The organism is Streptococcus mitis (genome assembly GCF_023109105.1).
GTDB lineage: Bacteria > Bacillota > Bacilli > Lactobacillales > Streptococcaceae > Streptococcus > Streptococcus mitis_BW.
Window position 1 is genome coordinate 173,788 of record NZ_JALDTZ010000001.1, and the last position, 115,343, is coordinate 289,130.

109 protein-coding genes, 3 pseudogenes and 2 other annotated features (2 of these 114 only partly in view) are annotated in these 115,343 nt (G+C 40.5%); of the genes and pseudogenes, 15 read left to right on the forward strand and 97 right to left on the reverse strand.

Annotated features, from left to right (window positions below):
• From M1F37_RS00900 to dhaK, 7 genes are all read right to left on the reverse strand, one after another.
• A protein-coding gene (locus M1F37_RS00900; RefSeq protein WP_247934350.1) for a DUF4336 domain-containing protein crosses the window boundary here: on the reverse strand, positions 1 to 663 show its 5' portion. It extends 93 nt beyond the left edge of the window; only the first 663 of its 756 coding nucleotides appear in the window; the start codon lies at positions 661 to 663; its stop codon lies beyond the left edge, outside the window.
• 64 nt (positions 664 to 727) lie between these two features.
• Positions 728 to 1,420: a YjjG family noncanonical pyrimidine nucleotidase gene (locus tag M1F37_RS00905; RefSeq protein ID WP_247934351.1), complete on the reverse strand. Its 693-nt coding sequence runs from the start codon at positions 1,418 to 1,420 to the stop codon at positions 728 to 730.
• Between the two features lie 132 nt (positions 1,421 to 1,552).
• Positions 1,553 to 2,647 (reverse strand): AI-2E family transporter, encoded by a 1,095-nt coding sequence (locus tag M1F37_RS00910; RefSeq protein WP_023942546.1) that lies wholly within the window; start codon positions 2,645 to 2,647, stop codon positions 1,553 to 1,555.
• A 9-nt stretch (positions 2,648 to 2,656) separates the two neighbouring features.
• Positions 2,657 to 3,946: a DUF308 domain-containing protein gene (locus M1F37_RS00915; protein ID WP_247934352.1), complete on the reverse strand. Its 1,290-nt coding sequence runs from the start codon at positions 3,944 to 3,946 to the stop codon at positions 2,657 to 2,659.
• A 528-nt stretch (positions 3,947 to 4,474) separates the two neighbouring features.
• Positions 4,475 to 4,849 carry a dihydroxyacetone kinase phosphoryl donor subunit DhaM gene (gene dhaM / locus M1F37_RS00920; protein WP_247934353.1) on the reverse strand — a complete coding sequence of 125 codons (375 nt, stop codon included), beginning with the start codon at positions 4,847 to 4,849 and terminating at the stop codon, positions 4,475 to 4,477.
• A complete protein-coding gene (gene dhaL, locus M1F37_RS00925) occupies positions 4,849 to 5,424 on the reverse strand; it encodes a dihydroxyacetone kinase subunit DhaL (protein ID WP_247934354.1) in 576 nt (191 codons plus the stop codon). Before dhaL ends, dhaM begins: the two co-directional genes overlap by 1 nt.
• A gap of 21 nt (positions 5,425 to 5,445) precedes the next feature.
• Entirely contained in the window at positions 5,446 to 6,435 is a 990-nt protein-coding gene (gene dhaK / locus M1F37_RS00930) for a dihydroxyacetone kinase subunit DhaK (protein WP_033685018.1), read from the reverse strand.
• A gap of 153 nt (positions 6,436 to 6,588) precedes the next feature.
• Between dhaK and dhaS the strand changes: the two genes are divergently transcribed.
• Complete coding sequence (dhaS, locus tag M1F37_RS00935) at positions 6,589 to 7,119, forward strand: dihydroxyacetone kinase transcriptional activator DhaS (RefSeq protein WP_247934355.1); 531 nt, start codon at positions 6,589 to 6,591, stop codon at positions 7,117 to 7,119.
• Positions 7,116 to 8,105, forward strand: a complete 990-nt coding sequence (gene dhaQ, locus M1F37_RS00940; RefSeq protein WP_247934356.1) for a DhaKLM operon coactivator DhaQ — start codon at positions 7,116 to 7,118, stop codon at positions 8,103 to 8,105. Before dhaS ends, dhaQ begins: the two co-directional genes overlap by 4 nt.
• Positions 8,106 to 8,202: 97 nt before the next feature.
• Here the strand turns inward: dhaQ and M1F37_RS00945 are convergent, their stop codons facing one another.
• From M1F37_RS00945 to M1F37_RS00960, 4 genes are all read right to left on the reverse strand, one after another.
• A complete protein-coding gene (locus M1F37_RS00945; RefSeq protein ID WP_247934357.1) occupies positions 8,203 to 8,742 on the reverse strand; it encodes a ClbS/DfsB family four-helix bundle protein in 540 nt (179 codons plus the stop codon).
• A gap of 57 nt (positions 8,743 to 8,799) precedes the next feature.
• Positions 8,800 to 9,294 (reverse strand): YkgJ family cysteine cluster protein, encoded by a 495-nt coding sequence (locus M1F37_RS00950; RefSeq protein WP_084927646.1) that lies wholly within the window; start codon positions 9,292 to 9,294, stop codon positions 8,800 to 8,802.
• Positions 9,295 to 9,427: 133 nt separating this feature from the next.
• On the reverse strand, positions 9,428 to 11,161 hold the full coding sequence (ptsP, locus tag M1F37_RS00955; RefSeq protein WP_004241506.1) for a phosphoenolpyruvate--protein phosphotransferase: 1,734 nt from the start codon (positions 11,159 to 11,161) through the stop codon (positions 9,428 to 9,430).
• A 4-nt stretch (positions 11,162 to 11,165) separates the two neighbouring features.
• Positions 11,166 to 11,429, reverse strand: a complete 264-nt coding sequence (locus M1F37_RS00960; protein WP_000146947.1) for a phosphocarrier protein HPr — start codon at positions 11,427 to 11,429, stop codon at positions 11,166 to 11,168.
• 350 nt (positions 11,430 to 11,779) lie between these two features.
• On the opposite strand from M1F37_RS00960, the gene nrdH reads away from it, so the two are divergent.
• The 4 genes from nrdH to M1F37_RS00980 all read left to right on the forward strand — a co-directional run bounded on the left by nrdH (position 11,780) and on the right by M1F37_RS00980 (position 16,301).
• Positions 11,780 to 11,998 carry a glutaredoxin-like protein NrdH gene (gene nrdH, locus M1F37_RS00965; RefSeq protein WP_000259240.1) on the forward strand — a complete coding sequence of 73 codons (219 nt, stop codon included), beginning with the start codon at positions 11,780 to 11,782 and terminating at the stop codon, positions 11,996 to 11,998.
• 80 nt (positions 11,999 to 12,078) lie between these two features.
• Positions 12,079 to 14,238, forward strand: coding sequence for a class 1b ribonucleoside-diphosphate reductase subunit alpha (nrdE, locus tag M1F37_RS00970; protein WP_247934358.1), 2,160 nt, complete (start codon positions 12,079 to 12,081; stop codon positions 14,236 to 14,238).
• A 189-nt stretch (positions 14,239 to 14,427) separates the two neighbouring features.
• Positions 14,428 to 15,390 carry a class 1b ribonucleoside-diphosphate reductase subunit beta gene (gene nrdF / locus M1F37_RS00975; RefSeq protein WP_004262458.1) on the forward strand — a complete coding sequence of 321 codons (963 nt, stop codon included), beginning with the start codon at positions 14,428 to 14,430 and terminating at the stop codon, positions 15,388 to 15,390.
• A gap of 143 nt (positions 15,391 to 15,533) precedes the next feature.
• Positions 15,534 to 16,301 (forward strand): DeoR/GlpR family DNA-binding transcription regulator, encoded by a 768-nt coding sequence (locus tag M1F37_RS00980; protein WP_000917575.1) that lies wholly within the window; start codon positions 15,534 to 15,536, stop codon positions 16,299 to 16,301.
• A 65-nt stretch (positions 16,302 to 16,366) separates the two neighbouring features.
• Here the strand turns inward: M1F37_RS00980 and lacD are convergent, their stop codons facing one another.
• The 23 genes from lacD to gyrA all read right to left on the reverse strand — a co-directional run bounded on the left by lacD (position 16,367) and on the right by gyrA (position 39,957).
• Positions 16,367 to 17,347, reverse strand: a complete 981-nt coding sequence (gene lacD, locus M1F37_RS00985; protein ID WP_247934359.1) for a tagatose-bisphosphate aldolase — start codon at positions 17,345 to 17,347, stop codon at positions 16,367 to 16,369.
• Between the two features lies 1 nt (position 17,348).
• Positions 17,349 to 18,314: a tagatose-6-phosphate kinase gene (locus tag M1F37_RS00990; protein ID WP_247934360.1), complete on the reverse strand. Its 966-nt coding sequence runs from the start codon at positions 18,312 to 18,314 to the stop codon at positions 17,349 to 17,351.
• Positions 18,315 to 18,324: 10 nt separating this feature from the next.
• A complete protein-coding gene (gene lacB, locus M1F37_RS00995; RefSeq protein ID WP_247934361.1) occupies positions 18,325 to 18,840 on the reverse strand; it encodes a galactose-6-phosphate isomerase subunit LacB in 516 nt (171 codons plus the stop codon).
• Between the two features lie 30 nt (positions 18,841 to 18,870).
• Positions 18,871 to 19,296: a galactose-6-phosphate isomerase subunit LacA gene (gene lacA, locus M1F37_RS01000; RefSeq protein ID WP_000029277.1), complete on the reverse strand. Its 426-nt coding sequence runs from the start codon at positions 19,294 to 19,296 to the stop codon at positions 18,871 to 18,873.
• 292 nt (positions 19,297 to 19,588) lie between these two features.
• Positions 19,589 to 20,485, reverse strand: a complete 897-nt coding sequence (locus tag M1F37_RS01005) for an aldose 1-epimerase family protein (protein WP_247934362.1) — start codon at positions 20,483 to 20,485, stop codon at positions 19,589 to 19,591.
• A 101-nt stretch (positions 20,486 to 20,586) separates the two neighbouring features.
• The gene (locus M1F37_RS01010) at positions 20,587 to 22,062 is read right to left on the reverse strand and encodes a PTS galactitol transporter subunit IIC (protein WP_247934363.1); all 1,476 of its coding nucleotides are present in this window, start codon (positions 22,060 to 22,062) and stop codon (positions 20,587 to 20,589) included.
• A 47-nt stretch (positions 22,063 to 22,109) separates the two neighbouring features.
• Positions 22,110 to 22,415 (reverse strand): PTS sugar transporter subunit IIB, encoded by a 306-nt coding sequence (locus M1F37_RS01015; RefSeq protein ID WP_000590547.1) that lies wholly within the window; start codon positions 22,413 to 22,415, stop codon positions 22,110 to 22,112.
• A 38-nt stretch (positions 22,416 to 22,453) separates the two neighbouring features.
• Entirely contained in the window at positions 22,454 to 22,930 is a 477-nt protein-coding gene (locus M1F37_RS01020; protein ID WP_247934364.1) for a PTS sugar transporter subunit IIA, read from the reverse strand.
• A gap of 261 nt (positions 22,931 to 23,191) precedes the next feature.
• Complete coding sequence (gene lepA, locus M1F37_RS01025; RefSeq protein WP_247934365.1) at positions 23,192 to 25,015, reverse strand: translation elongation factor 4; 1,824 nt, start codon at positions 25,013 to 25,015, stop codon at positions 23,192 to 23,194.
• 78 nt (positions 25,016 to 25,093) lie between these two features.
• The gene (locus tag M1F37_RS01030) at positions 25,094 to 25,822 is read right to left on the reverse strand and encodes a metallophosphoesterase family protein (protein WP_247934366.1); all 729 of its coding nucleotides are present in this window, start codon (positions 25,820 to 25,822) and stop codon (positions 25,094 to 25,096) included.
• A gap of 1 nt (position 25,823) precedes the next feature.
• On the reverse strand, positions 25,824 to 27,491 hold the full coding sequence (gene recN, locus M1F37_RS01035; protein WP_247934367.1) for a DNA repair protein RecN: 1,668 nt from the start codon (positions 27,489 to 27,491) through the stop codon (positions 25,824 to 25,826).
• 6 nt (positions 27,492 to 27,497) lie between these two features.
• On the reverse strand, positions 27,498 to 27,929 hold the full coding sequence (locus M1F37_RS01040) for an arginine repressor (RefSeq protein ID WP_247934368.1): 432 nt from the start codon (positions 27,927 to 27,929) through the stop codon (positions 27,498 to 27,500).
• Positions 27,922 to 28,737: a TlyA family RNA methyltransferase gene (locus M1F37_RS01045; protein ID WP_247934369.1), complete on the reverse strand. Its 816-nt coding sequence runs from the start codon at positions 28,735 to 28,737 to the stop codon at positions 27,922 to 27,924. The genes M1F37_RS01040 and M1F37_RS01045 overlap by 8 nt, the downstream gene beginning before the upstream one ends.
• Positions 28,730 to 29,605 carry a polyprenyl synthetase family protein gene (locus M1F37_RS01050; RefSeq protein WP_247934370.1) on the reverse strand — a complete coding sequence of 292 codons (876 nt, stop codon included), beginning with the start codon at positions 29,603 to 29,605 and terminating at the stop codon, positions 28,730 to 28,732. The genes M1F37_RS01045 and M1F37_RS01050 overlap by 8 nt, the downstream gene beginning before the upstream one ends.
• Positions 29,602 to 29,814: an exodeoxyribonuclease VII small subunit gene (locus M1F37_RS01055; RefSeq protein WP_000043230.1), complete on the reverse strand. Its 213-nt coding sequence runs from the start codon at positions 29,812 to 29,814 to the stop codon at positions 29,602 to 29,604. The genes M1F37_RS01050 and M1F37_RS01055 overlap by 4 nt, the downstream gene beginning before the upstream one ends.
• Positions 29,792 to 31,132, reverse strand: a complete 1,341-nt coding sequence (gene xseA / locus M1F37_RS01060) for an exodeoxyribonuclease VII large subunit (RefSeq protein WP_247934371.1) — start codon at positions 31,130 to 31,132, stop codon at positions 29,792 to 29,794. The genes M1F37_RS01055 and xseA overlap by 23 nt, the downstream gene beginning before the upstream one ends.
• A gap of 127 nt (positions 31,133 to 31,259) precedes the next feature.
• The gene (gene udk / locus M1F37_RS01065) at positions 31,260 to 31,898 is read right to left on the reverse strand and encodes a uridine kinase (protein ID WP_001181376.1); all 639 of its coding nucleotides are present in this window, start codon (positions 31,896 to 31,898) and stop codon (positions 31,260 to 31,262) included.
• 112 nt (positions 31,899 to 32,010) lie between these two features.
• The gene (gene truB / locus M1F37_RS01070) at positions 32,011 to 32,889 is read right to left on the reverse strand and encodes a tRNA pseudouridine(55) synthase TruB (protein ID WP_247934372.1); all 879 of its coding nucleotides are present in this window, start codon (positions 32,887 to 32,889) and stop codon (positions 32,011 to 32,013) included.
• 10 nt (positions 32,890 to 32,899) lie between these two features.
• On the reverse strand, positions 32,900 to 34,174 hold the full coding sequence (locus M1F37_RS01075; RefSeq protein WP_247934373.1) for a DUF2130 domain-containing protein: 1,275 nt from the start codon (positions 34,172 to 34,174) through the stop codon (positions 32,900 to 32,902).
• 95 nt (positions 34,175 to 34,269) lie between these two features.
• Positions 34,270 to 35,550 (reverse strand): O-acetylhomoserine aminocarboxypropyltransferase/cysteine synthase family protein, encoded by a 1,281-nt coding sequence (locus M1F37_RS01080; protein ID WP_247934374.1) that lies wholly within the window; start codon positions 35,548 to 35,550, stop codon positions 34,270 to 34,272.
• A 252-nt stretch (positions 35,551 to 35,802) separates the two neighbouring features.
• Positions 35,803 to 36,600: a formate/nitrite transporter family protein gene (locus tag M1F37_RS01085; RefSeq protein ID WP_247934375.1), complete on the reverse strand. Its 798-nt coding sequence runs from the start codon at positions 36,598 to 36,600 to the stop codon at positions 35,803 to 35,805.
• A 145-nt stretch (positions 36,601 to 36,745) separates the two neighbouring features.
• Positions 36,746 to 37,489 carry a class A sortase gene (locus tag M1F37_RS01090; protein ID WP_247934376.1) on the reverse strand — a complete coding sequence of 248 codons (744 nt, stop codon included), beginning with the start codon at positions 37,487 to 37,489 and terminating at the stop codon, positions 36,746 to 36,748.
• Complete coding sequence (gyrA, locus tag M1F37_RS01095) at positions 37,489 to 39,957, reverse strand: DNA gyrase subunit A (RefSeq protein ID WP_247934377.1); 2,469 nt, start codon at positions 39,955 to 39,957, stop codon at positions 37,489 to 37,491. The genes M1F37_RS01090 and gyrA overlap by 1 nt, the downstream gene beginning before the upstream one ends.
• Positions 39,958 to 40,151: 194 nt before the next feature.
• Between gyrA and M1F37_RS01100 the strand changes: the two genes are divergently transcribed.
• Positions 40,152 to 41,138, forward strand: coding sequence for an L-lactate dehydrogenase (locus M1F37_RS01100; RefSeq protein WP_247934378.1), 987 nt, complete (start codon positions 40,152 to 40,154; stop codon positions 41,136 to 41,138).
• Between the two features lie 284 nt (positions 41,139 to 41,422).
• Here M1F37_RS01100 and pyk read toward each other — a convergent pair whose 3' ends face one another.
• The 3 genes from pyk to M1F37_RS01115 form a co-directional block, all read right to left on the reverse strand.
• The gene (pyk, locus tag M1F37_RS01105; RefSeq protein WP_247934379.1) at positions 41,423 to 42,928 is read right to left on the reverse strand and encodes a pyruvate kinase; all 1,506 of its coding nucleotides are present in this window, start codon (positions 42,926 to 42,928) and stop codon (positions 41,423 to 41,425) included.
• Positions 42,929 to 42,986: 58 nt separating this feature from the next.
• Positions 42,987 to 43,994, reverse strand: a complete 1,008-nt coding sequence (pfkA, locus tag M1F37_RS01110; RefSeq protein WP_247934380.1) for a 6-phosphofructokinase — start codon at positions 43,992 to 43,994, stop codon at positions 42,987 to 42,989.
• An 82-nt stretch (positions 43,995 to 44,076) separates the two neighbouring features.
• Positions 44,077 to 47,178 (reverse strand): DNA polymerase III subunit alpha, encoded by a 3,102-nt coding sequence (locus M1F37_RS01115; protein ID WP_247934381.1) that lies wholly within the window; start codon positions 47,176 to 47,178, stop codon positions 44,077 to 44,079.
• A 383-nt stretch (positions 47,179 to 47,561) separates the two neighbouring features.
• Here M1F37_RS01115 and M1F37_RS01120 point away from each other — a divergent pair, with 383 nt between their 5' ends.
• The 3 genes from M1F37_RS01120 (at position 47,562) to M1F37_RS01130 (ending at position 51,039) form a co-directional block, all read left to right on the forward strand.
• Positions 47,562 to 49,844 carry a Xaa-Pro dipeptidyl-peptidase gene (locus tag M1F37_RS01120; protein WP_247934382.1) on the forward strand — a complete coding sequence of 761 codons (2,283 nt, stop codon included), beginning with the start codon at positions 47,562 to 47,564 and terminating at the stop codon, positions 49,842 to 49,844.
• 522 nt (positions 49,845 to 50,366) lie between these two features.
• Positions 50,367 to 50,837 carry an arginine repressor gene (locus M1F37_RS01125; RefSeq protein ID WP_247934383.1) on the forward strand — a complete coding sequence of 157 codons (471 nt, stop codon included), beginning with the start codon at positions 50,367 to 50,369 and terminating at the stop codon, positions 50,835 to 50,837.
• Between the two features lie 52 nt (positions 50,838 to 50,889).
• Positions 50,890 to 51,039: a hypothetical protein gene (locus M1F37_RS01130; protein ID WP_247934384.1), complete on the forward strand. Its 150-nt coding sequence runs from the start codon at positions 50,890 to 50,892 to the stop codon at positions 51,037 to 51,039.
• Between the two features lie 44 nt (positions 51,040 to 51,083).
• Here the strand turns inward: M1F37_RS01130 and M1F37_RS01135 are convergent, their stop codons facing one another.
• From M1F37_RS01135 to ybeY, 29 genes are all read right to left on the reverse strand, one after another.
• Positions 51,084 to 51,242, reverse strand: coding sequence for a hypothetical protein (locus M1F37_RS01135; protein WP_247934385.1), 159 nt, complete (start codon positions 51,240 to 51,242; stop codon positions 51,084 to 51,086).
• A gap of 9 nt (positions 51,243 to 51,251) precedes the next feature.
• Positions 51,252 to 52,562, reverse strand: coding sequence for a GTPase ObgE (gene obgE / locus M1F37_RS01140; protein ID WP_247934386.1), 1,311 nt, complete (start codon positions 52,560 to 52,562; stop codon positions 51,252 to 51,254).
• 62 nt (positions 52,563 to 52,624) lie between these two features.
• Positions 52,625 to 52,759: a DUF4044 domain-containing protein gene (locus tag M1F37_RS01145; RefSeq protein ID WP_000863852.1), complete on the reverse strand. Its 135-nt coding sequence runs from the start codon at positions 52,757 to 52,759 to the stop codon at positions 52,625 to 52,627.
• 58 nt (positions 52,760 to 52,817) lie between these two features.
• Positions 52,818 to 52,994, reverse strand: coding sequence for a PspC domain-containing protein (locus M1F37_RS01150; protein ID WP_247934450.1), 177 nt, complete (start codon positions 52,992 to 52,994; stop codon positions 52,818 to 52,820).
• Between the two features lie 29 nt (positions 52,995 to 53,023).
• Positions 53,024 to 54,349, reverse strand: a complete 1,326-nt coding sequence (locus M1F37_RS01155; protein ID WP_247934387.1) for a glycosyltransferase family 4 protein — start codon at positions 54,347 to 54,349, stop codon at positions 53,024 to 53,026.
• Between the two features lie 15 nt (positions 54,350 to 54,364).
• Positions 54,365 to 55,408, reverse strand: coding sequence for a glycosyltransferase family 4 protein (cpoA, locus tag M1F37_RS01160; RefSeq protein WP_247934388.1), 1,044 nt, complete (start codon positions 55,406 to 55,408; stop codon positions 54,365 to 54,367).
• 114 nt (positions 55,409 to 55,522) lie between these two features.
• Positions 55,523 to 55,852 (reverse strand): metal-sulfur cluster assembly factor, encoded by a 330-nt coding sequence (locus M1F37_RS01165; protein ID WP_000331929.1) that lies wholly within the window; start codon positions 55,850 to 55,852, stop codon positions 55,523 to 55,525.
• Positions 55,853 to 55,865: 13 nt separating this feature from the next.
• Positions 55,866 to 56,975, reverse strand: a complete 1,110-nt coding sequence (gene rpoD, locus M1F37_RS01170) for an RNA polymerase sigma factor RpoD (protein WP_247934389.1) — start codon at positions 56,973 to 56,975, stop codon at positions 55,866 to 55,868.
• 2 nt (positions 56,976 to 56,977) lie between these two features.
• Positions 56,978 to 58,738 (reverse strand): DNA primase, encoded by a 1,761-nt coding sequence (gene dnaG, locus M1F37_RS01175; protein WP_247934390.1) that lies wholly within the window; start codon positions 58,736 to 58,738, stop codon positions 56,978 to 56,980.
• 196 nt (positions 58,739 to 58,934) lie between these two features.
• Positions 58,935 to 59,693 carry an ABC transporter ATP-binding protein gene (locus M1F37_RS01180; protein ID WP_247934391.1) on the reverse strand — a complete coding sequence of 253 codons (759 nt, stop codon included), beginning with the start codon at positions 59,691 to 59,693 and terminating at the stop codon, positions 58,935 to 58,937.
• Positions 59,690 to 60,556 (reverse strand): ABC transporter permease, encoded by an 867-nt coding sequence (locus M1F37_RS01185; RefSeq protein ID WP_247934392.1) that lies wholly within the window; start codon positions 60,554 to 60,556, stop codon positions 59,690 to 59,692. The genes M1F37_RS01180 and M1F37_RS01185 overlap by 4 nt, the downstream gene beginning before the upstream one ends.
• A 75-nt stretch (positions 60,557 to 60,631) precedes the next feature.
• Positions 60,632 to 61,627, reverse strand: coding sequence for a tryptophan ABC transporter substrate-binding protein (gene trpX / locus M1F37_RS01190; protein WP_247934393.1), 996 nt, complete (start codon positions 61,625 to 61,627; stop codon positions 60,632 to 60,634).
• A 111-nt stretch (positions 61,628 to 61,738) separates the two neighbouring features.
• Positions 61,739 to 61,956: a binding site (T-box leader), on the reverse strand.
• Positions 61,957 to 62,052: 96 nt separating this feature from the next.
• Positions 62,053 to 64,749, reverse strand: coding sequence for a phosphoenolpyruvate carboxylase (ppc, locus tag M1F37_RS01195; protein WP_247934394.1), 2,697 nt, complete (start codon positions 64,747 to 64,749; stop codon positions 62,053 to 62,055).
• Positions 64,750 to 64,773: 24 nt separating this feature from the next.
• Positions 64,774 to 65,997: a cell division peptidoglycan polymerase FtsW gene (gene ftsW / locus M1F37_RS01200; protein ID WP_000703371.1), complete on the reverse strand. Its 1,224-nt coding sequence runs from the start codon at positions 65,995 to 65,997 to the stop codon at positions 64,774 to 64,776.
• A 160-nt stretch (positions 65,998 to 66,157) separates the two neighbouring features.
• A complete protein-coding gene (prsA, locus tag M1F37_RS01205) occupies positions 66,158 to 67,096 on the reverse strand; it encodes a peptidylprolyl isomerase PrsA (RefSeq protein WP_247934395.1) in 939 nt (312 codons plus the stop codon).
• Positions 67,097 to 67,162: 66 nt separating this feature from the next.
• Complete coding sequence (locus tag M1F37_RS01210) at positions 67,163 to 67,876, reverse strand: O-methyltransferase (protein WP_004239376.1); 714 nt, start codon at positions 67,874 to 67,876, stop codon at positions 67,163 to 67,165.
• 1 nt (position 67,877) lies between these two features.
• On the reverse strand, positions 67,878 to 69,680 hold the full coding sequence (pepF, locus tag M1F37_RS01215) for an oligoendopeptidase F (protein ID WP_247934396.1): 1,803 nt from the start codon (positions 69,678 to 69,680) through the stop codon (positions 67,878 to 67,880).
• Positions 69,681 to 69,698: 18 nt separating this feature from the next.
• Positions 69,699 to 70,652, reverse strand: a complete 954-nt coding sequence (locus M1F37_RS01220) for a competence protein CoiA (protein WP_247934397.1) — start codon at positions 70,650 to 70,652, stop codon at positions 69,699 to 69,701.
• A gap of 71 nt (positions 70,653 to 70,723) precedes the next feature.
• Positions 70,724 to 71,584, reverse strand: a complete 861-nt coding sequence (gene tehB, locus M1F37_RS01225; RefSeq protein ID WP_247934398.1) for an SAM-dependent methyltransferase TehB — start codon at positions 71,582 to 71,584, stop codon at positions 70,724 to 70,726.
• A 14-nt stretch (positions 71,585 to 71,598) separates the two neighbouring features.
• Positions 71,599 to 72,066: an SsrA-binding protein SmpB gene (gene smpB, locus M1F37_RS01230; RefSeq protein ID WP_247934399.1), complete on the reverse strand. Its 468-nt coding sequence runs from the start codon at positions 72,064 to 72,066 to the stop codon at positions 71,599 to 71,601.
• Entirely contained in the window at positions 72,029 to 74,383 is a 2,355-nt protein-coding gene (gene rnr / locus M1F37_RS01235) for a ribonuclease R (protein ID WP_247934400.1), read from the reverse strand. Before rnr ends, smpB begins: the two co-directional genes overlap by 38 nt.
• A gap of 100 nt (positions 74,384 to 74,483) precedes the next feature.
• A complete protein-coding gene (gene secG / locus M1F37_RS01240) occupies positions 74,484 to 74,717 on the reverse strand; it encodes a preprotein translocase subunit SecG (RefSeq protein WP_000282517.1) in 234 nt (77 codons plus the stop codon).
• Positions 74,718 to 74,756: 39 nt separating this feature from the next.
• Positions 74,757 to 74,906, reverse strand: a complete 150-nt coding sequence (rpmG, locus tag M1F37_RS01245) for a 50S ribosomal protein L33 (RefSeq protein WP_001809104.1) — start codon at positions 74,904 to 74,906, stop codon at positions 74,757 to 74,759.
• The gene (locus M1F37_RS01250) at positions 74,906 to 76,105 is read right to left on the reverse strand and encodes a multidrug efflux MFS transporter (RefSeq protein ID WP_247934401.1); all 1,200 of its coding nucleotides are present in this window, start codon (positions 76,103 to 76,105) and stop codon (positions 74,906 to 74,908) included. The genes rpmG and M1F37_RS01250 overlap by 1 nt, the downstream gene beginning before the upstream one ends.
• Positions 76,092 to 76,697 (reverse strand): dephospho-CoA kinase, encoded by a 606-nt coding sequence (coaE, locus tag M1F37_RS01255; protein WP_247934402.1) that lies wholly within the window; start codon positions 76,695 to 76,697, stop codon positions 76,092 to 76,094. Before coaE ends, M1F37_RS01250 begins: the two co-directional genes overlap by 14 nt.
• Positions 76,697 to 77,521 carry a DNA-formamidopyrimidine glycosylase gene (mutM, locus tag M1F37_RS01260; RefSeq protein ID WP_247934403.1) on the reverse strand — a complete coding sequence of 275 codons (825 nt, stop codon included), beginning with the start codon at positions 77,519 to 77,521 and terminating at the stop codon, positions 76,697 to 76,699. The genes coaE and mutM overlap by 1 nt, the downstream gene beginning before the upstream one ends.
• A 48-nt stretch (positions 77,522 to 77,569) precedes the next feature.
• Positions 77,570 to 78,469, reverse strand: coding sequence for a GTPase Era (era, locus tag M1F37_RS01265; RefSeq protein ID WP_247934404.1), 900 nt, complete (start codon positions 78,467 to 78,469; stop codon positions 77,570 to 77,572).
• A gap of 17 nt (positions 78,470 to 78,486) precedes the next feature.
• Positions 78,487 to 78,882 carry a diacylglycerol kinase family protein gene (locus tag M1F37_RS01270; protein ID WP_247934405.1) on the reverse strand — a complete coding sequence of 132 codons (396 nt, stop codon included), beginning with the start codon at positions 78,880 to 78,882 and terminating at the stop codon, positions 78,487 to 78,489.
• Positions 78,863 to 79,360 (reverse strand): rRNA maturation RNase YbeY, encoded by a 498-nt coding sequence (ybeY, locus tag M1F37_RS01275; protein WP_000275156.1) that lies wholly within the window; start codon positions 79,358 to 79,360, stop codon positions 78,863 to 78,865. Before ybeY ends, M1F37_RS01270 begins: the two co-directional genes overlap by 20 nt.
• A gap of 104 nt (positions 79,361 to 79,464) precedes the next feature.
• Here ybeY and pavA point away from each other — a divergent pair, with 104 nt between their 5' ends.
• Positions 79,465 to 81,120, forward strand: a complete 1,656-nt coding sequence (gene pavA, locus M1F37_RS01280; protein ID WP_247934406.1) for an Rqc2 family fibronectin-binding protein PavA — start codon at positions 79,465 to 79,467, stop codon at positions 81,118 to 81,120.
• 74 nt (positions 81,121 to 81,194) lie between these two features.
• On the opposite strand, the gene M1F37_RS01285 is transcribed toward pavA, so the two are convergent.
• The 12 genes and pseudogenes from M1F37_RS01285 to M1F37_RS01335 all read right to left on the reverse strand — a co-directional run bounded on the left by M1F37_RS01285 (position 81,195) and on the right by M1F37_RS01335 (position 90,775).
• Complete coding sequence (locus M1F37_RS01285) at positions 81,195 to 82,181, reverse strand: dihydroorotate dehydrogenase (RefSeq protein ID WP_247934407.1); 987 nt, start codon at positions 82,179 to 82,181, stop codon at positions 81,195 to 81,197.
• On the reverse strand, positions 82,144 to 82,944 hold the full coding sequence (locus M1F37_RS01290; protein WP_001070086.1) for a dihydroorotate dehydrogenase electron transfer subunit: 801 nt from the start codon (positions 82,942 to 82,944) through the stop codon (positions 82,144 to 82,146). The genes M1F37_RS01285 and M1F37_RS01290 overlap by 38 nt, the downstream gene beginning before the upstream one ends.
• A 248-nt stretch (positions 82,945 to 83,192) precedes the next feature.
• A complete protein-coding gene (locus M1F37_RS01295; protein WP_000157153.1) occupies positions 83,193 to 83,573 on the reverse strand; it encodes a VOC family protein in 381 nt (126 codons plus the stop codon).
• Between the two features lie 58 nt (positions 83,574 to 83,631).
• Positions 83,632 to 83,991: a 50S ribosomal protein L20 gene (gene rplT / locus M1F37_RS01300; protein WP_000124834.1), complete on the reverse strand. Its 360-nt coding sequence runs from the start codon at positions 83,989 to 83,991 to the stop codon at positions 83,632 to 83,634.
• A 51-nt stretch (positions 83,992 to 84,042) separates the two neighbouring features.
• A complete protein-coding gene (rpmI, locus tag M1F37_RS01305; protein WP_001125943.1) occupies positions 84,043 to 84,243 on the reverse strand; it encodes a 50S ribosomal protein L35 in 201 nt (66 codons plus the stop codon).
• Between the two features lie 32 nt (positions 84,244 to 84,275).
• Entirely contained in the window at positions 84,276 to 84,806 is a 531-nt protein-coding gene (gene infC / locus M1F37_RS01310; protein ID WP_000848180.1) for a translation initiation factor IF-3, read from the reverse strand.
• A 15-nt stretch (positions 84,807 to 84,821) separates the two neighbouring features.
• Positions 84,822 to 84,953: a sequence feature (ribosomal protein L20 leader region), on the reverse strand.
• A gap of 160 nt (positions 84,954 to 85,113) precedes the next feature.
• A complete protein-coding gene (locus M1F37_RS01315) occupies positions 85,114 to 86,298 on the reverse strand; it encodes a hypothetical protein (protein WP_247934408.1) in 1,185 nt (394 codons plus the stop codon).
• A 3-nt stretch (positions 86,299 to 86,301) separates the two neighbouring features.
• Positions 86,302 to 86,889: an ABC transporter ATP-binding protein gene (locus M1F37_RS01320; protein ID WP_247934409.1), complete on the reverse strand. Its 588-nt coding sequence runs from the start codon at positions 86,887 to 86,889 to the stop codon at positions 86,302 to 86,304.
• Positions 86,890 to 86,909: 20 nt separating this feature from the next.
• Positions 86,910 to 87,098 (reverse strand): hypothetical protein, encoded by a 189-nt coding sequence (locus M1F37_RS10055; RefSeq protein WP_061087823.1) that lies wholly within the window; start codon positions 87,096 to 87,098, stop codon positions 86,910 to 86,912.
• 169 nt (positions 87,099 to 87,267) lie between these two features.
• Complete coding sequence (locus tag M1F37_RS01325) at positions 87,268 to 89,517, reverse strand: DNA internalization-related competence protein ComEC/Rec2 (protein ID WP_247934410.1); 2,250 nt, start codon at positions 89,515 to 89,517, stop codon at positions 87,268 to 87,270.
• The gene (locus M1F37_RS01330) at positions 89,501 to 90,139 is read right to left on the reverse strand and encodes a helix-hairpin-helix domain-containing protein (protein WP_247934411.1); all 639 of its coding nucleotides are present in this window, start codon (positions 90,137 to 90,139) and stop codon (positions 89,501 to 89,503) included. Before M1F37_RS01330 ends, M1F37_RS01325 begins: the two co-directional genes overlap by 17 nt.
• Positions 90,140 to 90,206: 67 nt before the next feature.
• Positions 90,207 to 90,775 (reverse strand): annotated as a pseudogene (locus tag M1F37_RS01335) (GNAT family N-acetyltransferase).
• A gap of 171 nt (positions 90,776 to 90,946) precedes the next feature.
• Here M1F37_RS01335 and ald point away from each other — a divergent pair.
• Positions 90,947 to 92,059, forward strand: coding sequence for an alanine dehydrogenase (gene ald / locus M1F37_RS01340; protein ID WP_247934412.1), 1,113 nt, complete (start codon positions 90,947 to 90,949; stop codon positions 92,057 to 92,059).
• Between the two features lie 56 nt (positions 92,060 to 92,115).
• Here ald and M1F37_RS01345 read toward each other — a convergent pair whose 3' ends face one another.
• From M1F37_RS01345 to tmk, 10 genes are all read right to left on the reverse strand, one after another.
• Complete coding sequence (locus M1F37_RS01345) at positions 92,116 to 93,111, reverse strand: PhoH family protein (protein WP_247934413.1); 996 nt, start codon at positions 93,109 to 93,111, stop codon at positions 92,116 to 92,118.
• Between the two features lie 85 nt (positions 93,112 to 93,196).
• Positions 93,197 to 93,412 (reverse strand): YozE family protein, encoded by a 216-nt coding sequence (locus tag M1F37_RS01350; protein ID WP_001232084.1) that lies wholly within the window; start codon positions 93,410 to 93,412, stop codon positions 93,197 to 93,199.
• An 8-nt stretch (positions 93,413 to 93,420) separates the two neighbouring features.
• The gene (cvfB, locus tag M1F37_RS01355; protein WP_247934414.1) at positions 93,421 to 94,275 is read right to left on the reverse strand and encodes a S1 RNA-binding domain-containing protein; all 855 of its coding nucleotides are present in this window, start codon (positions 94,273 to 94,275) and stop codon (positions 93,421 to 93,423) included.
• Between the two features lie 59 nt (positions 94,276 to 94,334).
• Positions 94,335 to 94,892, reverse strand: coding sequence for a ribosome recycling factor (frr, locus tag M1F37_RS01360; protein ID WP_247934415.1), 558 nt, complete (start codon positions 94,890 to 94,892; stop codon positions 94,335 to 94,337).
• A gap of 8 nt (positions 94,893 to 94,900) precedes the next feature.
• The gene (pyrH, locus tag M1F37_RS01365) at positions 94,901 to 95,638 is read right to left on the reverse strand and encodes a UMP kinase (protein ID WP_006145718.1); all 738 of its coding nucleotides are present in this window, start codon (positions 95,636 to 95,638) and stop codon (positions 94,901 to 94,903) included.
• Positions 95,639 to 95,721: 83 nt separating this feature from the next.
• Positions 95,722 to 97,056: a methylenetetrahydrofolate--tRNA-(uracil(54)-C(5))-methyltransferase (FADH(2)-oxidizing) TrmFO gene (trmFO, locus tag M1F37_RS01370; RefSeq protein ID WP_247934416.1), complete on the reverse strand. Its 1,335-nt coding sequence runs from the start codon at positions 97,054 to 97,056 to the stop codon at positions 95,722 to 95,724.
• Between the two features lie 186 nt (positions 97,057 to 97,242).
• Entirely contained in the window at positions 97,243 to 98,112 is an 870-nt protein-coding gene (gene rsmI, locus M1F37_RS01375; RefSeq protein WP_247934417.1) for a 16S rRNA (cytidine(1402)-2'-O)-methyltransferase, read from the reverse strand.
• Between the two features lie 2 nt (positions 98,113 to 98,114).
• Positions 98,115 to 98,432 carry a DNA replication initiation control protein YabA gene (yabA, locus tag M1F37_RS01380; protein WP_000358227.1) on the reverse strand — a complete coding sequence of 106 codons (318 nt, stop codon included), beginning with the start codon at positions 98,430 to 98,432 and terminating at the stop codon, positions 98,115 to 98,117.
• Positions 98,433 to 98,471: 39 nt separating this feature from the next.
• A complete protein-coding gene (locus tag M1F37_RS01385) occupies positions 98,472 to 99,362 on the reverse strand; it encodes a DNA polymerase III subunit delta' (protein WP_247934418.1) in 891 nt (296 codons plus the stop codon).
• A complete protein-coding gene (gene tmk / locus M1F37_RS01390) occupies positions 99,359 to 99,997 on the reverse strand; it encodes a dTMP kinase (protein WP_247934419.1) in 639 nt (212 codons plus the stop codon). The genes M1F37_RS01385 and tmk overlap by 4 nt, the downstream gene beginning before the upstream one ends.
• 89 nt (positions 99,998 to 100,086) lie before the next feature.
• Between tmk and M1F37_RS01395 the strand changes: the two genes are divergently transcribed.
• Positions 100,087 to 100,257: a hypothetical protein gene (locus M1F37_RS01395; protein ID WP_247934420.1), complete on the forward strand. Its 171-nt coding sequence runs from the start codon at positions 100,087 to 100,089 to the stop codon at positions 100,255 to 100,257.
• A 53-nt stretch (positions 100,258 to 100,310) separates the two neighbouring features.
• Here the strand turns inward: M1F37_RS01395 and proC are convergent, their stop codons facing one another.
• The 7 genes from proC to M1F37_RS01430 all read right to left on the reverse strand — a co-directional run bounded on the left by proC (position 100,311) and on the right by M1F37_RS01430 (position 107,722).
• A complete protein-coding gene (gene proC, locus M1F37_RS01400) occupies positions 100,311 to 101,108 on the reverse strand; it encodes a pyrroline-5-carboxylate reductase (RefSeq protein WP_247934421.1) in 798 nt (265 codons plus the stop codon).
• A 3-nt stretch (positions 101,109 to 101,111) separates the two neighbouring features.
• Positions 101,112 to 102,374, reverse strand: coding sequence for a glutamate-5-semialdehyde dehydrogenase (locus tag M1F37_RS01405; RefSeq protein WP_247934422.1), 1,263 nt, complete (start codon positions 102,372 to 102,374; stop codon positions 101,112 to 101,114).
• A 9-nt stretch (positions 102,375 to 102,383) separates the two neighbouring features.
• Positions 102,384 to 103,493, reverse strand: coding sequence for a glutamate 5-kinase (gene proB, locus M1F37_RS01410; RefSeq protein ID WP_247934423.1), 1,110 nt, complete (start codon positions 103,491 to 103,493; stop codon positions 102,384 to 102,386).
• 99 nt (positions 103,494 to 103,592) lie between these two features.
• Positions 103,593 to 105,476 carry an MBL fold metallo-hydrolase gene (gene cbpE / locus M1F37_RS01415; protein ID WP_247934424.1) on the reverse strand — a complete coding sequence of 628 codons (1,884 nt, stop codon included), beginning with the start codon at positions 105,474 to 105,476 and terminating at the stop codon, positions 103,593 to 103,595.
• Positions 105,477 to 105,478: 2 nt separating this feature from the next.
• The gene (locus tag M1F37_RS01420; RefSeq protein ID WP_247934425.1) at positions 105,479 to 106,366 is read right to left on the reverse strand and encodes an RluA family pseudouridine synthase; all 888 of its coding nucleotides are present in this window, start codon (positions 106,364 to 106,366) and stop codon (positions 105,479 to 105,481) included.
• Entirely contained in the window at positions 106,356 to 106,817 is a 462-nt protein-coding gene (gene lspA, locus M1F37_RS01425; RefSeq protein WP_247934426.1) for a signal peptidase II, read from the reverse strand. The genes M1F37_RS01420 and lspA overlap by 11 nt, the downstream gene beginning before the upstream one ends.
• A complete protein-coding gene (locus tag M1F37_RS01430; RefSeq protein ID WP_247934427.1) occupies positions 106,814 to 107,722 on the reverse strand; it encodes a LysR family transcriptional regulator in 909 nt (302 codons plus the stop codon). The genes lspA and M1F37_RS01430 overlap by 4 nt, the downstream gene beginning before the upstream one ends.
• Between M1F37_RS01430 and M1F37_RS01435 the strand changes: the two are divergent.
• Positions 107,715 to 107,789: pseudogene (locus M1F37_RS01435) on the forward strand (AraC family transcriptional regulator); the annotation flags it as partial. The gene M1F37_RS01430 and the pseudogene M1F37_RS01435 sit on opposite strands and share 8 nt — an antisense overlap.
• A gap of 129 nt (positions 107,790 to 107,918) precedes the next feature.
• Entirely contained in the window at positions 107,919 to 108,179 is a 261-nt protein-coding gene (locus M1F37_RS01440; RefSeq protein ID WP_247934452.1) for a hypothetical protein, read from the forward strand.
• Between the two features lie 81 nt (positions 108,180 to 108,260).
• On the opposite strand, the pseudogene M1F37_RS01445 reads toward M1F37_RS01440, so the two are convergent.
• Together M1F37_RS01445 and M1F37_RS01450 are read right to left on the reverse strand one after the other, a co-directional pair.
• Positions 108,261 to 108,689 (reverse strand): annotated as a pseudogene (locus M1F37_RS01445) (transposase); the annotation flags it as partial.
• Positions 108,690 to 109,439: 750 nt separating this feature from the next.
• Positions 109,440 to 115,343, reverse strand: partial view of a Spy0128 family protein gene (locus M1F37_RS01450; protein WP_247934428.1) — the 3' portion only. 1,350 nt of this gene lie beyond the right edge of the window; 5,904 of the gene's 7,254 nt are visible here — the last part of the coding sequence; the start codon falls outside the window, past its right edge — the gene reads right to left on this strand; its stop codon occupies positions 109,440 to 109,442.

A 115,343-nucleotide genomic window follows, 5' to 3' on the forward strand; every position in this document is an offset into this window, starting at 1 on the left:
GTTTAACATACGAGAAAAGGAAACCTTTGCCTCTATTTGTCTTCTAAAAAAGGTCATCCTATAATCGATAGGAGTTTGCCCATCAGGGGCTGTTACTCGGGCTAACCGATAGATTTTTCTTCGGATTGGACTAGCTATCTTTTCCGGTTCAAAATTCTCTATAAGGTCCGTTACAATGAGTGTTTTAGTTGATTTATGAAAAAACACTACTTCTTCAATCACAGAACTTCCCTTAAAAATAAGTTGATCAATCTCGTCAGACCATACGTCAGGAGACTCATCTGTTAAGGGAGCATCAAATACCAGCTTTACTTTCTGACTTTTTGCTCTCTCTTCAACTCCTGGACTAGACCATGCTTGCGCATGAGGATATCTTTTTTTCCAATCTGCAATATAGGTATAGTGAATCTTATTTGGAGAAATCAGGTAAGCGACTCTGCCCATAGCATCCAGTTCAGTAAAGAGCTCCTCGTTTGGCGCGATAGGAGAATGAATCCAGAGTTTGCCATCATTTAACTTAACCACCGTCATACGTGTCTGAAAAGGTAGTTTGAAGACCTTCATATCCATTTGAATCAAATCACCGTCTACTATCCAGATATTTTGATCAACTTCCTTTAGTGTATACAATGGTGCATAAAGAGAAAGAGCTGGTCTTGACATCATTTACTACTCCTTCGTTTTTACTGCCTCTATTATAGCAAAAAGTGGCTATGGAAACCACTTTTTACAGTTTATCTAAGCAATCCAGCAAGTCTTGATAAGAATGGACTTCGTAAGTCGGCTGGGCTTGTGTGTGATTTTCGAGGTCATGAGGATTGTACCAGATGGTGTCAATCCCAGCATTATTGCCACCTTGAATGTCGGCGGTTAGAGAATCTCCAATCATCAGTGTCTTTTCTTTTCTAAAGCCTGCAATTTGCTGGCCGATTTTTTCGTAAAAAAATTCATCAGGCTTTTGTGTTTGCAATTGTTCAGAGATAAATACTTGATTGAAATAAGGTGCCAGACCAGATTGAGCCAAACGCCCTGTCTGAATGGCAGTAATGCCATTTGTCGCAGCATACAAGTCATAATCACGCTCGATGAGGCTGTCCAAGAGTTCATGAGCGCCCGAAATCGTTTGTCCTTGCTGGGCGAGGTAAAATTGGTAACGCTGGGCTAGAAAACTACCGTCCTTTTCCTGTTCAAAATGAGCAAATAAACGAGAAAAGCGCGTGTTAACCAGCTCTTGTTTACTGATTTTCTTCAGCTCCAAGTCCTTCCAGAGAGCCTTGTTCATAGGAACATAATAGTCTTTATAATCCTGAATATCTGTAACCCCTTCTTCTTTTAGAAGTTGCGTCAAAGCCACATCCTCAGCAGTATCAAAATCAAGCAAGGTGTGGTCAAGGTCGAAGAATAGAAATTTATAGGACAATTTGAGAGTTTTCCTTTCTAAGGAGATAAAATAGTCTCATGAACCTTCAAAACAGGAAAAGAGACAAAGTCCAAGTAATTATTTTATTTTCTTCTTTCACACAGATAATTTATTTAACAAGTCTCATTAAATTTATTTTTTATCTAGCTGATTTTCCTTTGCAACGACAAATTCCTTAACCAATCGATAGATAACAGCAAATATCGGTGTAAAGAATATCATCCCAAGTAAGCCAAAGAGATTGCCTCCAATACTAGCAGCCGCAAGCGTGAAAATAGCTGGTAAACCAATAGACTGACCTACAACTTTTGGATAAATAAGGTTTCCTTCAATCAGCTGTATAACTTGATATAGAAGAAGAGAAAGTAAGGCTTGAGTAGGACTCACTGTGAAGATAAAAATCGCTCCCACAACACAAGCAATCATAGGCCCTACATAAGGAATGAACGATAGCACTCCTGCAAATATACCTGTCATTACTCCATAGGGTATCCCAAACATGCTGTAACCAACCGCTATCATAACTCCTATGATAACTGCTTCAATCAGCTGACTCATCAAAAATTGGTCATAAGTCTCTAGTGCTACTTGTCCAATGTAAGTCAACTTTATCACCACCTTCTCTGGAAGAAAAACTTTTAGAAGTCGACTCGTCATCGCTGCCAAATGTTCCTTACTGGATAAAAATGAAAAGGTGAAGACTATAATCAAAAAGGCATTCATCAAACTTGAAAAAATATTGCCGATATTACTAGTCAGACCTGATAAAAAACCTATCAAAGCTTGGCTAATAGAACTAGATTGTCCCTGTATGCCGGATACGATAGTTGACAACATGTCTTTGGTTACAAATTCCGAGCTGCCTAGCAATTTCCCAAGTTGAGTAAGGACTGTTGAAAGGACTGTTCCCAGCTGACTAATAGTCTGAGCTAGGGTTGGCAGCACCAAAACCAAAAGAGCAATCACGATTAAGATAAGAGCTAGGAAAACAAGTACCATGGCAATCGGACGACGCAACTCTGCCTTTACCTTCAATTTAACTAAGTACTGTTCAATTTTTTTCATAGGAACATTAAGCACAAAAGCAATAACAGCACCATAAATCAAGGTTGATGTTACATCAAAGAGAGAGATTGCTCCTGATATAAAGCTCGATGCATTCAGAATTACAAGAGCAACCAGCCCTATAAAAAGGATTAACGGGGTATATTTTTTAACTAAGTTCATAAATTCTCCTTAATAAACATGTTTAGATACGACTATACTATTTGGTTTTTCAAACTCTCGATCAAGGTAGGCTTGGTAAGTTCCTGGAGCGATAAATCCTTTTGGTGAGAGGATATCTGTTCCAGCTTGACCGACTATGGTATCAGCCAAGAGCACACAGTTTGTGGACAAGACAAAGTAGGATTTAAACTTAGATTTGATAAATTTATAAAGTTCCCCATCCGTCTCATGTCTGATTTTATAAGCGTAGGTGTAGTCTTCCTTACCATCTTCCGTTTTAATTTTATCTGCGCTTGGCTCCCAAGGAATCGTTAGTTGTTTTAATTCAGCTAATTTTTCCTGAACCGCTTCTTCCATTTCCGGTGTCAAATCTATTCCGTAACCAAATAGCGTTTTTTGACTCTCCCGTTTACATAAGTCAATGTACTTATCACGGTCGCAAAAATATAAAACACCATCTCCAACCATACCAAATAAGGTCTCAGATGACGGATCATAGTTGCCATAAGAAATAACACGGCCTTGATAGCAGATATCCACATGACCAATTGCCGAAAACAGAGAGGTGTCAGCTGTATGAACAAAAATTTCAAGCTCCGCTGTCTTACCAGACTTCACCATTCCAAGATGGATATCCTCTCTCTCATCAGCATTTTCCTGCATGAATTTATTGATTTTTGCTAAAGTACTTGCAGGGATGAGAGCGGCTAGGACAATAGGTAAGCTCATTCTTACACGACGTTTGAGATGGTTTTTCCCAATTTCCTCCTCAAACAAGAAACCGTCACGGATATTGGACACACCATAAAGGAAAAAATAAGCCCCTAATACAAAGAGTTGAAAGACAGAATTTCCTGTAGAGGACAAAAGACTAGTCCCACCAAGAAAAACTAGTACGAGTCCATCTAGTAAGAGACGAAAACGAGGTCGAATTTTGTTTTTGCGGTAGAGAACATAGGTGACAAGGTTGATAGTAGCATGAAAAATCTGATAAACTCCAATCACAAGAGCCAAAATATAAATCGGCACATCCGTCGCAAAATTGGAGCCAAGCAAATATCCCAGCACTAACAATTTAACCAGTGCAACTCCCAAGGTGTCCGTTGACTGACTTTTTTTGAAAATACGTAATACTAAATCTAAGACCGTTGCTATCCAAGCTAAAAACAGAACCAGTCGAATAACCGTTACTGGCAACCAAGTCCCCGTAACCATCAAGATAAGACCTAGCAGAACAAATAAGAAACCCTGAGCAAGTAATTTCCTACCTGTCAGACCTAAAGATAGAATTTTTTCCATTTTAATACACTCTCTATAATTATTTGATTTCCTTTATTGTATCATTTCGAAAAGTAGAAATTTGTAGGACAATTTGAGATTTTCCTTTCTAAAAATTCATCAAGAATATTATAACATAAATCACCTCACACAATTAATTAATTTAATCACTTAAAAAAATTCAAACACTTTCTATACAATTGACAGCCCAAATCTTTCAGAATAGAACAATCCTAACTATCGAATCCTCTATTTTAATAAATATCCATGTAATTCTAGACTTAGAATTCCTATAAACTAAATGTTTTAGTACTCTTCTAAGCCATTGATTGCTTTAAATCTAAATTTTTGAAGGATTCTAAAGCTAGAATGATCCCATCCCAATTAGTTTTGAATGGTTCACAATTTAGAAACTCTATGGCTTTACTTCGGTTAAATTAAAAAGGAACTGCGCAAGCAATCCCTTTCTGATTTTGAAATTTTTTACTTAAAATTTGATAGTTGAGATAATCAATAACTCACCTATAAAAGGAATTATAGGAAGATTCCTTATTTATTGATTTCAAGCTCCGACAACTGTGTTTGAATAACCGACAGTTCTGCCCCAGCCTGAAGAAGAGCAGCTACAGTATAGGCGCCTTCTACAATTGGAACACTGTTGATGATGATACTCTTATCACTGAAATCAGCCACCATTTCTAAGTTCATTTTAGCAGAACCTAGGTCAAAAAAGGCAAGTAAAGTATCTGCTGGATTTTCAGAAACAACCCTATCTACTTGATCAAAACTAGTTCCAATTCCTCCATCTTCGGTTCCTCCTACATAAGTAATCGGAACATCTTTAGCTACTTCACCAATCAGTTCAACAAGACCTTGTGCAATGTGTTTGGAATGTGAAACGATAACAAGACCAATACTTCCCATTAAACCACCCCAGTTTCTAATAGAGCAGTAAAGAGTAATCCTGATGAAAATGATCCAGGGTCAATATGTCCAAGAGAACGTTCTCCTACATAAGATGCTCTTCCTTTAGTTGCAAGTAAATCTTTGGTAGCATTCACTACCTGATCAATGATCTCTTGAGTCAACTGGCCATCAGACAAGGCGGCAATAACAGGAGTCCAAACATCAACCATTGTCTTTTCTCCAACTTCTGCTTTCCCACGTTTGACAATCATATCCAAACCACTTTGTAAGATTTCCTCTATTTTCGAATTAGAATCAGCCTTGGCCATGCCCATAAAAGCAGAGCCATACAAGGGACCAGAAGCACCGCCTACCTTGCTCAGTAGTTGCATCGAGACAAGTTTAAACACATCACTGCTATTCTCAAATTGCTTTCCTTCTAAGTTTTCCATAACTGCAACCATGCCACGTGCCATATTTCCACCGTGGTCTCCATCTCCTATAGGGGTGTCTAGCTCACTAAGGTAATCTTTCTGTTCTTGAATCTTTTCATTAAAAAGCTTCATCCATTCAAGAGCTTGTTCAACATTCATGCGACATTTCCTCCTTGAGTTTTACCAAGCTGGGGTAGTAACAGGTGCATTTAAAGCATCCAACCACTCATCATCTGCCAATCGAATCAATGTTAATGACAAGCCAGCCATATCAATTGATGTCATATAGTTTCCAATTTTCTTAAACGCCAACTCAACACCTTTTTCATGGAGTAATTTAGCCACATCATTTGCAAATACATATTGTTCCATAAGAGGAGTGCTTCCTAAACCATTAATGAGAAGGCCATAGCGTTCACCAGCTTTAAGTTGGAAACCTTCAGATAGTTTTTCAACCAATTCTGATGCCAATTGTGCGGAAGGCTGCATTTTCTCTTTTTTATATCCTGGCTCACCATGAATACCAACTCCATACTCAAATTCATCATCTTCTAGAACAAAACCTGGTTTCCCAACTTCAGGAACAGTTGCTCCAGACAAGGCCAGCCCAATTGTTTTAATTTCTAACACTAGTTTATCTGCCAAATCCTTCATTTCAGCTAATGATTTACCAGAACGAGCCGCATCACCCAAAATTTTATGGACTAATATAGTACCTGCAACACCTCGACGACCTTGGGTATAGAGACTATTTTCAACCGCAATATCATCATCGACTACAACACTTGCTACATCAATACCTTCCATTTCAGCAAGTTCTTGTGCAATTTCAAAGTTCATAATGTCCCCAGAATAGTTCTTGATAACCATGAATACTCCAGCACCTTCATCAGCCGCCTTAATGGCTTCTAAAATTTGGTCTGGAGTAGGTGAAGTGAAGACTGCTCCACAAATGGCAGCAGACAACATTCCATCTCCTACAAATCCAGCATGACTTGGTTCATGTCCTGAACCTCCACCTGAAATGAGTCCAACTTTTCCTGTCTTTTCTGCCTTTCTAACGATGACATCAAAACCATCTAAGCGTTCTACTAAGTCATCATGCATGAATGACAAGCCCTGCAACATTTCATCAACAACTTGTGTCGGTTCATTTATAATTTTTTTCATGAGAAACTCCTTTCGGCATGTACCTTTGTTTTCGCTTTCATTATATATTTTTTATTGCTGGCTGATAAGGGACAGATTCTTTTATTTGTCCCCTTTTAAACCCATTTCAAACATTTTTTTGGTAAAATGAAGGAAGTAAAAGAAAGGTTTCCTATGGCATCATCACTCATTACAAAAAAACGGATTGCCAAGGCATTTAGAGACCTATTAACTACTAGAGAATTTGACAAAATCTCTATTGTAGATATCATGGAATCAGCTGGCATTCGTAGACAGACCTTTTATAATCACTTTCTTGACAAATATGAACTGCTCGACTGGATATTTGAAAATGACTTAACCGAGTATATCACCAATAACTTGGACTTCATTTCAGGCCAAAAACTATTACAAGAATTATTTTTTTATTTCGAACAAGAGCGTGACTTTTATATTCAACTTTTTGATATTCAAGGGCAAAATAACTTCTATGACCACTTTATAAGCTACTGTCGCTTGCTTGTATCAAAAATTTTAAGAGAATATGGTCAGATTGATATCGATTCATCTGCTTATACTTGTTTTTTGTTAGACTATCATTCACATGCTCTAGCAGAAATCGTGAAGGCTTACGTCAATAAAAAAAGTCCAGTTCCACAACCAGACTTTCTAATCATGACAATTATTGGAAAGAGACCACAATGACATTTATTTCAAATCATAAACAGAAAATTATTTCAAGTTACATTTCAGCCACTGTCAGCAGTCATCCTGAATTAGAAAAACACCCTACTTTACCATTAGTCTATCAAAAAAATCGCAATCCTCATCAGGTTCCAATATTGTCGGGTGGAGGTTCAGGTCACGAACCTGCTCATATTGGATATGTGGGAAAAGGCATGCTGACCGCTGCTATCTATGGCCAATTATTTACTCCACCTACAAGAAATGAAATCTTAGAGTCCATTCGTTTTTTAAACAATGGTCAAGGTGTCTTCATCATTGTTAAAAATTTCGAAGCAGACATCAAAGAATTTAGCTCTGCCATTAACACTGCTAGAAAAGAAGGAATTAAAGTCGGCTATAGTCTAGCACACGACGATATTTCAATTGAACCTCACAATAGATTTCAAATTAGAGGAAGAGGGCTTGCAGGGACAATTTTACTTCATAAAATTCTAGGATTTGCAGCTCAAAATGGAGCCGACATAGAACAACTAACTGATTTAGGTCATGAGCTTGCTCCCGAAATCGCAACGATTGGCTTTGCAAGGAAATCCGCTAGTCTACCCCAAGCCCCCCTTCCACTATTTAACTTGGAAGAAGGAAATATTTCCTATGGTATTGGGATACATGGCGAAGAAGGATATCGTATCGTCCCATTTCAATCTTCGGAAATCCTTGCAAATGAAATTATAAGTAAATTAAGATTGCACTATCATTGGAAACGTGGTGATCAATTTATATTGCTTGTAAATAATCTAGGTACTACTAGCAACCTAGAAATGGGCATATTTCTCAATGATCTCCTTCAACTCTTAGAAATTGAAGGAGTCACTATTCCCTTTATAAAATCAGGAACATTTATGACCAGTCTTGATATGGCAGGTATATCCGTAACTCTTTGCCCTGTAAAGAATAAGCAATGGTTAGAAGCTCTTAATGCTCCAACTACAGCTTTTGCATGGTAATTTGCTTGTATAACTCAAAAGGGCTACATCACTTGATAGCCCTTTGCTTTTATCTTACGTTTAAAAGAACTTATTCTTGCCATTTCAAACAGTCCATCTATCCCTTACAATTCTTCCTATGCGCTTTGAGTTTTTTCAGAGCCCAATCATAGTGGCTTGACGTACTACTGACAAAGTAGGAACCTAGACTTGTCCCACCTGTCCACTGATAGATACCTTTGGTAAAGAGTTCGTCAGTGCTGAAGCCTTCTATCAACTCTAAAACCTCTCTATGTGATTGCGTCAAGAGTCTAGTTGCTTCTTCTAATGTCGTTTTCTGGTGCTTCTTCCAAAAAGCGTCATTCATTTGTCCATAAGTTTTCCAATCATAAGGTTCAGGGAGAAAAGTTCTTTCTTGACCTTCTTGATTAGAATGTACCCAAGTCAAAAGTAACTGCTGCCATTCATAAAGATGAATCAAGACATCCCGAAGATTCTTATCCCTTTTCCAGTGTGCTTCTTTTTTCTTTGGGTTTCTTGAAAAATCAAATGGAGTCTGTAGCTCATCTTCACTTAGCTGGGAGATGAAACGGTTGAGCTTGTCATAGTTTTCCTTAGAGGCCAGCACTAGCTCCTCTTTTGTTTTTGGTCTAGGCACAGGAACACTCCCTTCATATTGCTAGTTATTATTAGAATTTTTTTATCCTTTAAATCTCTACAACTTATCCTTTAATTTCTCAACAAAGAGATAGGCTGCTGGACAGGTCAAAGTATTCTTAATCGTCAAATGGTTGATTTGATGGATCTTTTTGCGATCTGTATGGGGGAACTCTCGACAGGCCTTTGGACGAACTTCGTAGATGGAACAGAGATTATCTCCTCCTAGAAAGGGACAAGGCATGGATTTAAAAACCTTATCACCATCTTCATCTACTTGCAAAAACTCTGCTTCAAAAGCAGGTAATTTCATCTTAAAGTACTTGGCGATTCGTGTAATATCCGCTTCTTTAAAGTCAGGCCCCAATGTCTTGCAACAGTTGGCACAGGCCGTACAATCAATCTCCGCAAAAACTTCTTGGTGAATCTGTTGGGCTATCTTATCCAGATTTTTTGGTGGTTTTTTCTTTAAATTGGCTAAAATTTTACGGTGCTCCTTTTGCTTTTGCAAGGCTAGCTGGTGGTAATACTCAATATCAATTTCTTTAGACATGATTTCTCTCTTATTCTAATTACTTTCCCCTATTATACCATGCCTCTGAACCATTGAAAAGTGGACTTTAAAAGACTATACTTTCCCAAAATGTATCAAAAAACCTTGCAACTAGGTTACAAGGTTAATGACATTAATCGAAGTTAACGTATTCTTTTTGAAGTTCAAGAACTTCTTCCATTGTTGAACACTCTGTAAGGGCACGGTTAGCGTACTCTTCCATCTTAGCAGTATCCAATTTCTTCATCAAGCTACGTGTACGAAGGACTGATGTTGCTGACATAGAAAATTCATCCAAGCCCATTCCGACAAGAAGTGGAACAGCTTTTTGGTCACCAGCCATCTCACCACACATACCAGCCCATTTACCTTCAGCGTGAGCTGCCTTGATAACGTTGTTGATCAAGCGAAGGATTGATGGGTTATATGGTTGGTAAAGGTATGAAACTTGTTCGTTCATACGGTCTGCTGCCATTGAGTATTGGATCAAGTCGTTTGTACCAATTGACATGAAGTCTACTTCTTTTGCAAATTGGTCTGCAAGCATAGCTGCTGCAGGGATTTCAATCATGATACCAACTTGGATGTCATCCGCAACTGCTACACCTTCAGCAAGAAGGTTTGCTTTTTCTTCTTCATAAACTGCTTTAGCTGCACGGAATTCTTTCAAAAGAGCAACCATTGGGAACATGATGCGCAATTGACCATGAACAGAAGCACGAAGAAGGGCACGGATTTGTGTACGGAACATTGCATCTCCAGTTTCAGAAATAGAGATACGAAGGGCACGGAATCCAAGGAATGGGTTCATTTCATGTGGCATATCGAAGTAAGGAAGTTCCTTATCTCCACCGATATCCATTGTACGAACAACTACTGGTTTACCGTTCATTCCCTCAAGAACAGCCTTGTATGCTTCATACTGCTCATCTTCAGTTGGGAAGTCTTGAGAATCCATGTACAAGAATTCTGTACGGTAAAGTCCAACTGCTTCTGCACCATTGTTGTTAACACCTTCAACGTCTTTTGGAGTACCGATGTTAGCAGCCAACTCGAAGTGTTTACCGTCAGCAGTCACTGTTTGAGCATCTTTCAAAAGTGCCCATTCAGCTTTTTGTTTAGCATAAGCTTCACCAGCTGCTTTAAATTCTGCCGCTTGTTCATCTGTTGGGTTGATAATCACTTCACCAGTAATTCCGTTCACGGCAAGGATATCACCGTCTTTCACTACTTCAGTGATGTTATTTGTTCCCAATACAGCTGCAATTTCAAGTGTACGTGCCATGATAGCTGAGTGGCTTGTACGTCCACCGATATTTGTTACAAAAGCTTTTACAAAGTTTTTGTCCAATTGAGCTGTATCAGATGGTGTTAAGTCATGTGCAATGACGATTACTTCTTCGTTGATAGAAGCTGGGTTTGGTAATTTCTTACCAAGAAGGTTTGCCAATACACGTTTTGTTACGTCGCGGATATCCGCTGCACGTTCTTGCATGTATGGGTTGTCTTCCATACCTTCAAAGATAGTGATGAACATGTCAGTCACTTCTTTAAGACCTGCTTCTGCATTGACTTTCTTAGCACGAATTGTTTCTTTAATTTGACCAATCAATTCTGGGTCAGCAAGAACCATCAAATGAGCGTCAAAAACTTGAGCCGCTTCTTCACCAAGCGTACCTACAGCTTTCTCACGGATAAGAGAAAGCTCGTTTTGAGAAGCTTCAAGAGCTACATCCAAACGAGCCTCTTCTGCGTTTGTATCTTCGACTGAAACAGTCTCGAATGATAAATCCGGTTGAACGAGTAGATATGCTTTAGCAACTGCAACACCATCAGATGCTGCGATTCCTTTAAGCATTTCTGTCATATTCTTATGCCAATCCTTCTTTTTCCATTGTTTCTGAGATTGCAGCGATAGCATCATCAGCATCCGCACCTTCAGCAGAGATTGTAACGTCTGCACCTTGGCCAACACCAAGACTCATAACACCCATGATTGATTTAAGGTTAACTGATTTACCTTTGTACTCAAGAGTGATATCTGAAGCAAATTTGCTTGCAGTTTGTACCAACAATGTTGCTGGACGTGCGTGAATACCTGTTTCTGCCACTACGTGGAAATCTTTAGAAGCCATAGTTTGACTCTCCTTTTGTTCTTTCTTTTTTGAGTTATATGTGATAACCCTTACAATTTGGTATTATATCATCTTCTAGGATTTTTTTCAAGCATTTTATGGGATTTATTCGATTTCCTTTCAGATAACTTGCTGAAAATCTTCTATTCTAGATAACAAAACACAGGATATAGTTTTCCAAAAAACTACTTGTAGGATTATCATCACTATTTTACAAAGCAAACACTACATATTGTGTTTTGTGAGCTTAAGCATAAAAATAGACCACTATATTTAGTTTTAAATCATTGACAAAAATTTATTTTCTGATATACTAAGAAAGTAATCTATTTTGAAAGAGGAGTTACACAATGGTAACCGTTTATTCTAAAAACAACTGTGTCCAATGTAAAATGACCAAACGTTTCTTGGACAGTAATAATGTCGCTTATCGCGAAATCAATCTCGATGAGCAACCTGAGTACATCGATCAAGTTAAAGAGCTCGGTTTCAGCGCAGCTCCTGTTATCCAAACACCAACTGAAGTCTTTTCAGGTTTCCAACCAGGAAAATTGAAACAATTAGCATAATCTTAGTACATCATCCAGAAGAAACTGCTTCTAGGGTTAACTTAGAAGCCTTTCTTTTGTAATTAGATAAGGGAAATTTTATGGGATTAAAACATCTTGAGGACGTGACTTACTTCCGTCTCAATAACGAAATCAACCGTCCTGTCAATGGACAAATCATGCTTCATAAAGATAAGGAAGCCTTGGATGCCTTCTTTAAAGAAAATGTAGTTCCAAACACTATAGTTTTTGATTCAATCAAGGATAAAATCAACTACCTCATTGAGCACAACTACATCGAAACAGCCTTTATCAAGAAATACCGTCCAGAATTTTTGGAAGAATTGGCTCAATTTATCAAAGACCAAAACTTCCAATTCAAGTCCTTCATGGCAGCTTATAAATTTTACAATCAATATGCCTTGAAGACTAACGACGGTGAATATTATCTTGAAAGCATGGAAGACCGCGTCTTCTTTAACGCCCTTTATTTCGCTGATGGCAATGAAACTATCGCAACTGATATCGCAAATGAAATCATCCACCAACGCTACCAACCTGCTACACCATCTTTCTTAAATGCAGGTCGTGCACGTCGTGGTGAATTGGTATCCTGTTTCTTGATTCAGATAACAGATGATATGAACTCTATCGGACGTTCTATCAACTCAGCTCTTCAGCTTTCACGTATCGGAGGCGGTGTCGGAATTTCCCTCAACAACCTTCGTGAAGCTGGAGCCCCTATCAAAGGATATGAAGGTGCGGCTTCTGGTGTCGTTCCAGTTATGAAGCTTTTCGAAGATAGCTTTTCTTACTCTAACCAACTTGGTCAACGTCAAGGTGCTGGGGTTGTTTACCTCAACGTCTTCCACCCAGACATTATCGCCTTCCTTTCAACTAAGAAAGAAAATGCCGATGAAAAAGTTCGTGTTAAGACCCTTTCACTTGGTGTTGTAGTACCCGATAAATTCTACGAATTGGCTCGTAATAATGAAGAAATGTACCTCTTCAGCCCTTATTCTGTAGAGCTTGAATACGGTGTGCCATTCAACTACATTGACATCACTGAAAAATACGATGAATTAGTCGCAAATCCAAACATCCGCAAGACAAAAATCAAGGCGCGTGATTTGGAAACGGAAATCTCTAAATTGCAACAAGAGTCTGGCTACCCTTATGTCGTCAACATTGATACGGCTAACCGTGCAAACCCTGTTGATGGTAAGATTATCATGAGTAACTTGTGTTCTGAGATTCTTCAAGTCCAAGAACCAAGCTTGATCAACGATGCTCAAGAATTCCTGCAAATGGGAACGGACGTTTCATGTAACCTTGGTTCAACCAACGTGGTTAACATGATGACTTCACCTGATTTTGGTCGTTCTATCCGTGCTATGGTTCGTGCACTTACTTTCGTTACAGATAGTTCACACATCGTAGCTGTTCCTACTATCGACCACGGAAATAGCCAAGCTCATACCTTTGGTCTTGGTGCCATGGGACTTCACAGCTACCTTGCCCAACAATTGATTGAATATGGATCGCCTGAGTCTGTTGAATTTACAAGCATCTACTTCATGCTCATGAACTACTGGACCTTGGTAGAATCAAACAATATTGCGCGTGAACGTGGCATCACCTTCCACAACTTTGAAAAATCAGACTATGCTAACGGAAGCTACTTTGACAAGTATGTAACTGGCGAATTTGTTCCAAAATCAGAACGTGTTAAAGAACTCTTCAAAGATGTCTTTATCCCAAGTGCTGCTGACTGGGCTGAACTTCGCGACAAGGTTCAAGCAGATGGACTTTACCACCAAAACCGTCTAGCTGTTGCTCCAAATGGTTCGATCAGTTACATCAATGACGTTTCTGCTTCTATCCACCCGATTACACAACGTATCGAAGAACGTCAAGAAAAGAAAATCGGGAAAATCTACTATCCTGCTGCTGGCTTGTCAACAGAAACCATTCCTTACTACACTTCTGCCTACGACATGGATATGCGTAAAGTGATTGATGTCTATGCTGCTGCAACTGAGCACGTGGACCAAGGACTTTCACTCACACTCTTTATGCGTAGTGACATTCCAAAAGGACTTTACGAATGGAAGAAAGAAAACAAACAAACGACACGTGACTTATCTATCCTTCGTAACTATGCCTTTAACAAGGGTATCAAGTCTATCTACTACGTCCGTACCTTTACAGATGATGGTGGAGAAGTCGGTGCTAACCAATGTGAAAGCTGTGTGATTTAATCCTTGCTTGAGGAAACTACATTTTCTCAAGCTATCGATTCATTTACCAAGCTAAGCTGGAATAAGCATCTATACTATGAAATAACAAAAAAGTCGGGCTTCCGACTTTTTATGCGATACTCCTCTGGAATTATGATAAAATAGAAATAATTGTGAGTTCGCAATATTAAACACAGAAAGAGATTTCAAATGGAAACTTACTACAAAGCCATTAACTGGAATGCCATCGAAGATGTCATCGACAAATCAACTTGGGAAAAGCTGACCGAGCAATTCTGGCTCGATACACGTATTCCCTTGTCAAATGACTTGGATGACTGGAGAAAGCTATCAAATGTAGAAAAAGACTTAGTTGGAAAAGTCTTTGGTGGTTTAACCCTTCTCGACACTATGCAATCTGAAACTGGGGTTCAAGCCCTTCGCGCAGACATCCGTACACCCCATGAGGAAGCTGTTTTCAATAACATCCAATTTATGGAATCTGTCCATGCAAAATCTTATTCATCAATCTTTTCTACCTTGAATACTAAGGCTGAGATTGAAGAAATTTTCGAATGGACCAATACCAATCCTTACCTACAAAAGAAAGCTGAGATTGTCAACGAAATCTACCTAAACGGTAGCCCACTTGAAAAGAAAGTTGCCAGTGTCTTCCTCGAAACCTTCCTCTTCTACTCTGGTTTCTTCACTCCCCTCTACTATCTTGGTAACAACAAACTAGCCAATGTTGCGGAAATCATTAAATTAATTATTCGTGATGAATCTGTTCACGGAACCTACATTGGTTATAAATTCCAACTTGGTTTCAATGAATTACCTGAAGAAGAGCAAGAAAAACTCAAAGAATGGATGTACGATCTGCTATACACTCTCTACGAGAATGAAGAAGGTTATACAGAGAGCCTCTATGACGGTGTTGGTTGGACTGAAGAAGTCAAGACCTTCCTTCGCTACAATGCTAACAAAGCACTCATGAACCTGGGACAAGATCCACTCTTCCCAGATTCAGCTGATGACGTCAACCCAATCGTTATGAACGGTATTTCAACAGGAACTTCTAACCACGACTTCTTCTCTCAAGTCGGAAATGGTTACCTCCTTGGTGAAGTTGAAGCCATGCAAGACGATGACTACAACTACGGTTTGAACTAATGTTATCTATTTTATAAGCAATAACAAATATCATGGTTTGTTTAAAACAACCATGATATTTTTGTTTTTGTTTTCTTTTGTTTTTTAAATTGATTGATTGAATACTTTATGATAAAATAGTAATAGAAATAGAGGTGATAACGATGTTAAAGCAGGAAAAACTAGATAATATTCTAGAAACGGTAAATACAAAGGGAACTATTACTGTAAAAGAAATCATGACTCGCTTAGATGTATCAGATATGACTGCTAGACGCTACTTGCAAGAGTTAGCAGACAAGGATTTACTTGTTCGGGTGCACGGGGGAGCTGAAAAAATTCGCACAGGTTCTATTTTAAATAATGAACGTTCCAATATTGAAAAACAAAGCTTACAAATCGCAGAAAAACAAGAAATTAGCCGTTTTGCAGGCCATTTAATTGATGAGGGTGAAACTATTTTTATCGGCCCTGGTACCACCTTAGAATCTTTTGCCCGTGAACTACCAATTGATAATATTCGTGTTGTAACAAACAGTTTACCAGTTTTTCTCATTCTAAACGAACGAAAACTAACAGATTTGATTTTAATTGGTGGAAACTATCGCTCTATCACTGGAGCCTTTGTGGGAACACTAACCTTGCAAAACTTGGCTAATTTGCAATTTTCTAAAGCCTTCGTTAGCTGTAATGGTATTCAGGACAATGCGATTGCGACCTTTAGTGAAGAGGAAGGTGAATCTCAACGCATAGCCCTCAATAATTCCAATAAAAAATACTTACTAGCTGACAATAGTAAGTTCAATAAGTTTGATTTTTATACCTTCTACAATATCTCTGATATTGATACCATCGTTTCAGATTCTAAACTGAGCAAAGAAACCTTCGAACAACTTTCAAAACAAACAAAAATTATTCTATCTAAACCATAAAATGATCCCCACCGATTGGTGGGGATTTTTGTAAGTATTAAAAATTTTAGTTTTGAAAGACTTTCTTACACGCGTTCTTTCCATGAAGTTGCTGTTGTTTGAAGAACTTTGTTGAGCTCGTCAATGTTTTCAAATCCAGTTGTACGTAGCCATTCGCGAGCTGCTTCTTCACCATCTTTGATGTAAGCTTCAACTGATCCAGCCCATGTTGCACGTCCACAAAGAACTCCGTTAAAGTTTGCACCTGATTCATGAGCAAATACAAGAGTATCTTGGAAGAGTTTAGCTGATACACCAGCACTCAAGTAGATGTATGGCAAGTTAGTTGCTTCATCTTGTGCTTTGAAGAAGGCTGCTGCTTCTTCACGTGTGTAAACTACTTCACCTTCAGCGAAGCCTTCAACATATTTAATGTTAACAGGAACTTCAACTTTCAAGACATCAATGTTAAAGCGTGGGTCTGAGAAGACTTTCATAGCACCGATAACTTTGTGTGGTTTTACTTTAGCGTATTCTACAGAACCTGCATCAGCAATCTTTTCATCGTAAGCAAGAATTTCAAGGAAGAATGGGATATCTTCAGCCACACATTCAGAACCGATACGTTCGATGTAAGCTTGTTTTTCTTGGTTAAGTTCGTCTGAGCTATCTACATCATAGTAAAGCAAGAATTTAACTGCATCTGCACCTTCTTCTTTAATACGTTTAGCAGACCAAACATCCAAGCAGTCTGGCAAACGTTTTGTGCTTGTTGTGTCATAACCTGTTTTTTCATAAGCAAGGAGAAGACCAGCTTTTTCATCAAGAGCTTTAGTAGCTGGAAGTCCATACTCAGGGTCAAGAAGCATAGATGAAGCGTATTTAGTCAATTCATCTGCTACCAAGACTTTAAGTTCTTCCATTTGGGCTACAGTTGGTTCTTCTGATTGGTGTTGTGCCATGAGGCGTTTCAAAGCACCACGTTGGTCAAATGCAAGAGCTGAGATGATACCATTTTCATCAGAAAGTTTTTCTAAGCGTGCACGTTTTTGTTCTGTTAAAGCCATTTTATACCTCTTTTACTATTAATTGATCATATAGAGCTTGATAGTTGGCCATGTTGACATGACCAGTCATTTTTTCTTGAGCATTGAGCATACCAAGGACATTTGCCTTGATGAGTAATTCTGCATCTGATTCTTTATGAAGTAGTCCTGAAGAAATTCCTGCCACAGTAGAGTCTCCAGAGCCAACAGGATTTACTACCTGAATTCTAGGAATATCTACCTTGTAGAAAGTGTCGCCATGTTTGGCAAAGGCTCCGTTGGCACCAAGTGAAACGATAATCCATTCAATACCTGCAAACAAAGGTTCTTGAAGGACTTCTTTTAATTCATCCAAATCCTCAGAAACTTCTCTTCCAAGAAGCTGAGACAAATCCTCAGAAACTTCTCTTCCAAGAAGCTGAGACAATTCCTCATTATTTGGTTTGATGACTGTTGGTTTATGTGGAGATTCAAGAACAGCCTGAAGAGCAGCGCCTGAACAGTCCAATACAACAGGTTTCCCAGCTTGATTCGCAAGTTCAACCAAACTAGCATAGTAATCAACTGGAAGTCCAGCAGGTAGACTTCCTGAGATAGCGACTACTTCAACTGAGTCCAAGAGTTTTTTGAAATGTTCCAAAAAGCCTTGACCTTCCTGTTCCAATACTTCAGGACCTTTTTCAAGAACTTCTGTTTGGTTGTCTCCATGGAGAATAGCGATACAGTTACGAGTTTCTCCCTGAATGGAGAAGAAATCTTTCTTTACTTGATTATCGATATGTTCAACCAAAAACTCACCAAGTTTGCCACCAACTAAACCAGTAGCAAGAACAGAATCTCCAAATTCTGAAAGCACTCGAGTAACGTTTAGTCCTTTACCACCCGCAGTTTTGGTTACATCCACCACACGATTGACAGTATCAATCTTCAATTCATCCAAAGGATAGGAAATATCGATGGATGGGTTCATTGTGACTGTTAAAATCATAGGTCACCTCTTAGTCGTGGTATTCTCCGCGATCCCATTTTTCAAGGAATTCAGTGAAGAAGTTTGCGTCTGTTTGTTGAGCATTGTGGCTTTCAACGTGTTCAATTTTCGCAATCAATTTTTTGTTTTCTTCTGATGGTTTGTATTCAGCATGGATGAAAGCTTCAATGATATCACACATGAGCAATTCTCCAGTAATTTTACCACCAAATCCGATTACGTTGGCATTCAATTGTTCTTTTGCATATAGAGCTGTTGTCATATCGCGAACCAAAGCAGAACGAACACCAGGAACCTTGTTAACAGCATTATTGATACCTACACCAGTACCACAGATACATACACCAAGATCAGCTTGGCCACTAACTACTGCTTCACCAACTTTTTTACCAAAGATTGGATAGTGGGTACGAGCGTGGTCATAAGTACCAAAGTCGATAACTTCATGTCCTTTTGATTTCAAAAATTCTGAAACAGCCATTTTTTCATTTGTTACGATGTGGTCACATCCAATTGCAATTCTCATTTTTATCTTACCTTTCTTTCAATATAAAAATTAGCACATTTTGTTCAACATGTCGACACGAATTTGATGACGACCACCGTCGTATTTACCGTTAACAAATCCTTTAGCGATGTTTTTAGCCAATTCATCACCAACAAGTTGTGCACCCATAGTGATCATACGTGAGTTGTTGTGACCACGAGTCATATAAGCTGAACGTTCGTCAGATACTTCTGCAGCAACCATTCCTTTGATCTTAGTTGCAACCATAAATGGACCAGCTCCATAAGCATCAATCACGATACCAAGGTTTTGTTCTTCTTTGTTTACTTCTGCAGCAACAGCAAGAGTCACATCAACAAAGTCTTGACCTTCAGCTGTAACATCCACAACGTGGAAGTTTTCTTTTTCCAAGAAGTCTTTCACAACTTCTTTCAATCTCAAACCTGCAGCATCTGCACCGATAACAATAGACATATTGTATACTCCTTTTTATTTTTCTAGGCTAGTAAAGGCTTTTATAGTTAGCAGTTTATCTACAAAAAGACTTTCTAGCAGTTTATTGACAAATTGGATTGAATGAGATGAATTACACCTTATTCAAGTTTAGGAAACCATTTTCCTAGAAATAATCTTTCCCCACGAAAGAGAATATAACAAGCGATTATTTGTTTGTTACAAACATCATTTGTTGCTTACAAACATAATATACTCCTATTTATTGAAAAAGTCAACAGTTAATGTTTGTTTTTGTGTTTTATTTTTTAATCTAAAAAATTTCGATGTCAAAACCAATTTGATCCACTTTACCAGGCTCTAGGAGACGAACATTCTTCTTATCTTCTAGATGATCTCCTTCTTCAAGGGATGTTGACAAGCCAGACCATGGTTCAAAGGCAATGAAAGGACCTTTGTTCAAAGTTGACCAGATAATAAGGTTTGGAAACTCTGCAAAGTGTACTTTCAACCCTTTATCACGTTTACGAGAACGAAGGGCAATTGTTCTAGATTGCAATTCATCTAAGGTAACTGCATCAGTACTGAAAAGATCATAGCTGAGGTCTAATTCTTTTTGACCTTCTAACCATGGACTTCTATCTTGGAAATCCAACATACCTGTTTCTGGGAAAGGGCGTGGAACAGAGCAAGTCTCTTCTTTCTCAAACTCTAGATAATAATCTTCATAGACTTCATCATCAAGTAGAGGACAATTAAAGCCTGGATGCCCACCAATAAAGTAAGGCATGACCTTTCTAGTTTCTTTATTGAAAATCTTGTATTGAGTCCGCACTGTCTTGCCAGTAAGGCTATAAGTGATTTCTAGGCGGAAATGATAAGGGTAGTTCTGATAGCTATTCTCATCGTCTTCAATTGCAAAAGTTACACTATTATCTGTTTGTTCAACTAATTCAAATTCTTTCTTACGAACCAAACCATGACGAGGAATCTTTCCTTTGCTTTCTTGCCCCTTCTCATCTATATAGAAAGCTGTATCCTCTCTCAATGAACCACAAATGGGGAAGAGGACAGGAGCTTGTCCACTCCAATAAGTAGCATCCCCTTGCCACAAATACTCAAGTCCCTCAGCATCTTTTATAGAAGAAAGAGCCCCACCAAAACTGTTAAATTGAACTCTTAATTGTTCTGATTTTAATTCAATTACCATTATTTTCTCCGATTTCTTGATAGTTTATAAAAAACTAGGCTGTCACTCCTATCAGGAAAATGACAACCTAGTTTCAACAATTTACATTTTATAGGAGCGCATTATTTTGCTTTTGCTGCGTACTCTTCGTTACGTTTGATCATTTGTTTTCTGTACCAAGCAAAGATACCGATATAGAATACAAGGAAGACTACAGCACCAAGGATTGCTTTAATATCACCTGTTGTAGTGTTACCAATTGTCCAACCAAGAAGTTTTTCGATTGGACCTTCAAGAGTTGAGTGAGTAATCAATTGAGTTTCACTCACACCTGCTGGGAAGGCACCTACACCTTTAGCAAGTTCTGTTGCAAATGGTGCAATAAGTGTACCTGAAAGAAGGAAGAGTGGCAACAAGAGTGTTCCGAAAATAATCATGCGGAGCAATTTACCACGAGTTACAACCAAGAGAGCTGGAGTAACACCCATAGCGATGATACCTGCAAGTGGCAAGATACCATTTCCGACTTTTGAAAGAAGTACAGCTTCAATTAACATGATTGGGGCTAGTACGTTGGCACAAGCCCAGATTTCAGCACGACCAGCGATGAATGGCCAGTCAAGACCGATGTTGAATTTACGTCCTTCCAAACGTTTAGTAGCAACGTTTGTAATACCTTGTGATAGTGGTTCTACGGCTGCGATGAACCATGAACCGATAAGTGAGAAGAGTTCCAAAGATACACCGGCAGTCAAACCAAGAGACAACCATCCTTTGATAACAAGACGCCATTTATCTGCATCTGCAACCCCTTCAATTGGATGTGGAGTTCCCATAATACCGATAACAATACCAAGGATGAAACCGATAAAGAATTTAGAACCCCAGAAACCAATTTTCTTGTTCAATTTAGCAGCGTCAAAGTCATATTTATCTAGACCTGGGAAGAATTTTTCAAAAATCTTATCCAAAACCATGATAACTGGGTTCATCATGTAGTTCATGTGAGTTGAAGTCATTGGTGATGAACTTGGAGCGTTAAGAAGATCGTCAAATGTAGGTTTCATCAAGTCAGAGTTGATAATTTTCAACACACCAACCAGTACGATAGCTGCTGTAGCAATCAAGAGTGAAACCCCTTGGCTCACACCGTTGTTGTCTGCATACCATTTAATCAAAAGACCTGTGATAGACAAGTGCCAGATATCAAAGATATCAACGTCAAGTGTATCAGTTTTCTTCATAGCAAGCATTACTACGTTGACAATCAACATGATAAGCAAGAAGTAAAGTGTCCAAGCTGATCCCCAAGTGATTGTTGCAAGTGGTGCCCATCCAACGTCAGTAATACTCAATTGGATACCAGTATTTTCAACGAATTTTGCAAGTGATGCTGAGAAAGCACCATTTAGCATACCGATGATAGCTCCGATACCAGTAAGAGCGATGGCAAGTTTAATACCACCTTCAAGAGCCTTGGAGAATTTCACTCCAAAAAGTAAAGCCAATACTGTCAAAATGATTAACATGATGACAGGTCCACCCATATCTAAGATGGGTGTGAAAAAGTCTTTGATTAGGCCAAAGATTGCATCCATAACAGTTCCTCCCTTTTTTATGTTATATGAATGTTAACAAATTAGAATTAGCTTAACCCGTGTTCTTTAATGGCTGCTTCAATATTGTCAAATACTGGAGCACTCATCGCTGGGATACGGAATAAGATTGGTCCAGCTTCGATAACTGGAATACCTGGGTCAAAGCCAAGATCTGTCGCAGCAATTGGTGTGAAGATGTCGTAACCTTTGATAAGGTCTTCATTAACGTCTTTGACCATTACCGCATCACAGTGAACATCAAAACCGCGGTTTGAAAGTTCTTCTTCAAGAGCACTTTTAATTTGGTGGCTTGAGTTAACACCTGCACCGCAGGCAGCAAGAATTTTAATCATATGGATTTCCTCCGATTTAATATTTTTAATAGACAAGATTAAACGGTTGCTTCAGCTATATAAGCATAGAGGGCTTCTGGTTCAGAAATTTTTGATAGATCTTCAAGATGACCATTTCCAGTAAAGAAGTCCATCAACTGAGCAAGAATGTTAGTTTGACTTGAACTTGAGTTATTAATGATAAAGAAGAGTAAGGATACTTCTACTTCCTTATCTGGTGCAATCATATTGTGGAAAGTCACCGGTTTCTCTAATCGAACAACCACAACTTTTTCGGCTAGGTTATGAACAATATCTGTGTGAGGAATAGCCACATTCGGCAAATCCTTACCCAAAAATTCCATATCTAAGCCAGTTGGAAATGACTTTTCACGCGTGATCAAGGCTTCACGATAGGTTGGAGTTACGATTTCTCGTTCTTCCAATAAAGTTGCAACCTGATCAAAGAGATGTTCTTGATTATCCGCTTCTAAGCAAAACACAAGGTTTTTGTCAAAGAAATGATCTAATCCCATAAGGTTTTCCCTTCTTTCCATTAACTTTATGCTATAAGTATAACACTATATGAAATCGTTGTCAATATTTTTCTGTTGTTTTTTGTCTCTTTTTTTATACTTTTGTTGCTTTTTCAGTTTGTTGTGTAAAAACAAACATATAAACAAACATTTCAACCATTTTTTCTGTTCTCGAAACTAAAAAAGCAGACCATCTAAGCCTGCTTAACTATTGATTCTTATATAAATTTCCTATGAAGAAGGAAAAACAATTATGATGACTTACTCTTCATCCATACTCAAGACACTAAGGAAGGCTTCTTGTGGTACTTCAACTGAACCGATAGCTTTCATTCGTTTCTTACCAGCTTTTTGTTTTTCAAGCAGTTTACGTTTACGGGAAACGTCACCACCATAACACTTAGCAAGTACGTTCTTACGAAGGGCCTTGATATCCGTACGAGCCACAATCTTGTGCCCAATAGCCGCTTGGATTGGAACTTCAAATTGTTGACGAGGGATGATTTTCTTGAGCTTATCAACGATGAGTTTTCCACGTTCATAGGCAAAGTCCTTGTGAACGATAAAGCTGAGGGCATCCACCTTGTCTCCGTTGAGAAGGATGTCCATTTTGACTAGCTTAGATGGTCTGTACTCTGACAATTCGTAGTCAAAGCTTGCATAACCACGTGTCGAAGACTTAAGCTTATCAAAGAAATCAAAGACGATTTCAGCAAGTGGAATTTGATAGATAACATTGACACGATTGTCATCAATATAGTCCATAGTCACAAAGTCCCCACGCTTGCGCTGAGCTAGCTCCATCACTGCTCCAACAAACTCTTGCGGTACCATGATTTGCGCCTTAACATAAGGCTCTTCAATGGTCGCAATCTTGGTTGGGTCTGGGAACTCAGACGGGTTTGACACATCCATAGACTCCCCGTCGGTCAAATTAACCTTATAAATAACAGACGGAGCTGTCATGATGAGGTCGATATTGAACTCACGTTCTAAACGCTCTTGGATTACATCCATATGGAGAAGTCCAAGGAAACCACAACGGAAACCAAATCCAAGTGCCTGTGATGTTTCTGGTTCAAACTGAAGACTAGCATCATTCAGTTGCAATTTTTCAAGGGCTTCACGAAGGTCATTGTACTTGTTTGACTCAATTGGGTAGAGACCCGCAAAGACCATAGGATTCATCTGCTTGTAACCATGTAATGGCTCTACCGCAGGATTGGTTGCCAAGGTAACGGTATCACCCACACGAGTGTCCTGAACCGTCTTGATAGATGCTGCAATATAACCAACGTCACCAGTCGCAAGGAAATCACGACCAACTGCTTTCGGAGTAAAAATACCGACTTCGGTCACATCAAAGGTCTTACCATTGCTCATAAGCTGAATCTTATCGCCGGGTTTGACCACCCCATCCATGACACGCACTTGGAGGATAACCCCACGGTAAGCATCGTAAACAGAGTCGAAAATCAAGGCTTTAAGTGGCGCAGTCACATCACCCGTTGGTGCCGGTACTTTTTCTACAATTTGCTCTAGAATTTCTTCGATACCGATACCTGCCTTGGCAGAGGCTAAGACTGCTTCACTAGCATCTAGTCCAATCACATCTTCTATCTCAGTACGCACGCGCTCTGGATCTGCAGCTGGCAAGTCAATTTTGTTAATGACTGGCATAATTTCCAAATCATTATCCAAGGCCAGATAAACGTTGGCAAGTGTTTGAGCCTCAATCCCTTGAGCAGCATCGACCACCAAAATTGCTCCCTCACAGGCAGCTAGCGAACGTGAAACTTCATAGGTAAAGTCAACGTGCCCCGGCGTGTCAATCAAGTGGAAAATATAAGTTTCTCCATCTTTTGCAGTATAATTCAGCTCGATGGCATTCAACTTAATGGTAATCCCACGTTCCCGTTCTAAATCCATGCTATCCAAAAGCTGGGCCTGCATTTCACGGCTGGAGACTGTCTCTGTTTTTTCCAAAATGCGGTCTGCTAGGGTTGACTTCCCGTGGTCAATATGAGCGATAATAGAGAAGTTACGGATCTTCTCCTGTCGTTTTTTCAATTCTTCTAAGTTCATGATTCTCTTCCTTTCAGGGTATCTATTTATTATAAATTGTTTTTGACATTTTGACAAGACCATACCCTGCTAGGAGTACTAATCTTCAGCGACAAAGCCGTCATTTTCGATAAAGTGGTGTTCTGTCATTCCTTGGTCTGTAAAGACAATCCCGTGAAGGACACCACCGTAGACAGCTCCTCCGTCCATTCCAATCTTACCATCTTCTGTAGTCCAAAGCTCAGCTGTACCACGTTCTTGCTTTAACAAACCATAGACCGGTGTATGACCAAAGACAATGGTTTTTCCAGTATGATTTTCTGCTTCGTGGAATGGTTTTCTGAGCCAGACTTTCTTGTAATCTGTCGTTTCATGCCAATCATCCAAGGTCAAATCAATACCTGCGTGAACAAAGATATACTTGTCTGTTTCTACTACAAATGGCATTTGACGAATGAATGCAACCAAATCTGCTGCTTCAGTGGCAACACGCTTGGCATCCTCCACCCCGTCAACTGGTGCATCCAAGGGACGACCTAGGATTGAGTTAATAGTTGTATCTCCACCATTGCGACGATAGTGGTCATAGCTTTCTTCTGGGTTATCGAGCCAAGTCAAAAACATATACTCATGATTTCCAGACAAACAGATAGCCCCTTGATTGTCCACTAAGTTCTTAACCATCTCTAGAACACGGCGACTATCCTCACCTCGGTCAATCAAATCCCCTAGAAAGAGCAACTGGGTCTGACCATCCCATGTTTTGAGAAGGTCTTCCAGCATTCCAGCTTTTCCGTGAACATCTCCAATTACATAATAGTCTGTCATCTTATTTCTCCCTGTTTCTCAATAATTCTCTGGCTTGCGTGAGGGCTGCTTCTGTCACATCATCGCCTGCCAACATTTTGGCAACTTCTTCCACTCGCTCTTCAACCGTCAAGAGGCGAACAGTCGAAACTGTTGAATGCTCATTGCTAATCTTCTCAATAAAAAATTGATAATCCGCAATCGCAATTACTTGTGGTAAATGGGAAATAGCCAGTACCTGACCATGCTGGCCAATCTTGTGAATCTTCTGTGCAATAGCCTGAGCTACACGGCCTGACACTCCTGTATCCACCTCATCAAAGACTATGCTGGTCTTGCCTTCTTTACGTGAAAAGGCAGACTTGATGGCTAGCATGAGACGAGATAATTCCCCACCAGATGCAACCTTGACCAAGGGTTTAAAATCTTCACCAGGGTTGGTTGAAATGTAAAATTCGACCGTTTCATTTCCCTCACGACTGAATTTGCCCTTGTTAAAACGAACCTGAAACTGGGCTTTTTCCATATAGAGGTCCTGCAGTTCTTGTTTAATCTCAGCTTCAAGCTGCTGAGCCAAGTCATGACGAGCAGATGCAAGCTGGCCTGCCAAATCAACAAGATTGACTTCCAATTTCTTGAGCTCTGCTTCCATGTCCTCAGAAGAAAGATTATTGCCTGTCAAGAGATTGTATTCTTCCGTAATCTTGGCAAAATAAAGCAAGACTTCGTCTACAGTCCCACCATACTTGCGGGTAATAGTATGAAGGAGGTCCAAACGATTCTCAACCTGCATGAGACGATTGCCGTCAAAATCAAGATTCTCAATGATAGCTTCCAGACGCTTGCTAATATCTTCTAAGACATAGTAGATCTCAGACAGAGAGCTTGAAATTTCACGGTATTCAGGGTCATACTCTTCGACACTTTCCATGTCATTCATGGCCGAACGAACATTGGCCAGACTTGAAAAGTCTTCATTGTCCAACATACTGTAGGCATTGGTCAGTGTATCCGCAATATTTTTATGGTTGAGAAGTTTCTCTCTCTCTTGGTTGAGAGTCAAGTCTTCTCCAGCCTGCAAGTTTGCAGCCTCAATCTCTGCCATTTGAAATTCCAACATTTCAATACGAGCCTTATGTTCCTGTTGGTTTTTCTTGACTTCCAGAACCTGATTGCGCATTTTTCGATAAGCATCAAAACTCGTCTGATAGGTCTCTTTCAAGTCCCAAAAAGCTGCATCGCCAAATTCATCCAACATCTGGATATGAAGTTGAGGACGCATTAACTCCTCTTGGTCATGCTGACCATGAATATCTACAAGATGTTGCCCAATAGCACGTAAAACAGACAGATTGACCATCTGGCCATTCACACGGCTGATACTACGACCATTTTGCAGAATTTCTCGACGGATGATAATTTCATCCCCCATTTCCAAACCTTGCTCATCAAAAATTTCCTGTAAAAGGCGACTATTCTCAACGGAGAAAAGCCCCTCAATCTCTGCCTTTGGCGCACCATGACGAATAACATCTGTCGTAGCACGAGCTCCCAACATCATATTCATGGCATCAATGATAATCGACTTCCCTGCACCCGTTTCACCAGTCAGGACAGTCATCCCCTTTTCAAAATTGAGGGAAATAGCCTCAATAATGGCAAAGTTTTTTATCGAAATTTCAAGTAACATATAGACCTACCAATTTTTTACTTGTTCAAAGATTTCCTCAGCTAGACTTTCACTTCTGGCAATGACTAAAATCGAGCTATCATCAGCCAAACAGCTGAAAATCTTGTCCGCAAAAGTCTCGATTAACTGAGCTTTTACAAAAGCCGTATTTCCTGGGATGACTTGTAGATTGATCATCTTATTCATCAATTCAGCCGATTCGATATTGTCTTCAGCCAGTTGCAAACTTTTTACGATTGACTTTGGCAATTCATAGACATAGGTGTTGTCTCTCAAAGGAATTTTGACAATACCTAACTCTTTGATATCTCGCGATACCGTCGCTTGAGTGGCAGTGATACCAGCCTCTTTCAAATGTTCTACAATTTCTTCTTGTGTACCGATTTGATAATCTGTCACAAATCGTCTAATTTTTTCAAGTCTCTCTTTTTTATTCATTTTTAAATTGACTATGCGCCCTCTCTACTACTTCTTCAATCTCAGCAAGAACCTGATTACTTGCTGACTCTTCTTTTTTCAAATACGCTAAAAACTCAATATTTCCATGACCTCCTTGGATAGGAGAAAAATCCAAACCAAGGACTGAAAAGCCTTCCTCTACTGCCATAGCTGTGACAGATTCAAGAACATTTTGGTGAACCTTGGCCTCTCGAATAATTCCATTTTTCCCAATCTGCTCACGTCCTGCCTCAAACTGAGGCTTAACTAGAGCCACAACCTGACCTTGATTGGCTAACACTCGGTGCAAGGCTGGCAAAATCAGACTGAGAGAAATAAAACTCACATCAATACTGGCAAAACTCGGTTCCTTTTCGAAATCAGTCTTCTCTGCATAGCGGAAATTAAACTGCTCCATGCTGACAACTCGTGGGTCTTGGCGTAGTTTCCAAGCTAACTGATTGGTACCGACGTCCACCGCATAGACTAACTCAGCACCATTCTGCAACATGACGTCGGTAAAGCCTCCAGTAGAGGCACCGATATCAATCGTTGTTGCCCCTTCTACTGACAAATCAAAGACCTGCAAGGCCTTTTCTAATTTCAAGCCACCACGGCTGACATACTTGAGTTTTTCACCCTTAAGTTTTAGCTCAGTATCATCTGGGATTTTCTCTCCTGGTTTATCAAAGCGTTCTCCATTCAGGACTGCTACAACTAGACCAGCCATGACACCGCGCTTGGCCTGTTCTCGCGTTTCAAACAAGCCCTGTTTATAAGCTAGTACATCCACTCTTTCCTTAGCCATTGATTCTCAAACTTTCTACTACTCTTACAATCGATTCTATCTCAAAGGGAACCTGCTGGGCAATTTCTTCTAATTTTGCATTAGCTTGATCCAAGGTTTGGTTACAAAAGGCAATGGCCTCTTCCAAACCCAACAAGGCTGGATAGGTTGACTTCTCTGCCTGCAAATCCTTTTGTGGTGTCTTGCCAATTTCCTCAAAACTAGCTGTCACATCCAATACATCATCTCGAACTTGAAATGCAAGACCAATCAATTCACCCACAGTTTTCAGTTTTGCTTGGATTTCAGGAACCAATTCCGCTATAATAGCAGCTGCTTGGAAGGGATAGGCTAGTAACTTTCCAGTCTTATTAGCATGAATGGTCTGGAGTTCTTCCAAAGACAAGTGCTGGTGTTCTCCTTCCATATCCAAAACTTGCCCTGCCACCATGCCCAGACTTCCTGAAGCAAGGGATAAGTTGGCAATCAAGTCCACCTTGATTTGACTTGGCAAATCTGCCTGCGCTATCAAGGCATAAGGATCTAGGAACAAGGCATCTCCAGCCAAAATAGCCATTGCTTCACCGAATTTCTTGTGGTTGGTCAAGCGTCCTCGACGATAATCATCATCATCCATTGCAGGAAGATCATCGTGAATCAAGCTACCTGTATGAATCATCTCCAAAGCCGCAGCCACCTGCGCGTGAGCAGGTTTGATGGCAACCTGTAAGGCTTCTAAAACTTCTAACAAGAGAAAAGGTCGAATACGCTTGCCACCAGCATGAATGGAATAGAGAACCGACTCTCTCAAACTAGAAGCAAACTGCTGGTCTCCATAAAAATCTTCCAAGGCAGACTCGACAAGAGCTAATTTTTCTTGCTTCTTCATTCAAAATCACTTTCTGTTCCGTCTTCTTGCATGACCTTGACCAAGGTCTTTTCAGCCTTGTCCAGCGTCGCTTGGAGCTCTTTTGACAAGACCATGCCCTTTTGAAAGGCTGTAATCGCATCTTCTAGAGCAATTTCACCATTTTCCAAACTTTGGACAATGGTTTCCAGTTCTGCTAGATTTTCCTCAAATTTCTTTTGTTTTGACATCTTTAACCTCTAATTCTACTTGACCATCCCGCATCAAAAGCGTTACTTGGTCTTTTTTCTTCAAACTCTCAACCGAATCCACAACGGACTCTTCTTTTTTGACAATAGCATAACCACGCGCCACGATTCTACTAGTATCCAGCATCAGTAAGGCTTCTGAAAGTCGCTTCACCTCAGCCACCTTAGCATCATAAACCAGTGCCATTTGGCTACGTAAGAGCTTGTCCAACTGACCTAGATGATCTTGAAAGCGTTGGATTTTGGTGACAGGTGATAATTGTACCAGTCGATGCGTCCTTTCTTGGACGACTTGTTTGTTATCAGAAATCCGTGTACGTAAACTTTGTTTTAAGCGCAGTTGCAGTTGATCCAAGCGTTGCAAATAGCTATCATACAAACGTTCTGGCTGTCTAAAGATAACAGACTGACTGCATTTTTTCAAAGCTTCTTGTTTCTTCGATAGGACATTTCGGACTGCTGTTGCCATCCGTTTTTCCTGATTTTGCAAATGAGCCAATACATCCAACTTGGTCACAGGTGTTGCTAGTTCAGCAGCTGCTGTTGGTGTCGCAGCCCGTCTATCTGCGACAAAATCTGCCAAGGTCACATCTGTCTCATGCCCCACACTAGAAATGATTGGCAAACGAGATTCAAAAATAGCTCGTACCACAATTTCTTCATTAAAGGCCCAGAGATCCTCGATGGAACCTCCACCACGACCAATAATCAGCAAGTCCAAATCGTCCCGTTGATTAGCACGCGCAATATTTCGAGCAATTTCCTCAGCAGAACCTTCACCTTGAACCTTGGTCGGATAAAGAAGAATATCTACACCTGGAAATCGCCTGCTGACAGTTGTGATAATATCTCGAATAACTGCTCCACTGCGGCTGGTTACCACCCCAATTCTCTTAGAAAATTGGGGCAGAGCTTGCTTGAAGCGTTCTTGAAACAGGCCTTCTTCTGTCAATTTTTTCTTGAGCTGTTCAAACTGAATCGCAAGCGCACCAACCCCATCAGGCTCTGCCTTTTCAATGATGATGGAGTAGCTACCACTAGGTTCATAGACCTGCACACGCCCAATCACATTGATTTTCATCCCTTCTTCCAGATCGAAACCTAATTTCTGATAAATTCCAGACCAAATAGTCGCTTGAATAACTGCATGGTCATCTTTTAGGGAAAAATATTGGTGAGTAGGTCGTTTACGAAAGTTGGAAACTTGACCAGTTAAATATACCCGTTCCAAGTACGGGTCTTTATCGAATTTCATTTTCAGATATTTGGTCAAAGTTGTTACCGATAAATACTTTTCCATCTCCACCTACTATTCATTTTCTTGCTTTTCCATGGGTATTATTATACCAAAAATATGCCTAAAAATCTCCATTTATGTACCAATATGAGGGAAAAATAGAAAAAGGAGGCAAGGCCTCCACATCTATTTATTTACTGTTTCGAGCTTCTTCCAAAATCTTAGCAATCTTGGTTGTCAAAAGGTCGATAGCCACTGTATTGCTGACTCCCTCAGGAATGACGATATCAGCATAACGCTTTGTTGGTTCGATAAACTGATGGTACATTGGTTTCACCACACCTAAATACTGGTCAATAACGCTATCAAGGCTACGGCCACGCTCTTCCATATCACGCTTGATACGACGAATTATGCGCACATCGTCATCCGTATCCACAAAAATCTTGATATCCATCAAATCGCGCAGACGCTTATCCTCCAAGACCAAAATCCCCTCAACAATAAAAACATCTTGAGGTTCTTGACGATAAGTCTTGCTGCTCCGTGTATGCTCTGTATAGTCATAGGTAGGGATGTCCACCGGACGCCCTGCCAACAATTCCTTAATCTGCTCAATCATCAAGTCTGTATCAAAGGCAAAAGGATGGTCGTAGTTGGTTTTGACACGCTCTTCAAAGGTCAAGTGAGACTGATCCTTATAGTATGAATCATGCTCAATCATGGAAATCTTTTCATCAGGGAAATGCGATAGAATGGCCCTTGAAACACTGGTTTTACCACCACCAGAACCACCTGTCACTCCGATAATGATTGGTCTATTTTGCATGCTATCCTCCGTTTTTTTATCCGTCGTCTATTCTATCACATTTTTTGCAAAATTTATAGTCTGGTTTGGATAGTTTAGGGGAAACAATTCCAATTCCTACACCCCAGTTATACTAGTTAAAAACCTTCCTTGGCTTGTAGAGATTGTCTCGCTTCTCTAGAATGGCTAACAAAGTATCACATTCAAAGGCAGCCAATTCTTGGTCTGTTTGGTCGAGCTCGATAAAACGACCAAAGCGTACTTCTGTAGCCTGTTCTGGAGTTAGGAAAACTATGACAAGATCCCCTGTCCCAATCTCTAGAGGATGAAGAAAGTCCAGTTGACCAGCCTCTACTTTTTCAGCAATTTCTTCCAAGGTAAGAGCGTCTTCTAGATGTAAACCGGCTGCACTAGTACGAGTTAACTGAGACATATGAGCTGCATAGCCAAGTTTTTCTCCCAAATCAACAGATAAGGTACGAATATAGGTTCCCTTACTGCATTTTACACGAAAAGTAAAGCGTGCAAGATTATTTTCATAAGAGATGGGACTGGTCCGCTTAAAGCTATAAATTGTCACCTGACGTTCTGGACGCTCCACTTCTTGACCAGCACGCGCATACTCATAGAGTTTGCGACCATTGACCTTGACAGCAGAGTACATAGGTGGAATCTGGGTAATAGGCCCAGTCAAGCTAGCAATGGCTTCATCGACAATGGTTTCATCCAAGGGCGATAGAACAGGTGTCTCTGCGACCACTTCCCCACTGGCATCCTCAGTTGTCGTGGAATAGCCGAGAGTAATCTCCCCTTCATAGACCTTGCCCTCATCCTGCATAAACTCGACCATGCGTGTCGCCTTCCCAACCGCAATCGGTAAAACACCCACTACATCCGGATCCAAGGTCCCACCATGACCAATTTTCTTTGTTCCCAAAATCTTACGCAGCTTAAAAACCGCATCATGCGAGGTCATGCCCGCTTCTTTTTTTAAGTTGATAATACCGTTCATTTTTGCTTTCTCACTCCCCCTTCAGAGCTTCAAACTTAGCTTTCATGGTTGGATTTTTTCGAGTTAGTTTTTTTACTGAAACGTCTTCCAGTTTATTGTTTGCAAGGCGAAGTTGGTTTTCAGATGTGGTTAAGAATTTCTTTACCTCTTCCATGCGTTTTATGGCCTTGTCAATTTCATCAATTGCTTTACCAAAGTTGGTCGAAGCAGAGTTATAGTTCTTAGCAAAAGCCAGTTTAAAAGCATCCAAGTCTTCCTCAAAATGCGTAATGTCGATATTTTGCTCGCGAACCAAGGCCAACTCCTGCTTGTATTTTAGGGAATTAAGGGCAGCATTACGTAAGAGTCCAATCAACTGGATAAAGAATTGAGGACGAACCACATACATCTTTTCATACTCGTGGCTGACGTCAACAATCCCTGTGTTAAAGTAGTCGTTATCAGCCTCAAGCATAGTCACCAAAACGGCATACTCACAGTTCTTTTCTCGGCGGTCCTTGTCCAATTCCTTGTAAAAGTCTGCATTCTTATGCTTCTTTTCTGTCCCATCTGCTTCATTTTTCATCTCAAACATGATGGAAATGAATTCTAGTCCATTTTCATCATAATCACGAAAGATAAAGTCCCCTTTAGAACCACGAGCAGAGACCTTGTTGTCCTTTTCGAAGTAGGCATTGGGGAAGGCAAAACTTCGAACCTTGTTGAACTCACTCTCAGCATACTGTTCCAGACTCTCTCCGATTGCTTTGGTTGATTGTTGCGCTTTGAAATTCTTGTAAAATTCGACCTGCTCACTGGCCGCCTTGAGCTGTGCTTCGTAGTTTTGTTTAACAGAAGCAAGAGCTAGCTCATTTTCTTTTTCTTGTAAAAGAAGTTGATTTTTAACCTGATCTCGTTCTTTTTCTAGGTCAGAAAGAGTCTTTTGCAGTTGATTTTCATGCTCCAAACGCATGGTAGCCAGTTGGTTTTCCAAGGCTTGTACTTCCTTGTCCTTAGCCAATAAAGCCTCATGGCTTGTCTGTTCAACTTCTTTCTTAGCCAATTCTTTCTCTGTATCAAAGTTTTGGATTTGACTCTGTAATTGCGCAATTTCTTGGTCTTTTTGAGCTAGTTTGGTCTGTTGTTCATTCATGGCCTTTTGCTCAGCCAAAGCCAGTTCCTGCTTCATCCGATCGTGCAATTCCTTATCAAACTCTGCCGTTCTCACTTGGGACAAAAGTTCAGCATACTGACTTTCATTTACTGTAAAGACTTCCCCACAGTTGGGGCATTTGATTTCGTTCATAACGTTCCTCTTTCTAGACTTCTTTAACCATTATATCATGCCTGAAGGAAAATCAAAAACAGTGAGTCGAAACCCACTGTTTATCTTCTTTTACTTTAAATTTTCTCCAAGGCCAATCGCAAGTCTTCAATCAAATCCTCTACATTTTCAAGTCCGATTGACAAGCGGATTTGGTTTGGTGTGACACCTGCAGCTTCAAGGTCTTTTTCTGACAATTGACCATGGGTGGTTGTTGCTGGATGGACAACAAGCGATTTAGCATCTGCCACGTTTGCTAGATCAGAAAAGATTTCTAAATGATCAATTACCTTGCGTGCCTCTGCCTCCCCACCTTTGACATGGAAGGTAAAGATTGAGCCCACACCTTTAGGCAAGTATTTCTCAGCCAAGGCATGGTAAGGACTATCTGCAAGTTTTGGATAATTGACTTTTTCTACCTTAGGATGGTTGACAAGGAAATCAACAATTTTCTCTGCATTTTGCACATGACGTTCGACACGAAGAGAAAGTGTTTCCAGTCCTTGAAGCAAGAGGAAGGCATTAAATGGTGACAAGGCTGCACCTGTATCACGAAGCAATTGGACACGGACAGCGATAATAAAGGCTGCTGCACCCACATCACGAGTATAGCTCAAGTTGTGATAGCTTGGATCCTCGTCAACAAATTGAGGGAATTTCCCTGAAGCCGCCCAGTCAAAACGACCGCTATCGACAATCACTCCACCAATAGTCGTACCATGGCCACCGATAAACTTAGTCGCAGAGTGAATAGCAATATCTACACCGTGAGAAAAGACGTTAATCAAATAAGGTGTAGCAAAAGTATTGTCAGAAACAAGTGGAATCTGATACTTATGAGCAATCTCTGCCAATTTTTCCAAATCTGGAATATTAATCAAGGGGTTACCCAAGGTTTCAATCAGAACAAGCTTGGTATTGTCATTGATAGCTGCTTCCACTTCCTCCAAATTATCAATGTCGACAAAGGTTGTTGTGATACCATAACGAGGAAGGGTTTCTTTCAAAAGATTGAAGGTTCCACCGTAAATAGTTGATGCTGCCACTACATGGTCACCTGCATGGGCAAGCGCCAAAATCGTATAAGTCACTGCGGCCATACCTGATGCTGTTGCAAGAGCTCCAACACCACCTTCAAGAGCAGCAATTCTTTCTTCAAAGGCAGCTGTTGTAGGGTTGGTGATACGAGTATAAATGTTCCCTGGTTTTCTCAAGGCAAAAAGATCTGCACCTTCCTGCGTGTCATCAAAAACAAAGGATGTTGTTTGATAAATCGGCACAGCACGAGACTTAGTTGCTGGATCAACTACTTGCCCAGCATGCAATTGTAAGGTTTCAAATTTAAAATCACGAGTCATAAGGCGACCTCCATATAGTTTCATTAAGGATATTGTAGCACCTTAAGTTATAGTTTACAAATATCAGTTTTCTATATTTTGATATAAGAAATAACTATTACCTTATACTCAATGAAAATCAAAGAGCAAACTAGGAAACTAGCCGCAGGCTATACTTGAGTACGGCAAGGCGACGTTGACGAGGTTTGAAGAGATTTTCGAAGAGTATTATTTTAAAAATGAAAAAAGCACGACTCAATCGTGCTCATTTTCTTAATCTACATAAGTATCTTCGTTTTTATTGAGGAAGGCATATGGAAGACCCATCAAAAGACCACCACCAATTAAGTTTCCGATGAAGGTTACACCCCAGTGACGAAGCATATTTCCAACACCGAAGTTAGCAATTGAATCCGCAGCAACACTGAATTTCACAATCGCAAAAGAAGCAAAGTTCGCAGCGATGTGCTCGTTTGTTAAGAATACAAACATGTAAATTGCTGATAAAACAAGCCAAAGTTTAGCTCCACCATCCTTGACCAAAATAAATGAAAGAATCGCAATATTTACGAAAATATTTGCCAAAATCGCCTCAAGCAAGATTAATTCATTTGAGCGGCCTAACTTCATCTCAACAACCCCTGAGATAAAACTATCGTGAGTCAGATGTGCATAGGCTGCCGAGTGAGCAAAGCCCCAACCTGCTATCAAAGCACCGATAAGGTTGAACAAGGTACAGTAAAGTAAAATCTCAGCTGTTTTTCTCCAAGAGATTTTTTTCAAGAAACTACCAGCAGTCAAGAACATCATGTTGGATGTTACCAACTCGGCATTCAAGAAAACAATGTAGGCCAATCCCCAAGCAAATACAAATGGGAAGAGGAAACGTCCACTACCTGGTGCAATTTTGTTAATCAAATCAGCTCCAACTGCACCTGCAGCAGTACTAAAGGTTAAAAATGCACCTGCGAACATGGATCGAATCGCATACTTAAATTTGCTTTTATTATAAAGATTTTCCTTCTTCTTGCAAGCAAATTCAATCTTTGAGATAAATTCTGAAGAGACCATAATAAACTCCTAAAACTTTTTTACCTGATAATTATATCACAAACTTTAGAATTAAGGAAGCGTTTTCTATATTTCATAACAGTTTATTTTGAAAATCTATCTATAAAAAACCAGTAAAACTAAATGTTTACTGATTCTTTAACTATTAATAGCGCTGTTTGTATGGTTGATTGAAAGCTGTTAGAATTTCTTCAGGGGTTTGTGAATAATCTTTTTCTTCTTTTAAGTCACCTTTAACGATAATCCGCTCTGTCGCATCATAGTCCACACAAGTTACAAGTGTGATCTCATCAACACCACTACGGTCATCAATCTCATCCACGCGATCTGGTGTTACATGCTTGACCTCATGAATGACATAGGTATAAACCTTATCCTTATCAGTCAGATAAATTTTCATACCATTTTTAGCATGTGATAAGGGAGAGAATAGCATCTGACTGGCATTTTCTGCTGTAAAAATGTGATGACTAGCTAGTGAATAATTTCCTTTCCCCATCACTTGGTCACGCTTCATTGTACCAGCTCCATAGAAGAGATTGACATTATCAAGACCTTTAAAAATAGGTAAGTTAATTTCTACTTCAGGAATAGCAATCCCACCAATAACTGGTAATTTTTGCGAATTCCATTGTGAGGATAAGACAGCTTCTGATGAAATGGCTTTTACTGAGTCAAAGTCAAAATTACCTTCTGTATCTTGATTTTCTTCCAATTTTTCTTTTGATACCTGGCTAACTTGATACTTGTTAGTATTCCAAACCATGAAAATATCACGAATTTTGGAATTAAAGATTAATGCCAGTGACAAGAGGATTAAGAATCCTGCCAAGACATTGATTAGTAGATTTTTACGATTTGTTTTCTTTTTGTTCTTTTTATGAGACATTATGCTTCACCTTCTATTTCGTTTTCTGTCCCGACTTCTTCTTTTTCTGACGCTGCTACCGTTGTAAAGGTCACAATTTTAGCATCCTGATCCAAGCGCATCACTTTAACTCCCATAGTTGAGCGCCCTGTTTGTGAAATATTGGCAACGTTGGTTCGAATCATGACACCTGTATCAGTGATAATCATCAAATCTTCATCACCTTTAACAGTCAAAAGACCTGATAGAGGACCATTTTTTTCAGCTACATTAGCTGTCTTCATTCCTTTACCACCACGACCTTTTGTTGGATATTCAGTCGCAACTGTGCGCTTACCGTATCCTTTTTCTGTGATGATAAGAACCTCGTCCTGGTCTGTAATCACACTAGCACCAACTACTGTATCTCCTTCACGAAGATTGACACCTTTCACACCAGTAGCGATACGACTCATTCCACGAACGACTGATTGATTAAAGCGAACTGCATAACCAAGCTTGGTACCAATGATAATATCCGTATCTTCTTCCGTCAACAAGACATTAATCAACTCATCTTCATCTTTGAGGTTCAGTGCCTTAAGTCCATTTTGACGAATATTATTAAATTCCTTGACGCTGGTTCTCTTCACAATACCATGACGGGTTGTGAAGAAGAGGTAAGCATCATCACTGCGTTCAGACTCAACATTGATGATGGTTTGAATACTTTCTCCTTCATCCAATTTCAAAAGATTGACAATTGGCAATCCCTTAGCAGTACGGCCATACTCAGGAATTTCATAGCCTTTTAGGCGATAGACACGGCCTTTATTTGTGAAGAAGAGTAAGTGATCATGGGTACTAGTTGACACTAACTCACGAACAAAATCGTCATCCTTAACACCTGTACCTTGAACACCACGACCCCCACGTTTTTGAGCAGTGAATTCTCCTTGGTCCAAACGTTTAATGTAACCCTTGTTAGACAGTGTAATTAAGACATCCGATTCTTCAATCAAATCCTCATCTTCAAGGCTTAAGACTTCACCAACCATCAATTCAGTACGACGTTGGTCGCCAAACTTACGCTTGACTTCGTCCAATTCGTCTTTGATGATTTGAGAAACACGTTCGGGTTTAGCAAGAATATCTGCTAAATCCGCAATCAGAGCCAGGAGATCATCATACTCAGCCTGAATCTTATCGCGTTCCAAACCTGTCAAACGACGAAGACGCATATCAAGGATGGCCTGACTTTGACGTTCAGAAAGCTTAAACTTACTCATCAACTCAGCTTGTGCTTCCGCATCTGTTTCACTAGCACGGATGATACGAATCACTTCGTCGATATGGTCTAGTGCGATTAAGAGACCTTCTAAGATATGAGCACGCGCTTCTGCTTTTTCCTTATCAAAACGAGTACGACGAACAACCACTTCTTTTTGGTGCTCGATATAAGCATCCAAAATCTGACGAAGAGACAAAATCTTCGGTACCCCATTTTGGATTGCTAGCATATTGAAACCAAAGTTGGTTTGCATCTGAGTCATCTTGAAGAGATTATTAAGGATAACATTAGCTGAGGCATCACGCTTGACTTCAATAACAAATCGAACCCCTTCACGGTTTGATTCATCACGTACTGCTGTAATTCCCTCAATACGCTTTTCCTGAACTAAACGAACAATATGCTCATGTACCTTTGTTTTGTTGACCATGTATGGAAATTCTGTTACAACGATGCGCTCACGGCCAGTCTTAGTTTCTTCGATTTCAGTACGAGAACGAAGAACAATCGAACCTTTACCTGTTTCGTAAGCCTTATGGATACCTGATTTCCCCATGACGAGGGCACCAGTTGGGAAATCTGGCCCAGGCAAGACTTCCATTAAATCCTTAGTGGTCACTTCAGGATTGTCCATGACCAACTTCACAGCATCAATAGTTTCACCCAAATTATGAGGTGGAATATTTGTCGCCATACCGACAGCAATACCAGTAGCTCCATTAACTAAAAGATTTGGAAAACGAGCTGGCAAGACCAAGGGTTCACGTTCATTGGCATCATAGTTATCAACGAAATCAACCGTATTTTTATTGATATCACGAAGCATCTCCAGAGCAATCTTGCTCATACGTGCCTCAGTGTAACGCTGGGCGGCAGCACCATCGCCATCCATGGAACCAAAGTTCCCATGGCCATCTACAAGCATGTAACGGTAGCTCCACCATTGAGCCATACGGACCATAGCTTCATAGATAGAGGAATCCCCGTGTGGGTGATATTTACCCATGACATCCCCAGTAATACGAGCAGATTTTTTATGTGGTTTGTCTGGAGTAACACCTAATTCATTCATTCCATAGAGAATCCTACGGTGAACGGGTTTCAAGCCATCTCGAACATCAGGAAGAGCTCGTGCTACGATAACACTCATAGCGTAGTCGATAAAACTTGTCTTCATCTCCTTTGTCAGATTGACATTCACTAAATTTCTATCCTGCATTAATAAATGCCTCATTTCACAATTAGTAATTAAATATATTATACCACAATGTCTGCCATATTTCAGGTATCTAGAACCACTAAAACGTTTACATCAAGAACTGCAAGGCATATCCGTGACAAAGCATTTTAAAAGTGATAAAATTGAAATAACTGGGGAAAACCCTGAATAAAATTAAGGAGATGTTTAGACAAATGACACTAACTAAACAACACAAAAAAGTTATCCTTGTTGGTGATGGTGCTGTAGGTTCATCTTACGCTTTCGCCCTTGTTACTCAAGGAATCGCACAAGAACTTGGTATTATTGAAATTCCTCAATTGTTTGAAAAAGCAGTTGGTGACGCTGAAGACCTTAGCCACGCGCTTGCATTTACTTCACCAAAGAAAATCTACGCTGCTAAGTACGAAGACTGTGCGGACGCTGATCTTGTTGTTATCACTGCTGGTGCTCCTCAAAAACCAGGTGAAACTCGCCTTGACCTTGTAGGTAAAAACCTTGCTATCAACAAATCAATCGTTGAGCAAGTTGTTGCTTCTGGTTTCGATGGTATCTTCCTTGTAGCAGCTAACCCAGTTGACGTCTTAACTTACTCAACTTGGAAATTCTCTGGATTCCCTAAAGAACGCGTTATCGGTTCTGGTACTTCTCTTGACTCAGCTCGTTTCCGTCAAGCCCTTGCTGAAACAATCGGTGTTGACGCTCGTTCAGTCCATGCCTACATCATGGGTGAACACGGTGACTCAGAATTCGCTGTTTGGTCTCACGCTAACGTTGCTGGTGTTAAATTGGAACAATGGTTACAAGCAAACCGTGACTTGAATGAAGCTGACCTTGTTGAACTTTTCATCTCAGTTCGTGACGCAGCTTACTCAATCATCAACAAAAAAGGTGCTACTTACTACGGTATCGCCGTTGCCCTAGCTCGTATCACTCGTGCAATCCTTGATGACGAAAATGCCGTGCTACCACTCTCTGTATTCCAAGAAGGTCAATATGGTGTTGAAAACGTCTTTATCGGTCAACCAGCTATCGTTGGGGCACACGGTATCGTTCGTCCAGTAAATATCCCATTGAACGACGCAGAAACTCAAAAAATGCAAGCATCTGCAAAAGAATTGCAAGCTATCATTGACGAAGCATGGAAAAATCCTGAATTCCAAGCAGCTTCAAAAAATTAATTGTAACTAGGTTCTCATTTAATGAGAACCTTTTTTCTTTTATCATAAAGAATGAAATACTATTTTCCAAAAGATTCCTTATCTCACACCATTTGAATCGTGTTGGATACTCATATGCTAAAACAACACCACAAATATATACTCATGTTACTAAACAAATGAAAACAACCGTTACAGATGTTATAGAAAAGTATTAGTCTTTGCCCCAAAAATGCTCCAAAGCAAACAAAAAAGCCTATCGAGCAAGCTAGAAAGCTTGATACAATAGGCTTTTTAATGTTAGATTAACGTACTGTACGGATACGCATTGTGTTTGTACGTACAGCTTCTCCAACTGGTACACCAGCTACGATAACGATATCGTCACCAGATTGTACAAGACCTGCTTCAACTGCTTTACGTTCAGCAATTTCGAACATATCGTCAGTTGAAGATGGAGCATCTGTCAACATTGGGATAACACCCCAGTTCAACATCAATCCACGTTCTGTCAATTCGTCGAATGTCAATGCTAAGATGTCAGCATTTGGACGGTATTTAGAGATCAAACGTGCAGTGTGACCTGTCTTAGTAAGAGTTACAATCAATTTAATGTCCATTGAGTTAGTAGCATCTTTAACAGCTGAAGCCATTACTTCTGTCTTAGAGTTACGTTCAAATGAATCTGAGTTCAAACGGCCGTATTCATTAAGAAGAGTTTGAGCGTTCTTGTCGATTGTAGCCATTGTAGTTACTGACTCAAGTGGGTATTTACCATTTGCAGACTCACCTGAAAGCATTGTAGCGTCAGTACCGTCGATAACAGCGTTGAATACGTCTGATACTTCTGAACGAGTTGCACGTGGTTTTTCAGTCATTGTTTCAAGCATGTTTGTTGCAGTGATAACAACTTTACCTGCAGCATTGACTTTCTTGATGATCATTTTTTGGTAAACTGGAACCATTTCGTACGGTACTTCGATACCCATGTCACCACGAGCAATCATGATACCATCAGCAGCTTCGATGATTTCATCCAAGTTGTCGATACCTTGTTGGTTTTCAATTTTAGCAAACAATTGAACGTGTCCATTTCCAGTCTCTTTACAGATTGCACGAACTTCTTCAACGTCTTTTGCAGTACGTACAAATGAAATCGCAATAAAGTTGATACCTTGCTCAAGACCAAAGCGGATGTCATCATTATCACGTTCAGCAAGAGCTGGGAAAGGAATTTTAGTGTTAGGGATATTAACACCTTTTTGTTTAGCGATTACACCGTCATTTTCAACTTCAACTTCAAATTCACGAGTAGCATCGTCTTTAGCAAAAATACGAAGACCAAGTTTACCGTCGTCAACCAAGACTTGGTGACCAACTTCAACATCGTCGTAGATATCAAGGGCACCAGCAACGTTCAACGCAATCACATCACGAGTTGATTTGATTCCTTGCTTAGTAGCAACACGGATTTTTTCACCAGTTGTATAAGAGTACTCTTTTGCTTCTCCTTCAAACAATTCAGTACGGATTTCTGGACCTTTTGTATCAAGAAGGAAACCAACTTTTTTACCTGCAAGTTTTTCAGCAAGTTTAACAGTTGCCATACGGTCACCTTGTTCTTGGTGGTCACCGTGTGAGAAGTTGAAACGGAATGTGTTTGCACCAGCTTCAATCAATTTAGCAATGTTTTTAGCTGAAGCTTCAACATCAAGTTTTTCACCCCAGTATCCGTCATCACCGAATTTTTTACCACCACGGATTTCAACCGCAGGACCCAAAGTTGCAACGATTTTTACACGTTTGTTCATGATTTTTGTGACTCCTTTATATAAATGACCTTTTTGGTCTTATTAACAAAATTATAAATTATGACAAGCTCTTATTCAAGTCAGATAGTTCAAGGTCTGCTTTATGAGGATTGTTAACCACAATCTTACCATCTGCAGTGAGGCTAAACAATGCTCCTTCTTCTGCTGTACCAAGAATTGGGTTTTCAACCATTTTCTCATTACGGATACCAACCGCAACACCACCAATACCTTCTTTAAGAAGTTTAACGGCATGCGCACCCATACGTGACGCCAATACACGGTCACGCGCAGTTGGAGAACCACCACGTTGAATATGTCCAAGTTCTGTCACACGAAGGTCGCTTGTATCCCCAGCTTCTTTTAGTTTTTGACCAAATTCAGCTGCTGACATAACACCTTCTGCCAAGACGATGATATTGTGTTTTTTACCACACTCATAACCAGCTTTGATGCTTGCTACGATATCTTCAATCTTGAATCCTTCTTCAGGAATGATGATTTCATCAGCACCAGTAGCGATACCAGCCCAAAGAGCGATATCACCAGCGTTACGTCCCATAACTTCGATTACAAAGGTACGACGGTGACTTGATGATGTATCACGAATTTTATCGATCGCGTCCATAGCAGTCGTAACCGCTGTGTCGAAACCGATTGTGAAGTCAGTACCAACAATATCGTTATCAATTGTACCTGGAAGACCGATAGCTGGGAAGCCATGCTCCGTCAAACGCATAGCGCCGTGGTAAGATCCGTCACCACCGATAACAACTACACCTTCAATTCCGTGTTTTTTCAATTGCTCAATCCCTTTAAGTTGCCCTTCAAGTTGAGCGAACTCTGGGTAACGAGCTGAGTGAAGGAAAGTACCACCACGAGAAATGATGTCTCCTACTGAAGCTGCATCTAGGGGATGAATTTCACCGGCAACCATACCAGCATATCCGTCATAGATACCAAACACTTCCATTCCTTCTGAAATTGCTTGACGAACAACTGCGCGGATGGCAGCGTTCATACCAGGGGCGTCTCCACCACTAGTCAAAACAGCAATACGTTTCATATTGGTTTATGCTCCTTTTTCTTTTAACATTCTTACTGATTATATCACATTTAAATGGAAAATTCTTCTATTTTCCGTAATTTTATCGATAAATCGTTTTCATAGTAATTTTATCCAATTTTGCTTCTAATTCATTGGATTTAGTTACAAAATGGTTGGGAGAAACAATTGTCTTCTGTTCCTCTTCATACCTGATGATGACTGGGATTGGGCCCTTATACTGGTCTAAAATCCTCGAAATTTCTTGATCTGATTCATGATTTTTTACCTGTATCCAAAAACGCTCAGCTACTGCTTCTCTTATTTCTTGTGCAATCATTTGCAGACGGCCATCTCGTGACTGGACTTTCCCTTTGATATAGTAGAAGGCTCCCTCTCTTACTTCCTGCCCAACCTGTCGATATAAATCCGAAAAGAGGGTAACATCCAATTTTTTCTTACTATCATCGACCTGTAAGAAAGCCATATTTTCACCCTTTTTGGTGCGAATGGTTTTAATTTTTTGAATTTCTACCAAGATAATAGAGTGACTATTTTCTGATAAATTTCCGATTGGTGTAATCGGGTAAATAGCCTTACTTGCAATAGCTTGTAGGGGATGTTTACTGACGCCTACTCCTAGAAGCTCTTGTTCCATATAGAATTTTTCTTGTTCTGTCCAATCTTCTGATTCCTGCCAACTATAAATCGTATCACCGAACAAACTTCCTAACTCTTTTACAAATTCAAACAGATTAGCTAAATTATTGAATACTTTTTGACGATTTTTTTCAAATGAATCGAAAAGGCCAACTTTTACCAAAGGTTCTAGCAGAGGAAGTTTCAGATAATTCTCAGGTAATTTAGCTATAAAATCTTCAATGTTAGAATAGGGTCTATTTTCAATAATCCAAAGCGCTAAATCATTGCTGACTCTCTTAATCGATTTCAAACCTAGATAGATGGACTTGTTGGCAATTTTATCGTGATAAGGGATAGTGTTGATAGACAACGGTGCTACTTCAAAACCTGCATCAAGAGCATCTGTTAGGTAATCACTATTAGCTGAGTTCAACATGATCTGATAAAAAATAGCTGGATAATGTGTTTTAAAATAAGCCAACTGAAAAGCCAAGGCTGAGTAGGCATAGGCGTGAGATCGGTTAAAACCATAACCTGCAAACTTCTCCATGACATCAAAGACCTGCTCTGCCTTTTCAGCAGTATGACCAGCCTCTAAGGAGCCTTGAATAAAGGAAGCCCTCATCTCATGCATAGCAGAGGCATCCTTTTTCCCCATAGCTCGACGCAAAATATCGGCCTTTCCGAGACTAAATCCAGCAAAACGCTGAGCAACCTGCATAACCTGTTCCTGATAGAGCATAATGCCATAAGTTGGAGCCAAAATATCTTCTAGAGCTGGATCTAGAACAGTCACTTCTTCCTGCCCATGCTTTCTTGCCACAAAATTATTGATGTAGTCACTAGCACCTGGTCGATTTAGGGAAGTAGTCGCTACGACATCTTCAAAACAGACTGGTTGCACACGCTTGAGCAGGCGAATAGCACCTGGCTGCTCAAATTGAAAGATCCCTTTTGTATTCCCAGAAGCAAATAAAGCCAGCGTTTCTTTATCTTCCAAATCAATTTCTTCTATTTTCAAGTGAATATCTTCTGTTTCAGCAAGCAACTCTTGCATTTTCTGGACAAAGGTCAAATTTCGTAGTCCCAAAAAATCCATCTTCAAAAGTCCACTAGCTTCAACTCCATGAGCATCATACTGAGTCAGTGGAATTTCATCCCCATGCTTCAGAGGGATGTAGTTGGTCAAATCTTGGTCACTAATGACAACACCAGCCGCATGGACAGAGGTTTGTCTGGGATAGCCCTCAATCTTGCAGGCAATTTCAAAAGCTTTTTGGTATTCTAACTTACTATTGATTTGCTGACGAAACTGAAGATTTCCCTCATAGGCTGACTTGAGATTATCACGAAAACTAATTTTCTTAGTAATTGCAGATAATTCATACTCTGGAACACCAAAGCGTTTCAAAACATCACGCAGAGCTTGCTTGGCCCCAAAGGTAGAAAAAGTAACGATTTGAGCCGCATGTTTACTGCCATATTTATTGCCAACATATCTGATAAAATCTGGACGATAAATATCTGGAATATCAATATCAATATCAGGCATAGTATAACGTTCACGATTGAGGAAGCGTTCAAAAATCAGATTCTTCTCCACAGGGTCAATCCCTGTGATGTCCAAGGCATAGGAAACCAAACTACCAACAGCTGAACCCCGTCCCATTCCCATATAGTAGCCATTCGAACGTCCAAAACGCAACAAATCCCAGACAACCAAGAAATAATCATCAAAGCCCATATCATGAATAACAGCCAATTCTTGGTCTAGACGGTCTTGATATTCTTTACCAGTCAACCCCTTCTGAATCAGTCCCGATTCAGCACGCTCTCTCAACTCCTCTACTGCTGGTCTAGCTGGATTAAAGCGAGGCAATTTTAAACTAGTATTCAAGTCATAAGAAATACCTGAAATAAGCTTTTTTAAATTGTCCAAGGCTTGAGGAAAACGTTCTTGGAAAAGTTTCTCTAAAGAACTTGCTGATATAAAGACATCTTGTCTCGACCGCAAGGGAACTTCTCTGAGAGGGAGATTCTCTTTAATCGCTGTTAATACTTGTAAAACTTCTCTATCCCTGCTTTCAAACGCATTGACCCTATAGAGAGGTAAGATAGGATGAGGAAATTCCCTTGCCAGTGTTTCCGGATAAACCCCAATATAGTAATCACAGCCTAGATTGAGCGACTCAAGCTCTTCAAAATGAGGCACAATTACTGCAATATCCTCTAAGTACTGAGCCAGAACTGACCAATTTTTCTCCCCCTGCATCTTAGCTGTCGAGAGCTTCATCAACTGCTGATAGCCCACACTAGATAGAGCTAAAAAGCGCAGATTCACATCCTTATCATCTACAAGAACATTCATTTCGAGCCCTAATAAAGGATGAATGCCATATTTTTTTGTAACCTCTAGAAAGTCGAAAGCACCATAAAGATTGTCAATATCCATCATAGCCAAATGAGTGTAGCCATATTCTTTAGCTACTCTCACATACTTGTCTATCGAAATGACACTCTCCATAAAACTATAGACTGTTTTTGTATCTAGTTGTGCGATCAATTTACACTTCTCCTCTATCATTCTCACTATATTATACCATTTTCAAAAAGAGAAAGACAAACGCAGTGACTCCTGTCTATATTTTATCTTTATCTTTAAAGTAAGATTTTTTTAATAAAAAAGTAAAAATACATTTAAAGAATCAAATGCTCTGGTAATTTTTTACTTTTTTATCCCAAGAAGTGAATATATCTTTTAAAAGAGAAGGATATATTCGGTTAACTTATTCTCTATAATAATTTGTTTTAAGCTATAGAGTCGTACCTGTTTCTCATATAAATAATATTCATTATTATTGAATTAATTTCTTTCTTATTTAATGATTCCCTTTAGCCTATTTTTTTGATATAATAACCTTAATTATTGTTTTATAAGGAGGTTATATGCGTTTTAATCAATTCAGTTATTTAGCGCTACAAAGAGATACAATTATCTTTGAATTAAAAAAGTATGGATTTGATTTAGCAGTCAACATTACAAATAAAAAAATGCTTGAAGCGTTTCTCATTCGTTTCTTTTTTAATTATAAGGATAGTACCTATCCTCTATCTAGTTTAGCAGTTGATAAAGAAACTGATTTACTGACATTTTTTCAGTCAGAAAAGGATTTAACTGCAGATATTTTTTATACTGTTGCTTTTCAACTTTTAGGCTTTTCTTACTTGGTTGACTTTGAAGACAGTGATGTTTTTCGTAAAGAGACTGGATTTCCTATTGTATACGGTGACTTGATTGAAAATCTCTATCAGTTACTCAATACTCGCACCAAAAAGGGGAATCTCCTGATTGATCAACTGGTAAGTGACGGTCTTATTCCTGAGGAGAATACCTACCACTACTTTAACGGCAAGAGCTTGGCTACTTTTTCCAGCCATGATGTCATTCGTGAAGTCGTTTACGTTGAATCTCGTGTCGATACTGACCAAAAAGGGCTCCCAGACTTAGTCAAGGTCAGCATTATTCGTCCTCGTTATGACGGACAAATCCCTGCTATCATGACTGCAAGTCCCTATCATCAGGGAACAAATGACAAGGCTAGTGACAAGGCTCTCTACAAGATGGAGGACGAACTTGAAGTCAAACCTCCTCACAAGATTGAGCTAGAAGAACTTCAACTAAATCTCATTCAACCCCAAAGTCAAGCTGAGCTTGTGTCAGAAGCTGAGGAAAAGTTAACGCACATCAACGCTAGCTATAGTCTCAACGATTACTTCCTTCCACGAGGATTTGCCAATCTTTATGTCTCAGGTGTTGGCACCAAAGACTCCACAGGTTTCATGACTAATGGGGACTACCAGCAAATCGAGGCTTATAAAAATGTCATCGATTGGCTCAACGGTCGTTGCCGTGCCTTTACTGACCACACGCGCCAGCGTCAAGTCAAGGCTGATTGGTCAAACGGAAAAGTAGCTACAACTGGACTGTCCTATCTAGGTACCATGTCCAATGGTTTAGCGACTACAGGTGTCGATGGTTTAGAAGTTATCATTGCCGAGGCTGGCATTTCATCTTGGTACAACTACTATCGTGAAAACGGTCTGGTAACTAGCCCAGGCGGTTATCCAGGAGAGGACTTTGACTCCCTTGCTGAACTGACCTACTCTCGTAATCTATTAGCTGGCGACTATATTCGTGGAAATGAGGCTCACCAAGCTGACTTAGAAAAAGTAAAAGAGCAACTGGATCGCAAATCTGGCGACTACAATCAGTTTTGGCATGACCGCAATTATCTGCTCAATGCCCATAAGGTAAAGGCAGAGGTTGTCTTCACCCATGGTTCTCAGGATTGGAATGTCAAGCCACTTCATGTTTACCAGATGTTCCACGCTCTTCCAGCTCATATCAATAAGCATCTCTTTTTCCATAATGGTGCACATGTGTATATGAACAACTGGCAGTCCATTGACTTCCGTGAATCTATGAATGCCTTATTGACTAAGAAATTATTGGGTCAAGATACAGATTTCCAACTTCCTACTGTCATCTGGCAGGACAATACCACTCCTCAGACTTGGCTATCACTTGATAACTTTAGTGAGCAAGAAAACTTTGAAACCTTCTCACTCGGTCAAGAAGAGCAAGTTATTCAAAACCAGTACTCAGATAAGGATTTTGAGCGCTATGGTAAAACATACCAGACCTTCAATACAGAACTCTATCAAGGGAAAGCCAATCAAATTACCATTGACCTTCCTGTGACCAAGAACGTTCACTTAAACGGTCGCGCTCAGCTCAATCTTCGTATCAAATCCAGTACAAACAAGGGGCTCTTATCTGCCCAACTGCTAGAATTTGGACAAAAGAAATACCTACAATCTTATCCAGCTGTTTTAAGTGCTAGAACCATTGACAACGGTCGCTATCACATGTTGGAAAATCTCTGTGAATTGCCATTTAGACCAGATGCTCAACGAGTCGTGACAAAAGGCTACCTTAATTTGCAAAATAGAAATGATTTACTGTTAGTAGAGGATATTACTGCAGATGAATGGATGGATATCCAGTTTGAACTGCAACCAACTATTTATAAGTTAAAAGAAGGAGACACTCTCCGTTTAGTCCTCTATACTACTGACTTTGAAATCACCATACGTGACAATACCGCTTACCAGCTGACTGTCGATCTTGAACAGTCTACTCTTATCCTACCTTGTCAAAAGGTATAAGGAACCAAACTTTCAATATAGAAGGATTCTAAGGAAAAGTCAATCACATGAGCTTTTACCTTCCTATAATCCATGATTTCCATTTGAACAGTCAAACTAAACATAAACTTCGTATCAAATTCAATCCCAGGATGTACTTAGAATAAATCTACAGATGGAGTTTGGAGAGAAGATACTAACAACCCTAACCAACATGTGTAACCCTCTAAACTACACGCTACCCTCCACATGTTGGACAATCTCTGTGAATTGCCCTTTAGCGTAAATTCACAACAAGCCGTGACATAAGGCTACCCTAATTGAATGATTTACTGTCATTAAAGAACATCAATGTAGAAGAACGGATAGATATCCCATTCATCTACACTCAACTAGTGACAAGTTAGACGAAGGAGATTTTCTCCATATAGTTCTTTATACTACTGACTTTGAAATCATCATACGTGACAATACCGCTTACCACCCGACTGACATCTTCGTTCAGTCCATGCTTTCTGTACCTAGTACAAGGAGTAATATTTTATGAATAAATCTGAACACCGACACCAACTCATACGAGCTCTTGTAACGAAAAACAAGATTCATACTCAAGCTGAGCTACAAGCTCTTCTTGCCGATAATGATATTCAAGTTACACAAGCAACTCTTTCAAGAGATATTAAAAGTATGAACCTCTCAAAAGTACGAGAAGAAGACAACTCTTACTACGTGCTCAATACAGGTTCCATCTCAAAATGGGAAAAACGTCTTGAAATCTACATGGAAGATGCTCTCGTCTTGATGCGCCCAGTTCAGAACCAAGTCCTACTCAAAACCCTTCCTGGACTGGCTCAATCCTTTGGTTCTATCATTGATGCCTTGAGCTTCCCTGACGCTATCGCTACCCTCTGTGGTGACGATGTCTGTCTTGTCATCTGTGAAGATGCAGAAGCTGCCCAAAAATGCTTTGAAGAACTGAAAAAATTCGCCCCACCATTTTTCTTTGAAGAATAACAAAATTCCGTGTCTCATGTGGCACGGAATCTTTTTATCTATTTTATACTCAATGAAAATCAAAGAGCAAACTAGGAAACTAGCCTCAGGTTGCTCAAAACAGTGTTTTGAGGTTGTGGATAGAACTGACGGAGTCAGCTCAAAGCACTGCTTTGAGGTTGTAGATAAGACTGACGGAGTCAGTCACATATATAATATATAATCCAAGGCGACGTTGACGTGGTTTGAAGAGATTTTCGAATAGTATTACTGAGATGGATTATCTTTTTGGGTTCGTGCCAACCTCAAAGCACGATTTGGATTGAGACGATTAAATAGTTCTTCCAATTTCTTTTCATTCCAAACGTCTGCGGCAGAAACAAAATTGCCATCCGCATCTCGGAAAGATATCGGTTTATCTCCCATACCAGTCTCCTAGTCTACAAATTCAAACTCAAATTTACCAATGCGGACCAAGTCACCATCTTTAGCACCACGCGCACGAAGGGCTTCATCAACCCCCATACCACGAAGCTGACGGGCAAATTTCATAACTGATTCGTCACGGTCAAAGTTGGTCATATTAAAGAGTTTCATGAGTTTTTCACCAGAAAGTACCCATGTCGCATCATCATCACGACTAATTTCAAAGGCTTTTTCTTCCTCGTCAAATCCATAGTAAGCTTCTTCTTCCATATCGGATTCGTCGTAGAGTAAGAATTCTGGTGTCTTGTCTAACAATTCAGCTGTTGCATCCAAAAGCGTTGCTAGACCTTGCTTAGTCAAACCAGATATTGGGAAGATAGCTGGTAACTCTTCAAATTCATCGTAGTTTTCAGCTAATTTCTTCTTGAATTCTTCAAGATTTTCCTGACTTTCAGGCATATCCATCTTATTGGCTACAATAATCTGTGGACGCTCCATGAGACGAAGATTGTATGACTCCAACTCCTTATTGATAGCTAGGTAGTCCTCATAAGGATCACGGCTTTCGCTAGCTGACATATCAATGATGTGAAGGATAACGCGAGTACGCTCAATATGGCGAAGGAACTGAGTCCCCAAGCCCACACCTTGACTAGCGCCTTCGATCAAACCAGGGAGGTCTGCCACAGCAAAGGACTCACCTGACTGGGTACGGACCATACCAAGATTAGGAACGATTGTTGTAAAGTGGTAGGCACCAATTTTAGGTTTTGCAGAGGTAATCACACTAAGTAGAGTTGATTTACCAACTGAAGGGAAGCCAACCAAACCAACATCCGCAAGGATTTTAAGTTCTAACTGTAACTCACGCTCCTGACCAGGTTCTCCATTTTCAGAAATCTCTGGAGCAGGATTTTTTGGTGTCGCAAAACGGATATTCCCACGACCACCTCGACCACCGTGAGCAACGATAAACTCTTGACCGTGCTCAATCAAGTCAGTGATGACTTTTCCAGTCTCAGCATCACGCACAGTTGTCCCTTGAGGTACACGAACAATCAAGTCTTCTGCACCACGACCATGCATTCCTTTGGTCATTCCTTTTTCACCAGAATCAGCCTTGAAATGGCGATTGTAGCGGAAATCCATCAAAGTACGTAGTCCTTCGTCTACAACGAAGACCACATTACCTCCACGACCTCCGTCACCACCCCAAGGACCACCATTAGGAACATATTTTTCACGGCGAAAGGCAACCATACCATCGCCACCATTACCAGCCTTGACCTTAATCTTAGCTGTATCTAAAAACATACTCATTTTTTCTTCTCACTTTAAAAAAGGGCTGGGAAATCCCAGTCACAAAATTTCTTAAATCTATTTTATAGATTACTGAGGGCACCGATTGCAGTTGCAAAAATCCCCAAAATACTTGCTACTAACATGATAAGCACGATAAGCAAGGTTAATTTCTCAAACATCGTTTTTTTACGTTTTCCATTATCTCCGAATGCCATTTTTCTCTCCTTCGTTACATTCTATTTTCTATTATCTTAGCATGAATTTAGCTAGTTTTCAATAGTCACTTGCTACAGGCGCAATAATCCATAAAATGATATAGGCTACAATTCCAACTCCGTAACAGCAAGCAAGGACTCCCCATATTACGCGTACGATAGTAGGATCCATATCTAAATAATGGGCCACCCCAGCACAGACACCAGCAATCTTTTGGTCACGACCACTTCTCATTAATTGTTTTTTCATAACTTGTCCTCTTTCTATTCTTCACGGTCTTTCCAATAATCTCTCATGCTGATTAACTGTGTTTTTGAAGCCTTCAGCATCCGTCTAGAGCCTTTTACAGGCACAGCAACGACCTGTTGTGGTAGATACAAAACTGTCTTAAAGATACGATGAGTGACCGTATCCTCTTTAGCTAAATCTTTTTCGAAATTATTAGAAATAATAGCATCCAGATAAAATTCTTGAACCCGTTTTCCAAAGTTCTCGGCTGAAATCTCATATAATTTCGCTGATAAGGCATGCTCATTCATATCTGGTGTTGCAATCAGAGCCTCTAAAATGGCTCCAGCCAAGTCATGTTCTCCATAGTACAAGGTCCCAAACATCTTGTCATTGATGAGATTGTCCAGATAAGGATTTCCGTGAGCAATGACAGGCGTTCCACTGGCTAAGCTTTCCAAGTATGTCAAACCTTGAGTCTCACTTGTTGATGCCGAGATGAAGAAATCTGCAGCCTTATAGTAAAGAGCGGTCTCACTAGGAGCGATCATCCCTGTAAAGACAACGGAGTCTTGAATCTCTAGTTTCTGGGCTTGCTCTTTAAGGTCATCCAGATAAGGGCCATCACCAGCAACTACCAGTTTAACCTTGTCTTCCTCTTTCAGAACTTCTGCAAATGCTGCTAAAACTGCTTGAATATTTTTTTCATAGGAAATTCTGGAAAGACTCAGCAACATCTGTTCATCATCTTGAATCCCTAATTTACTACGCAGTTCTTTCAAATTTTCCTGCTTGATTTCTGGACGCTCAAACTTAGCTAATTCAATCCCAGTAGGAATGACTCGTTTTTCAACCTTGACCTTATAGTCAGATAGCAAATCACGGACAATCTCACTCGGACAAACAACCCCATCCACGTCATGCAGGAAACCTCTTACTAAGTACTTGACCATACTAGGACGAATCAACAACCCCTTGGCAATATAATGCACATAGTCTTCATACTGGGTGTGATAGGTATGAATAACTGGAATTTCCAGTTCACGCGCAATCCAAATCCCCAACAAGCCAAGAGAAAATTCTGTCTGAGTATGGATAATATCTAGCTGATACTGTTTGGCAATTTCAAGCGCCTTACTAAAACCTCGGTAGGCAAAGCGACGATCCTTAAAAGCAAAGAAGGGAACACTTGGAATACGAATAATTTGCCAATCTTCGTAGCGATTGACATCCTTATCTGTCGTCGTAAAGATAAAAACAGCATGCCCCTGCTTTTCAAGTTCTGTTTTTAAGGTTCGAATACTGGTCGCAACACCAGAAACCTGAGGAAAATAGGTATCTGTAAATAAACCAATTCGCATAGATTACCTCACTTTTTATTTTCTCCCTAAAGCGGCTTGTTTCTCATAAAAGTCCAACCAGATTTGTAACAGATGCTCTTCAGAATACTCTCGGGAAATATTCTTAGCTTTTTCTTTGAGGTCTTTTAAGGCAGCAGGATTTGCTTGATATTCTAAAATAGCCTCTTTCATCTCTTCTCTATCTGCTGTTGCCCGATAATTTCCCTCTAAAATCACCTTATAGAGATCCAAATCACGCAACATAATAGGAGCTTCGCAACTGGCAGCCTCTAAAATAGTCATCGGAAAAAGCTCATTATAACTAGGCAACAAGAAAAGATCCGCTAAAGCATACAACTCACGCATTCGCTCTGGTGACACAATGCCTGGAAAAATCAAATTTTCAGGTGGATTTTCCATAATTTTCTTATAGCGTTCATAACCATCTGTCATGCCACCAAAAGAGAAACCACCCGCCCAGATAAAGGTAATCTGAGGCAATTCCTCAGCTAAACGGATAAAATCATCAATCCCTTTGCGTTTCTGAACTTGACCAGCACCTACTACGATAAACTGATTGTCACTAACACCAAGTTCTGTTCGCAGTCTCGCAACCTCTTCTTGTGGAAGTGGATGCCATTTTTCCTTGTTGACAAAGTTAGGAATATAGGTCACTTTTTCACGTGGAATACCAGCTGCTACCAAATCCTCAATAAACATAGGATTGACCACCACCAAGTGCTCCATCCGGTTGTAAAAAGAAAATACATAACGTTTGACAATTCCCTTTAAGAAAAATGGAATTTTCAAACTCCCCTCAAGTGTATCAGGTAAGAAATGAACATAGCCAATTTTTCTCCCTGAGCGTTTTTTTTGGAAGGTTGATAAATAATAGGGGAAATCAATCGTATGAAAGTGAGTTACATCTGCCTCGATTGGAAGATTTTCTGTAACAATCAAATGGTCCTTGGCGTCACGCTGAAGAAGACGAACTAGTTCACGGTAGGCACCTGAAACTCCTTGTCCTGCTACTTTCTCACTTGAACTCAACATATTGATGCGTAATTTCTTTTTTTCCATAGCTACTATTATATCATTTTCTTTGAATAAAATCAGCAAAAGAAAGGAGAGACTAGAGGAAAAGAGGGGAAATTTCCTCTGCTTTCCAAGGGTCTCTCACATGTTTTTATATGTTTACTTAATGCCTAGGGCAATGCGTGCATAGCGACTCATTTTTTCAACTGTCCAGGCTGGATACCAAACTAATTTGACCTCAGTATCCGTTACTTCTGGAACCTCTGTCATGGCATCATAAATCTGGTCTGTCAAAAGGTCAGCTAAGGGACAACCCATAGTTGTCAAAGTCATATCAATCTCTGTTTGCCCTGTGTCGCCGTCAAAACGAATCTCATAAATCAAACCAAGATTGACAATATCGATTCCCAACTCAGGGTCGATGACTTCTTCCAAGGCTGTTAAAATCCTTGTTTTTATATTTTCAATTTGCTCTTCTGTATAAGCCATATTTTCCTCACTCCTAGTCTTCAATAAAATCACGAAGCGGTTTGCTGCGACTTGGTTGGCGTAGTTTTCTCAAAGCCTTGGCTTCAATCTGACGAATACGCTCACGGGTTACGTTAAAGACTTTCCCCACATCTTCAAGAGTACGCATTTTTCCATCATCTAACCCAAAACGTAGACGCAGAACATTTTCTTCACGGTCTGTAAGAGTATCCAAGACCTCATCCAACTGCTCACGCAAGACGATACGAGTTGTATAGTCTACTGGATTTTCAATCACTTCATCTTCGATAAAGTCCCCAAGGTGGCTATCATCCTCTTCACCGATAGGAGTTTCAAGGGATACTGGTTCTTGGGCAATCTTCAAGATTTCACGAACCTTGTCAGGGGTCATATCCATACGTTCAGCGATTTGCTCAGGTGTTGGATCTTGACCCAATTCTTGAAGAAGGTTACGCTGTTCACGAACCAATTTATTAATGGTTTCAACCATGTGGACTGGGATACGGATAGTACGAGCTTGATCTGCAATAGCACGAGTGATGGCTTGACGAATCCACCAAGTTGCGTAAGTTGAGAACTTGAACCCTTTAGAATAGTCAAACTTGTCAACTGCCTTCATCAAGCCCATATTTCCTTCTTGAATCAAGTCAAGGAACTGCATACCACGTCCGACATAGCGTTTGGCAATAGAAACAACCAAACGAAGGTTGGCTTCCGCAAGACGTTGTTTGGCTTCGATATCGCCAGCTTCAACTGCTAGTGCCAATTCTTTTTCCTCTTCATTGGTCAAGAGAGGAACGACACCAATCTCTTTCAAGTACATACGGACAGGGTCATTAACCTTAGCCGAAGTTGACCCAATCAAGTCCTCATCACTAAGCTCTGGCTCTTCTTCAGTACTAAGAACACGCGCACTTGGGTTCCCTTCGTTATCCGTAATAGAAATTCCTGCATCCTGAATTCGTTGTAAGAGATCTTCAATCCCATCAGCATCCAAGGTAAAAGGAATAACCAGACTAGTGTTGATATCATCATCTGTTGCTGTCCCTTTTTGTTTATGATTACGGATAAATTCTGCTACTTGTACGTCAAATGTTGTTACTTCTTTTTGTTTTGTTGCCATTATTACTCCATTCTTCTCTTTTGGGAAATTAAACGTTCCAATTCTTCTAAGGCTGTGTCGGTATCTCCTACATGGCTAGCTTCCTGCACCTTCTTTTTGATTCTCATATTGTCCTGATTCAAGAGAGCCCTGTTTCGAGTCATTTCTACTTCACTAAGTTCCTGCGGCGACATCTCAGCAGGCAAATCCTGAGCTAAAACTTGATACCAAGCTCTTTCAACTTCCTCTGTCTGTTCTGCTAAAACTTCCGGAGGAAGATTTCCATACTGGCCAAGCAAGTCATATAAGACCTGAAATTCAGGTGTGTAAAATGAAAAGTCTTCTCGCAAACGGTAATCGTTTAAAATAAGGGGGGATTCCATCATTCGATAAAGTAGATGAGCTTCTGCCCTCATAATAGCTGATAACTGCTTAGTGACAGGCATAGTGATTTGCGTCGGTCTGGAAATTCCTTCCATGCGATTCTGCCTTTGCACCTGACGACTCTCATTAACAATCTGCTCAATCTGGGCATAATCAAAGGACGCCAGACTGTCAGCTAAAATATGAATATAGCTGTTTTGAGCAGTGATGGACTTTTCTTGAACAATCAAGGGAGCTATTTTTTCAATAAACTCAATCTGGGCCTGCAGATTTTCGCTATTTTCAGGTTTGTACTGGTGAATGTAAAACTCAATCGGACTAATACGAGTTTTCGTCAATAGATAGGCCAAGTCTTCTGGACCATTTTTTTGTAGATACTCATCTGGATCCAAACTATCAGGCATGCTGATAATTTGCACAGGCATATCACCAATTACGTCCAGCGCTTTCAATGTCGCGGCTTGCCCAGCCTTATCGCCATCGTAAACAAGCACCAACTTCTTGGTTAACTTTTTCAGATGTTCAACATGCTCTCGACTCAAGGCTGTTCCCATAGATGCGACAGCGTTCTCGATTCCAGCCCGATAAGCTGCAATAACATCCATGAACCCTTCCATAAGGTAAATCTCACTGGCTTTTCCAGAAGATTTTTTTGCCCTATCCATATGATATAATTCGTAACTTTTGTTAAAAATTGCAGTCGATCGGCTATTTTTATACTTAGAAATTTGTGAATCCGTTTTCTGCCAGATACGACCTGAGAAAGCAATAACCTTTCCTTGGTCATTGGTTAGAGGAAACATAATGCGATTGTGAAAGGTGTCTACAAATTGATTGGCATCCGAGAGATAAAAAAGTCCTGAATCTAAGAAATCTTCTTCACTATACTGATCAGACAAACGTTGATAGAGATAGTTACGTTCTGGAGGTGCCAAACCAATCCGAAAATGCTTGAGCACTTCATCTGTCAAACCACGCTGATAAAGGTAATTTCTGGCCTCTTGACCCATAGTCGTTGTCATGAGAATAGCATGATAAAATTTAGCTGCATCTTCGTGCATATCATAAAGAGCTTGGTGAGGCGAAACTGGCTTCTGTTCACTATAAAGCGGTTTCTCAACTTCAATCCCAACACGCTGACCTAAGATTTGGACAGCCTCCATAAAGGGAACCCCTTGGTACTCCTCTATGAACTTAAAGACATCGCCTGAGCGACCACAACCAAAACAGTGGTAAAACTGCTTGTCCTCTACAACGTTGAAAGAAGGTGTTTTTTCACCATGAAAAGGACAGAGCCCTAGATAGTTCCGTCCTGCCTTTTGTAAAGAAATCACATCTCCTATGACTTCAACAATGTTGGCATTGTTTTTGATTTCTTCAATGACTTGTTTGTCAACCATACACAATACCTCCATCTTATCATAGTATCACGTAAACTAGTATAGCTTATTTCTGAAAAAAAGTAAACCATTTCATACACTTTCCGTAATTATCTTTGCCTTATTTTTCTAGATAGAAAAGAAAGTTAAAAAACTCAGAAACACTTTAATGCCTCTAAGTTTTTCTTCTCTATTTTTTGATGAAAATAAAGTTCATCTATTCAAATAATTGATAGTAGTCTGATATTTTCATCTTAGCTTTTTCTTCATTATTGAGGTCTTGAATTATACGACCTTCCTTCATGACAATCAGACGATTACCATATTTGAGAGCATCCTCCATATGATGGGTAATCATAAGGGCTGTCAGCTGGTCTTTCTTGACAAATTCATCTGTCAACTCCATCAAGGCCACACTGGTCTTTGGATCAAGGGCTGCAGTATGCTCGTCTAACAGGAGTAATTCAGGACGCTTCAAGGTTGCCATTAAGAGACTCAAAGCCTGTCTTTGCCCACCTGATAAGAACTCAATCGGCGTATTCAAATGTTTCTCCAGACCATTTCCTACTTTTTCAATGGTTGCCTGAAACTCATCTTTATAACTAGTCAAGCGTCTTGGGAAGAGTCCACGCTTTTCACCACGAAACTTAGCAATCAGGAGATTTTCAGCGACCGTCATACGGGGAGCTGTTCCCATTTTCGGATCTTGGAAGACACGAGACAGATACTTTGCTCGCTTCTCGGGTGAAAATTTAGTGACATCCTCACCTAAAATACGGATAGTACCACTGGTTAGTGATAAGGTTCCTGCTATAGTGTTAAAAAGGGTTGATTTCCCAGCACCATTTCCACCTAAAATCGTGATAAAGTCCTGTTCAAAAATTTCTAAGGAAACATCATTTAAAATAATCTTTTCTTCATCAAAGCCATTTTTAACGACTTTGGTTGCATTTTTTAATTCTACAATTGCTGTCATTTGCTTAACTTGGCTCCTTTCAAGATTGTTTGCTTAAATGTTGGAATCATGAGACAGACTGCTAAAATCAAGGCACTGTACAAACGAAGGTAACTTGTATTAAAGCCAAGAGCGATAACTGCCCACACTAAGAATTGATAGGCGACAGAACCCACAACGATGGCAACCAGACGCTCTGCCAAGCTCAAACTCTTGAAAATAACTTCCCCAATAATCAAACTTGCAAGACCTACAACGATAACCCCGATTCCTCGAGATACATCGGCATAACCTTCTTGCTGAGCAATGAGAGCTCCCGCAAGGGCAATCACACCATTTGATAAGACCAGACCCATGAGCTCCATTCGTCCAGTATGAATTCCAAAACTTCTAGCCATATCAGGATTGTCACCTGTAGCAATATAAGCCTGTCCGAGTTTAGTGTCCAAGAAAAAGAGCATGAGAGCAATGACAATACTGACAAAGATGAGACCTGTAAAAAGTTGATTTAAATCCGAGTCAAAAGGCAAGGCATCCTGAATTTGCTTGGTTCCAAGCAAGCCTAAATTTGCACGTCCCATAATCAAGAGCATGATAGAGTGACAAGAAGTCATCACCAAAATCCCTGAGAGTAAGGTTGGAATCTTCCCTTTTGTATAAAGAAGTCCTGCTGCCATTCCAGCCAAACAACCAGATCCAACAGCAATCAGAGTTGCTAAAAATGGGTTCACACCTTTCGTTATCAAAGTGACAGCAACAGCACCCCCAAGAGGGAAGGAACCTTCTGTCGTCATATCTGGAAAGTTCAAAATCCTAAATGTCATAAAGATTCCCAGACCTAAAATCGCCCAGACAAATCCTTGAGAAATAATAGATAGTATCATCCGTTTCTTAACCTTTTCTATATGATGTTTATTGTAAAAAATTGGAGGAGATGTCCCCAACTCCTCCATTACAGATTATTCGATTACTTGCCCTGCTTCCTTTAGAACAGATTCAGGAATCGTAATACCTAGCTCTTGTGCCAATTTTTTGTTGATAACTGACTTTCCAGTTGAAAATACATTAACTGGGGTATCAGCTGGTTTTGCACCTTTCAAGACTTGCGCAATCATTTTACCAGTTGCCACACCAAGGTCATGTTGGTCAACTACAACTGATGCCAAACCACCTGCTTCTACCATGGCAGTTGCGCTTGGGTAGATTGGTTTTTTAGCTGTTTGGTTACTTGATACAACTGTTGAGAAGGCTGAAGCAATGGTGTTATCGATTGGAACCCAGATAGCATCAACCTTGCTAGTCATAACGTTAACTGTTGAAGCAATTTCATTTGTTGAAGGAACTGCAAATGTTTCGACTGTCAAACCTGCTTTTTCAGCATATGTCTTAAATTCTTCGACCTGTGTTTTGGAATTGTCTTCGCTACTTGAGTAAAGAGCACCGATTGTTTTCACATTTGGTGTCAGAGCCTTGATGAGTTCAACTTGTTGTTGAGCTGGATTGTGGTCAGATACCCCTGTAATGTTGCCACCTGGTTTTTTCAAATCTTTAACCAAGTTGGCACCAATTGGGTCTGTAATCGCAGCCATGATAACTGGTAGGTCTTTTGTGGCACTAGCCAATCCTTGAGCAGCTGGTGTTGCGATACCAACCACAAGGTCATTCCCATTTGCAACCAATTGTTTACTCATTGTCGCAACCTTACTTTGGTCACCTTCTGAGTTCATAAAGTCGATTTTAATTTGATCATCTTTATAGCCTTCTTCTGCAAGTCCATCTTGAATTCCTTTATAAATCAAGTCAAGAGATGGATGGCTCACAAACTGAAGAACACCAACTTTGGCAACTTTTTTCTCATTCTTAGCTTCTGGTTTATTCATTGAAGAGTAAATCAAGCTTCCTGCTACTAAGACTGCTAAGGCAGCGATAATTCCAATTAAACGTTTATTTTTCATTCTATTTCTCCTTTTTTATTCCTTTAAAATACTTCACTTATCTGTACAAGCGACGCCATCGTTTTCTTTCCATACAAACCTCCGATAAAAAAGTCCTCACACAAAAACTTGTGTGAGGACGTCGATGCGCGGTACCACCTCAATTACAGGGAATTTCCCTATCGCTCAGTCTCGCAATAACGAGATGCACTGTAAGGTGTGCTCACCGAATTTTTATGATTTCAAATTCTAAATAACATTCAGCCCAATTTTCATCATCATTACTTATCTGTTTTCAGCTACCACAGACTCTCTAAAAAGTTTGTATGATTACTTTTCTGAATGGTTAAATTATATCATTTTTCAAGTACTTGTCAAGACTCTTTTAGTATTTTTTTGAACTATTCAAAAACTTCCCCTATAGAACAGAGGAAGTTTGAAAGGGATCAACCCGAATTACGCAATCCTGTCGCAATTCCGTTGATGGTTGTATGGATTAATTTTTCTTGATCGCTTGATAATTCTCCTCGACGTTGACGTTTAATCAGCTCCAACTGGATATAGTTGAGGATATTAAAGTAAGGCATACGGTAATCTAAACTTGCTTTTAGATATGGATTTTCAGCCAAGAGTTCGTCATAACCTTCGATAGCCAAGATAACTTCCTTGGTAACTTGCCACTCATTTAAAATAGTCTCATAGATTGCTTTTACTTGATCATCCTCACACAGTTTAGCATATTCAAAAGCAATGTTCATATTTGATTTTGACAAGACCATATCAACATTTGAAAGAAGAGATTGGAAGAAAGGCCAATTTTGGTACATATCTCGTAAGATAGCAATATTCTCTGGATTCTTATCAATAAATTCTTTGAAGCTTGAACCAACTCCATACCAGCCAGGGAACATGACACGACTTTGCGACCATGAGAATACCCAAGGGATAGCACGTAAACCACCGATTTCAGTAATAGTCTTACGAGCGGCTGGACGAGAACCAATGTTAAAGCTTGAAATAGCCTTGATTGGACTTGACTCGAAGAAATAATCATAGAAATAGTCATTACCAAAAACCAAATCACGGTAGATATCGTAACTACGGTCCACGACTTGATCCATAATAGCTTCATAACGATTTGAGGTATTGGTATCGCTCTTCTTCTGAGTAATCATACGGTTAATGGCTGCAGATACTAGCATTTCAAGGTTATAATAGGCTGCGTCTTTATTACCATATTTATTGCCAATTACTTCACCTTGCTCCGTCAAACGGATACGATCCTTGATAGACTTGAGCGGTTGAGATGTAATGGCTTCATAGGTTGGTCCACCACCACGACCGACAGTACCACCACGCCCATGGAAGAAAGTGACCTTAACGCCAAATTCATCTCCGATAGCAGTCAGTTGTTGTTGAGCCTTGTAGAGGGTCCAACATGATGATAAGTAACCACCATCTTTATTACTGTCAGAGTAACCTAGCATGATTTCTTGGTAGTTATTACGTGAAGCTATCCATTTCTTGGCAAGGGCAAGAGAAAGGTATTCTCTCATGGTTTCTTCTGAGTGGTCCAAGTCCTCAATTGTTTCAAAGAGAGGGACAATTTGGACACGGGCTCTCTCTTTATCAACTAAACCTACTTCTTTTAGCAAGATAGCCAATTCCAGCATGTCTGATACGCTAGTTGCATGTGAAATAATAGTCTGGCGAATGACATCATTACCCAACTTATCTTTCAACTTACGAGCAGCTTTAAAGATGGCCAATTCTTTTTCAAGTAACTCTGATTTTTCAACGTGAGTGGCAGAAAGAATACGTGGATCTTCTTCTAATTCTCTCAAAAGAAGCTTGCATTTTTCTTCTTCACTTAGTTCGCTATAATGCGAATGAATGCCTGCTGATTTCAAGAGTTCGGCTACACAGGCCTCATGAACACTAGAATCTTGACGCATATCAATAGATGCCAAATAGAAACCAAAAATTTCAACTGCTTGAATCAACTCAACAAAATCACCAGAAATCAGTGCTTCACCCTTGTTTTCCAAGAGGGAATCGCGAATGGTAATTAAATCCTTATAAAAATCATTAGCTGTGTCATAGCGAGCTCCAACTTCCTTATCCTCAATCAGATAGGTTTTTGTGGCTTGGATTTTTGATTGAATATCAAATAAGGCACGACGGTAAAGCTCTTTTTCACGGTAAATCGAGTTATCCTTGGATTGACGAGCCATTTCTCTGACTTGTTTGCTCACATTGACAATACTAGTTGAGAGAGAGAATTCACGATAAAGTTGGTAAATCTTTTCATCATAGTAGTTCATGATGACTTCACACTGGGTCATAGCAGATTGTTTCAAGGTATCTGCTGTAACAAAAGGATTACCATCACGGTCTCCACCAATCCACATGCCCATGGTAATTGGTTTTGGATGTTTCAACTCCAAGCCGTATTTTTTAGCCAGACGCTTGTACTCAGCAGTCAAATGAGGAACAGCTTTCAGGAATGAACTATTGTAGTATTCCATAACATTCGTGATTTCATTGGTAACTTTCAATTTCTTTTCACGAATCATATCTGTCTGCATGATAATCTCGATGTAACGACGGAGATCATTATGCCATTTTTCCTTATTAATCAAACCTAATTTCACATCACGATACTTACGCAAGAGGGTATGGATATGGTTAGTCAAATCCAGCATACTCTTACGTTGCACTTGTGTTGGATGGGCAGTCAAAACTGGAACAACATTCAAATGTTCTAGAATTTCAACCGCATTTTCTTTTTCTGCAACCATTTTGATTGTTGCTGACAATTTACCAAGATAATCTTGATCGATATTATTTTGGTGGTTGATTTCATAGGCCAAATCCACGTCTTCTGAAATATTAATCAAGAGAGGCAAGATAGAGAAATAGCGTGAAATATAAGCCATTTCATCATTTGTCAGGCTAGTAACCAATTGGTTCAAGCCTTGATAATCTTCCTGAGTTGATAATTCCTTCAACTGCATGATTTTTTCAAAAGTTTCTGGAGCAAGCATATTTTTAGTGATATCTTCTAACAATTCTGTTAAAATCAATACTTCTTCTTGCACGACAGCTTTATTACTATAGTTTTCTAATTTTTGAAGAGACATAGGTAATCCTTTCCACTATCAACTCTACATATAGTTTGATGAGTGAGCTTCTAACTCCTCATATAATTGGGCACGTTTTTCACTTGCATCAATATTTAAGACAAAGGCGATGGCTACAGACAAGACTAGGAGACTGTTCCCTCCTTGTGATAAGAAGGGGAAGGTTACTCCTGTCGAAGGAATAATGCCCGAAATTCCACCGATATTGACAAAGACCTGTACCAGCATCATCCCCCCAACCCCAATCGCCATCATGGAATTAAAGGGATTCTTAGCACGAATACCGACTAGGATAATCCGCAAAATCAGGAAAAAGACAAGGGCTAAAATCAAGCTGGCTCCCACAAATCCAAACTCTTCAATGACAATTGAAAATACAAAGTCTGTATGAGCCTCTGGTAAATAACCACGTTTTTCGATTGAATTTCCTAATCCTAGACCAAACCAACCACCATTTACCATGGCAAAGTAGGAATTTGCAAGTTGGTGGCCTGCTCCTGCCAAATCAGCAAAGGGATTAAAGTAGGCACTGAAACGCTTAGCAACGTAACCAAATACTGGAACTTTTGAAAACTTATCAACCCCAATCATAGAAATAGCTGATAAGGATAGGGCTGAAACTCCTACCAATACACCGATAAAGGCTATAAACCAACGATGAGCAATCCCACTAACTGTATACATAATCAAGGCAACCAGAGCTAGGATAGTCGCATTCCCCAGATCTGGGAAGATAGCCAAACTTCCTATCATTACCAAGAGGACAAAGCGCCAATCATTAAAAGCACGAGGAATCCATTGATTTTGAGTTAAAACTTGGAAATCGTAAATACCAATTTCATCTTGTTGTTTTGAAAAACGTTGGGCCAAGTACCAGACGATGATAATCTTCAAATACTCAGCTGGCTGAATGGTCAAAGGTCCTACTGAAATCCAACCATAGGCTCCATTGACTGGCGTACCAATTAAGCGAGCCAGAGCTAAGAGAATCAGCTCAACAAACATAACAATAAATAAAAGTCGTTCTTTTCTTAAAAAATTCAGTTTCAGCTTATATATCAAGGCAATCAATATTAAACTAAATATCCAAAACATTCCCTGACTTCGAACCAATTGCAGGGCACTTTTACCTTCTTCGATTAGAATGGCACTGGTTGTAGAATAGACTACAATCAAGCCCAAAATAGATAAAAGTAAGTAAGGAACTAGGATAGAATAGTTTAATAGGTGCCTCTTACTAATCTTCATAGTATCACCAATCTAATGAGAACAAAAGAAATTATTCCCAAATTCCGTTTATTTTCTAGTTTTGATTGCTATTATACCATTTTTTCCGAAAGAAAAAAACTCTTACCCTTAAGATAGAAGATTTTCTCATAAGAAAAAGAGCACTTGGCTCTTTTCTGTTTTATTCTTTTGAAGAACTGCTTGTGCTTGAATCTCCACCACCGATGTATTGAGTGAAGATATTTTGGAAGGCTTGATCTTTAACCTTGATATTGGCTGCTTGCAATTCTTTTCCGATAATACTTTGAACAAATGATGCGTCGTTTTGTTTTTGAGTTAAGATAACAGTTTTTAATTTTTCTTTGTAATCGTCAATATTAGATGATTTTTCTGTTTTCTTAATCAGTTTAACAATGTAATATTGACTGCTGTAGGCTTGTGTTCCAGTAACGCTAATCACATCAGAAACACCGTTTACATCTAAAGCAAAAGCAGCTTTTTTAACTTGTTCTGGTACTTCTGTTGAAGCAGAATCAAAAGTGATTTCTCCACCATTCGCTTTAGTTTTCTCATCTGTTGAATTATCTTTGGCTAATTGAGCAAAGTCTGCATCACTAGCTTTAGCTTTTTCAAGAATTTCTTTAGCTTTGTCTTCATTGTCCAAACGGATAATTTGAGCAGTCACATCAGGAGTGTATTCGTCAAAGGCCTTCTTATAAGCATCATCTGTCAATTCAGCTTCTGCTGCTTTCTTAACTGCCAACTCAACCAATTTACTTGTACGAATTTGAGCTTTACGTGTTTCAAGAGTCATTCCTGCTTGTGACAAGACACGTTGGTAGTTCTCACCATATTGTTTCTCTTCTTCAGCAATTGTATCGTTGACTTCTTTGTCATCTACTTCTGAACCGTATTGTTTCTCAAATACTTTTTGGATGGTCAGGTTCAACAACACTTGTTGGGCTGAAGGATTGCTTTTCACTTGCTCATAAAATTGATGTTCTGTGATGACATCTCCTTTCATGCTAATAAGATCTGCTCCTTCTGAACCTTTCGAACAAGCTGCTAAAGTTGCTACTGATAATAGTGTAATGGCACCTGCCAATAGTTTTTTCTTCATGTCTACTCCTTTGAGATAAGTGTTACCCTATCTATTTTACTATATTTTCTTAAATTTTTCTGAAAATCATTCGCTGTCAGGCAATTGAACATCTGCTACATTTTTACGAAGCATGAGAATACCGTCCCCCAGAGGTACTAATGTTGCGGTGAGTCCTGGATTGTCTAAGGTTGCATCAAATAGTCTTTGAAGTCCTCTGTAAATAGTTCGCTGACCACGACGGACTTCCATAATATCCTTAGCAACATCACCACCTTGGAAAATATCATCCAAAACAACCACACCACCGACTTCCAAATGTTTGAGGATTTCTGGCAGAAAGACGATGTATTTAGACTTGGCTGAATCCATAAAGACGAAATCATAGGACTCTGTCAAGGTAGATAAGACATCTACCGCATCTCCTTCTAGGAGCGTAATTTGCTTGCGACTGTCAAACTGGGCGAAATTTTTCTTGGCAAATCCAATCATCTCTGGATTGCGGTCAATGGTTGTAATCTTTGCCTTTGGCGCATGTTCCGCCATCAAGAGGGCTGAAAAACCGATAGCCGTCCCTATTTCCAGAATGTTTTTAGGTTGTATGGTTTCCATGAGAAAACGGAAATAAGCAACCGTTTCATGGGGAATGATGGGAATATTTTCCTTACGGGCAAAGTCTTCCAATTCTTTCAAAGATCCTGTGACTTGCTTTTGACGCTGACGCATCAAGTCTACAATTTCTTCCTTGACGACAGGGCGACGCATGTTATGGTTGGCATTTTTACTATATGATTCAACCATCTTATGCCAATCCCAATTTTTCAACAAGGGCTTCAAACTCATTCAAACGACGTTCAAAGACTGCAAAGGCATCGTTGAGATAGTCTTCCTTCTCCATATCAACACCAGCTTTTCTCATGACATTAAGTGGATAGTCAGACTTACCTGCCTTGAGGTAGTCGATATAGCGATCACGGTCTTCTTGACTACCATGGACAATCTTTTCAGCCAGAGCTGAAGCTGCTGCAAAGCCTGTTGAATATTGATAGACATAATAGTTATAGTAGAAGTGTGGAATACGTGCCCACTCGTATTGGATTTCAGGATTGTCTTCCTTACCCAAACCATAATACTCTTGGTTCAAGTCTGCATAGAGTTTATTTAGGAAATCGCTTGTCAAGACTTCCCCATTTTGATCCGCTTGGTGAATCGCGTGTTCAAACTCAGCAAATTGAGTTTGGCGGAAAACTGTTCCACGGAAACCGTCTAGGAAGTTATTGAGAATAGCAAAGCGCGTTGCGTCGTCTTCCACTTCTTCCAATAATTTCTCCGTCAAGATATTTTCATTGGTAGTTGATGCAATCTCAGCCAAGAAGATAGAGTAATCTCCGTAAACATAAGGCTGAGTCTCACGAGTATAGCTGGAATGCATGCTGTGACCTGTTTCATGAACAAGGGTGAAGAGATTGTCCAGATTGTCCTGCCAGTTAAGAAGCATAAAGGCATTAGTATCGTAAGAACCACCAGAATAGGCCCCTGAACGCTTGCCTTGATTTTCGTAAACATCAATCCAACGCTCGCTGAAGGCACGTTTAACACGGCTCAAGTAATCCTCTCCCAATACTGCCAAGGCATCTTCTGCTTTTTTCAAGGCTTCTTGGTAGGTAAAACTATATTCAACAGATGAAAGCGGTGTGTAGACATCGTACATCTTGAGGTCTGAAATCCTCAAAATCTTTGAACGAAGCTCAAGGTAACGATGCAATAGTGGCAAATGCTTGCGAACTGCTGCTACCAAATTGTCATAAACACTTTCTGGAACAAAATTCGCTGCTAAGGCTGCATGACGAGCACTCTTATAGTTGCGAACTTTGGCACGGTAGTTTTGCACCTTAACATTGGTTTGCAAGGTTTTGGCATAGGTATGTTGGAATTGTTCATAAGTCGCATAAAGAGCTTGATAAGCACCACGGCGAACCTCACGATTTTTAGACTCCATCAAACGTGTGTAAGTCCCGTGAGATAGCTGAACTTCCTTACCATCATCGTCAAGGACATAAGGGAACACAATATCCGCATTGTCCAAGATAGCGAAGGTTTCACTTGCCGAACCAAAGATTTCTCCAGCTCCAGCCAATAATTCTTCTTCACGTTGTGAAAGAACATGTTCCTTGCCTTGCAAAAGCTTGTCAAAATAGTGTTGATAAACCTGCAATTTTGGTTGAGCTTCTAAAAAGTCAGCATACTGCTTTTCGCTAATCTCCATAAATTCAGGTTCATAGAATGAAAAGGCTTGGTCTAACTGGCTGTAGAGTGTCATGGCCTTAGCATAGTACTCTTGGTACTTGGCTTCACGTGTGTCCTGGTCATTTTTCATATGAGCATAAACGTAAAGCTTCTCCATCTGGCGTTCCATTTCAAGAGAAATTTCAGTAATTTCGAGTAGGCTATCCGCACTATCCAAGAGATGACCTTCATACTGAGCTACTGTTTCCAGTTGTTCTGTTAAATCTTTTAAGGCTTCTTCCCAAGCCTGGTCAGTTGGGTAAATCGTTGATAGATCCCATGTATCTTTTTCATTTATTTCATTTCTTTGTAATACCATTAGATTCCTCCATCCTTTCTATTCTACCATATTTTTCAAGAAATATTGCTGATAAAAGGCTGGTGGATAAAGCTTTTGCCAATCATTTTGAGGATTTTCTTGATAATAGGTATAAAAGTGCTGATAATAGCTATTCAAGTCTTGTTCAATCTGGAAAAATTTGCCCACTAGTGGTCTAATTTGGGGATACCATGCTTTTAGCTCATAAGTCAGGATATTCTCTCCCTTTTGATAGGCTTCTGCTTGTTCTTTCATCCAAAAAGGATTTTGATAATACAATTGTTGCCGGATATAGCGACAGATGTCCTTATCCTCAGAAACTGTAAAATGAGATATTTTTTGTTTCTTATAGGGAAGACGTAATATCTCCAGTAGACTATCTTGATCATAGGGAAATTCCTTAATCTGATAATGGAGTTTACCTCGGAGATCATGGTGGATGAGATATTTCAGCCTTAAAACCTGTTTTTTCTTGTCTACTTCCCAAACATAAAAGCCCATATTTTGACTGAAATAAAGAAAACCTTGTTGCAGACGAGTCAAACGATCCTTGAGCCAAAGTTTTTCTCCCAGCAACCACAGCACTTGGTAACCCTGACTACGATAGCCCTCACTTCGCTCTTTAAGAAGATTTTGAGACAAGGGGCTACACTGAACTTCTAGAGCTAGATTCCCATTTACAAATACATCTGCAATCTGTTTAAGCTCTGGAAGAGGGTACTCTAATTTCACCTCTGTCTCTCTTTTCAACCAGTGATAGAGGATTTCCTTATTTGCCAAGTGTTCTGGACTTTCATTTTCAAAAGAATATTCACAGTCTTTTAAGGATTTATGGGCAAAATGGGTCCGGACACTTGATCCTTGGCGCAAACGGAGCTGACCCCCACAAGCTGGACAGGTGTAGTCTTGCTTCTCAAGTCTATCCTCTAACACATTTACCAACTGTCCGCTAGCATCTCTCGCAACAAACATGAATTCCCTCCTTTTCTATATTATTCGTAAAAAAGAAAAAAGATCAGGAAATTCCTAATCTTTATTCATGTTTATTTGATTTTTTTAGCTAACATGGTCGCAAAGCGTAGTTGAATACGATTGCCATTCTCATCGCGACGGTGCAGATGGCCTGGATTTTCATTATACTTAAGCAATTCCCAGTCCTTGTAATAGTCAGCCAGTTCCCCTTCTTTAAAGGTGAATGGGAAGTTCACTGAACAAGGATAATCCTCCGTATCCATGGCGCAGACGATAAGATTGTAGCCACCAACAGTGGTTTTCTCCTGCATATTTTTGATAATTGCAGGAATGCGATCTGCTTGCAAAAACATCAAAACAACCGTCGAGACGATAAAATCATAGGCTTGCCCAATACTGGCTGAATTGATATCGTAAAGACCAACAGGCATGTCCAAATCTTCCTGCTCCACAATGCTTTGTAAGATTTCAAGAGATAATTCATTTTGATCCACGGCTGTCACTTCAAAACCTTGCTGGGCTAGAAAGAGTGCATTACGCCCCTGACCACAGCCCAAATCCAAGGCTTTCCCGGGTTTTACTGTCTGCATAGCCTCTAGCACCTCTGAATGAACAGGATTGGTATTGTATTTTTTAGGGAAATAATCCTCAGGTTTACAATAAAATTCCAAGTACCATTCTACATCGTCTGTTACAGCCTCCACTCGGTGCCAAGCTTGTGGTTGCGCCATGGGATTGTCAGCTCCTGCTTCAAAGAGGTGTTCAGCTATAACCTCACCATCCTCTGTCAATTCAATAAACTTGAGAGTTCCTTTTAAAACAGTAATCTTGCCCCAAGTACCCACCTTGGTATTGTGCTTTTGCTGAACTGCCTCTGGCATGGTCTCTTTAGACCACAAAGGCATGCGTTTATAGGCAACTAGTTTTTCCATCTTCATTCCTCTTTTTATCGTTGGTTGACTGCTTTCATCACGCGCGCAATATCGCGATTCTGCTCACGTCGCTTGATAGACTCCCTTTTGTCATAGTCATGTTTCCCTTTGGCAAGTCCTAAAAGAAGCTTGGCATAGCCATCTTTGATATAGACTTTAAGGGGAACCAGGGTCATTCCTGTTCCTTTAGTCTCTTGTTCCAACTTATGGATTTGTTTCTTATGGAGCAGGAGTTTGCGACGACGTTCTGGTTCTTGATTCCAGATATTGCCCTCTTCGTAAGGAGCGATATGAACATTGCTCAACCAAACCTCACCATTTTTCACTTGGGCAAAGCCGTCCTTGAGATTGATTCGAGCAGCTCGTACACTCTTGATTTCAGTTCCAGTCAGGACCATCCCTGCCTCTAGCGTATCTACGATTGTATAGTCGTGGCGCGCCTTTTTATTTTGTGCGACGACCTTTCCCTCGCCCTTTGCCATGCTTGGCTCCTTTCTTAGCTACTTCCTTATAAAAAGGTTTCTTTCCTTTTTTCTTCTTGTCTTTTTGTGAATGCTTGCGCTTATCATTTGAACGTCCTGATTTTCTCTTGTCTTCCTTCTTATCTAGACGACGACTTGAACCACGCCCTCTGTCACTACGATTAGACTGTTTTAAGCCTTTTTCAATGACATCAAACTCACTAGGGATATAAGAGAAGTCAATTTCACCCGTCATCTTGTCGGCTCTTTCAACTCGAATACGAATCTGTTGACCTACACGGAAGGTTGTTCCTGATTTCTCTCCACGAAGAGTCAAATCACGCTCATTGAAATGATAAAATTCAGGAAGATTTGTGATGTGAATCAAACCTTCAACCGTATTTGGCAATTCAACAAAGAGACCGAACTTGACAATACTTGATACAACCGCATCATATTCTTCTCCCACGTATGCTTCCATGTATTCAGCCTTTTTCATTGCTTCGACTTCACGTTCAGCCTCAATGGCACGACGTTCACGGTTGGAAGACTGGGTCGCAATCTCTGGAATTACTTGCTCAAAATGCTCTGCTATTGCCTTAGAACGGCCGTAGTCCCGAATCATACGGTGAACAAGAAGGTCTGGATAACGTCGAATCGGGCTAGTAAAGTGAGTATAGTAGTCAGCCGCTAGTCCATAGTGGCCGTGATTATGCTCCGAATAGCGAGCCTGTTGCATGGAGCGAAGAAGCATCATGGACAATACATCCGCATAAGGTTCTCCCTCAACAGTACGCATGATGTCTTGGAGGGCCTCCTGGCTAATCTCACTTGCGGTCCCATAAATGCGCAAGCCAAAGCTCGAAGCATAGTCAATAAACTTCTGAACCTTTTCAGCCTTAGGTTCCTCATGAATACGATAGATAAAAGGTAGGTCCAGCTTGCTAAAATGTTCCGCAACTGTTTCATTGGCCATCAACATAAAGGACTCAATCATACGCTCCGCAACTCCACGCTGACGAAGCACGATATCAACAGGCTTACCCTGTTTATCCACTAAAATCTTCGCTTCGTTGGTATCGAAATTGAGGGCTCCACGTTTCACACGCATGTTTTCTAGAGTCTCATGGAGCTTAGCCATGAGTTCGATACTTGGAACAATTTTCTGATATTCTTTTCTCTTTTCCTCGTCACCTGCTAAGATGTCATTGACATCGCTATAAGTCATACGGAAACTAGTCTTGATTACCGTTTGTGTGATGGTGTAGTTGACTACACGACCATGTTTATCAATCTCCATAATGGCAGACTGGGTCAGGCGGTCAACTTGAGGATTGAGAGAGCAGATGCCATTTGACAATCGTTCCGGAAGCATTGGGACCACACGATCTGTCACATAGACAGAAGTTGCGCGGTTAAGGGCTTCCTTATCAAGAGCAGACCCCTCAGTTACATAGTAAGAAACATCTGCTATATGAACTCCGAGTTCCAGATTGCTATTTTTCAATGCCTTGATATGCACCGCATCGTCCAAGTCCTTGGCGTCAGCACCGTCAATGGTAAAAGTAATCTCATCTCTCAGGTCCAGACGGCCTTCCATATCCTTTTGAGATGGAATATCAGGCACACTTTCTGCTTCCTTAACAACAGCCTCTGGAAATTCTGAGACAATGTCCATAGACTCCAAAACCTCAAGAACATCAATTCCGACATCCGTTGAGTGTCCCACCACATCGAGGACACTAGCGACAAAGAAATCATGTTTCTTGCTTGGGTATTTATCGATAAAGACCTTGAGAACTTCGGTTCCCTCTAGTTTAAGGGCTGGTTTCTTAACATAGATGGGTTGGTTGATTTTCTGATTTTTCGAACGGATGTAGCCAGCATACTTAGGCTTTTCCTGATCCAGAACGATCTGACCGACAACATTTGTTAGGCTGTGCTCTAAGATATCAATAATTTTGGCTTCTGCTGCTGTTCCTTTATTACGGTCAGCCACTTTCTTGATGACGACCTCAACGGTATCGCCATCAATAGCGTAGTTAACATCGTTTTTTCCTACAAAAAGGTCGTCCTCCTCGCCTTCAAGACTGACAAAGCCAAAGCCATTTTTATGGGCATGAAAAATCCCCTTGAGAGTAATCTCATGTTTTTTCTTGGCTTCCAAGGTCAGACTTCCATCTTCTTCAAAGCGAATCTGGTGCTTTCTTTCCATTAGGGACAAGGTTTTAATCAACTCACGAAAATCCTTGGAACCGTCTTTTCCCAAAGCCTGAGCCAAGTCATTGACAGTCACCTTTCCCTTGTCTTGTAAATATTCTTTTATTCTATCTTTCATATTTTCTTTCTAGATTTTTTATTTTCTTTTACTGTAAAACCTTCTCAAATATCTTTTAAAAATAAAAAGAGGCAAAGACCTAGTCCTGCCCATTATTTTCTTATCTACTTGATAATACCGTCAATGCTAAGGCAATGGCTAGCCAGAAAAAGACTAAAATCCCTGTCAAACGCTGCATTACAGCTTCAAAACCGCGTGCTTTACTGCGTTCAAACAAATCACCTGAGCTGGCATCAAATACATTGCTGGATTGGTTTTTGGTTGGTTGCATGAAAATCGCAATCACAATCACAACAGATAATACTAATAAAATGGTTAATAATAGGTTATACATATCAAACTCCTTAAAATCCCTATTATTTTACCATAAAATCTACTTAGATTCAAGATGTAGGGTTACTTTTCTTTCCTTGGGACAATACTTTAAAACCTCAATCTTGTCTGGATGGGTTTTTGAGTTTTTACTGGTTAGGTAATTGATACTGCCACAAGAGGAGCATTTGAGATTAATTTTTACTCGCACTAGATTTCCTTTACTTTTAATAATGTTCGAAATTGAAGAAGGTTAAAGAGACAACTAAAGGCAACACAAAGGCTTGTCGCATAAAATACTGCATGGTAGCCAAATTGACCTGCTACTGCAGAACCTGCCATGGGACCAACGACGCCTCCCAGATAAAAGAATACCTGATTGAAGGCAAAGACCCTCGAAATGCCGGCTTTGGGAGTCATTTTGCTGAGTAGGGCATTAACCCCGGGAATCAAGGCACCGGTTCCCAGTCCAAAGAGGAAACGATAAAGTCCTAGTTGAAGGGGGCTAGAGGCATTGGCACAGAGGAGATAGATGATGACTGAATAAAACTGGGCGACAACCAAGAGGCGATGGTTGCCCACCTTGTCACCTAGCTTTCCCATAACTCCTGCACTCATCATACTGGAAAAGCCCATACTGGACACAATCAAACCAGAGACAAAAAGAAGATTCTCTGTCTGGCCTAAGTCGCGTACATAAAGAGCTAAGATAGGGCCGATTGATTGGGCTGAAAATTGGATGACAAAACTGGTCAGAAAGAGGTTGACCAAGAGATAGGGATATTTAACTGATGTAAATAATTCCTTTGTTGGGATGGCCTTTTCCTTGGCTACTGGTTGAAAATCTTCCTTGATAAAGCAAATAGTTAAAACAGCAGCTAAGAATAGAAAACTACCAACTAGTAAGAAAACAGTACGAATGCCAAATAATTCTGCAATAAATCCCCCGATAAAGGGACCAGTTAGAGTACCTGCAACTACGCCTGTAGACAAAGTACCTAAGGCAGTTCCTGATTTCTCCTTTGGAACCTGACTGGCTATCAAGGCCGTTGCATTGGGAACAAAACCCGCAAATACACCATTCAGTAAACGAAGAAAGATTAACCAATAGATATTTGGCACAAAGGCCAAGCCTCCCATAGTAATGGTCATGGCCATCCCAGCCCGAATCATCATGGGTTTTCGACCGTATTTGTCAGCAAGGATGCCCCAGATAGGAGAGAAAAGTGCCGCAGAAATGGCAGAGACAGAAATAGCTAAACCTGCATAAAAAGCAGCTTGATCACTCCCTACACCCAGATTTTCCACAAAAATAGGCATAAAAGGCACAACCAAGGAAATACTGGCTCCTGTCAGAAAATTACCAAACCAAGCAATGCGCAGATTATCTTTCCAGTTAATCTCTGTCATCTTGCTTACCTCCGTCAAGTAGAGAAAGCACTTGAGTTAGAAGCTTGTCCTGATTTCCATTGTTGTCTAGAACATAACTAGCCAATTTTTTCTTTTCTTCTAAGGGCCACTGAGAGGCCAGACGAGATTCGGCTCCATCCTTGGATAGCTGATCCCTTTTCATTAAGCGTTCTACTTGGATATCTCGATCCACATAGACCAACCAGATCTCATCAAACCAAGAGATATAGTCCTGCTCAAAAAGTAGAGGAATATCCATGAAAAATAGGCCCTCAGTCTGAGATAACTTATCTCTCAAAGTAGCCAGTTCCTCACGGATAATCTCCCCTTGGATTTGCTTCGACCATTCTTGCTCTTCAAGATTTGAAAAGATGAGACTAGCTAGGAGAGGGCGATTGAGTTCTCCATTTTCAAGGATGATTTCTTGCCCAAAGTGCTGGACTAGAGCCTGGAACAGACGACCAGCAGGTTTTTGTAGTTGGTGGACGACTGCGTCGGCATCCACTACTTGAAAGCCTTGCTTTCTTAGAAAATTTGTCACGGTTGACTTACCAGAGGCAATTCCCCCAGTGATTCCGATGATTTTTCCCATCAGCCCCTCCTTTGGCACTGAGGACAAAAGTGAGTTCCACGTCCGCCTAGTTGGATTTTTTCAATCACAGTGCCACAACGCGAACAAGCTTGACCTGCCTTGTCATAAACTTGATGAAAGTCCTGCATGGTTCCATCTTCCCCAAAGGCATTGGTATAAGTCCGAATGGTTGAGCCACCTTTTTCAACAGCCTGACCCAAAACAGCAATAGTCTGGTCATGAATGGCAGTCGCTTCTTCTGTTGTCAAAGTCTGTGAAGGTCTAGCCGGATGAACCTGAGCTCGCCAGAGAACCTCATCCACATAGATATTGCCAAGTCCAGCTACCAATGTCTGGTCGAGAAGATGCGTTTTGATAGGTTTCTTAGATTTCTTCAAGGAATCTATAAAAATTTCTAAGTCAAAGTCCTGTTCTTTAGGTTCTGGACCCAACTTTTTAGATAGAAAGTAAGCTTCTAAAAGTTCAGGAGCAAGCAACTCCATAGTTCCAAACTTTCGGACATCCTCATAAACAAGCGTTCCTCCATCCTCAAACTGGAAAAAAACATGGGCATGCTTGCGTTCAGGAACCTGGTTCGGATAGTAAAAATACTTTCCCTCCATCCGCAAATGAGAAATCAAGACCTTGTCTGTCAGGTAGAAAAGTAAATATTTACCACGACGTCCCATTGACTCAACAATCTGACCAGGCACTTCCTTTTGAAACTCGTCCAAGTTCGTTTTAATCATCTTGGGATAACGAATTTCTATACTCGAAATCTTCTTACCCAGAATCAATTTTTCTAAGCCACGACGAACCGTTTCAACCTCAGGTAATTCAGGCATAGCTCCTCTCTCTCCAAAAACAAGAAGCAGGCTACTGCCCACCTCTTCTTAGTATTCTTTTTCGTTATAGCCAAAGTCAGCCAAGTCTAGCTTTTTATCTCGCCAGTTTTTCTTAACCTTGACCCAAGTTTCTAGAAAGACCTTGTCCCCTAGCATGAGCTCGATATCACGACGGGCCATGGTCCCAATTTTCTTGAGCATGGCGCCACCTTTACCGATGACAATCCCTTTCTGACTATCGCGCTCGACCATGATAGTTGCTCGAATATGAACTTTATCAGTTTCCTCATCTCGCTTCATCGAATCTACCACTACTGCAACTGAGTGAGGGATCTCTTCACGAGTTAGGTGCAATACTTTCTCACGAATCATTTCGGATACCAAGAATCGCTCTGGGTGGTCTGTGATTTGATCTGATGGGAAATACTGGAAACCTTCCTCAAGGTTTTCACTGAGAATATCGACTAAACGAGAGACATTATTCCCCTGAAGGGCTGAGATGGGTACAATCTCCTTAAAGTCCATTTGATTACGAAAATCATCAATCTGAGATAAAAGTTGGTCCGGGTGAACCTTATCGATCTTATTCACCACCAGAATCACAGGGACCTTGGCCGCCTTGAGACGCTCAATAATCATGTCATCTCCCTTACCACGCGCTTCATCAGCAGGCACCATGAAGAGTACAGTATCCACTTCACGAAGGGTGCTGTAGGCAGACTCAACCATGAAATCTCCAAGAGCTGTCTTAGGCTTGTGAATCCCTGGAGTGTCGATAAAGACAATCTGCTCCTTATCGGTTGTATAAATTCCCATGATTTTATTGCGCGTTGTCTGCGCCTTATCACTCATAATGGCAATCTTTTGCCCCATAACGTGATTCAAAAAGGTTGACTTCCCAACATTGGGACGTCCTAAAATGGCTACAAAGCCTGATTTAAATGTCATAATTTCCTCTTATCTTTTTAAAATATTAGATCCCAGATTCGTGGGAGAAAAATCAATGCGCCTGTTAAGGCTGCGAAAAGAGAGGCCACTAGTACCGCGCCAGCTGCCATATCCTTGGCATTTTTAGCCAGCATGGAAAAGTGATAGTGACTGGCCAAATCCACCACATTTTCGATAGCAGAGTTAATAATTTCAAAGGCTACTACCAAGAAAATGCTTAATAGGAGAAAGAGCCATTCGATTCGTGACACCTGAAAAACAAAACCTGCAAGGATGACTACTAGAGCCGTCACTGCATGTTTTCGCATATTGCGTTCTTCTTTAATAGCAGTAAAAATCCCTGTGAAGGCAAATTCTAAACTGGATATCAGGTCACGATTTTTCCATTTTCTTTTATTGTCTTGTGAGTCCATAGGCTGTCAAAATTTCTTCTTGTAAACCGAACATCTCCGCTTCTTCTTCCGGAGTGTAGTGATCATAGCCGTTGATATGTAAAAAGCCGTGTACTGCCAAGAAGCCCATCTCACGCTCAAAGCTGTGACCGTATTCCTCAGCCTGCTCATGAGCCTTATCGATAGAGATGAAAAGTTCCCCAATATAGGCATCAAACTCAGACATCATCTCTGCCAATTCAGGATTTTCAAGTAAATCCTCTTCGTCAAAGGCAATTTCCAATTCTGGTTTATACTCAAGGCTGATGACATCTGTCGGACGGTCTGTGTCACGGTACTCCAGATTGAGTTCATGACTACGCTCATTGGTCACAAAGGTAACTGCCATCTCCTTGTCTTCTTTTCCCAATTTTTGGGCTGCAAATTCCAAAATTTCTTGGGTTTGTTGCAACATTTCTTTTGAAACTTGACCAGTTTCATCTACCATTTCAATATACATGTGCTTCTCGTTTCTCTTTACTTGGCTTTATTATACCACATTTCCATGATTTTATTCTACCTTTTTGATATAATACTATGGAATACAATCACAAGGAGAGAACTATGTCATTTGACGGATTTTTTTTACACCACATGGTTGAGGAATTACGAAGAGAGTTAGTGAACGGTCGCATCCAGAAAATCAATCAACCTTTTGAACAAGAGTTGGTCTTGCAAATCCGTAGCAATCGCCAAAGCCATCGCCTGCTCCTTTCTGCCCATCCAGTTTTTGGACGCATTCAGCTGACCCAAACGACTTTTGAAAATCCAGCCCAACCCTCTACCTTTATTATGGTTTTGAGAAAGTATTTACAGGGTGCCCTGATTGAGTCGATTGAGCAAGTGGAAAATGACCGTATTGTGGAAATCACCGTTTCCAATAAAAACGAGATTGGAGACCATATTCAGGCTACCTTGATTATCGAAATCATGGGTAAACACAGCAATATTCTACTAGTCGATAAAAGTAGCCATAAAATCCTCGAAGTCATTAAACACGTCGGTTTTTCACAAAATAGTTACCGCACCTTGCTTCCTGGATCGACCTACATCGCTCCACCAAGTACGGAATCTCTCAATCCTTTTACTATCAAGGATGAAAAACTCTTTGAAATCCTACAAACACAAGAAACCACAGCTAAAAACCTTCAAAACCTTTTTCAAGGTCTGGGACGTGATACGGCAAATGAATTGGAAAACATTCTGGTTAGTGATAAACTATCCACTTTCCGTACCTTTTTCAATCAAGAAACCAATCCTTGCTTGACTGAGACTTCCTTCAGTCCAGTTCCTTTTGCAAATCAAGTGGGAGAGCCATTTGCCAGTCTTTCTGATTTGTTGGACACCTACTATAATGATAAGGCTGAACGTGACCGCGTCAAACAGCAAGCCAGTGAACTCATTCGCCGTGTTGAAAATGAACTTCAGAAAAACCGACATAAGCTGAAAAAACAAGAAAAAGAGTTACTAGCGACAGACAATGCTGAAGAATTTCGCCAAAAAGGAGAATTGCTGACAACCTTCCTCCATCAAGTGCCTAACGACCAAGACCAGGTTATCCTAGACAACTACTACACCAACCAACCTATCACCATTGCGCTTGATAAGGCCTTGACTCCCAACCAGAATGCCCAACGCTATTTTAAACGTTATCAGAAACTAAAAGAAGCTGTCAAATACTTGACTGATCTGATTGAAGAAACCAAGGCAACCATTCTCTATCTGGAAAGTGTGGAGACCGTCCTAAACCAAGCTGGACTAGAAGAAATCGCTGAAATCCGTGAAGAATTGATCCAAACAGGTTTTATCCGCAGAAGACAGCGAGAAAAAATCCAGAAACGTAAAAAACCAGAACAGTATCTAGCTAGTGATGGCAAAACCATCATCTATGTCGGACGCAATAACCTGCAAAATGAAGAACTAACCTTTAAAATGGCTCGCAAGGAAGAACTTTGGTTCCATGCCAAGGACATTCCTGGAAGCCATGTTGTCATCTCAGGCAATCTTGACCCATCTGATGAAGTCAAGACAGACGCAGCAGAGTTGGCCGCCTACTTCTCTCAAGGTCGCCTGTCAAATCTGGTTCAAGTGGATATGATTGAGGTCAAAAAACTCAACAAACCAACTGGTGGAAAACCAGGATTTGTCACCTATACAGGACAAAAGACCCTCCGTGTCACACCAGACCCAGAAAAAATCGCATCCATGAAAAAATCCTGATTTTACTTGAAATCAGGATTTTTAACATACTTCCTTAACAATCTGAAAACAATCAAGAACAGATTGATTACAGTTTACATCAGAGACTCTTTTACTTCCTTTCGTAGATTTTCTAGACTGCTAATGCCGTATTTGTCCATGACTTTTGGCAGATTTTCAATAATATCAGGACAGGCATAGGGATTGGTAAAGTTGGCTGTTCCAACTCCGATGGCAGATGCCCCAGCCAGATACATTTCTAGCGCAGCTTCAGCCGAATCCACTCCTCCCATTCCAATGATAGACAGGTCTGTTGTTTGGGCTACTTGACGGATGAGTTTGAGGGCTACTGGAAAAACTGCTGGACCAGACATCCCACCTGTTCCATTAGCCAAGATTGGTTTTCTAGTTTTTAGGTCAAAGCGCATGCCAACCAGAGTATTAATCATAGTTAAGCCACTTGCTCCTGCATCCTCTGCTGCCTTTGCGACAGTAACGATATCGGTCACACTAGGAGTTAGTTTGACATAAACTGGTACATCAGAGGCTTCCACAGCTGCTTTCACCACATCATAAGCTAAATCTGGATCTTGACCAATCAAGAGTCCATGATTACAGTGATCTACGTTGGGGCAAGAAATATTGAGCTCGATAGCCTTTACATTAGTTGCCTTTGAAATTCCTCGAGAAACAGCTTCATACTCTTGTTTTGAAAAACCAGCTACATTGGCAATGATGGGAAGATTTGGATATTCTCTTTCCAGCCAAGGAAGCTTTTCGGCCAAAACAACTTCCAAACCAGGATTTTGCAAGCCAATTGCATTGAGCATACCAGCAGGCGTCTCTGCCACCCTTGGAGTTGGATTTCCAAAGCGTGGTTCAAGGGTTGTCGCCTTGATCATAATAGAACCTAAAAGGTCTAAATCATAGTACTTGGCATACTCTTGACCAAAACCAAAACATCCTGATGCTGGAATGATCGGATTTTTTAAGTCCAATCCAGGTAGAGAAACTTGTAAACGATTTGTAGTCATGATTTTCTCCTTATAATACAACTGTTCCTGTGCGGAAAACAGGGCCATCTTCACAGACGCGTTGGCTGACCGTCTCGCTTTCTGGCACTTTTAGGACGCAGGCATAGCAAGCCCCCATCCCACAAGCCATACGAGATTCCAGAGATAGATAGGCTCTTGGGTGGTCATAAAAGGTTTGATTGATATACTTCATCATTCCAGGCGCCCCACATGAGTAAACAGCATCAAACTGACTATCTAAATCATTGATGGCAACAGAAACATTCCCCTTAATGCCATAAGAACCATCATCTGTCGTTACAAAGACCTGACCATATTGGGCCAATTCCGTCTCTAAAATAACAGCATCCTTGTTGGCAAAACCGAGGACAGTCACTACTTTCACTCCACGTCCATACAATTCCTTGGCCACCTCAAGCAAGGGTGGAACACCGATCCCCCCTCCAACTAAGAGAACCTGGCTCTTCTCATCTAGGTCAGACAAGTCAAAACCATTTCCCTGAGGACCCATCACATCAAGAGTATCTCCCTGACTTAAGGTTGAGAAAATAGCTGTCCCAGCCCCTTCAATCCGATAAATGAGATGGCACTGCTTGTTTACCTTGTCGATAGACGAAATTGAAATAGGGCGACGCAAGAGATGGGCATCATCAGGTACACGTAGATGAAGAAATTGACCTGCTCGCATGGCTTCGACCATCTCCCCTTCTAGGACTAATTCAAAGATTGCTGGTGCGATTTCCTCCTGTGCTACCACCTTCATGGTTTCTAAACGAATTGCACCCAAACGTTTCTTACATGTGGGATTCATGACTTTTCCTCCTTAAATTTTAAGGGGACCAGACAAAGAAAAGACCTTGCTAGTGCAAGGCCTCAGTTAAAATCGTACAAGACAAGAGAGCACACTCAAAAAGTCTCCTCTAGAAAATTGCACTATTCTTTTATCTGACACCTTGTGAGTCTCTCTGGACTCCCCTTAAAGGTTAAATTTTTACTAGTATACTCTTTCAGATAAAAAAAGTCAAGTAGAAAACGAACATTCTACTTGACTTCACGAGATTATTTTTCACGAATGACTTCGACCTTGTAGCCATCAGGGTCTTTGACAAAGTAATAGTTAGGTGCAGTTCCTGGTAGACCATTTGGCTCAGTCACTTCATAGCCTTTGGCACTGTGCTCTTGATGAAGAGCTTCAAGATCAGGTGTACTGAGGGCGATATGGGCAAACCCATCTCCAACCACATAAGGACCATGATCGTAGTTATAAGTCAACTCCAACTCATAGTCGTCACCCTCAAGTCCTAGATAGACAATTGTGAAGGCATGGTCTGGAAAATCTCTGCGACGCAATTCTTTGAAACCAAAAGCATCTTGATAAAATGCGATTGATTTTTCAAGATTTTCTACTCGCAAGCAAGTGTGTAGCATTTTTGAAGCCATTTTTTTCTCCTTTATTTTTAAAAAGACTGGGACAATCCTGTTCCAGTCCTATCTGTTATTATTTACCAAGTTTTGCTTTAGCTGCATCTGCAAGAGCTGTGAAAGCTGCTGCATCGTTAACAGCCAAGTCAGCAAGCATTTTACGGTTAACTTCGATCTCAGCCAATTTCAAACCATGCATCAATTGTGAGTATGAAAGTCCGTTCATACGAGCTGCCGCGTTGATACGAGTGATCCACAATTTGCGGAAGTCACGTTTTTTCTGACGACGGTCACGGTATGCATAGTAGTAAGAGTTCATTACTTGTTCTTTTGCAGTACGGAACAAGATGTGTTTAGCTCCATAGTAACCTTTTGCTAATTTAAGAATACGTTTACGACGTTTGCGTGATACAACGCCACCTTTAACACGTGCCATGTTTTATTTCCTCCAAATATTTCCTAGAATTGTTTACTTACAGTCAAGCTATTATTTCAAGCGAGTAAGCATTGCTTTGATACGTTTGTAGTCTCCTGAATGCACCATAGATGCTTTACGAAGATGACGACGTTGTTTCTTAGTTTTTCCGTGGAAACGGTGAGAAGTGTAAGCACGGAAACGTTTAAGTCCACCAGAACCTGTACGTTTGAAACGTTTAGCTGATGCGCGGTGTGTTTTTTGTTTTGGCATGATTTTTTCTCCTTTATTTAACTTTCTGACAATTATTTTTTGTCAGTCGCTGGCGCCAATTGCATGAACATTTGACGTCCATCCATTTTAGCACGTTGTTCGATGATTGCAATATCTTGAGTTGCTTCAGCAAACTCGGCTAAAACTTTTGCACCAATCTCTTTATGGGTAATCATACGACCCTTAAAGCGAATAGATACCTTAACTTTATTTCCTTTTTCAAGGAATTTACGTGCATTGCGAAGTTTTGTATCAAAGTCACCCTTGTCAATCGTTGGACTTAGACGAACTTCTTTCACAGTAACAACACTTTGTTTTTTACGTTGTTCTTTTTGCTTCTTCTGGTACTCAAATTTGAACTTACCGTAGTCCATAATTTTTGCAACAGGCGGTTTGGCTTGGGGTTGAATCAATACTAGGTCAACATTAGCGTTATCAGCCAAAGCTTGCGCTTCACTGAGTGGCTTGATGCCTAGCTGTTCTCCTTCAAGACCAATCAAGCGAACTTCACGTACACGAATCTCATCATTGATGAATAAGTCTTGCTTTGCTATGGTTTTCACCTCTTTTGTTTTATTAGAGAAAAACAATAGCGGACTCGTAAATATACAAGCCCGCACGTTATGATAGCGTTTCTTAGAAACTTTTCATCCGTAGGGCCAGGCAACTTAATGTCACAAGGCGAGAAGCTCTCACTTCTGCTTTTCTCAACTTTTATATAATACCAAGTTTTCTAGCCCTTGTCAAGATAAAAAGTTATTTTTTTGAAAAGTTTGTGTTTGTATTTTGTCTTGGTTTCCGCATCAAAAAGAGAGAACCAAGGTGATTCCCTCTCTATGTTAGTTTTTACTTATTTTCCCTATAGGAAAGCTAGGATCTATTAAAAACTTCTTTTTTCTGTGAACTTCCCCATCTTTCGATAAATAGAATCCCCACTAACAAAAGGATAATCAGGCAAGGAAGTAAGACCATCCCCATGCTCCAATTCAGATTGACATTATCAATTTGTTTAGGTAATCTTCCAGACAAAATCTCCACTGAACGCAAGTAAGTAAAGGGAATCAGATGTGCAATCCTTTGAAGAGGCTGAATTGTTTGGATACCAAACAATAAGCCAACAATCCCAATAAGTGACAGAAAGAGGACAGGCATTTTTTGCTTGAAAAAGTAAGCAATCAAGTAGACGACTTCCACAATGACGATAAAGGATAAGAAAGCTAATAACAAGCCAGGAAATAATACATCTTGTATCTTTCCAATAGTTATCTCTTGATTCGTTAAGCTATATATCGGGTAGGGATAATCTAACTGTCCAAAACCACTTATCAGGCTTCCCACTAGGAAAGAAAAACCACAGATTCCAATAAACAGCACCGTTACATAGCTCACCCCAACTCCAAGAGAGGACATGGCAAATGTCACTTTTGAAAAAGGATATAACTGAGCTGTGTCCAGATGATTTTGATATCTTTCTGCAAAAAGTTGTGTTAGCATAAAAATAATAGCAACTACAAACAAGGTTGGGATGATAGCCTCTAAAATCCAGACAATCTGATCAATTCCGTGGGTCGGAAACTCCAAAGTATGTGCTTTTATGTTCAAGGGATACAGGGCTTGGTAAATCTTCCGTTCGCGGTCAACCCCCATTTTTAATTCAGAGTTAGAGTTCGGGTCATTTGATACAAATTCATAATTCTTCTCTACATCTTGCCACTGCAAATAGTAGGCTTCTTTCCATCGCCCTTCTTTTAATAAAGTCAGAATTTCTGTCTTTTGAGTCGAAAGATTTTTTTGCCCGTCTAAATTATTTTTAGCAATCTGGTATTCCTCCGAGCTGGTATCAGATATTTGGGAGAGTTTCTCTTCATATTCATTGATGATTCTCTCATCTTTTACAAGACTGGTTTCCAACTCGCTCTCCAAGCTGTGTGAGTTTGCAGTCCGACTATTTAAATAAAAGGTAACACCGAGTCCAGATACAAATAAAGCTAAGATAATCCAGTTTAAGCGACTTTTGAAAACTTTTTTTAATAAAAATAGACCAACATCTTTCATAAACTAAACCTCTTCTATCTGCCCCTGATGAATTGTTACTACTCTATCACAGACATCAACCAACTCTTCCTTATAGTGGGAACTTAAAAGAACCAGTTGTTCTTGTCTATCGATTTGTGCTAGCCTATCAAAAAACTTCTGTCGATAATACTCATCTAAGCCATTTGTAATCTCATCCATAAGCCAGCATTTGGCCTGACTGAGGAAATACATGGCAATCACCAAGCGTTGCTTCATGCCTAAGGAATACTTGCGAATGGGAAGACTGATATAGTCCGACATTTCCCAGTAATCAATTTCATCCCCCAAGTTCAGCCCTGACTTCCAGATGTTTTTGATAAGACGAAGGTAGTCCATCCCACTTAAGTTTTCATCCAGCCATTCAATACTCTCATAATAAAACAAAGAAGGAGAGACTGCGATATTTCCACTACTTATAGGAATTAAATTGCTAATAGCGCGGAAAAGTGTCGTCTTTCCAGAACCATTGATAGCAAGAATACCATAAATTCTACCCTTTTCAAATGTAAAATCAACATCTTGTAAGATGACTTGTCGCGTTTTTAAGGTCACATGAGTAAGTTGCAACATATCTAGCCCTCCTTTTTGGATTAATAGCTTCCGCTGTAGTAGTTTAGTACCTCATAACGATTGTAATTCAAACCAGAACCAACTTTATACTCTGAATAGCTGTCATAACGATACCATAACAGGGAATTAATATAGTTATATCTCTGGCAATTCATACTAGACTTATAGTAGGTATTCCAATCATACCTATAACTTTTAGTCACTATCACAGCAGATACACTAGACTGAAAAAGACCAATAGATCATAAACTAACTAATTAAACGGTTTTTACTAATTTTTAATGGTTTTATATCATTAACGTTGAATACGTTTTCAGTATATCGTTTTTATCATTATTATGCAACAGATTTTTAGTTTATTTTACTAATATATAGTATTTATCCTTCCCATCGAACGCTTTCTATTTTCCAACTATTCCACCCTTTAAAGCGTATAGCTCCTTGCTGGTCAGTTCGATATACTTTGCTATTTATAGCTTCCAGTCGGGTCAGGGTTTCTTGATGGGGGAGTTTGGTTCGATTGTTCTTTCCAACTGAGATGAGAGTCATCTCTGGTTTGAATTTTTCTAGAAAGGCTGAACTTGATGATTTTTTATTACCATGTTGACCAGCTTTCAAGACATCCACTTCTAGGTCAGGATAATGCTTCAGCAAGTCCTTCTCACCTTTCTCCTCCAAATTTCCCGTGAAGAGAAAGTGCTTATCCAAAAATTTTCCATACAGAACCAGGGAATCATCATAACCTCCATCTCCCATTTTCCTTGGAGATAGGACTTCTAACTGACTTCCAAAAATTGGCAAGTTCTCTCCTGTTGTCACACTGCGCACCTTGGTTTGAGTTGCCTGTAGTTCTGCTACAAATTCCTTCTGTTTCAGACTGCCTTTTGACACTAAAATCTCTCCTACATGAAAAGCCTTGGTCACCTCCAACAAATCTCCAACATGCTCCTTGTCTGTATTTGTTAAAATCAGCTGGTCAATCTTGGCTACACCTCGACTTTTAAGATAGGGTATCAAGGTTCGCTGGGCATTGCTGGTCGTCGTCTTTTCTTGCCATTTTTCAATTTTCTTATCAGATTCTGCCTTGCCACCGACATCTATGAGAATAGTCTTACCAGTTACATCCCGTAGAAAAATACTTTCCCCTTGCCCAACATCTAGCATGGTAATTTCATTTTCCAGTGGATGCTTGGTCAGAAGAAAGAGCCCTGTAATCAATAAGGTCAACACTGCTAGCCTTTTAATGTTTTTCCTCAAATCATAGACCAAAGCCAAGGAAATTAACAATAAGATTAAAAGCCATGCATTGGGTTGTCCAAAGACCAGAGGTCTACTTGTCACCTGCGATACCAAGCGAATAATCCCCTCCAACCACTCAAAAATAAAATTCAGCTGAATGACTGGATAGAGAAAGGAAAGTGCAAATAAGATGGACAAGAGCGGTAAGAAGACCAAGTCAAATAGAAAGGAAAAGACAAAGGTCAAGAGGATGGACAATGGCTGAAATTCTGCAAAATAGAAAGATAAAATGGGCAATATTCCCAAGGAAATGACTAGACTTTCTCTAGCAACAGCCTTAAGCCCCTCCCCTTCTTTGCTGGTCATGGTCAAGATAAAAGCATAAGCGCAGGACAAGACTCCTCCTGCTGTCAAGAAAAAGTTAGGCATGATGATAAAGAGGACAAGCACCGTCAAGGCAAAATTATCTAAGCCCTTAACACCATGTTGAGCCAGTAACTTTTGCAAAAGACTGCGAATGACCGAGGCTGAAAATCCTGTCAGACCTGCATAAATAAGGGAAAAGGGATAAGTCAGCCATTTCAACTTTTCTTGGGTCAAACCCAATCGCAAGAGAAGTTTCTTAAATCCATCCATGAAAAAACCTACCTGCATGCCTGACAAGGCAAAAAGGTGGATAATTCCTAGACTAGAATAAAGCTCATTCATCTCCTCAAAGTCGGTGTCCAGATTTCCTAATAGAAGCCCTGTCATGTAATTTCGCATAGGATCTGGAAAGTGCGTCTTAATCCAAACCACAGCCTTTCGACGTAAACTGGACAGGTTTTCACCTATATCCCAACTGCCAACCTTTTGAAGTGACTGAATTTTTTTGATATTGAGAGTCTGGTAAATTCCCTGAGTCTTCAGATAGGCTTGGTAGTCAAATCCACCAAAATTTCTCTGCCCTTCTAGCTCCGAAAACTTCCCTTCTAACTCTATCTCATGAAGATCTGTTAAGGCTTGAAAGGCTTCTTTTTCATTCTCGGACTGAAGCTTATAGTAAACTTGGAAGGTACGACTGCTAGACTTACCACGAAAGGACAGACTATCACCATTGACCTTGATAGTGTCAGGCAGAATCCGTACCCTTTCAACAGAATCCACCAAATTTTGACTCGCTCGACTCTGTTGCCAATTTTGAAACAGAAACCAGAAGGCAAAGATTCCGCAAATCATTAGAACTTTGCTAGCAGATTTCCAAGGAAATTGTAAAAAAAGACAGATTAGCAGAAAAACGAAGCCCAACAAAGCAAGATAGGATGATGAGAAAATAGCGTAACAAAGCCAAAGTAACAGAAAACTCAAGTAAATTAGGGGAATGGGGAAATTCTTAATCCACTGTAACATAGTCTTTTAGCTTTTCTATCGTTTTAGCACCAATGCCAGAGACCTTCTTAAGTTCATCAACCGACTTGAATTTGCCATTTGTTTCACGATGGTCGATAATGTCCTGAGCACGTTTGCCACCTAATCCTTTGACCTGTTTAAGCTCTTCCAGACTAGCCTTGTTGAGATTGACCTTCTTTTCCTTGCTTGTTGAAGAAGCTGTCCCCAAAGTAGTCTGTTGACTAGCTGCTTCTTCGCCCTTAGTTGGGACGTAAAGCAGAGCCTCATCACTAACTTTCTGAGCTAGATTGAGTGACTTGCTGTCTGCTTGATCTGTCAAACCACCAGCCTTCTGAACAGCATCATTGACCCGACTACCTACAGGCAAATCATAAATTCCTGGCGATTTGACAGCACCTTTCACATCTACTGTGATTAGATCTTGTTCAACCGGTTCTTCCTTCACTTCCTTTTCGGTCGATGAATCCTTGGAAACAGCTGCAACTTCAGCCTGCAAATTTGTTTCTTTGACAGGTGTTTGTGGAACTGGTTTTAGCAGGAAAAATCCGCCAACAAGCAAGCCCAGACCAGTACAGGTGACGATGATTTTATACTCTTTGATTTTCTCGATAATTACTTCCATATTTTTCTCCTCTCTTAGATTATTCGTAAGAGGAAGAAAAAACAGTTGAAAATTTCTTCTCAACTGCTTATTTATTTGCAAAATAGTCTTCCTTAGTCAAGACATAATGAACTCTTGTAACAATCGGCCTTCTTCATGCTGGTCCATACAAGCATATGGTTCTGCATGGGAAAAACACATGCCTGATTTCTCCATGACCTTGCCAGATGCGGGATTATCCTTATCGTGAAGGGCGGTCAACTTGTTCATTCCAATCTTCTCAAAAGCCAGCTCAATCACGGCACGATTGGCTTCTGTCGTCAAACCTTGATTCCAATACTTTTTATTGATAATGTAACCAATAGCTGCCTTCTTAAGAACAGGATCAATCTTGTGCAAGTCAATGGTTCCAATAAACTGACCGTTGCTTTTTAGTTCGATCCCCCACCGTCCCAAGGGATTGGCCAAGTAGAACTGCGCAATGTTATTCTTGGTTTCTTCCAAGCTTTGATTGGTTGGAAAAGTGTAACGCGTATTTTCTCTGTCCGATGCATAGTCAAACATTGCTTCTGCATCATCCAAAGTTACAGGTCTAAGCAATAAACGCTCTGTCTCCACTATTGGATACTGAGCTAGTTTTAAAAAGAGTGATTCCATACTTCTCCTCCATTTAAAAATATTTTCTACCAGTCTAGCATAAAAAAGAAGTTACAACAAGTTTTCCTTGATTTTTAAAGCGGTTTCATATAGAATAAAATCATCACCTTATTTTTATAGAAAATGTGATAAATCATTTATAACCTGTCAATAGAAAGGGAGTTTTTCTCTATGTTAATCGGAATTCCAAAAGAAATTAAGAATAATGAAAACCGTGTTGCTCTCACACCTGCGGGTGTCCATAGCTTAGTCGGCCGTGGTCATCGCGTTCTTATCGAAACAAATGCTGGTCTTGGTTCTGGCTTTACTGATGCTGACTATCAAAAGCAAGGAGCTGAAATTGTCGCTACTGCTGGTGAAGCCTGGGCTGCAGAGTTAGTCGTGAAAGTAAAAGAACCACTAGCTTCTGAATATGCCTACTTACGCGAAGACCTGATTCTCTTCACCTACTTGCACATGGCCGCTGCTCCAGAATTAGCAGATGCTATGCTAGCAGCAAAAACAACAGGTATTGCCTATGAAACTGTCCGTGATAATCAAGGTCAGTTACCACTCCTCGTACCTATGAGTGAGGTTGCAGGCCGTATGGCGGTCCAAATCGGTGCTCATTTCCTCACTAAGCAAGCTGGTGGCTCTGGCGTCTTACTAGGTGGTGTACCAGGCGTTCCAAAAGGAAAAGTCACTATCATCGGTGGTGGTGTCGTAGGGACCCATGCTGCCCGCATCGCCCTTGGACTTGGTGCCCAAGTAACCATCCTTGATATCAGTGCTAAACGTCTCTCAGATCTCGAAGAGGTCTTTGGCCATCAAATCCAAACCCTTATGTCCAATTCATTCAACATCGAAGCAAGTGTGAGAGATGCAGATGTGGTGATCGGAGCAGTATTGATTCCTGGTGCCAAAGCACCAAAATTAGTGACAGATGAAATGGTTCAACAAATGCGCCCTGGTTCTGTCATCGTTGACGTTGCTGTTGACCAAGGCGGCGTTATCGAAACAGCTGACCGTGTGACAACGCACGATGAGCCAGTTTATGAAAAACACGGTGTTCTCCACTATGCCGTTGCCAATATCCCAGGTGCGGTTGCTCGCACTTCAACCATCGCCCTAACCAATGTCACTCTTCCTTATATCGAAGCTTTGGCTGGCAAAGGATTCGCACAAGCAATCTCTGAAGATGAGGGTTTGCGTCAAGGTGTGACAACTTATCAAGGTTACTTAACCAGTCTTCCAGTAGCCCAAGGCCTCGATATAAAACATACTCCAATTGATGAACTAGTATAAAAAATCTAATTATCAGATAAAAGAAAGAGCAAGTCCACCTGACCTGCTCTTTTTTGCTATTCTGTTTCTTCTTGGTTTTCTTCACTCTCTTCATTTTTAACTGGAGCTGGTTCATAAGCTCGAATAATCTGAGCGACAACTGGATGGCGAACCACATCCTTAGCTGAAAAGTGAACAAAGTCAATCTGATGAATATTCTTGAGCTTTTCTTGGGCATCAATCAAGCCTGACTTGACATTACGTGGCAGATCAATCTGACTGATATCTCCATTAACAATCATCTTAGAATTAAAACCTAAACGCGTTAAGAACATCTTCATCTGCATGATGGTCGTATTTTGCGCCTCATCGAGAATGACAAAGGCATCATCCAAAGTCCGTCCACGCATGTAGGCAAGGGGCGCAATCTCGATAATTTCACGCTCCATGAGACGAGTTGTTTGGTCTTTCCCCAGAATCTGATACAAGGCATCGTAAACAGGTCGAAGGTAAGGATCCACCTTCTCTTTAAGATCACCCGGAAGAAATCCAAGACTCTCTCCTGCCTCAACTGCTGGACGAGTTAGAATAATCCGCTTGACCTGACCACGTTTAAGAGCCGTCACAGCTAAGGTCACAGCGAGAAATGTCTTCCCTGTCCCTGCAGGTCCAATCCCAAAAGTCACATCATGCTGTTTGACACTATCCACATAAAGCTTTTGACCTAAGGTTTTAACACGGATAGGCTTCCCTGTATTATCCTTGATGATTTCTTCTTCGTAAAGGGCGACAAACTTATCAATTTCATCGTTTTTGACCATGCTAATAGCCGTCACCACATCTGGCGTACCAACGGTCATCCCACGATTGACCAAGACCATCAAAGCCTGAATAACCTGACGAGCTTCCTCACAGGCAGTCTCTTCGCCCAAAACCTGTACAATCTCCGTACGGGCATGAATCACCACATCAAGCTCTTCTTCCATCAAACGAAGATGGCGTTCATTGGAACCAAAAAGATGAAACAGGTCATCTGGATGACTCAGTTGAATGTCAATTGAATGTTCCTTCAAATAAAGAACCTCTCTAATCCTTTTATTTCTTTTTATTATAGCAAAGGGATGGAGAAATTACTAGCCCAAACCCAGTGAATAAATGCTAGTGTTCTAAGTATTCTTGCCAGATAGCGTCAAAGTCTCCTAGGTTGAAAGAGAAACTGGCATGTTCCTCCAAAAAGCGACTCACCTCATCAAAATCATCTGTGTGTTTTGGAAAGGCTGATTCTTCAAAAGCGAGGTCTGCCAAGATGGCCTTGGGACTGTTACTTTTAGGATTGCGCTCAGTCATGAGCCAAGTGTAAAATGATTTTCTCATATGCCACCCTATATCAACTCTGTCCCAAACTGGTCTTGCTTGATTTTACCAGCCTTCATCAAACCACCGAGGGCTTTCTTGAACTGACCTTTAGAAATGCCAAAAGTTGCCTTGATATCGTCTGGGGATGACTTATCATTTAAGGCCATGAAACCACCATTGCTTTCCAAGTAGGTCAAAATCATCTGAGCATCATTTTCCAACATCTCAAAAGAACGTGGTTTGAGGGATAGGTTCAACGTACGGTCCACTTCGCGGAAACCAATGACACGCGCATCTAAAACTTGCCCCAAACGTGGCTCTGCATAGCGCTCGCTAGGATGGATAAAGCCAAGCATGTTATTTTCTGGCAAGTAAACAAAAGTTCCTGACAGCTTGAGACGGTATACAATTGCTGGCCAATTTTGATTTTGCATGTTATTGTAGGCAGGACGAGCTAGACGTTGGAAATCTTCCTGATAAGCCAAGAGACCCCAGATACGGTCTTTCTTGTCCACTTCAAGACGGATGTAGAGTTGGTCACCCTTCTTAGGCCAGAGTTCCTTAAGTTCAGGGAGAATATCAAGCGAAACCACGATTTCCTTGTCAGGAAGACCTGTATCCACAAAGACACCCAAGTCCTTACGAACCTCTGTTACAGTTCCCCAACCAAATTGGTCCTGAGTTGCAGTCACTTCTAGAGTAGTCAAGCGGAGTTTTTGCTTCATATCTGTATAGGCAAAACCTTTGACCGTATCACCTACCGTATGCTGACCTTCTTCCTTGGCAAGAGCATAGGTCTGACCATCCTTTTGCACAAAGTAAAAACGGTCATTTTCATCGATGATGAGTCCAACGATAAAACTTGCAAGATTTGTATTCATATTTCCTTCTTTCGAATAAAACTCAGCCAGCAATGCCAACTGAGTTTTTCTGTTTATTTTTAGACTTCCAAAAGTTCTTTTTCTTTATTGGCAGTCATGTCGTCGATGTGTTTGACAGCATCATCTGTTACTTTTTGAATGTCTTTTTCAAGAGTCTTCAATTCGTCTTCAGTGATTTCTTTTGCTTTTTCTTGTTTCTTGGCTTCATCCATAGCATCACGACGGATATTACGAACAGCCACTTTCGCATTCTCACCGACCTTCTTCACTTCTTTAGCAAGATCACGACGAGTTTCTTCTGTTAGAGCTGGGATAACCAAACGAATAACAGAACCGTCGTTAGCTGGTGTGATACCAAGATCAGAAGCGTTCAAGGCGCGTTCGATGTCTTTCAATGAAGACTTGTCAAATGGTGTGACCAACAAAACACGCGCTTCTGGAATCGTAATTGAAGCGATTTGGTTCAGAGGTGTTTCGACACCATAGTATTCAACAGTGATACGGTCAAGCAAGCTTGCATTTGCACGACCTGCACGGATACCACCAAACTCACGCGCAAGTGAGTGGTGAGATTGAGTCATTCTCTCTTTAGCTTTTTCTACAATTGCGTTAGCCATAATTTTTCTTATTCCTTTTCTTCGATATTGTTTGATACTGTTGTTCCGATATTTTCACCAAATACAACACGTTTGATATTGCCAGGCTGATTCATATTAAAGACAACCAAGTCAATGTCATTATCCATTGAGAGGGTTGAAGCTGTCGAATCCATGATACGGAGACCTTTATTAATCACATCACGGTGAGTCAATTCTTCAAATTTCACAGCAGTTTTATCTTTCTTAGGATCTGCATTGTAGACACCATCTACACCATTCTTAGCCATCAAAATAGCGTCTGCTTCAATCTCAGCTGCACGAAGAGCCGCTGTTGTATCTGTAGAGAAGTAAGGTGAACCAATTCCCGCACCAAAGATAACGATACGACCTTTTTCAAGGTGGCGAAGGGCACGTCCACGAATATAAGGCTCTGCTACTTGTTGCATGGCAATAGCTGTTTGTACACGAGTGTCGACACCAACTTGTTGCAATGAATCTGCCATCACAAGAGCATTCATAACTGTCCCAAGCATTCCAGTATAATCCGCTTGAACACGATCCATACCAGCTTCTGCTGCAGGTTCTCCACGCCAAAGGTTTCCACCACCGATAACCAAGGCAATTTCAATTCCTAGCTCGTGAACTTCCTTGATTTCTTGGGCCATACTTTGGACGGTTTTGATATCAATACCGACACCACGTTCGCCAGCAAGGGCTTCACCAGATAGCTTGATTAAGATACGTTTATACTTAGGTTCTACCATTTTCTTTCTCCTTTTTTCATCCTACCTATTCTATCACAATTTCAAGGATTTTTATAGTATCATGAGCAATTCTTTCAAAAAAATTAGACATTCAAAAATTCCTCTAAGTCGGCAAGGGCACGCTCTGCAATTTTTTCATAACGAGCCTTCTTATCACGGATACGCTCGCCTTCTAACTCCTTGATAATACCGAAATTGACATTCATTGGTTGGAAATGTTTGCTGTCCGCATGAGTGATATAATGAGCTAAGCTTCCAATCGCTGTTGTCTCTGGGAAAATAGCCTCACTTTCTCCCTTGAAAAGACGAGCCGCGTTAATTCCCGCAACTAAGCCTGACGCTGCGGACTCAACATAGCCTTCTACACCCGTCATCTGACCAGCAAAAAAGAGATTTGGTTGTTTCTTAGAACGGTATGTCTGCTCAAGAAGATTTGGTGAATCCATGTAAGAATTGCGGTGCATAACACCATAACGAACAAACTCCGCATTTTCAAGACCTGGAATCATTTGAAAGACACGCTTTTGTTCTCCCCATTTGAGATGGGTCTGGAAACCAACGATATTGTAGAGACTACCTGCTGCATTATCCTGACGAAGCTGCACAACCGCATAAGGTGTTTTAAATTCTCCATCACGAGGGCCTGTGTAGTCGTCTGGATACTCAAGTCCAACTGGCTTCATAGGACCGTAAAGCATGGTTTTAATGCCACGTTTGGCCATGACTTCAATCGGCATACAGCCTTCAAAGTACTTTTCTTTTTCAAAGGAATTGAGCGGTGCTTCTTCCGCATTGACCAAGGCTTCATGGAAATCCATAAATTCTTGCTTGGTCATAGGGGCATTGAGGTAAGCCGCTTCTCCCTTGTCATAACGAGATTTGAGATAGACCTTGTTCATATCGATGGTGTTGACGTCTATAATAGGCGCTGCCGCATCATAGAAATAAAAACCATCGCCGTCGTTAAGGGCATGAATCTTTTCAGCCAAGGCATCACTGGTCAAAGGACCAGTCGCCACAACTGTAATAACATCTTTCGGCAATTCTGTAATTTCATCACGAACCACTTCAATTAAGGGGTGGTTAGCTACTTTTTCGGTTACCATTTTGGAGAAACCATCGCGGTCCACCGCAAGCGCTCCACCTGCAGGAACACGAGTAGCCTCAGCAGATTCTAAGATAACAGAACCCAAGCGACGCATTTCTTCCTTGAGGAGACCCACTGCATTTGTCAGAGCATCACCACGAAGAGAATTGGAACAAACTAACTCTGCAAAATTGTCTGTTTTGTGCTGGGGTGTTGACTTGACACCACGCATTTCATAAAGTTTAACTGGAATACCACGCTCTGCGATTTGGTAGGCTGCTTCTGACCCTGCCAAACCAGCACCGATAACATTGATATAAGATTGAGACATGACACTAATACCTCTTTGGGAGTGTGAAGTCAAGATTCACATTGAAAAAGCCAATCGGACTTACGAGCTTTCAAATTTCTAGGCTCAGGCTGAAAAAGTCCCCCAGACTTTTTCACTCCCACAAATCTTTCTATTTTTTTCTTTTACTAGTATAACAAAAAAAGGGAAGAAGGCAAACTTCCCTGTTTAGTCATTTTCTTCCCAGTCGTGGTAGGCAGCATAGAGCTGGCTTTTATTCCACTGGTAAATCTTAGCCACTTCCTTGATAGCTTGATTTTTCTTCATTCCTTGCTGAATTCGGGCTTGAATTTCCAAGAACAAGTCTTCCTCGTCTTTTTCTTCAATATCCTGACTAGCACCTTCAACAATGAGTAGGCATTCTCCCTTGAGAGGAGTTTCAGCGATGCTTTCCAGCAATTCAGAGATGTTCCCTCTTTGGTATTCTTCATAGATTTTGGTCAATTCCCTGACCAAGACGACCGAGCGGTCACCATAGACTTCTAGCATATTTTCCAACGTATCTGCCACACGGTGAGGCGATTCGTAGAAAATCTGGGTTTCTGGATAGTCTTTTTTCGAGTCGAAAAATTGCTTTTGTTGGCCTGATTTTCTGGGTAAAAAGCCATAAAAGATATGTGGCTGTGGCGCTAAACCACTGGCAATCAAGGCAGAAATCCCTGCAGAGGCTCCTGGAACTGTAACAACAGCAATATCTTCCTCAATGGCTGCCTTAACCAAATCATGACCAGGGTCCGAGATGCTAGGCAGACCTGCATCGGATACCTGAGCAATACTTTGCCCTGCTTTCAAGAGTCCAATTAAGTCAGGAATTTTTTCCTTGGCATTGTGCTCATGAAAACTGATCTGCTTGGTGGAAATATCAAAATGCTTGAGCAGAAGCCCTGTATTACGCGTGTCCTCAGCCGCAATCCAGTCCACTTCTTTCAAAGTCTGGATAGCTCGAAAGGTCATATCATCTAAATTACCAATCGGCGTTGCCACTAGGTAAAGTTTGCCATAGGGAGACTGCCCCTTAAAACTTTTTTGAATCTGCATGCCTACTCCCTGTATAACAACTCATCACAGAACATACATTCTTCGTCCTGCTCTCGACGTTGTCCATAAAAATCATTACATACGTGAAATCCGTCTTTATAAATCCGACGGACACTTTCTCGTACATGCTTAGCCTTGACGGGAGCATCTGCTTCTACCTCACCCAAGCGTTCGCGTAACTTACTATTTTCCAAGCGAAGAGCTGTATTTTCTTCTACTAGGCTCTTGAGATTTTTCTTGATGGCTTCCACATCGGCCAAGGTTACCAATAACTGTTGGGAAAAATCATCCAGCGCGTCAAATAATTCTTTTTTGTCCATAAAACAGCCCTTTCCTTTCTTTATTCTTCATTTTTGAGTTTACATTTCTTTTAAGACCAGATATTCCATGGCATTTTGAAAGCTGACATTAGTCTGCCACATTTTTCTAGCTTCTAACAAATCTTGTAAAAGCACTCTTACTCTTGCTTGTAGGATATCTTGTCCACAAAGAACTTCAAGAATCCGTAAAACCTGATCTTGTTTTTCCTTGTCATCTGCCAAGCTAACTAGTTTGGCAACTTGCAAATAACTTTCTTTTTTCTTAGCCACTAACCAAGCCAGCAGGCGTTCACTTTCATCGACCAAGATCCAAAAACTTGCCTGATTTGCCAACTTTTCTGCTTCAGCTCGCGATTGACTAAACTGAGCTAAAAGAATCGACTTTTTCTTAACCAGTCCCATTTGTTCTAAGAGCAAGATGAGTTTTTCTTCTTGCTTTTTAAAGTGGAAAATCTGGGTTCGACTGCGTATTGTCGGTAAAATTTTTTCTTCATCGCTGGTCAAGAAGAAAATATAAACCTCACTCTGGGGTTCTTCGATGACCTTGAGCAGAGAATTAGCTGCATTGGGATGCATTTTCTCAGCTTGCTCAATAATAAAGACCTGTTGCTGGCTTTCAATCCCTGCTTGGGAAAACTGACCCACCAATTCTCGAATGCGCTCTGTCTTGATGACCTGATTGACTGGTTTAATCAAAGTGACATCGGGAAATTCTCCCTGTTCAATCAATTTACAATTTCGGCATTTCTCACATGGCAACACGCCTACCTTATCCGTACAAAAGAGGCTCTTTGCTAAAAATTGCGCCATTTCCAAACTTCCAAAGAAACCTGAAAAGAGATAGGCGTGATTGAGTTGGTCTTGTTCTAGGATACGGACAAATCGGTCAAACTGGGCTGGTTGCCAATCCTTAAGTTGATCCTGTTTCATTTGGCCAAGCCCATTCTGTCAAACAAGACAGCCTTGGTAGTTTCCACAACTTGCTCCAAAGGGAGACTAGCATCAATCTTGACAATGCGATTTCCTTCTTTATCCAAAAGAGAAAGGTAACCTTGACGGACTTTTTTATGCAAGTCCAAACCTTCCAAGTCCAAACGATTGACCTCGCGATCGCTATTCGCAGCAATGCGAGCCAGTCCTTCTTCCACCTCGATGTCAAAATAGAGGGTCAAGTCAGGTTTAAGGCCATCTGTCGCAAACTGATTGAGCCAGTCAATGGCATCAATATCCAAGCCGCGACCAAATCCCTGATAAGCAACGGAACTATCAATGAAGCGGTCCATAATGACCAACTTACCAGTTTCAAGGGCTGGAAGAACTTTTTCTACCAAATGCTGCCTGCGACTGGCGATATAGAGAAGGAGTTCTGTCTTCGCATCCATCTGAGTATGACTTGGATCCAAAATCACTTGACGAATCTTCTCCCCAATCAAGACTCCGCCAGGTTCTCGAGTTGTCAGCACCTCTACCCCTTTTTCCTCTAAAATTGGGAGCAGAGCCTCTAAAACACTGGTCTTTCCTGCTCCCTCTGGTCCCTCAAGAGAGACTAAAAATCCTTTTGACATGTCTAACTCATTTCTTTTTTACTACTTCTATTCTATCAAAAAAATAGGGGTTTGTGACAATCTTTTTGTGTCTTCTCATTTCATACTCAATGAAAATCAAAGAGCAAACTAGGAAACTAGCCGCAGGTTGCTCAAAGCACTGCTTTGAGGTTGTAGATAAGACTGACGAAGTCAGCTCAAAACACTGTTTTGAGGTTGCAGATAGAACTGACGAAGTCAGTATCATATACCTACGGCAAGGCGACTCTGACGTAGTTTGAAGAGATTTTCGAAGAGTATCAGCCACCATAAAAGAGGCAGTCAAAGCCACCTCTTATTTACCTAGTTCTTGTGTTCGTTTGTAGGCTTGATGAACTGCATCCATGACCGTCCCTCGAAAAGCATGTGCTTCTAGGCTCGCTACACCAGCGATAGTCGACCCCCCTGGGCTACAAACTTGGTCTTTCAAGACTCCAGGATGCTCTTGGCTTTCTAGGACCAATTGTCCAGCTCCTACCACGGTTTGAGCTGCCATTTTCAAGGCTGTTTCTCGTGGCAATCCCGTCTGAACACCTGCATCTGCCAAGGCCTCAATAAAGAGATAGACAAAAGCTGGTCCACAACCTGCAAGACCTGTCGCTGCATCGATTAAGTTTTCCCCAAGTTCAACCAAGAGACCAGCCTTGGCTAAAAGTTGACAAAAGAGCTCACTGTCTTCAGCCCTGCAATTAGGAGACAAGGCATAACTAATCACTCCTTGACCGATAGAAGCTGGAGTATTGGGCATGATACGAATGATTCGGTGGTGACTGGGAAGAAGTCTAGCCAGTTTTTCCAAGGTCAATCCAGCTGCCATGGAAATCAAAAGAAGACTTTCTCGTTTTTCAAGGATAGTCTGATATTTAGAAAGTAAGTCTGAGAACTGAGCAGGCTTGACTCCTAGAAAAATCACATCTGCTTCTGCAAATATTTCTTCGTTGCTAGAAGCCAGACCACCAAAGTCTGCAATGAAAGCATCTACCTTGGCTTGACTACGATTGGCAAGGAGAAGGTCATCACCCGTCTTAGCCTGCAAGACAGCCTTGGCCAAACTAGCACCCATATTTCCTAAGCCGATAAATCCAATCTTCATCTCTTACTCCCTTATCTGTCCGTCACCAGTAACTACATATTTGTAGCTGGTCAATTCCTTCAAGCCCATTGGACCACGCGCATGCAATTTCTGAGTAGAAATCCCCATTTCACAACCAAGACCAAATTGGCCACCATCTGTGAAACGAGTCGAAGCATTGACATAAACCGCCGCCGAGTCTACTTGATCTGTAAAGTAAGCTATGGCATCAGCATTTTCAGTCACAATCGCATCCGAATGATGGGTGCTGTGGGCTTCGATATGCTCTACAGCTTCCTCAAGACTAGAAACTACTTTAACAGCTAAGACATTGTCTAAAAACTCAGTGTCAAAGTCTTGAGCCACTGCTGCTTGTCCAGAAATATATTGACTAGCTTTCTCATCTAGACGTAATTGAATCGGTTCCAGTCCAGCTTCTTTTCGATCAGCAACCAGAACTTGCTCCAAGCGAGGAAGGAAGCTTGCCGCCTTGTCTTCATGAACAAGCAGCACTTCCATGGAATTGCAGACTGAAGGACGACTAGTTTTAGCGTTATTGATAATAGACAGTGCCTTGTCTTCATCCGCATCCTTATCAACATAGACATGGACAATTCCAGTTCCTGTCTCAATAACAGGCACAATTGCATTCTCAACGACAGCATTGATCAAACCAGCCCCCCCACGAGGAATGAGAAGGTCTAGATAACCCTTAGCCTTCATCATGGTATAACTACTTTCACGGCTAGTATCTTCTACTAATTGAATGACGTCTGGATGAATGGTAGTAGTCTCCAAGCCCTTCTTCAAGGCTGTAACAATAGCATGAGCTGTTTGGTAGGCATCCTTACCGCTCCGAAGGACAACCGCATTTCCACTCTTGAGAGCAAGGGCAGCTGCATCAGACGTCACATTTGGACGACTTTCATAGATAATGCCAATAACACCCATAGCCACACGCTTCTTAGTAATGACCAAACCATTTTCAAGCTGACTTCTTTCTAGGACTTCACCGATTGGATCTGGTAAAGCAACCACTTCACGAATCCCAGTTGCCATTGCTTGGATACGACCTGCATCCAAATAAAGACGATCCAACATAACATCTGAGATTCTCCCCTTGGCCGCTTCCATATCACGAACATTAGCTGATAAAATCTCTTCAGTAGCTGCCAATAAGTGATCGGCCATAGCTAGCAAGGCTTGGTTTTTTACTGTTTCACTAGCAGTATTGATGTTTTTTTTAACTGCCTGTACCAGTTCAAATTGTTCTTGTGTACTTACCATAGTTTACCTCTAAAATTCTGTAAAGAGTAGTTGGATTTCAGGAGTAATGGAAATCCAATCGTCACGATGAATCAAAACACCCTTGGCTTTTTGAGAACGCAACATGTCCTCCAAAGCAGAGGCACCAAATTGAACGCGTCCCTTTCCGAGTGATTTTCCACTTTCCTTGTCAAATACTGTCACGATATCTCCGTAAGAAAAGGCTCCTTCTGCGTCAACAACACCTGATAAAAGTAGACTTTTACCATGTTGAGAGAGAGCTTCTGCAGCACCTTTATCAACCCAAATAGCCCCCTGACTTTTTGCATAAAAAGCCAACCATTGTTTCTGGGTACGAAGTCCCTTCTCTTGAGCAACAAAGTAGGAACCATCCTTGGTCTCCTCAGCCGCCTCAATCATGGCATCCGCCTTCAAGGATGAGCAGATATAAACCGGCACTCCTGACTCCGTTGCAATTGTGGCTGCTTTGATTTTTGTCAGCATACCACCAGTTCCGTTTGAAGATCCTGCTCCACCTGCCATATCGATAATTTCACGATTGATGTTCTCAATTCTCTCCAGACGTTTAGCACTTGGATCCGAGTTAGGATTTCCAGTATAAAGACCGTCTACATCCGTTAAGAGGACTAAAAGATCTGCCTGCACCATTGCTGCAACCTGGGCACTGAGTGTATCATTATCTCCGACCTTAAGTTCGTCAATAACGACACTGTCATTCTCATTGATGATAGGAATTGCACCACGATTGAGAAGAACTGACAAAGCTTGATGGGCATTTTTATAACGACGCTTATCCACAAAGTCGTCCTGGGTCAGTAAGATTTGCGCTGAAACAATCTGTCTTAAGAGCAAATTGGTTGTGTATTCTTCTAAGAGTAAACCTTGCCCAACCGCCGCTGAAGCCTGTTTATCCGCAATCTTTGTCGGTCGTTTCTTAAATCCCAAGGCTCCAAAACCTGCTGCAACAGCCCCCGAAGATACTAAAATTAGCTCATGACCAGCTTCATGTAACATTGCAAGCTGCTGGGTGATTGCTTTTACTTTACTGCGTGATAAACTCCCATCCTCATTCGTCAGAGAAGAAGTCCCCACCTTAAAGACAATCCGTTTGTATTTCATAGTCTCACTCCGATTCTTCATATTTACTCATTATAACATGAATGGCAGGAAATAGAAAAGAGTTGATAGGAAAAAGAAGGCCCTAAACCTTCTTTTTTACTACTGTTCTGATTCCGATTTGTTTGCACTCGTTTCAGAGCTTTGTGAAGTTGATGATGTCAAATCTTGACTAGTTGAAGAATTTGTAACACTTTCATGTTGACTCGTTTCTTTATTTTCAAGATCCTTTTTCACTACTTCTTTGGATTCTTTTATTTCTGAATTACTTGTAGCTCTAGTTGTAGCAGATTTCTCGATCGGAACATCCACTAACCAGGCACCACTTGAATCAACAGTATAACCTTCTGGTGTCTTACTATTCACAAGTAATTGACCATTTTCTTTCAAGAAGTACCATTTATCCTTGTCTTTGATCCAACCCACAGCTCGTGAACCGTCTGCCTTGTAGAAGTACCAATCATTTGCCTTTTTATGCCAACCTTGCTTCATAGCTCCTGATTCTTCTAAATAGTAATGATGACCAGCAATTTCTATCTCACCTGTCTTCATGATACCAGTAGAATCCATATAGTACCAGGTTTCTTTATCTTTTACCCAACCCGTTTTCATTTCCCCTGATTGAGCAAAGTAATACCATTGACCATCAATCTTACGCCATCCTGTTACCATATCCCCATCATTTGATAGATAATAAGTCTGTCCTCCAGTACTAAGCCAACCAATCTCCATCTGATTTTCTTTGTTGAAATAATACCAGATTCCAGCGATTTTCTTCCAATTTTTAGCAGAAGCACCAGAGTCTGTTAAATAGAACCAACGATTGTTCCATTTTTTCCATTGATTCTGTAACAAGATACCCGTTTGGTTAAAGTAATACCAGTCACCCTTAATTTCATTCCAACCGACAGCATACTCTCCTGTAGAATCAGGCGCTTGATACCACCAGTTTCCATATGCACTCTTATGCCAACCAGCTTGAAAACTTGGAATCGGCTTGTAGGAAGTTGAAATGTTTACTAAACCGTCTTGTCGAATATCAAAAACTGTCGCATCATAGTCTTTGCTGGCTGCGTTGATTCTCTCAATTCCTCGTTCTTTGAGCCAATTGACATACTCACTATCAACACCATTTTTCCAAGGTAAACTATCCGAAGTTTGAACAATCAAACTCGGACTCAAATTCCTGATAAAATCCTTGGTATTTGATTTGTTGGTATCATGGTGATGATTAAACTTCATCAAATCAACTTTTCCAATGAGAGGACCATACTTGTCTTCTGCTCCATGAACATTATCTAAGTCGCCCCCAAGGTAAATTTTCTTGCCATTGACTTTCACTACACTAATCAAAGAATTGGAATTATCATCCCAAATTTTCTTTAATTCACCCGATGAGTCTGTTTCATTTTCATAATTATAGAGCTGAATATCCATGTCTCCAAACTGAAAATGAGCATCTCCTTGTGTGATGTTTTGAATAACTGAAACACCTTTTTCGGCGGCAGTCTGTAAAACCTTATCATAGCCATACAGATTATCCCATAAACGTTCAGAATTAGTAATACGATTATCACTATATTTTTTAAGATAGACTCGGTCAACTGGATAGGTGGACAGTATTTCATCAACATTTCCAATATGATCACTGTGGGTATGGGTCACTAAAATAAAATCAAGTTTTTGGACACCCAATTCCTTCAAACGACGCAAAACACGGTCTGTCAGAACATGCTTATAAGACGTTTCAGTTCCTTCTCTCCATGGATAACGAGAATCACTTCCATCTGGGAAATCATAATCTTCTCCTGTATCCACCATAGCAAAATGTCCATTACTTTCAAGAATAATCGCATCACTGCCACCTTCATGAACATTTATAAAGTGGATTTTATTTCCTGAATTTTCTTGAGCTTGAACAGTCCCACAGCATGATAAACCTAAAAAAGCTCCCGCAAGTGCTAAACTAATCAATTTCTTTTTCATTCTTACTTTCTCAATCTCTCTAAGGTTTCCTTAAAAATATCTGGGATATCTTCTGTAAATTCCAAGGTCTCACCTGTTCTCGGATGAGTAAAACCTAGCGTCTTAGCATGGAGAAACTGTCCATGCCCCTTAAGTGTCTTGCGAGGACCATAGACTTCATCACCAGCGACTGGATGACCGATATAAGCCATGTGGACACGGATTTGATGGGTACGGCCTGTCTCCAGCTGCAACTCCACTAAGCTATAATCACCAAAGCGTTCTAAGACGTGGAAACGGGTTACCGCAGGCTTACCTTTCGCAGTCACCGCCTGTTTCTTACGGTCTTTTTCACTACGGCCAATCGGCGCTTCAATCACACCACGATCATTGGGAAGATTTCCATGAACAATGGCCCAATATTTGCGTAAAGACTTTTTATCCTTGAGTTCTTGGGCAAGTGCTAGATGCGCCTCATCATTTTTAGCAATCATGAGAAGACCTGACGTATCCTTATCAATACGGTGAACAATTCCTGGACGCAGAACCCCATTGATACCTGACAAATCCTTAATATGGTACATAAGGGCATTGACTAGGGTTCCACTGGTATGACCAGCACTTGGGTGGACAACCATTCCCTGAGGTTTGTTGACAACGGCTACGTCCTCATCTTGATAGATAATTTCAAGAGGAATTTCCTCTGCTACATACTCCAAGACCTCTGGCTCTGGCACATGATAAGTGACGACATCGCCCTCTTGAACTGTGTATTTAGCTTTCTTAACTTGGCCATTGACCAAGACCTGCCCCGATTTGATTTGTTCATTCGCGAGACTGCGTGATAATTCTGTCAAATCTGACAAAGCCTTATCTAAACGCAGGCCACCAGTTTCAATTTTAATTTCCATTTATTTCCTCTTTTAGCATTGCAATCAATAAAATAATCACTCCAATAGTCAGATAGCTATCCGCAACATTGAAAATTGCAAAATTGATAAAGTCCAAGTGGAACATATCAACAACAAAGCCCTGACTCACCCTGTCAATAAAGTTTCCAAGACCACCAGCAATAATCAAGGTCAAAGCCAAGACCATCCAGAATGAGTCCTCCATGTGTTTATGTAAATACCAAATGGCACCTATCACGACAACCAGAGTAATGACAGCGAATAACAACTGCTGATCTTGTAAGATAGAAAAGGCTGCCCCTCGATTTTGCAGGTAGGTCAAGCTAACGAAATTGGGTATCCAAGAGCGAACTTCACCCAGTGGAATCTGCTGGACGATATAGGATTTGACTAACTGATCCAGCGCAATCAAAAGCAGTACAATGACTGCCACTATTCCTCTTTTTTTCATGATTTCCTCTTCTGATCAAAATATTCTTGCATGACTTCTACGAAAAGAGTTCCAGCTTGACTGAGCTCCACTTCCTCACGTTTGACATAAACCATGCGGTTATCTAAATTATCCTTGAGACGAATAACGGTAATGCCATTAACACTGTCACTATCTAAAAATCCAGAACCTGTCGCATAGGCGTCCGTCCGCTCCAAAATACCATTCAAGGTAGCACGGTCTGTCACATTAAACATCTGTGAGCTAGCGCTGGTATCGACAAAATTCTCCGAATAATAAAGGTACTCGTCTTTCTCTTGAGTGAAACGAACCGTTGGTAGATCTGCTAAATCCTCCATGACCAGTTCCTCTTTCTGAGCCAAAGGATGCCCTTCACGGAGATAAATGTGGGTATGGAAGGGAATCAATTCAATGACCTCTATCCCTAGCTTTTCAACCCGCTGCATGATACCTTTTTTATTTTGATTATTGAGGTAGATAATCCCAATCTCACTATGCCCTTGGGCCACTTCGTCTAAAATTTGAACAGTAGTTGATTCAAAAATACGAAAATTCTTATAATCAGGATAGCGCTCTGAAAAGGCCGTAATGGTCGGTGGCAAGAAGTCATAGTGCTGACTAGCAATGGAAAATTCATCCTTTTCTTCCTCAGGATTGGCATACTGATTTTGAAAAATATCAAATCCTTTAACCAATTCTTGCGCTTTTTCATAGAATTCCATACCACGACGAGTCAAGAAAGTCCCTGAGCTGGTCCGACGGAAAATCTTAAAGCCCAACTCTTTTTCCAAATCACGAACAGAAATGGACAAACTCGGCTGACTGACATACATCTTTTCAGCAGCTTCACGGAAAGTACCACTATTGGCAATGGCAACAACATAGCGTAATTGTTGAATGTTCATCTTCTACCCCCAACTTCTTTATCTTTTCATTATACCATATTTTGGAAGTTTTCCAAAAAGGAAAAAAGTCAGGAAACTTTCAAATCTAAACGCGTAACTTCTCAAAGTAACTTCCATCTCTCTCCCAAAACTGGAAGTTTGTCTCAGACGAATTTCCACTGATTTCACGCGTTTTTCTCATACTAAAAGCCAGGTTGTGGGAAACTGGAAGTTAGTTTTAGAAGTTACCCAAGGAAATCGCTATATCAAACAGGCTTTGACCATGTCGGGATTAATTGCAGCACATTCTAAGGATCCAGCTTTTTCTTCTTTTTACAATCGAATTTCCCAAAGAGGAAGCAAGATGAAAGCCGTCATTGCTTGTGCTCATAAGATTCTCAGAATCATTTACAAACTACTCTCCACCAAGCAGACTTATCAAAAAGAAAAGGCGCTAGGACTGAGGAAACAGTTCTAACGCCCAAACTAAAAAAATTTCAATTACAGTATAGCACAGGAAGTGATTTTTTACTGTTTTTTTCAAATATAGTCATTTAGTTTAAAAAAATCTCTCTAAACATTCAAAAATATTTGGAACTTCCCTTAATAAATCCATCACTTTCTTTTTCAAAACAGCCCAAGCTTTCTCAATAGGATTCAAATCTGGTGAATAAGGTGGTAGAGGTAAGAAAAAGTGCTTATCTTGAATGCAAAGTTCATCTAAAATGTTCTTGGGATGAAAACTAGCATTGTCCATGATTATAACATGAGGTGTCTTCAAAGCAGGAAGGAGTTGCGTTTTGAACCACTCCACAAAGAAGTTACTCGTCATGCTTTCCTTGTAAATCATGGGAGCTATAAATTCTCCACCTACTTGTCCTGCAACAATTGAAGTCCTCTCAAAACGCCGTCCGCTAATCTTTTCATAGACTTTCTCACCTATATGAGCCCGTGCATAAGGACGATAGAGGTAGCGGTCTATTCCCGAGTTTCCTCACTACTATGGGCTCGGCTGACTTCTCATGATTCGTTGTTACTACGCTTTCAGCGCTCATGAGACCTCACGGGATAAGCCGTACATCTTTCCTCTTTTATACAAGATATGAGGACGTTAAAAGGTTACAGTGAAAAAGATAAATCTTAGTCCCAATTCAATTACTCTCGTGATTTACGCATATAGGTTACGACTACCTTTTTGGACTTTAGAGTTTCAGGCCCCTTTATCCGCTATATACGCCTTAGTATCACGTTTCTGTTCGTAGAGTCACGATTTCGCTATTCCTTCCTCTGCCGATTCTTATTTCCAGCGTCAGACTTAAAACGGTCTATCCCCAGATCGTTTTAATCCGCTACCTCACGATAGTCGGGCTTGGGAATCGCTATTGAGTTCACCTGTAGCAGGTGCCCACGGAGGACTTATACTCAATGAAAATCAAAGAGCAAACTAGGAAGCTAGTCGAAGGCTGTACTTGAGTACGGTAAGGCGACGCTGACATGGTTTGAATTTGTTTTTCGAAGAGTATTACACCTCAGATGCACGACATGCCTGTCGTACCTAAAAAGAAAGGACGAAATTTGTCCTTTCTAGATCTTAGCTTTTTTTCAACCCACTACAGTTGACAAAGAGACCAAAAAGAGAGGTCTAAACCTCTCTTTTGGGGATTTCACTTATTTCTAAATGTACTACCTTTTTGGAATATCCATAGGTTAGATATCCTTAAGATAAACCATTATTCTATTAAGATTCATCTTCTTTTTTACGTTTTGCAACCAAACCTAGACCTACTAGACCGAGTACAGCACCAAGAGCAGCAACTCCAGATTTAGAATGTTCACCAGTATTTGGCAACTCACGACCTTTAGGTTTTTCTAGTGTTGATGTTGGCGGTGTTGACGGTGCTGGTGGTGTTGACGGTGCTGGTGGTGTCGGTGGTGTTGGTGGTGTCGGTGGTGTTGGTGGTGTCGGTGGTGTTGGTGGTGTTGGCGGAATAACAGTGTTATTAAACTCTGTATCTTCTGGCAACTGAGTAGTAGCCACTAATACCTTACCATCTTTCTTCACCACGATACCAACGGTCGCAACCATCTTATCGTAAACAACGCTAGAATCTGTACCACGAATTTCTTCTACATGGTAGATGTGAGTTCCTTCTTCACCACGTTTGAATTCAAGTGTAGAGAATTGGATCTTACCAGTCGCATCATTGGTTACGGTTTCGATCACATTTCCTTTTTCGTCCTTAAGAACGAAGCTGAATTCGTTAGCTTTAAGCTCACGACCTTCCAAGCGTTTAGTGAAGTTGAACTCTACTTGTACTGGTACGCTGTTGACACGTTTTTCAGTTGGTTTGCTTGGTTTTTCAACTTTCTTAGTAGTTGGGTTGTAGTAGTTAACTACTTGAGCCGCAGTATTTTCGATATCTACTCCGCCAGGTACATCAGCTTTCACTGTTGTTGGGATGTCGAACTTGTAGTAACGTCCGAAGGCGAACTTAGTTGTATCGATCACTTGAGTGTTTTCTGCATCGCCAAGTGACTTCGTGAAGCCATCTTTAAGGGTTGCAGTAATCACACCGTTGTTCACAGCGATATCGAATTTAGCTGTTACATCATCACCTGTTACTGAATCGTAAGCTTTGATCTTAGTAGAATCAAGGTCCAACTTAGTTTCATCGTAGTCATCTGAGATTCCTACTGATTGGATGTTGTCCTTGTTAGCTGCATCGAATTTAGTTGTATCCAACCATACTTGGTAAACCAACTTGTCGCCACGTTTCACAGTCTTGGTATTCAAGTTTTGTTTTTCGTTGTTAGATGCATCGTCCGCATATGGGTTCGCATTTGTATCTGCGTACTTGTCTGCCAACTCTTTATCATCATCAACGAGCTTGTCGCCTGTGATATCGAATTTCTCTTCAGAGACAACGTATTTCTCTGGATTGAATTCTGGAGTTTCAGGTGGACGAACAGTGTTGTTGAATTCTTTATCAGCGATTTCGCCAACAGTTGCCACAAGAACTTTAGCTGTTCCATCGTGAGAAACAGTTACTGTTACATTCGCTTTCATGGTATCGTATGTTACAGTTGCGTCTGTTCCTGCTACTTCTTCTACAGTGTAGTTGTGAACGCCTGCTTGTTCTTTCTTGAATTCGATAGCTGAGAACTTAACGTTTCCTGCCGCATCGTTACTTACAGTTTCAACAACTTTACCTGTTGAATCTTTAAGGACGAAGCTGAATTCGTTAGCTTTCAATTCACGACCTTCCAAGCGTTTAGTGAAGTTGAACTCTACTTGTACTGGTACGCTGTTGACACGTTTTTCAGTTGGTTTGTTTGGTTTTTCAACTTTCTTAGTAGTTGGGTTGTAATAGTTCACAACTTGAGCCGCAGTATTTTCGATATCTACTCCGCCAGGTACATCAGCTTTCACTGTTGTTGGGATGTCAAACTTGTAGTAACGTCCGAAGGCGAACTTAGTTGTATCAATCACTTGAGTGTTTTCAGCATCGCCAAGTGACTTAGTGAAGCCATCTTTAAGAGTTGCAGTAATCACACCGTTGTTCACAGCGATATCGAATTTAGCTGTTACATCATCACCTGTTACTGAATCGTAAGCTTTGATCTTAGTAGAATCAAGGTCCAACTTAGTTTCATCGTAGTCATCTGAGATTCCTACTGATTGGATGTTGTCCTTGTTAGCTGCATCGAATTTAGTTGTATCCAACCATACTTGGTAAACCAACTTGTCGCCACGTTTCACAGTCTTGGTATTCAAGTTTTGTTTTTCGTTGTTAGATGCATCGTCCGCATATGGGTTCGCATTTGTATCTGCGTACTTGTCTGCCAACTCTTTATCATCATCAACGAGCTTGTCACCTGTGATATCGAATTTTTCTTCAGAGACAACGTATTTCTCTGGTTGGAACTTAGGTTCTTCCGGAGGAGTGACACGGTTATTGAACTCTTTATCAGCAGCATCTGTTACGTTAGCAACGATTGCTTTAGCTGTACCATCGTGTGATACTACAACTTTAACAGTAGCAACCATTGTATCGTATTTAACTGTTGCATCTGTACCAGGAGTTTCTTCTACAGTGTAGTTGTATGTCTTACCAAGATCATCACGTCCGAACTCAAGAGTCTTGAAGACAATCTTACCGGCAGCGTCATTCTTAACGCGTTCTACTTCAACACCGTCTTTCTTCAATACGAATTCGAATTCGTTAGCTTGAAGTTCACGACCTTCCAATCGTTTAGTGAAGTTAAGGTCAAGTGGAACCGGAACACTGTTCACACGTTTTTGTGTTGGTTTTTCAGGTTTTTCAACTGTCTTGCTTACTGGGTTGTATACGTGAACTGTTTGGTTGGCTGTATTTTCAATATCAGCACCTGCTTTAACAGATTCTTTCACAGTTGCTGGGATATCAAATTTATAGTAACGTCCAAATGCGAACTTAGTAGTATCGATAACTGGGTTGTTTACTTTATCTTTGATGAATTCTTCTTTAGAAGTTGCAGTGATTGTGCCCTTTTCAACTTTGATGTCGAATTTAGCAGTTACATCTGCACCAGTTTCTGAATCGTATGCTTTGATGTCAGCAGCATTAACGTCCAATTTTTCTGCATCGTATGTATCAGATACACCGACGTATTGGATGTTGTTAGCTTCTGTGAATTTAGTAGTATCAAGCCATACTTGGTAAACCAATTTAGAACCACGTTTAACAGTCTTAGTATTCAAGTTTTCTGGTTCGTTGTTAGTTGTCTTGTCTACATATGGATCTGCATTTGTTTCAGTGTACTCATTTGTCAACTCATTGTCGTCATCCATCAACTTCTTACCAGTGATGTCATATTTCTCTTTAGAAACAACAAATTTTTCTGGTTGGAATTCTGGAGTTTCTGGAGGAGTGACTTTGTTGTTGAATTCTTTATCAGCAGTATCATCAGTAGCGTTACCGTTGGCATCTTTACCACCTGTTGATGTAACGTTTGTAACAGTTGTTAATGAGTGACCGTTCTTAGCAACTTCAACTGTCACTGTAGCTTTCATTTGGTCGTAAGTCATTCCGAATTCTTTGTTTTCAGGAATCACTTCTTCTACAGTATACGTGTGGGTACCAACTTTCGTATTGTCAAATGACAATTCTGAGAAAGTTACGTTACCAGATGCATCGTTTTTAACTGTTTCAACTACTGCACCTGTAGAATCTTTTAATACAAAGCTGAATTCACCTGCTTTAAGTTCACGACCTGCCAATTTCTTAGTGAAGTCAAACTTAGTTACAACTGGAGAAACTACATAGTTATTGAACTCTGTATCTCCTGGCATTGTAACGGCAGCGTTCAAAAGACCTGTTTGAGCGTCTTTTGTGACATTGACAGTCACAACAGCGTTCATTGGATCGTAATCAATGTTTGTATCTGTTCCAGCTTTTTCACGTACAGTGTAAGTATGTGTACCTGCAGCAGCGTATGAGATTGCATCAAATTGGATTGAACCATCCGCTGCGTTTTGTTTAGTTTGGATCACATTGCCGTTTTCAAGCAACTCGAATGTGAAGGCATTTGCTTCAAGAGTCTTACCTTCCAAACGTTTTGTAAAGCGGAATTGTGCTTGTGTTGCAGCTGGTGTGAAGGTGTTATTGAACTCTGTATCTGCTGGAAGTTTATTAGTTGCTTTAAGTACGTGACCTTCTTTAGTAACAGTAATTGTTACTTCAGCTTTCATTGGGTCATATTGCATACCAGCTTCAGAACCTTGAACTTCTTCAACAGTGTACTTGTGAGTACCAACCTGTGTATTGTCAAAAGTCAAATCATCAAAGGCTACAACACCATTAGCATTATTAGTCTTAGTTTGAAGAACAGTTCCTTTGGCATCTTTCAATTGGAAACTGAATTCACCATCTTTAAGAGTACGACCTGCAAGAGCTTTAGTGAAGTCAAAACGAGTCTTAACTGGTGCTACTGCAAAGTTATTGAACTCTGTATCTGCTGGCATTGTAACTGCAGCGTTTAAAAGACCTGTTTGAGCATCTTTTGTGACATTGACAGTCACAACGGCGTTCATTGGATCGTAATCGATGTTTGTATCTGTTCCAGCTACTTCACGTACTGTGTAAGTATGTGTACCTACAGTTGCATATGAGATTGGATCAAATTGGATTGAACCATCAGCCGCATTCTTCTTAGTTTGAATCACATTGCCGTTTTCAAGCAATTCGAATGTGAAGGCATTTGCTTCAAGAGTCTTACCTTCCAAACGTTTTGTAAAGCGGAATTGTGCTTGTGTTGCAGCTGGTGTGAAGGTGTTATTGAACTCTGTATCTGCTGGAAGTTTATTAGTTGCTTTAAGTACGTGACCTTCTTTAGTAACAGTAATTGTTACTTCAGCTTTCATTGGGTCATATTGCATACCAGCTTCAGAACCTTGAACTTCTTCAACAGTGTACTTGTGAGTACCAACCTGTGTATTGTCAAAAGTCAAATCATCAAAGGCTACAACACCATTAGCATTATTAGTCTTAGTTTGAAGAACAGTTCCTTTTGAATCTTTCAATACAAAGCTGAATTCACCTGCTTTAAGTTCACGACCTGCAAGTGCTTTAGTGAAGTCAAAACGAGTCTTAACTGGTGCTACGACGTAGTTGTTGAAGATCTTATCATCAGCACTTGATTTGTAGCCACCTTCAGCACTGTATTTAACTGTAGCTTCGAGATCTCCCACTGCATTTTTTTCAGTTACTGTAACAGTCATCGTAACTGTCATTGCATCGTAGTCAACGTCTGTATCAGAACCCTTTTGTTCAGTAATCTTATATTTATAAGTCCCTGCTTTGTTAAAGGTAAGTTTGCTGAATGTAACTTTACCAGCTTTATTGGTAACTGTTTCTTCGTATTTGTCTGGACTACTCTTATCTTCTGTTAATTTGAACGTAAATTCACCGTCAACAAGTGTGCGTCCTTCAAGTTGTTTTTCAACTTCTGGAGTTACTTCAACTGGCTCTTGTTTCACATAGTAGTAAACAGGTTGTTTATATGGTGTCAAAGTGTTGAGCAAGTCAACGTTTGTACCGATACCATCTACTCCACGAACCAATTGTTCATTCGGAGAAAGGTGACCAATGTTATCACCCAAGAATGGAACGAAAACAGTCTTCTTAGGTGTGTATCCAGCAGCTCTTTGGAAATCAAATGTAATTTCTTTACCGTTTGGATAATTTACACCATTTGAAGTAGTCAAAGGAATAGTATAAAGTGGAGACTTCTTAACTACCAAGTCTTCTGTATTTACATTTCCTGGTTTAATCGGTTTAGTTTCTGCAAGCAACATGTAACCGTCTGTACTTAGTGAACCATCCGAACGTTTACTTTGTTGTTTTGGATCAAGAAGATATACACGAACAACAACAGTTCCATCTTCGCCTACAATTTCTTTGATACGCTTGATTCCTGCACGCTCAGCATCAATAAATTTAGTACCAACTTTGTATGGACGACTTACATAGCCAGTTATAGTATCTGAAGCTGCCGTTTGATACAATTTGTAGCCATCAAATTGACGCTCGCCAGACGCTGTGAACTTTTGCCCTTCCATAGCTTTAGTTGTGTATTTGGCTAAGTCAACTTCATTACCATT

Coding starts and splice junctions, on each gene's coding strand:
- M1F37_RS01325 (WP_247934410.1), bottom strand. CDS start 89,517: ATGTTACAGTGGATTAAGAATTTCCCCATTCCCCTAATTTACTTGAGT.
- M1F37_RS01285 (WP_247934407.1), bottom strand. CDS start 82,181: ATGGCCCTGTTTTCCGCACAGGAACAGTTGTATTATAAGGAGAAAATC.
- M1F37_RS01430 (WP_247934427.1), bottom strand. CDS start 107,722: ATGAACATTCAACAATTACGCTATGTTGTTGCCATTGCCAATAGTGGT.
- rpoD (WP_247934389.1), bottom strand. CDS start 56,975: ATGGCAACAAAACAAAAAGAAGTAACAACATTTGACGTACAAGTAGCA.
- lacD (WP_247934359.1), bottom strand. CDS start 17,347: ATGGCTTTAACAGAACAAAAACGTGCACGCTTAGAAAAACTTTCTGAT.
- ppc (WP_247934394.1), bottom strand. CDS start 64,749: ATGTCTCTTCAAAAATTAGAAAACTATAGTAATAAAGCTGTCGTGCAA.
- proC (WP_247934421.1), bottom strand. CDS start 101,108: ATGAAGATTGGATTTATCGGCTTAGGAAATATGGGTGCTAGTTTGGCC.
- tmk (WP_247934419.1), bottom strand. CDS start 99,997: ATGTCAAAAGGATTTTTAGTCTCTCTTGAGGGACCAGAGGGAGCAGGA.
- M1F37_RS01320 (WP_247934409.1), bottom strand. CDS start 86,889: ATGTTGCAACTTACTCATGTGACCTTAAAAACGCGACAAGTCATCTTA.
- M1F37_RS01210 (WP_004239376.1), bottom strand. CDS start 67,876: ATGGTTGAATCATATAGTAAAAATGCCAACCATAACATGCGTCGCCCT.
- nrdF (WP_004262458.1), top strand. CDS start 14,428: ATGGAAACTTACTACAAAGCCATTAACTGGAATGCCATCGAAGATGTC.
- M1F37_RS01125 (WP_247934383.1), top strand. CDS start 50,367: ATGAATAAATCTGAACACCGACACCAACTCATACGAGCTCTTGTAACG.
- smpB (WP_247934399.1), bottom strand. CDS start 72,066: ATGGCAAAGGGCGAGGGAAAGGTCGTCGCACAAAATAAAAAGGCGCGC.
- mutM (WP_247934403.1), bottom strand. CDS start 77,521: ATGCCTGAATTACCTGAGGTTGAAACGGTTCGTCGTGGCTTAGAAAAA.
- M1F37_RS01055 (WP_000043230.1), bottom strand. CDS start 29,814: ATGTCAAAACAAAAGAAATTTGAGGAAAATCTAGCAGAACTGGAAACC.
- nrdE (WP_247934358.1), top strand. CDS start 12,079: ATGGGATTAAAACATCTTGAGGACGTGACTTACTTCCGTCTCAATAAC.
- lepA (WP_247934365.1), bottom strand. CDS start 25,015: ATGAACTTAGAAGAATTGAAAAAACGACAGGAGAAGATCCGTAACTTC.
- M1F37_RS01395 (WP_247934420.1), top strand. CDS start 100,087: ATGAAAATCAAAGAGCAAACTAGGAAACTAGCCGCAGGTTGCTCAAAG.
- dnaG (WP_247934390.1), bottom strand. CDS start 58,738: ATGGTTGACAAACAAGTCATTGAAGAAATCAAAAACAATGCCAACATT.
- M1F37_RS01220 (WP_247934397.1), bottom strand. CDS start 70,652: ATGTTTGTTGCGAGAGATGCTAGCGGACAGTTGGTAAATGTGTTAGAG.
- M1F37_RS01155 (WP_247934387.1), bottom strand. CDS start 54,349: ATGCGAATTGGTTTATTTACAGATACCTATTTTCCTCAGGTTTCTGGT.
- M1F37_RS01330 (WP_247934411.1), bottom strand. CDS start 90,139: ATGGAAGTAATTATCGAGAAAATCAAAGAGTATAAAATCATCGTCACC.
- pyrH (WP_006145718.1), bottom strand. CDS start 95,638: ATGGTAGAACCTAAGTATAAACGTATCTTAATCAAGCTATCTGGTGAA.
- coaE (WP_247934402.1), bottom strand. CDS start 76,697: ATGGGAAAAATCATCGGAATCACTGGGGGAATTGCCTCTGGTAAGTCA.
- obgE (WP_247934386.1), bottom strand. CDS start 52,562: ATGAGTATGTTTTTAGATACAGCTAAGATTAAGGTCAAGGCTGGTAAT.
- M1F37_RS00910 (WP_023942546.1), bottom strand. CDS start 2,647: ATGAACTTAGTTAAAAAATATACCCCGTTAATCCTTTTTATAGGGCTG.
- dhaL (WP_247934354.1), bottom strand. CDS start 5,424: ATGAATGTTGAACAAGCTCTTGAATGGATGAAGCTTTTTAATGAAAAG.
- M1F37_RS01420 (WP_247934425.1), bottom strand. CDS start 106,366: ATGGAAATTAAAATTGAAACTGGTGGCCTGCGTTTAGATAAGGCTTTG.
- M1F37_RS00980 (WP_000917575.1), top strand. CDS start 15,534: ATGTTAAAGCAGGAAAAACTAGATAATATTCTAGAAACGGTAAATACA.
- M1F37_RS01100 (WP_247934378.1), top strand. CDS start 40,152: ATGACACTAACTAAACAACACAAAAAAGTTATCCTTGTTGGTGATGGT.
- rpmI (WP_001125943.1), bottom strand. CDS start 84,243: ATGCCAAAACAAAAAACACACCGCGCATCAGCTAAACGTTTCAAACGT.
- cpoA (WP_247934388.1), bottom strand. CDS start 55,408: ATGGAAAAAAAGAAATTACGCATCAATATGTTGAGTTCAAGTGAGAAA.
- proB (WP_247934423.1), bottom strand. CDS start 103,493: ATGAAATACAAACGGATTGTCTTTAAGGTGGGGACTTCTTCTCTGACG.
- M1F37_RS00990 (WP_247934360.1), bottom strand. CDS start 18,314: ATGATTTTAACAGTCACAATGAACCCATCCATCGATATTTCCTATCCT.
- M1F37_RS01130 (WP_247934384.1), top strand. CDS start 50,890: ATGAAAATCAAAGAGCAAACTAGGAAACTAGCCTCAGGTTGCTCAAAA.
- M1F37_RS01045 (WP_247934369.1), bottom strand. CDS start 28,737: ATGGCTAAGGAAAGAGTGGATGTACTAGCTTATAAACAGGGCTTGTTT.
- lacA (WP_000029277.1), bottom strand. CDS start 19,296: ATGTCTATTGTTATCGGTGCAGATGCTGCAGGTTTGAGATTGAAAGAA.
- pepF (WP_247934396.1), bottom strand. CDS start 69,680: ATGGTATTACAAAGAAATGAAATAAATGAAAAAGATACATGGGATCTA.
- M1F37_RS01040 (WP_247934368.1), bottom strand. CDS start 27,929: ATGAATAAAAAAGAGAGACTTGAAAAAATTAGACGATTTGTGACAGAT.
- prsA (WP_247934395.1), bottom strand. CDS start 67,096: ATGAAGAAAAAACTATTGGCAGGTGCCATTACACTATTATCAGTAGCA.
- M1F37_RS01090 (WP_247934376.1), bottom strand. CDS start 37,489: ATGTCTCATAAAAAGAACAAAAAGAAAACAAATCGTAAAAATCTACTA.
- lspA (WP_247934426.1), bottom strand. CDS start 106,817: ATGAAAAAAAGAGGAATAGTGGCAGTCATTGTACTGCTTTTGATTGCG.
- era (WP_247934404.1), bottom strand. CDS start 78,469: ATGACATTTAAATCAGGCTTTGTAGCCATTTTAGGACGTCCCAATGTT.
- xseA (WP_247934371.1), bottom strand. CDS start 31,132: ATGGAAAAGTATTTATCGGTAACAACTTTGACCAAATATCTGAAAATG.
- M1F37_RS01015 (WP_000590547.1), bottom strand. CDS start 22,415: ATGATTAAAATTCTTGCTGCCTGCGGTGCAGGTGTTAACTCAAGCCAC.
- rplT (WP_000124834.1), bottom strand. CDS start 83,991: ATGGCACGTGTTAAAGGTGGCGTTGTATCACGCAAACGTCGTAAACGT.
- M1F37_RS00950 (WP_084927646.1), bottom strand. CDS start 9,294: ATGTCTAAAGAAATTGATATTGAGTATTACCACCAGCTAGCCTTGCAA.
- M1F37_RS01405 (WP_247934422.1), bottom strand. CDS start 102,374: ATGGTAAGTACACAAGAACAATTTGAACTGGTACAGGCAGTTAAAAAA.
- rsmI (WP_247934417.1), bottom strand. CDS start 98,112: ATGCAGATTCAAAAAAGTTTTAAGGGGCAGTCTCCCTATGGCAAACTT.
- M1F37_RS01085 (WP_247934375.1), bottom strand. CDS start 36,600: ATGGTCTCTTCAGAATTTATCTCAAAGATTGAATTTGCTTGCAAGAAG.
- M1F37_RS01075 (WP_247934373.1), bottom strand. CDS start 34,174: ATGAACGAAATCAAATGCCCCAACTGTGGGGAAGTCTTTACAGTAAAT.
- udk (WP_001181376.1), bottom strand. CDS start 31,898: ATGCAAAATAGACCAATCATTATCGGAGTGACAGGTGGTTCTGGTGGT.
- M1F37_RS01385 (WP_247934418.1), bottom strand. CDS start 99,362: ATGAAACAGGATCAACTTAAGGATTGGCAACCAGCCCAGTTTGACCGA.
- rnr (WP_247934400.1), bottom strand. CDS start 74,383: ATGAAAGATAGAATAAAAGAATATTTACAAGACAAGGGAAAGGTGACT.
- truB (WP_247934372.1), bottom strand. CDS start 32,889: ATGAACGGTATTATCAACTTAAAAAAAGAAGCGGGCATGACCTCGCAT.
- M1F37_RS01295 (WP_000157153.1), bottom strand. CDS start 83,573: ATGGCTTCAAAAATGCTACACACTTGCTTGCGAGTAGAAAATCTTGAA.
- M1F37_RS01120 (WP_247934382.1), top strand. CDS start 47,562: ATGCGTTTTAATCAATTCAGTTATTTAGCGCTACAAAGAGATACAATT.
- pfkA (WP_247934380.1), bottom strand. CDS start 43,994: ATGAAACGTATTGCTGTTTTGACTAGTGGTGGAGACGCCCCTGGTATG.
- M1F37_RS01290 (WP_001070086.1), bottom strand. CDS start 82,944: ATGAATCCCACATGTAAGAAACGTTTGGGTGCAATTCGTTTAGAAACC.
- M1F37_RS01080 (WP_247934374.1), bottom strand. CDS start 35,550: ATGACTCGTGATTTTAAATTTGAAACCTTACAATTGCATGCTGGGCAA.
- trpX (WP_247934393.1), bottom strand. CDS start 61,627: ATGAAAAATAAACGTTTAATTGGAATTATCGCTGCCTTAGCAGTCTTA.
- nrdH (WP_000259240.1), top strand. CDS start 11,780: ATGGTAACCGTTTATTCTAAAAACAACTGTGTCCAATGTAAAATGACC.
- cbpE (WP_247934424.1), bottom strand. CDS start 105,476: ATGAAAAAGAAATTGATTAGTTTAGCACTTGCGGGAGCTTTTTTAGGT.
- ald (WP_247934412.1), top strand. CDS start 90,947: ATGTTAATCGGAATTCCAAAAGAAATTAAGAATAATGAAAACCGTGTT.
- M1F37_RS01010 (WP_247934363.1), bottom strand. CDS start 22,062: ATGGATGCAATCTTTGGCCTAATCAAAGACTTTTTCACACCCATCTTA.
- M1F37_RS01020 (WP_247934364.1), bottom strand. CDS start 22,930: ATGGGATTAGATCATTTCTTTGACAAAAACCTTGTGTTTTGCTTAGAA.
- frr (WP_247934415.1), bottom strand. CDS start 94,892: ATGGCTAACGCAATTGTAGAAAAAGCTAAAGAGAGAATGACTCAATCT.
- ptsP (WP_004241506.1), bottom strand. CDS start 11,161: ATGACAGAAATGCTTAAAGGAATCGCAGCATCTGATGGTGTTGCAGTT.
- M1F37_RS01050 (WP_247934370.1), bottom strand. CDS start 29,605: ATGAAGAAGCAAGAAAAATTAGCTCTTGTCGAGTCTGCCTTGGAAGAT.
- M1F37_RS00960 (WP_000146947.1), bottom strand. CDS start 11,429: ATGGCTTCTAAAGATTTCCACGTAGTGGCAGAAACAGGTATTCACGCA.
- M1F37_RS01165 (WP_000331929.1), bottom strand. CDS start 55,852: ATGGCTTATACAGAAGAGCAAATTGAAAATATAAAAACAAGGATTTTA.
- M1F37_RS01005 (WP_247934362.1), bottom strand. CDS start 20,485: ATGGTAATTGAATTAAAATCAGAACAATTAAGAGTTCAATTTAACAGT.
- dhaK (WP_033685018.1), bottom strand. CDS start 6,435: ATGAAAAAAATTATAAATGAACCGACACAAGTTGTTGATGAAATGTTG.
- pyk (WP_247934379.1), bottom strand. CDS start 42,928: ATGAACAAACGTGTAAAAATCGTTGCAACTTTGGGTCCTGCGGTTGAA.
- ybeY (WP_000275156.1), bottom strand. CDS start 79,360: ATGTATATTGAAATGGTAGATGAAACTGGTCAAGTTTCAAAAGAAATG.
- M1F37_RS01315 (WP_247934408.1), bottom strand. CDS start 86,298: ATGAAAGATGTTGGTCTATTTTTATTAAAAAAAGTTTTCAAAAGTCGC.
- M1F37_RS01150 (WP_247934450.1), bottom strand. CDS start 52,994: ATGAGAAGTGGTCGTGACCAAAAGATTGCTGGTGTCTGTGCTGGGGTG.
- recN (WP_247934367.1), bottom strand. CDS start 27,491: ATGTTACTTGAAATTTCGATAAAAAACTTTGCCATTATTGAGGCTATT.
- M1F37_RS01145 (WP_000863852.1), bottom strand. CDS start 52,759: ATGGCATTCGGAGATAATGGAAAACGTAAAAAAACGATGTTTGAGAAA.
- lacB (WP_247934361.1), bottom strand. CDS start 18,840: ATGAGAATTGCAATTGGATGTGACCACATCGTAACAAATGAAAAAATG.
- tehB (WP_247934398.1), bottom strand. CDS start 71,584: ATGGAAAAACTAGTTGCCTATAAACGCATGCCTTTGTGGTCTAAAGAG.
- M1F37_RS01350 (WP_001232084.1), bottom strand. CDS start 93,412: ATGAGAAAATCATTTTACACTTGGCTCATGACTGAGCGCAATCCTAAA.
- pavA (WP_247934406.1), top strand. CDS start 79,465: ATGTCATTTGACGGATTTTTTTTACACCACATGGTTGAGGAATTACGA.
- ftsW (WP_000703371.1), bottom strand. CDS start 65,997: ATGAAGATTAGTAAGAGGCACCTATTAAACTATTCTATCCTAGTTCCT.
- M1F37_RS01135 (WP_247934385.1), bottom strand. CDS start 51,242: ATGGGAGATAAACCGATATCTTTCCGAGATGCGGATGGCAATTTTGTT.
- gyrA (WP_247934377.1), bottom strand. CDS start 39,957: ATGCAGGATAGAAATTTAGTGAATGTCAATCTGACAAAGGAGATGAAG.
- dhaM (WP_247934353.1), bottom strand. CDS start 4,849: ATGGGAAGTATTGGTCTTGTTATCGTTTCACATTCCAAACACATTGCA.
- yabA (WP_000358227.1), bottom strand. CDS start 98,432: ATGGACAAAAAAGAATTATTTGACGCGCTGGATGATTTTTCCCAACAG.
- dhaS (WP_247934355.1), top strand. CDS start 6,589: ATGGCATCATCACTCATTACAAAAAAACGGATTGCCAAGGCATTTAGA.
- M1F37_RS01250 (WP_247934401.1), bottom strand. CDS start 76,105: ATGACAGAGATTAACTGGAAAGATAATCTGCGCATTGCTTGGTTTGGT.
- M1F37_RS01030 (WP_247934366.1), bottom strand. CDS start 25,822: ATGACAGACTATTATGTAATTGGAGATGTTCACGGAAAAGCTGGAATG.
- trmFO (WP_247934416.1), bottom strand. CDS start 97,056: ATGTCTCAATCTTATATCAATGTTATCGGTGCTGGTTTGGCAGGGTCA.
- M1F37_RS00915 (WP_247934352.1), bottom strand. CDS start 3,946: ATGGAAAAAATTCTATCTTTAGGTCTGACAGGTAGGAAATTACTTGCT.
- secG (WP_000282517.1), bottom strand. CDS start 74,717: ATGTATAACCTATTATTAACCATTTTATTAGTATTATCTGTTGTGATT.
- M1F37_RS01185 (WP_247934392.1), bottom strand. CDS start 60,556: ATGATACTATCTATTATTTCTCAAGGATTTGTCTGGGCGATTTTAGGT.
- cvfB (WP_247934414.1), bottom strand. CDS start 94,275: ATGAATACAAATCTTGCAAGTTTTATCGTTGGACTCATCATCGATGAA.
- dhaQ (WP_247934356.1), top strand. CDS start 7,116: ATGACATTTATTTCAAATCATAAACAGAAAATTATTTCAAGTTACATT.
- M1F37_RS01180 (WP_247934391.1), bottom strand. CDS start 59,693: ATGACAGCAATTGTAGAATTAAAAAATGCAACCAAAGTCGTTAAAAAT.
- M1F37_RS01270 (WP_247934405.1), bottom strand. CDS start 78,882: ATGGACTCACAAGACAATAAAAGAAAATGGAAAAATCGTGACCTGATA.